The sequence below is a fragment of the Mycobacterium sp. C31M genome, from assembly GCF_053345865.1.
Map to the genome: position 1 here is coordinate 1 of NZ_JBKFAX010000004.1, position 113,965 is coordinate 113,965.

Here is a 113,965-nt window from a genome sequence, read left to right on the forward strand (position 1 = left end):
CTGATGGTGTGCCGAGCTTTGATGATCTGCCCGAGTTCAGGACTTTTGATGATCTGGCCGACCGGATGGACGCCGTGGCGGGTGCCGACGCCAGGACTCCTCGGCCGAGTATTGATTTCGAGGCGTTGGCCGATCGCGCTGCGGTGCGTGACACCCGCACGCCGGCCCAACGACGCCACGACGCCCTCAAAGTGATCCTGCGTGACACGATCGCTTCCGGGCGTCTCGGCCAGCACGGTGGACTGCCGGTCACTGTGGTGGTCTCCACCACCCTCAAAGAGTTGGAATCCGCCGCCGGGCTCGCGGTCACCGGCACCGGCACCCTGCTGCCGATGTCCGACCTGCTGCGCCTGGCCGAACACGCCCACCATTACCTGGTCGTGTACCGGCAGAACACCGCTGAACCGCTCTACATGGGTCGCTCCAAACGCCTGGCCACCAAGGCTCAACGGCTGCTGCTCTACAACCGTGACCGCGGCTGTACCCGGCCGGGCTGCACCCGCTGTGCCAACCTCACCCAGGCTCATCACGCCGATCCCAGCTGGGCTCACGGCGGTTACACCGATGCCCCGACTCTGGCTCTGGGTTGCGGACCGGACAACCTGCTGGCCGAACTGGGCTGGACCACCAAGATCGACCCCACCACCGGCCGCGCCCGCTGGTACCCACCACCGCTCATGGACACCGGACAAGACACCATCAACCACCACTTCCACCCCGAAGAACTCCTCGGGAAGTCCCCTGGCGGACACGATGACTCCGAAGAACCACCCGAGCCGGACGATGACGCCATACTGTAATACTTACAGTCGGTAACTCGACGGATTGGGGTCCGGTCATGGCAGGGGTGCTCGACGGGATACGCGTCCTCGATTACGGCCGGTTCATCGCCGCTCCCTGGTGCAGCGCGATCCTGGCCGATATGGGAGCCGATGTGCTGCGTGTCGAGAAGCGCGAGGGCGGCGAGGATCGCTGGGTACAGGCGGTCACCGACGGCGGCGAGGGTGGCACCTTTCTGCAGTGCAACCGCAACAAGCGTTCCCTCACATTGGATTCCACCAGCGCCGAGGGTGCCGAGATCACCCGTCGACTGGTGGCTCGCGCCGATATCGTGATCGCCAACATGCCGGCCGCCGGGATGCGGGCCAGCGGACTGGACTACGAAACGCTCAGAGCCGTCAAACCTGACATCATCCTGGCCAGTGCCACGGCCTACGGCGACGGTGGACCCTATAGCGAGAAGGTCGGATTCGACGGCGCCGGCCAGGTGATGTCCGGTGCGGTGTATCGACAGGGCCTGCCGGACCAACCGATCCGCACGGTGGTGCCGTACACCGACTTCGGTACGGCGCTGACACTGACCATCGGCGTCATGATGGCGCTCTACCACCGTGACCGAACCGGTGAGGGCCAGCATGTCGAAGGTGCGCTACTACCCACCGCGCTGATGCTGTCGAACGCATTCCTGATCGAGCGGGAACTGCTGCAGAAGGACAAGCCGCGGATGGGCAACAAAGGGGCGTCCGTGGCACCCTGCGATCTGTACCGCACCGCCGACGATCAATGGGTGCTGTTGCAGGTGGCCGGCCAACCGATGTTCAAGCGCTGGTGCCGCCTCATGGGCCGGGAGGAGTTGTTCGAGGATCCACGGTTCGCCAACGACGACAGCCGTTGGGAGAACGGCGATGTGCTCAACGACATCATGGCCGACTGGTGTGCCGACAAGACCAAGGCGCAGGTCCTCGATCTGCTGGAGAAGGCGAAAATGCCCGCCGCACCGTTGCATTCCACCCAGGACGTGCTCGAGGATCCGCATATCGAGGCGATGGGCTACCTGAAACGTGTCGCCTTTCCCGGGGCCGCACGTGACGTGCCCATCATCGAGACGCCATTCCGGATGTCGGCCACCCCCGGCAGCATCCGGCACCGGGCGCCGCTGCTCGGCGAGCACACCGACGAGGTGCTCGGCGAGATCGGCTACGACGCAGCGCAGATCTCGGCGCTACGTGACAACGCCATTGTCTGACAGCATCGTCCGCAGCGTCTGCTTGTCGACCTTGCCGGTGGCTCCGACCGGTAGGTCGTCCGTCCGCAACCACACGGTCGGCACCTTGAAACCACTGATCAGCTCCTTGGTTACGGTGCGCAGCGCATCGATCGGTAGCGCCGTCACCACCGCCGCGCCGACGCGGCCGCCGATATCGACGACGCCGGCAGCCCGCACCCCGTCGATCGATCGCAGGGCATGTTCCACCTCACTCGGATACACGGTCGCACCGCTGACCTTGAACATGTCATCGCAGCGCCCGTGGTAGAACACGAAACCGTCATCGTTGAGGCGGCCCAGGTCTCCCGTGCGATAGAAGCCGTCGACGGTGAAGATGTCCTCCCGGGAGCGGCGGCAGATACCGCGCAGCGTGTGCGGCCCGCGGATCTCGATCTCACCGATCGGGCCGTCGCCGGCGATCCGCAGCTGCATTCCATCGAACGGTTTTCCGCAGCTGCCCCAGGATGATTCGGGCATGTCGGTGTCGGCGGGATAGCCGCAGTAGGGCCCGAATGACTCGGTCATCCCGAACAGGTTGGCACGCGCACCGGGCGCAGCCCGCAGTTCCGGTGGCAACAGCGCCTCCAGGCTGCCGACGCGCAGATCCGGCAGCGGGTTGGACAGGTGTCGGGCCAGCGTCACCGCCTGATCCGGCCAGCCCCGAAATAGGGTGACTCGCTCGCGGCGCAACAGCTCCAACGTCGATTCAGGCTGCGGTATGGGTTCGGTGACCAGGGTTGCCCCGGCCAACAGTGCAGACAGGATGCCGGCCCCGAATCCGCCCACCCAGAAGAACGGCATCGGCAGATAGAGTCGGGTGTCGGCAGTGATACACCGCGCCGCCAGCCCGGATTGCACCGCACCCAGCGCACTACCGTGCGAGTGCAGCACACCCTTGGGAGCGCCGCTGCTGCCCGAGGTGAACATGATGACCATCGGGTCGGCCGGACGAACTTCCGGCAGCACAGCGGTCCCGGTGAGCGCCAGCACGTCGTCGGGGCGCCACGTGCGGCGCAGCGAGGCTACCGGGCCCGGGACGTAACGCCGCCCACGGAACTCCTCGACCGCGATCAGATGCTGGACCGATGCGGTGCGCAGTTGCTCGGTGAGTTCGGTGGTCGTCAACAGGGTGCTCAGCGGTACGAGCACCGCGCCCATGCGGGTGACGGCCAGGGCGATGCGCACCCAGTTGACACCATTGGGCATCAGCAACCCGACGCGGGTGCCCTTCGAGATTCCCGCGGTCATGAGCCCGGAAGCCAATGTTGCGGTGTCCGTGTCGAGTTCGGTGTAGCTGATCCGGTCCTCGGGGTCGATCACCATCGGCTTTGTCGTCCCGCCGTGCGTCCGCAGCAGGGCGTCGATCGTGTCAGAGCGGGATGTTCGCTCGCAGGCTCGCTCAGTCATCAAAGAGCAGCCTCAGCGCCGGAACGTCGACCTTCCCGCTGGACATCATCGGCACATCCGCCGGGTGGCAGACCACGTACCGACGCGGAATCTTGTACACCGACAGAATCTCCCGCAGTGCTCGACGCAGGGCTTCGGTATCGACCGGGTGATCGCTGACGACGACCGTCGCCACGATCTGTCCACGTTCGGCATCGGGCAGACCGAGCACGTGCGCGGTGAAACCCAGTTCGGCCAAAGCCTTCTCGACTTCACCCGGAGTCACATTGGCACCTGCGGTCTTGATCATCGCCCCGGCACGGCCCAGGTAGTACAGATACCCGTCGTGGTCAACACGCACCAGATCGCCGGTGTGGAACCAGCCGTCGGCGTCGAAGCATTCCTCGCGACTGCGGCCGTAGTAGCCCTGCATGACATGCGGCCCGCGGATGCACAGCTCCCCGGTGTCGAGCACCCTGGTCTCGAATCCTGGTGCGGGCCGCCCGTAGCTGCCGCGCCGGGCTTCGGACTGATCGGTTTCGTCACCGTCGATCAGCAGCACGCTGCCGGCCTCGGTCATGCCCAGCATGTTGTGCCGAAGCTCCGGATCTCGGGGACGAGTATCGGCCGCCATGATCGGGTAGAGGTTGCCGCGCCGGGCGGTGAACCGGCGGTCGGGATAGCTCGGATGCCGGGTGAGATGCGCAATGCCGGTGGCGAATCCGTTGGTGATCGTCGGGTGTTCGGCCTCCAACAGATCCAGGGTGGCCCCGGCATCGGTGTTGTTTGAGCACAGCAGGGTGGCCCCGGCCGCGAGGGTGGCCAGCAGTCCGAAGGCGAATCCGCCGATCCAGAAGAACGGTGAATTGCAGAACAACACGTCCGAGGCGGTCAGTCCGCGGACGGTGTTGAGGTTGTGTTGATGTCCGATCAGCCCGGCGTGCGTATGCACGGCACCTTTGGGTGGACCGGTGGAGCCCGAGGTGTAGACGATCGCCAGCGGGTCGCACCCGTCGACGTCGGCCTCGAAGGCGGCCAGCGTCGCGGGCGCGGCGCGGTCGCCGGGCGGGCCGAACAGGATGTGACGCAGACACGGGGTGGCACCGGCCGCAGCCAGCAGCGCGTGAAAGTCACGGTCACGGTATCGGTGTGCCGACAACATGATCGCGGTATCGCTGTCGAGCAGTTGGGTGCGCAACTCCGCCGCGGTCAGGAAGGTCGAGTACGGCACGACCACCGCCCCGATCCGCGCGGCGGCGAGCATGCCCACCACAAAGTCGGGACCGTTGGGATGGAGCAACCCGATATGTGTGCCCTTGCCCGCGCCCAGTGCCAGCAGGCCGCGGGCCAGGTCGGCCGACCGCCGGTCGGCGTCGCCGTACGTGAGGCGCTCGGCATCGCAGCGCAGCAGCGGGTGCTCACCGTGGTCCGCGAGCAGATCGACGATCTCAGGCACAGCTACCGAAATGCTCCCGCACCGCCCCGAGATCCGCCTTGCCCGAGGGGGTCCGGGGAATCGCCTCGACGATCTCGATTTCGGTGGGGATTTCGTAGCGCGCCAGCCGGTCCTGCAGGAACTCGACAAGCTCAGCCTCGTCGGTGCGGCCGTGCAACTCGACCATCGCCACCGGCGTCGCCCCGAGGCGTTCGTCGGGACGCCCGATCACCGCGGCGCCGCGGACAGCGGGATGGCTCTCCAGGGCGGTCCGCACGTCGTCGGGCATCACCTTGAAACCGCCCCGGATGATGGCCTGATCGGCGCGACCGAGAATCCACAGGAAACCGTCCGCGTCGATGCGGGCCAGATCGGTTGTGCGTATCCATCCACCGGTGTTCAGCTGTGCCGGAATGACTTCCAGTAGGCCCTGCTCACCGGGGCCGAGCGGTTGGCCGTCCTCGTCGACGACCCGCAGCTGCGCACCCGGGTTGGCCCGGCCCACGCTGCCGCGCTTGGCCGCCCAGTGCTGCCGATGGTCCGCCAATGTCCACCCGGCCACCCCGCCACCGAACTCGGTGGCGGCATACGAGGTCAGCACCGGGATGCCGAACTTCACGGTGAACGCTTCGGCATCATCGGCGGACAGCGGCGCCGTGCCGGAGGTGACGGCCACGATCCCGGCCAGATCCTCGCGCGTCAGATCCGAGTGCAGCACCATCCGCAGCGCGGCAGGCACCAGGGACACCGCGCGCGGGTGATGTTCGCGAACCGCGGCGGCCCAGCGGGGCAGATCGAATTTCGGTAAGAGCACAAACGGCCGTGCCTCGGCCAGACACAGCAGGATTCGGAACACCCCGCCGACATGGACCAGCGGGGAGTTGACGATGGCGACCCCGCGGCGCAGTTCGGTGGGGTCCGGTGTGTGTCCCATGACGCTGCGGGCCAGCATGTCGTAGGTCAGATCGACACGTTTGGGCGGTCCGGTGGTACCACTGGTGAGCATCCACACCGCTACGCCGGGCCGGCCGGTATCCGCGCCGACGGTCCCGGTCACCGCTGGAGCAGTGTCCAGATCGGTGAGGGTGATCTGTAGGGTGCCCGGCACCGGTGCCACCAGGGTGGCGTGGTCCTCGGCGAGGCCGACGATCACCGGGAGTCCGAGCGCGGTGATATCGGCGCGCGTGCGTTCGTCGCCCCGCGCCGGATTGATCACCACGACGGTTCCGCCCGCCTCCAGCACCCCGAGCAGGGCCGCCACGTGCGTCGGGGTGTTGCGCAGCATGATCCCGACCCGGGTGGGTCCGGTCAGCGTGCCGATCCGTCGGGCCAGGGTGGCCAGTTGCCCCCAGGCGAACCATGCGCCCTCGTACTGCAGTGCCGGCGCGCCCGGGTCCAGATCCAGGACCGCGCCGATGCGCCGCGAAAGCGGATGGGACATCAGCGTATCCGCGGGGTGATCTTGGCCGGCGGCCGTGCCGCCAGTTCGTCCTTGGCGATCGGATTGCCGAGCCGGGTGTAGATCAGGCCATGGTCCATCGCGGCACGGTAGGGCTTGTCGAGCGATTCCCAGATGGCCTTGACGGTGCCCTGGGTGGCGGTGGGTGGTTTGGCGGCGATGGTGGTGGCGATCTCGTCGGCGCGCGCCCACAACTCTTCGCGGGCGACCACCTCGGTGACCAGTCCGATCCGCAACGCGGTATCGGCGCCGACCCGTTCGTCGTTGCCCAGCAGCGCCATTCGCAGGGTGTCACCGAGGCCGATGCGGCGCATCAACCCGATGGGCTCCAGTGCGGACACCAGGCCGGCGCTGACATGTGAGTCGAAGAACGTGGCGTCCTGTGAGCAGATCACCACGTCGGACTCGTTGACGAAGTAGAGCGCGCCGGCGGTGCACATACCCTGCACGGCACAGACCACCGGCTTCCACATCTTCTGCCATTTGGGGCTGAGCAGTTCACCCGGGTCCTCGTGGTTCCACACGATCTCCGGTTGCCCGTAGCTGGATTTCACGTCCAGGCCGGCGCTGAAGGCACGGTCGCCGGCGGCGCGCAGCACCACGGCGTTGATGCCCTCGTCCGCCTTGATGGTGTGCCAGGCATCGCGCATCTCATGGCACATGGCCCGGTTGAAGGAGTTCAGGCTGTCGGGGCGGTTCAGCGTGATGGTGGCGACGCGGGTCTGGTGATCGAGGTCGAGCAGAAGGGTGTCCACTAGCGGGCCTGCCAGTTCGGCGTGCGCTTCTCGACGAACGCCCGAGGTCCCTCGAGCGCATCGTCGGTGCGGGTGACCCGCTCACGGAAGGTCTCGGCGAGAATCTCGCCCTCGTGCAGCGGCAGGTCCAGCGTCTTGTGGATGGCCAGCCGGGTGCCCCGAACCGCCAGTGGCGCATTGAGGTTCACGGTGTCGGCGATCTCGTGGGCGCGTTCCAACAGCCGGTCATGCTCGACGATCTCGGTGATCAGGCCCAGTTCGTAGGCACGCTGCACCGTCATCCGTTCGTGCTTGCCCATCAGGGCCATCCGCAAGGCGACCGATCGGGGCAGCGCCTTGGCCAGTCGGACCATCTCGCGGGCGGCGACCAGGCCGATGCTGACGTGCGGGTCGAAGAAGGTCGCCTTGTCGGAGGCGATGACGATATCGCCGGTGGTCACCCAGTCCAGTCCTGCCCCGCAACAGATCCCGTTGATCGCGACGATGACCGGTTTGGTCATCGTGCGGAACGGGGGCGTGCCCTCCTGGGGTGCCTCCCATTGCTCGTAGGTGGACAGATACGGCCGCTCATTGACGACCTTGCCGTCGCCGGGGATCTCGGTGACGTCGGCGCCGGTGCAGAAGGCGCGGCCGGTGGCCGTGACGATCATCAGCCAGATGTCGTCGTCATCCTCGGCTCGTCGATACGCGTCGCGCAGTTCGGTGATCATGTGCGGGGACAACGCATTGAGCGCATCGGGACGGTTCAGCGTGATGGTCGCCTTGTGACCGTCCACCTGATAGGTGATTGTGTCGTACATCGATACCTTTCTACAAGCCGGTGAAATCTGGGTCGCGGCGTTCCCGGAACGCGGCCAGCCCTTCCTTGAAATCCTTGGTGCGACAGGACAGCTCCAGGTTCGACAGCTCCTGGTTGAGGGACTGGCTCAGGGTCGCGTGCTGCCCATAGGCGATGGCCTGTTTGGCCAGACCGATCGCCACGGTGGGGCCCTGGGCGAGCCGCGCCAGGAGCGCGTCCGCGGCGGCGTCGACATCGTCGGGGGGCGCCGCGCTGTGGATCAAACCCCAGTCGGCGGCCGTGGCGCCGTCGACCTTCTCGCCGAGCAGCAGCATCCGTTTGGCCCGGGCGACCCCGGCCAACCGCGGGAGTAGCCAGGTGGACCCGGAGTCGGGGCTGAAACCGCGGGACAGGAAGGGCTCCCAGAACGTCGCGCCGACGTCGGCCACGGTGAAATCGGCGGCGAGCGCCAGATTGCAGCCCAGGCCGACCGCCCAGCCGCGCACCGAGCACACCACCGGCAGTTGAATGGTGGCGATCAACTCGACGACCCGGTGCGCGGTGTGCGGGATGCGGCGGACCAGGTCCCCGGTGCGCGGACGTCGCTGGTCATTGTTGGTCGACACCCAGTCGGCGCCGGTGCAGAAATCGGCCCCGGCCCCGGTGAGGTGCACGGCGCGCAGCGTGTCGTCGCTGGCGGCGTGGGTCAGTTCGTCGACCAAGGTATCGATCATGCTGTGGCTCAGCGAGTTCCGGCGATCGGCACGATCCAGCATGAGGTGCAGGACACCGTCCGTCCGCGTAGGGATCACCGAACCGTCAGTCACCGGGACCAGACCTTTCCTGAGCCATACAGTTGCCCATACAGTAGGCGATGCGGTTACTATCTTGTACAAGTTAGCAAGGAAAGGTCATCGATGGAAGGACGCGCCCGGCGCATCCGGCAGCCACGGGTTGCCGAGATCGTCGCGTCCAAGCTGCGCGATGACATCCTCTCGGGGCGCATGCGCGAAGGTGACATCCTGCCGACACAGGAGAGCCTGTTCCAGGAGTTCGGGGTCAGTCCGCCGGCGCTGCGTGAGGCCATCCATCTGCTGGAGACCGACGGGCTGATCTCGGTGCGGCGCGGCAACATGGGTGGCGCGGTGGTGCGTCAGCCCTTGCCGGAACGGACCGCACACATGATCGGCATGGTCCTGCAGAGTCGGGCGGCGACACCGGCCGATGTCAGCGGTGCGCTGCTGCACCTGGAGCCCATCTGTGCCGGCATGTGCGCCGCGCGGGCGGATCGCGCCACCGAGGTGGTGCCCTATCTACAGGCCGAGATAGCCAACCAGACAGCACAATTCGGTGACCCGATGCGATATGTGCCGAACGCCCGCCGCTTCCACGAGGTACTCGTCGCGCGCTGCGGTAACGAGCCCATGATCCTGTTGATCGGCTCGCTGGAGCTGATCTGGTCCACCCATGAGTCACGGGTGTGGGCCGACGAGGGTGAGGCCGTGAACGAGAAGACCATGGGTGCCGCCCTGCGTGACCATCAGCGCCTGCTGGATGCCATCACCGAGGGCAACGCCTCCCGGGCGACCAAGCTGGCCACCGACCACCTGTCCGCCGCCCGGCGCACCACGCTGGCCGCCGGGACCGACAAAACCATTGAAGCGAGGCTGATTTCGCATGACCGATGACCGGGTGCTCTTCGAGGTCGACGCCGACAACCGGATCGCCACCATCACGTTCAACAATCCCGAGCGGCGCAACTCCTACGACGCGGCCATGCGCGACGAGATCGCCCGGTACCTCGACATCGTTGCCGATGACGATGACATCACCGTCGTGCTGCTGCGTGGGGCGCAGGGGGTCTTCTCGACCGGGGCCGATATGAACAACGCCTATGGCTGGTATGGCTCGAAGGAGGAGCCCAAGAAGTCCCGGCCCAGCCAACGTCGGCGGCTCACCGTCGATCGCAAATCCTTCGGCTTCTATCACAACTTCATGGGCTTCCCGAAGGTCACCGTGGGGGAGATCAGCGGTTACGCCCTCGGTGGTGGTTTCGAGATGGCGCTGATGACCGATATCTCGGTGATCGCCCGCGACACCAAGATCGGCATGCCGGCCACCCGTTTCCTGGGACCGGCCTTGGGCAGTCTGCACATGTTCTTCCACCGGCTCGGCCCGGTGCTGGCCCGCCGGATGCTGCTGACGGGCGACATCATCGACGCCGGTGCCGTCGAGCAGCTGGGTATCTTCACCGATACCTGCGATGCCGCGCAGGTATCGGCCCGGGCGCGCTACTGGGCGGAGAAGGCAGCCAAGATGCCGGCCGACGGTGTGGTGATCGCCAAGGAGGCCTTCCGGCTCGTCGAGCAGAGTCAGGCGTATCAGGGTGAGGAGGTCGCGAGTTATATCTTCCACGCCTACGGCACCAACCTGCAGTTTTCCCCCGGTGAGTTCAACTTCGTCAAGACCCGGGCGCAGCACGGCACCAAAGAGGCATTCCGCTTACGTGACGAGCACTTCCACGTGCCTGAACCGCACGGCCCAGAGCCTCGGTAGCGAACCCCACATGGTGGCACCTACAGTGGGTGCTACGTTTACATAATCACTGGATATCGTAAAGGCGGTAGTTATGCCCTCACCCGTTATCGTCGGTGCCGCGCGCACCGCCATCGGCCGGTCCTTCAAGGGGACGCTGGTCAACACGCCGCCCGACGCGCTGCTGGGTGCCGTGCTGCCCGAGGTGGTCCGTCGTGCGGGCATCGACCCGGCGGCGATCGACGACATCATCATCGCCGAATCCCATTACGGCGGTGGTGACCTGGCACGCTATGCAGCACTGGTGGCGGGCTTCGAGAATGCGCCGGGCCAGGCCGTCAACCGGCACTGCGCGGGCAGTCTCACCGCCATCGGCAACGCCGCCGCGCAGATCGGCTCCGGCATGGAGCGGGTCCTGGTTGCCGGCGGTGTGCAGTCGCTGTCCATGACGCCGTTGATGAGCCAGCGCATCATCGGGCCGGAGCTCAAGTTCGAGGAGCGGTGGCTGCCGCCCGTCCATGTCGAGACCCCGGATGCCCCGGCCCGCGACATGTCGATCACGGTCGGGTGGAACACCGCACAGTCCTACGGCCTGACCCGCGAGGAGCTCGATGCCTGGGCCGCGCGCTCGCATCAGCGCGCCGTCGCCGCCCAGGATGCCGGCAAGTTCGCCGATGAGATCGTGCCCCTGAAGGTGACCCAGATCGACGGATCGGTCACCGAGTTCAGCGTCGATGAGCATCCGCGCCGCGATACGACGGTCGAGAAGCTCGCCGGCCTCAAGGTCCTGCATCCGGAGATCGAAGGATTCTCCATCACCGCGGGCAACAGCAGTGGCACCAATGATGCTGCCGCTGCTGTCGCACTCGTCGACGACGGGTATGCGGCGGCGGAGAACCTCACCGTGCTCGCCAAGGTGCGGGCCTGGGGCTCGGTCGGTGTCGCCGCGCGCGATACGGGTCTGGGCGGTGTGAAGGTGATCGGCAAAGTACTGGAGAGGGCTCGACTCCGTCCGTCCGATATCGCGCTGTGGGAGATCAACGAGGCCTTCGCGTCGGTTCCGGTGGCCGCGGTCCGCGAGTACGGCCTCGACGAGGAACTGGTCAACTACTCCGGCAGTGGCTGCAGCCTCGGCCATCCCATCGCGGCCTCCGGTGCGAGGATGATCACCACAATGATCTACGAACTGCAGCGTCGCGGCGGTGGCATCGGTGTTGCGGCGATGTGCGCCGGCGGCGGTCAGGGCGGCGGCGTCGTCATCGAGGTGTAGTCAGCTTCGGCGCTTCTTGGGTGCGTCCTCGAGCGTGCGACTCGCATGCTCGAGGATGCAGTCCAGGCCGAACTCGAAGTTGTTCTCGTCCGAGGCGCCGAAACTGTGCCCCTCGCCGGTTACCTGGGCCAGCAGCGGTGCGACCTCCGGATCGATCACCAGGGTCTGGTCGAAGGCGCCGGGGCCGTCCTCGTCGGTCTGGTTCTTCTCGGCCAGGCGCTGCAACACCACCGAACCGCGCACGTGCAGCGTCACCGCCGAGTAGGTGTCGAAGGCGTCCTCGGCGGACAGCCCGGCCTCGACCAGGCCGGCGATCGCCTTCTCCATCTCCAGCACACCGAGCTTGGCGGCGCGTGGGCTCAGCGCGGCCCGGATCAGGATCAGATCGCACAGGATCGGGTTGCCGGTGAACGTCTTTCGCATGGTGCGGGCATGGTTGCGCAGGGTTTCGCGCCAGTCCTTGGCCTCGACATAAGGGGTGGCGAAGACGTATTCGGACAGTGCCCGGTCGGTCATCGCATTGAGCAGATCGTCCTTCTTGCGGAAGTACCAGTAGATGCTGGTGACGCCGACACCCAGGTGCTTGCCGAGCAACGGCATGCTCAGGTTGTCGATGCCGACCTGCTCGGCGAGTTCGAACGCGCCCTTGATGATGTCGTCGGGATTGATCGACCCGCGCTCGCGGCGCTGTCGCTTCTCGGCAACCGGCTTCGCCACAACGGCCACCCTTCTCGCGTCCGGAACTGTGCAGTGAACCGTCAAGCTTACCGGTAGCCATACCGTCGGCACCGATACACGCATTCTCGGTACCGCGATACGCGCCTCTCGGCCGTTTACCGTAATGAATATAGTAATGTTTTCCGGTGTCTGATCTGCCCCCTTTCACTGCCGATAGCGAGGACCGAGAGTGGCCGACGAAATCCTGACCGAGCGCCGGGACCGCACCCTGATCATCACCATCAACCGGCCCGAGGCCCGCAACGCCTTCAACCTGCCGGTGGCGCAGGGCTTGGCCGCCGCGATGGACGAACTCGACGACAGCCCGGAACTGTCGGTGGCGATCCTCACCGGCGCGGGCGGGAACTTCAGTGCCGGAATGGATCTCAAGGCTTTCGCCTCCGGTGAGCTGCCCTATGTCGAGGGCCGTGGCATCGGGTTCACCGAACGGCCGCCGCGCAAGCCGGTCATCGCCGCCGTCGAGGGATATGCACTGGCCGGCGGTACCGAGATGGTGCTCGCCACCGACCTGATCGTGGCCTCTCGGGAGGCCAAGTTCGGTATCCCGGAGGTCAAGCGCGGCCTGGTCGCCGGCGGCGGCGGGTTGTTGCGTCTGCCCCAACGCATTCCGTACCAGAAGGCCCTCGAGCTCGCGCTCACCGGTGAGAACTTCACCGCCGAACAGGCCGCCGAATGGGGTTTCGTCAACAAGTTGACCGAACCGGGTGAGGCGCTCGATGGCGCCCTGGAACTGGCCGAGAAGATCACCGCCAACGGCCCGCTCGCGGTCGCTGCGACGAAGGAGATCATCGTCAGGGCGGCCGAGTGGAGTCCCGCCGAGATGTGGCAGAAGCAGAACGAGATCATGGGCCCGGTGTTCGGGTCCAAGGACGCCATCGAGGGCGCCACCGCATTCGCCGAGAAGCGCAAGCCGAACTGGACCGGCAGCTAGCCCGATGGATCTCGGCTTTGCGGGCGCGGCGACCGTCGTCGTCGGTGGCGGTCGCGGGATGGGTTTCGCGACCGCCCAGTGTCTGGCCGACGACGGTGCCCGGGTGGCGCTCATCGGTCGCACCCGCGAGGTGGTGGAGGCGGCAGCCGCGGACCTGACCCGGCGGGGGAGTCCCGATGCGGTGGCCGTCGTCGCCGACACCGGTGACGACGAGAGCGTGCGGCGCGCCTTCGCCGAGATCGGCGCCCGTTGGGACGGCCAGGTCAATGCCCTGATCAACACCGTGGGCCCCGGCGCCGCCGGCAATTTCGAGGAGCTCACCGACGAGCAGTGGCGGGAGGCCTTCGACGCCGGCCTGATGGGTATGGTGCGCTGTGTACGAGCGGCAATCCCGTTGCTGCGCAATGCCGAGTGGGGTCGCATCGTCAACTTCTCGGCCCATTCGACACAGCGGCAGAGCACCCGACTGCCCGCCTACACGGCCGCCAAGGCAGCGCTGAACAGCGTGTCCAAGAACCTGTCGCTGCAGTTGGCGCCGGACGAGATCATGGTGAACGTGGTCTCGCCGGGCAGTATCTCGTCGGAGGCGCTGCGGGGCTGGGCGGCGTCGGTGGGTGTCGACGGCGACGATCCGTACGCACTCATGTCGGCCATCGACGAGCACTTCGGGCATCCCGCGCACCTGCCGCGGGCCGGCCTGCCGTCCGAGATCGCACCCGTCGCGGCATTCCTGGCGTCGCGGCGCAACTCGTATATGACCGGTGCGAACGTCAACGTCGACGGTGGCAGCGACTTCGTCTGACGGTCATGCCGTTTCGAATCGATTTTCCCTGGTAGTAGCCCACCCTGGGGCTTGCGGAATGTACTACCGATAGGTATACAGTAAGTATGTCCGAATGCAGTTTGCCCCGGTCATGACGGTCGCCGACAGTGTGGGCACCGAGGCGGTGCTCTACGACGTCACCGCCGGCGGCGTCGCCGTCATCACCCTCAACCGGCCCGACCGGCTGAACTCCTGGGGTGCCGACATCTCCCGCGGCGTGTACGCCTCCTTCGACCGCGCGGAGGCCGACGATGCGGTGCGGGCCATCGTGCTGACCGGCAACGGCCGCGGATTCTGTGCAGGTGCCTATATGGGCGCCATGCAGGATCTCGGCGAATCGATCAGTGGCGATACCGATGTCAGCAAGATCGTCGGTGAACGGCACCCGCACTTCCTGACCACACTGCGCAAACCGGTGATCGCCGCCATCAATGGTGCCTGTGTCGGGATCGGCTTGACCCATGCCCTGATGTGTGATGTCCGGTTCGCCGCCGCAGGAGCCAAATTCGCCACCGCCTTCCCGCGTCGCGGTCTGATCGGTGAGTACGGCATCACCTGGATCCTGCCGCGGTTGGCCGGCTGGGGTGCCGCTGCTGACCTGCTGTTGTCCGGACGAACCTTCCTGGCCGAGGAGGCCGTCGAGCTCGGCCTGGTCAAATCGGTTGTCGCACCGGAGGATCTGCTGCCGACCGCGTTGGCCTATGCGGAGGATCTCGCCCGCAACTGCTCACCGACCTCGATGGCGGTGATCAAACGTCAGCTCTACGGCGATGCGAACGACGATGTCGTCGACGTCAGTGGGCGCGCCGAGACATTGATGCACGAGTCCATGGTCCGGCCCGATCTCATCGAAGGCATCACCGCGTTCTTCGAGAAACGCACCCCCAACTTCCCGGCACTGTCACGAAAGGTTGACGAAAATGACTGATACCCCGGAAAAACTGCCGTACCTGGCCGTCGACGTCGACAACCACTACTACGAACCGATCGACGCCTTCACCCGGCACCTGCCCAAGGAGTTCCGCAGCCGCGGAGTCCAGATGGTGCAGGACGGCAAACGTACCCTGGCGATGTTCGGTGGCACCGTCAACCATTTCATCCCGAATCCGACCTTCGACCCGATCATCGAACCGGGATGTCTGGATCTGCTGTTTCGCGGTGAGATCCCCGAAGGTGTGAACCCGGCATCGCTGATGAAAGTGGACCGGCTGTCCGAGCACCCGGAGTATCAGAACCGGGAGGCGCGGCTGGCGGTGCTGGACCGGCAGCGGCTCGAAACAGTGTTCATGTTGCCGACTTTCGCGTGTGGGGTCGAAGAGGGGTTGAAACACGATGTCGAGGCCACCATGGCCTCGGTGCACGCCTTCAACCTGTGGCTCGACGAGGACTGGGGCTTCGAGCGGCCCGACGGTCGGTTCGTCTCCGCACCGATCATCTCGCTGGCCGACCCTGACAAGGCCGTCGAGGAAGTCGAATTCGTGATCGGCCGGGGCGCCAAGTTGGTGTGTGTGCGACCGGCACCGGTGCCCGGTGAGGTGCGGCCACGCTCGCTCGGCGACCCGGTGCACGACCCGGTATGGGCGCGGCTGGCCGAGGCCGGGGTGCCCGTGGTCTTCCACCTGTCGGACTCCGGTTACATGGCGGTACCCGCGCTGTGGGGCGGCAGCGGGGTATTCAAGGGTTTCGGCAAGCGCGACCCGCTGGACATGGTGATCATGGACGACCGCGCCATCCACGACACGATGGCCTCGATGATCGTGCACCAGGTGTTCACCCGGCACCCGAACCTGAAGGTGTGCAGTATCGAGAACGGTTCGTACTTCGTGTACCGGCTCATCAAGCGCCTGAAGAAGGCAGCCAACAATGCGCCGTACCACTTCACCGAGGATCCGGTCGAGCAGCTGCGCAACAACGTCTGGATCGCCCCGTACTACGAGGACGACGTGAAGTTGCTCGCCGATACCATCGGCGTCGACAAGATCCTGTTCGGCTCCGACTGGCCGCACGGCGAGGGCCTGGCCGACCCGACGACCTTCACCGCAGACATTCCGCAGTTCCCCGAATTCAGCTTGGAGGACACCCGCAAGGTCATGCGCGACAACGCCCTTGAGCTGCTCGGCGATGTCAATCGGGTGGCCCCCGGGGTGCGCGACCTGACGGTTTCGGTGTAGCCGCGGTGCCCGAATGGACCATCGGCGCTGTCATCGACGCCATCGCCGAGGCGGTGCCGGACCGCGAGATGACGGTGTGCGGAGACAGGCGGACCACCTTCGCCGAAGGTGCCGAGCGCACCCGTCGGCTGGCGAACTTCCTGATCCGCAACCGATTCGGCGCGCATACCGAACGGCACCAGCTGCACCGCTGGGAATGCGGTCAGGACCGGGTCGCGCTGCTGATGCACAACGACCTGTATCCGGAAATGGTCATCGGGTGCCTGAAGGCCCGCGCGGTACCGGTCAACGTCAACTACTACTACTCGCCGGGCGAGGTCGCCGATCTGCTGTCCTACCTGCAACCCCGCGCCATCATCTACCACCGCTCGCTCGGCGCGAGATTCAAGGGCGTGTTCGAAACAAGCACTGCCGAGCTGCTGATCTCCGTCGACGACGGTGACGGTCCGGACATCAACGGCGCCATCACCCTGGATCAGATACTGGCTCAGGAGGATTCGTCCACCGCACCGGTGGGGCAGCCCGACGACCTGCTGATGATCTGCACCGGCGGCACCACCGGACGGCCCAAGGGAGTCATGTGGCGCCAGGGTGACATCTACGTGTCGTCGATGAACGGTGCCGACCACGAGGACGTCGGCGAGATCCACGCCAAGGTGACGCACGCCGGACCGCCGTGGTTCGCGGTGTCCCCGCTGATGCACGCGGCCGGCATGTGGACGGCGTTCTCCGGGCTGCTGTCCGGGCAGACCGTGGTACTGCACGACACCAAGGCGCGCTTCGATGCCCGCACGGTGCTGCAGACCGCCGAACGCGAGAAGGTCGGCCTGATGACGATGGTCGGCGATGCCTACGCCGCACCGCTGGTCGAGGAACTCGGTCGCAATTCTTACGACCTGTCGGCGATGTTCGCCATCGGCACCGGCGGGGCGGCGACCAACCCGCGGCATCAACGGGCGCTGCTGGAACACATTCCGCAGATCACCATCATCAACGGGTTCGGCTCCTCGGAGACCGGCAACATGGGGTTCGGGCACACTCAGCGCCAGACCGAGACGGCGGACACGTTCCAACTGCGGGACGGTGGCCTGGTGCTGGCCGAGGACTACACCCGGTTCCTGGAACCCGGCGAGGAACAGGTCGGCTGGGTGGCGCGCAACGGCCGGATCCCGTTGGGCTACTTCGAGGATGCCGAGGCCACTGCGCGGACGTTCCCCGAAGTGGGTGGCGAACGGGTGGTGGTGTCCGGCGACCGGGCGGCGCTGGCCGCGGACGGGTCGCTGCGGCTGTACGGGCGCGACTCGCTGGTGGTCAACACCGGCGGTGAGAAGGTGTTCGTCGAAGAGGTCGAGCAGGCTCTGCGGGCGCACGCCGGGATCGTCGACGCCCTGGTGGTGGGCCGTCCCAGCGACCGCTGGGGTGAGGAGTTGGTCGCGATCGTTGCGGCAGGTGCGCCGGTGAGCGCGGAGGTACTACGGGAACACTGTGCAATGACGCTGGCCCGATTCAAGATTCCCAAGGATGTGTTGTTCGTCGAACAGGTCCGGCGTCTGGGCAACGGCAAGGCCGACTACCGGTGGGCCAAAGACCAAGTGGCGCAACAACTGGAGACACTCGCATGAACAAGGTGATCGATTGCCTGGCCAATGTGCACTTCGGTGAGACGGAGAATCAGCCGACCTTCATGAAGAAGGTGCGTGACGATTACTTCAAGGGCCCGAAGTCGATGTACGAGCCGATCGACCTGGCGGAGTTGCTCGACGAGATGGATGCCCACGGTGTCCGCAAGGCCATTCTGATGGACTCGTTGGCCAAACCCTCGGTGACCGCCCGCAAGTTCGTCGAGGCCCATCCGGATCGTTTCGCCTTGGCCATGGGCGGGGTGAATCTGCTGCGTCCCATCCCGTCCCTGCGCGAACTGGAAGCCATCACCCGGGACCTGCCGGTGGTGTACACCGTTGTCGGGCCCAGCTTCTGGGCCGACGGCCAGTACCCGCCGAGCGATGCGGTGTACTACCCGCTGTACACCAAGTGCGCCGAACTGGAACTGCCGCTGTGTGTCAACACCGGGATGCCGGGCCCGCCGATCCCCGGCGAGGTACAGAACCCGATCCACCTGGACCGGGTGTGCGTGCGATTCCCGGAACTCAAGCTGTGCATGATCCACGGTGCCGATCCGTGGTGGGATATCGCGATCCGCATGCTGATCAAGTATCAGAACCTGCGCTTGATGACCTCGGCGTGGTCGCCGAAGCGGTTGCCGGACAGCCTGTTGCATTACATGCGGACCCGTGGACCGAAGAAGATCATCTTCGCCTCCGATTTCCCGGTGCTGCGTATGCAGCGAGTGGTACCGGAGGCACTGGCCCTGGACCTGCCCACCGACGTGCTGGACAACTATCTCTACAACAACGCGGCCGAGTTCTTCTTCGGCGAGACTGCGGACGCGAGGAGCACAAAGGATATGGAGAACTGATGGACCGTTACGAACTGCGCAGGCTGGATTACAGCCTGACCGAGGATCACACCGATCTGCAGGCGGCGTACAAACAGTTCTTCAAGACCTACTGCGATATCGAGACGGTGCGAGCCGCCGAACCGGCCGGTTTCGACAAGAGCCTGTGGGAACGGTTGTGCGGTATGGGGGCAACCACCATGGGCTTGCCCGAGTCCGTCGGCGGGGACGGCGCCACCCTTGTCGACCTGACCCTGGTCGCCGAGGAGATCGGGCGGGTACTGGCCCCGGTGCCGTGGATCGACCATGTGGTGGCGGCGCGACTGCTGGCGCGGCTCGGGGTGCTGGACTCCGCGGAGATCGTGGCCGGCACCCAACTGGTGGCGCTCGATCCTGCGCAGGTGGCGCCGAGCGGTAGCAGGCTGATCCCGGCCGGCTCGATCGCCGACCACATCATCGTCCGCGATGGCGAGGACCTGGTGCAGCTCGGCTACTCGACACGACCGCCCAAGGTCGACAACATCGGCAAGCTGCCGATGGCCTGGGTGGATCCGGCGGCTGCGGACACCCGGACCGTGCTGGCCAGCGGAGTGTCGGCATTGGCCGAATATCAACGGACCCTGGATGAGTGGCGGCTGCTGACCGCATCGGCACTGGTCGGTCTGGTCGAGGAGACCATGACCATCGCCGCGGAGTTCGCCAAGACCCGGTACACACTCGGCGTGCCGATCGGGACACTGCAAGGTATCTCGCATCCGCTGGCCAACATCGCCATCACCGTGCAGTCCGGCCGCGGGCTGGCGCGGCGGGCCGCCTGGTTCCTGGACAACGAACCCGAGGAACGCCCGGAGCTGGCGCCGTCGGCCTATGTCTTCATGGCCGAGGAGGCCGCCAAGGCCGCCACCATGGCCGTGCACGTGCAGGGCGGGCTCGGGGTCTCGGCCGAAGCCGCCGCGACGGCCTACCTGGTCCGGGCACGCGGTTGGGCACTGGCCGGCGGTGACCCCGGCGCCACCGCGGTGCACATCGCCCGGATCGTCACGGCCCGCGAAAGTGTGGAGGCATAACCATGGATTTCTCACTTGTGGACCTGTCCGATGAGGACAAGGCGTTCCAGACCGAGTTGCGTGACTTCCTGGCCGAAATCGTGACCGAGGACGTCATCCGCCACGACCGCGAGACCGGCGACAACTTTCACGAGGGTGTGCATCTGGCACTCGGCGCGGCCGGCTACCTGGAGAAGGAATTCCGGTCCGAGGCGGATGGTGGATTCACTCGGGTGCAGTCGCGCATCTGGGCTCTGGAGCGGCGCCGGGCCGAGGTGCCATGGGTGACCTGGGGAACCACCATCATGATCGCCCGGTCGGTCGCCAAGTTCGGCTCCGACGAGATCCGCGACGATGTGCTACGCGGGGTGTTCGACGGGACCGTCCGGATGGCGCTGGGCTACACCGAGCCCGAGGGTGGTTCCGATGTCGCCACCTGCAAGACACGTGCTGTGCGGGAAGCAGATGGGTCGAGCTGGATTATTAATGGCTCCAAGATGTTCACCACCGGTGCGCACAACTGCAGGTACGTCTTCCTGATCACCAACACCGATCCCGAGGCGCCGAAACACAAGAGCCTCACCATGTTCCTGGTGCCGCTGGACTCACCCGGCGTCGAGATCCAAGGCATCCGCACCGTCGACGGTGACCGCACCAACATCGTCTACTACTCCGATGTCCGCGTCGACGACAAGTACCGCCTCGGCGAGGTCAACGGGGGCTGGACCGTGGTGCGCGAGCCACTCGACGCCGAACACGGGGCGGTGGCCGCCGCAGATGACGGCCTCGCCGACGTGGCGATAATGGCCCACCAGGCCGGGTTCATGGCCGAGGCCGCCGACAATGTCGCCGCGCTGGTCGCACCGCGCATCGACGATGCTTCGGTGGCATATCGGCTGGGCCGCAGCGTCGCCCGCATCGAGGCGTCGCTGTCGGCGCCGAGCATCTTCGGCCGGGTGGCGTTGGCGCAGACCATGCGCGACGTCTCGCCCGACCTGATGGACATCGCCGGATCCGTTGCGGCCCTGCCGATCGGCGCCGACGGCGGTGCCGATGATCGCAGTGAATACGTGTATCGGTTTGCACCACTCGTGGGTATCTACGGCGGCACGCTGGAGGTGTTCCGGAACATGATCGCCCAGCACGTTCTGGGGCTGGGGAAGCCCAACTACTCGCCGCCCAAGGCCAAGGTTTCCTAGCGGCGAGCTGGGGGCACCTCCCGCTTGCGGGGGAACGCAAACTCCCCCAAATCAGCCGGATTTGGGGGAGTTTGCGTCTGCTCGCAAGCGGGAGGTGCCTCCAGCTCGCGGATCTAAAGTTGAGCCAACGCGGGTGGGTTTACCGCGGCCGGGTCCGGGTTGGCGATCGGCAGACCCATGAACCGGCGCGCGTTGTCACCCATGAAGTCATAGGTGCGCCGGACGTCCATCCCCTCGGCGTACTTCCAGAACCCGTTCGGCTCGGCCAGACCCTCGGGATGGGGATAGTCCGATCCGAACAGCACCTTGTCCCACCCGACGGTGTTCACCACATCGGACACACAACCCTCCCAGAACGGGCTGACCCAGATGTTGCGCCGGAACACCTCGTGCGGGTGTTCGGGGAAGTTCTGCGGCATCTTCTTCTGCAGATCCTCGAAATCGTTGAACAGTGGGAAGATCCAGCCGCTGCCGTTCTCGACGCTGGCGACCCGCAGCTTGGGGAACCGGGTGAGGGTGCCGTGGCAGATCAGGGCGGTGATCATGTCCGCGATCTCGCGGTGGCCGAGCACCATCCAGCGGAACGCGCTCTGGGCCATGAAGTTCTGCGTGTACGGCGGCTCCCACTTGCCGACGTACTCGTCGAGCGGCGGATAGCTGGCATGCAGCACGATCGGCAGCCCGGCGGACTCGACATCACGCCAGAACGGGTCGAACTCCGGTAGCGCGGGGGAGCGCCAGCCGTGCAGTCCGTTGACCGGCCCCGGTTTGATCAACGCCACCTTGGCGCCGCGTTCCAGGATCCATTCCAGCTCACGCTGCGCGGCATCGACCTCGGACAGGTTGATGATGGGGGTGGTGAAGACCCGATCCTGGTAGTTGAAGCTCCAGTGTTCGTGGATCCACTCGTTGAGCGCATGCACGATGGCCAGCGTCAGCGCGGGATCGTCGGCGCTGGAATGTTCGACCAGGCTGCCCAGCGTCGGATAGTTCAGGCACTCGGTGACGCCTTGACGGTCGAGTTCCTTGACGCGGGCCTCGGGACTACGGGTCGCCTCGGGCGCCTCGATGGCCTTGCCCTGCATCTCGCGCAGCGTCTGGCCCTCGGTGTTCTCGCCGGCGAAGAACTTCTCGTGGGCGCCGGGTGCGGCGACCCGTTCGAAGGTCGGGTTGGGGATGAAATCGGTGACCCGGTTGTTGATCACCACCCGGGTCTGCCGGCCGAACTGCCCGTACTGGACCGCGCGGCTGTACTTCTCGGGCAGGAACTTGATCAGTGCGTCGGCTGTCTCGTACATGTGCTGGTCGGCATCGAAGATCGGTGCATCCCGGAACTGCTCGGTCATGATGGGCACTGCCTTTCGGGTGTGGCGCCGAGATCGACGAAATGGCCGGATTCACTTGCACTTTCCCGCCCGTTTGTTCGTTTGGGCGGTACTAGAGGGTCAGGACGGTGGCGCCGGCGGTGCCGGGGGCGCCATAGAGTTGCGCGAAGCCGACCCGCGGGTTGCCGGGGACCTGCCGGTCGCCGGCCTCGCCGCGCAGTTGACGCACCAGCTCGTGGATCTGCCGCAGCCCGGACGCGCCGATGGGCTCGCCGTTGGCGATCAGCCCGCCGTCGGTGTTGACGGGCAGCGACCCACTGATTTCGGTGGCGCCGTCGGCCAGCAGCTTCTCCTGATCGCCGTCGGAGCAGAAACCGCACTCGGCCATGTGGATGATCTCCGCACCCGCGTCGGTGTCCTGCAGCTGCACGACGTCGACGTCCTCGGGCGCCACCCCGGCCCTCTCGAACGCGGCGCGCGCGGCGTAGACGGTGGGTGCGACGTCCTCGGTGACGGGGGCGCAGGTGGTGTTCACCTCGTAGGCCCCGTAGCGGCGGGTGCGTACCTCGACGGCACGCAGGTACACCGGTTTCGAGGTGTATTTGTGTGCCAGGTCGGCCCGGCACATCACCACCGCGGCCGCACCCTCGTCGGGGGTGCAGAACATGTATTGGGTCAGCGGGTAGTTCAGCATCGTCGAGTTGAGGATGTCGTCCTCGCTGATCGGCTTGCGGCGGAAAGCGTTCGGATTCAGTACGCCATTGCGTAGGTTCTTGTTGGCCACCTTGGCAAGCGTGCGTTGCGAGATGTTGTGGTCGTGCAGGTACCTGTTGGCCTTCATGCCGAAGAACTGGGTGGTCAGGTACTGGCCGTTCTCGGCGTACCAGGCAGGCATGCCGACCAGTGCCGGGTCCTCGGTGAAGGCACCGCGGGGATGTTTGTCCAGTCCGACGGCGATACCGATGTCGTAGTCGCCCAATCGGATTCCATCGGCACACACCTTGGCCGCGCTGGCCGCGGTCGCGCAGGCGTTGAACACATTGGTGAACGGGATACCCGACAGGCCGACCATACCGACAATGGCGTCCGGGTTGGCGACGGTCCAGCTGCCGCCCGTTGCAGCTTGGATGTGGCGCCATTCGATTCCGGCGTCGGCGACGGCGGCGAAGATGGCGTCGACACCCATCTCCATCGCCGACTTGCCCTCGAACCGGCCGAACGGATGCAGCCCGACCCCGATGATGGCGACGTCGTTCATGAGGATGCTCCCAAGGGTTTGAACGCGAAGGTGACGATCTCGTCGCCGTCGGCATCGGTGGTGAACGGGATCATGGTGAGCTCGACCGGCATGCCGAATTCCAGCTTCGCCGGGTCGTTCTCGGTCAGTCGGCCTTCCACCCGGATGACGGGGTTGTCCTCGGAGCCGAGCTGGACCAAACCGACGCCGAACGGCACAAAATCCTTGCCGGTCGGTCCCCTGTAGGGCGGGCCGGGCGGGAAGCCCTGGGTGGTCCAGGCGATCAGGGTGCCGCGGCGCGGCAGGTGTTCGGGTGTCATCGCGTCGCTGCTGCACGCCGGGCACCGCCGCTGCACCGGGAACGTCGTCGCCGTGCAGTTGCCACACCGACTGCCGATCAACGCGGGCTGAGCTTCCGGCCACGTCGATATGTCCTCTGCCAGTGCTTTCTGCATCCGGCTCTCCTCGCAATCGGTAACTGAACTAGCCAACTGTAATTCTTACAGTATCGTAGCTTCACATCATCGGGAACGGGAGGTCGTCGTGAGTGACGTTGTGGTCGATCAGACGAGCGTGCAGATCGGCCGGCGCGCGGCCGCACGCGCCGAGAAGCGGATGCTGATCGACGGCGAGCTGGTCGAGGCGGCGGCACAGTTCGACAACCACAGCCCGGCAACCGGATTGCTGCTCGGGATCACCGCGGCGGCCGGGCCCGAGGAGATGGGCGCCGCGATCGGCGCCGCACGACGGGCCTTCGATGACACCGACTGGTCGACCAACCGAGCGCTGCGCCGGCGGGTGCTGCTGCAACTGCAGGAGGCCATCGAGGCCGAACAGGAGGAGCTGCGTGAGGAGCTCGTCGCCGAGGTCGGTTGCCCGGTGATGACCACCCAGAACGCCCAGCTCGACTGGCCGTTGGCCGATGCGTTGCGCTACCCGGCGCGCCTGATCGACGAGTTCGAATGGGAACGTCGCCTCGACGGGGGCGGGCTCTTCGGGGAGCGCAACGCGCGCACCGTGGTCAAGGAACCGGTCGGCGTCGTCGCCGCCATCACCCCGTCCAATTTTCCGATCGAGGTGATCCTCAACAAGCTGGGGCCCGCGCTGGCCGCCGGGAACACGGTGGTGCTCAAGCCGGATCCGCACACACCGTGGAACGCGACCCGGCTCGGTCGACTGATCGCCGAGCGCACGGACATGCCTGCCGGGGTGGTCAATGTGGTGCCCACCGCATCCAACGATGTCGCGGGATTGTTGGGCACCGACCCGCGCGTCGACATGGTGTCGTTCACCGGATCTACGGCCGTCGGCAGGCATCTGATGCGGGTCGGTGCAGACACCATGAAGCGCACCTTTCTGGAACTCGGCGGCAAGTCGGCGATGATCGTGCTCGACGACGCCAACCCCGGGCACGTCATTCCCGGCGCCATCGGCGCGTGCGTGCACGCCGGCCAGGCGTGCGCGGCCAACACCCGGATGCTGGTGCACCGCAGCCTGTTCGACGAGGCGGTGGCCAATGTGACCTTGGCATTCGCCGGTGTGCCGGTCGGTGACCCGGCGCTGCCCGGCACCCTGGTCGGACCGCTGATCAGCGCGGCGCAGAAGCAGCGGGTGCTCGACGCGATCGAGGGTGCCCGGCGTGATGGCGCCCAGATCGTGGTGGGCGGCGGCGAACCCGCCGGTCTGCCCGCCCATCTGGCCGGAGGCCACTTTGTCGCGCCGACGGTGGTCGTGGGTGCGGATCCCGCGTCGGCGATCGCGCAGGATGAGGTGTTCGGACCGGTGCTGGTGCTCATCCCGTTCGACGACGATGACGAGGCGGTGCGGTTGGCCAACGACAGCAGTTTCGGACTGGCCGGTGCGGTCATGTCGAACTCACCCGAGCGGGCGATGGGTGTGGCCCGTCGGATCCGCACCGGGGCGATCGGTGTCAACGGCGGTATGTACTACGGCGCCGACGCGCCGTTCGGCGGCTACAAGAACAGTGGTGTCGGAAGGCAGTGCGGTATCGAGGGTTTCGCGCAGTACACCGAGACGAAGACCATCGGGTGGCGACTACCGCGGCAGGACTAGGTCCTTGCGGTAAGGCCCTGAGCGTGGTCGAGGATGCATTCCAGCACGTATTCGAAGTTGATGTCATCGGCCACACCCATCCGGTGTCCACGCTCGGTCGCCTCGGCGATGGTCGGCATGGTGGCCGCGTCGATGATGCCGCGGTCACCGTCGGCGCGTGGGGTGATGCCCGGCATCTTGTCCTGGAGGCGCTCCATGATCACGGTGGCCCGGACGTGGGTGGCGATCGCCGAATAGGTATCGAAGGCATCCTCGGCGGACAGTCCGGCGCGGACCAGTGCGGCGACCGGAGATTCGAGTTTACGGATGGCGCCCTGCACGGCTGCACGTCCGTAGGAACCGCGGATCAGGACGAGATCGCAGAGGATGGGATTGCCGCGGAATGTCTTTCGCATCATGCGGGCGTGGTGGGCGAGCGACTGGCGCCAGTTGCCGGCGTCGATGCTCGATGCGGTGAAATCGTATTCGTCGAGCGCACGGTCGGTCATCGCGTCCAGCAGGTCGTCTTTGCGGCGGAAGTACCAGTAGATGCTGGTGACTCCGACATCGAGATGCTTGGCCAGCTGCGGCATGCTCAGGTTGTCGATCGACACCTCGGCGGCGACCTCGAAGGCGCCGTTGAGGATCTCTTCGACGCTGATCGAACCTCGCTCCCGACGTGTCCTGCGGGCCATGCTCAGCGGATCGGGTCGAAGGTGACCGGCACGGCGGTCGGGGACCGGAAGGGCTGACCGAAGATGTGCGGATCATCGGTGGTGTCGAGTTCGATGTTGGTGACCCGGTTGAGCAGGCACTCGATGGCCACCCGGGTCTCCATCCTGGCCAGGTGCAGGCCCAGACAGGTGTGCTCGCCGGCGGCAAAGGTTATGTGCGGCACCCGGTCCCGGAAGATGTCGAACTCCTCGGAACGCGCCCACCGACTCTCGTCACGGTTGGCCGAGCCGATGCACACGTCGATCACCGCACCGGCGGGCAGCGCCACACCGTCGAGTTCGGTGTCGACGCTGGCCGAACGCTGCACTGTCGTCAAGGGTGTCTCGTACCGCAGGCCCTCTTCGATGGCCGCGCCGATCAACTCGTGGTCGGCCTGCACCGCGGCGAACTGGTCGGGATGGGTGAGCAGCAGGTAGAGCAGATTGCCCGACGATCGGAAGGTGGTCTCCAGCCCGGCCGGCAACAGCAGGCGCAGGAACGAGTAGATCTCCTCGTCGGTGAGCTTCTCGCCGTCCACCTCGGCGGTCACCAGGTCGCCGATGATGTCGTCGGTGGGGGCGGACCGGCGCAGCTCGATCTGGTTGACGAAGTAATCCTTCAGGGCGGCCGACGCCTCGAAGGCACGCTTGTATTTCACGTGGTAGCTGATCAATTCGACCGCCCGGGCCCGGAACCAGGTGAGGTCCTCCTCGGGCAGGCCCAGCAGCTTGGAGATGACGCGGGTCGGGAACTCGAAGGTGAAATCTTTGACCAGGTCCGCGCGACCGGTGTCGATGAACTCGTCGATCAGTTGTTCGCAGATGGGGCGCACGATCTCGGGTTCCCACCGCTTGAGCGACTTGGCCTTGAAGGCGGTGGTGACCAGATTGCGGTGCGCCCGGTGCAGTGGGCCCTCCATCGCCAGGATGGACGGGCCGATGAAGAGTCCGATCGTCTCGTCGTAGATCTTCGAGTTGAAGGATTTGCTGTCCCGGAAGACGGTGTTGACCGCGTCGAAGGATACCGCGGCGTACTGGTGCGCGGGGCGGAACTCGTCGGGCGTCTTGGACCAGTCCATGACACTGCCCTCGAAGACGCCGTGCCGGCTCCGGTGCGCCTGGAACAGGGGATAGGGGTTGCGCAGCAGATTGAACGACGCGTCTGTGGCGACGTCAGCTTCCCCCGTCGCTTCGCTCGCCCCGACGTCGATCTCGCGAGTCTGACTGTCCACTGCTGCTCCCGTCTCGGGGCCGATACCGACCGATATTACTGTAAAGCTTACAGTAGAACGTCCCGTCCGCACGAACTGTTGCCTCTTCCAGTGCCGATGAATCATTGGCGCGGTTGTGGGAGGCTGCTACCGTCGGATTTACCGAAAGGAGTTCGACGATGAGCGCAGCCCCGGTTTTCGACGCTGACCGGATCGATCTTGCGGACCTGCTCGACCGCCAACGTCGCGCCTTCGTCGCCGCGGGACCGCCGGATATCGCAGACCGTCGCAACCGGATCGATCGACTGTTGGCCCTCGTGCTGGACAACACCGACGCCTTCGTCGACGCGATGGCCGCCGACTTCGGTACCCGTTCGCGGGCCGCCTCGCTGTTCACCGAGGTCGTCGGCATGATCCCGGTGATCGAACACACCAGAGCCCATGTCCCGCAATGGATGAAGGCCACCCCGCTGATGCGGGCCGCGAGGTTCGCCGGGTTGCGTGCCGAGGTCGAACCGGCCCCGCTGGGTGTCGTCGGGATCATCGGCCCCTGGAACTTCCCGCTCAACCTGGTGGTGCTGCCGGCAGCGGCGGCCTTCGCGGCGGGTAACCGGGTGATGATCAAGATGTCCGAAGTCACCTCTCGGACAGCCGAACTGATGGCAAAGCTGGCCCCGAGGTACTTCGAGGACACCGAACTGGCGGTGGTGACCGGCGGCCCCGAGGTTGCTGCGGAGTTCGCCTCCCTCGCCTTTGACCACCTGTTCTTCACCGGGTCGCCCGCGGTGGGGTCGCTGGTCCAGCGGGCCGCGGCGGCCAACCTCGTCCCGGTGACCCTGGAACTGGGCGGCAAGAATCCCGTGGTGGTGGCGCCCGACGCCGATATCGACCGTTCGGCCACTCGAATTGCGCAGGCGCGCATGGTCAACGGCGGTCAGGTATGCGTCTGTCCGGACTACGTTTTTGTCCCGCAGGCCGACCTCGCAAGGTTCTTGGCCGTCGTCCGGCAGACCTGGGCGGGCATGTTCTCCCACATCGTCACCAACGACGACTACTGCTCGAGTGTCAACGAGGCCAACTTCGATCGGGTGGTGGCGCTCGTCGAGGACGCCCGATCGCGCGGGGCCGGTGTGCACACCGTCGCGCCGGCCGGCGAGACCCTGCCCGACCGGGCCAGTCGCAAGATCGCACCGACCCTGGTCACCGGTATCGACGACACCATGGCGATCGCGTCGGAGGAGATCTTCGGTCCGGTGCTGTCGGTACTGGGCTACGCGGCACTGGATGAGGTGATCGACTACGTCAACGCCCGGCCCGCGCCGCTGGTCGCATACTGGTTCGGCCCCGACGGCGCCGGCTTCCGTGGTTTCGTCCGCAGGACCCGCAGTGGCGGGGTGGCACGCAATGACTTTGCGGCCCAGATGATCCCGTCCGCCGCGCCGTTCGGTGGTGTGGGGCGCAGCGGGATGGGGGCCTATCACGGCAAGGCCGGTTTCGATGCCTTCAGCCACCACCGCACCGTGGTGGGCACCGACCTGCCGTTCAGCATGACCGGGTCGGCCGCCCCGCCGTTCCGGCGCGGAATGCGGATGTACGCCGACCTGTCGCTGGGCCTGGCCCGGCGCCGCACCCGGCGCCGGCTGGCTTCCCGGTGAACTACTCGCCGAGACCGGCCTGCTCGCGGGCCCACCGGTAGTCGGCCTTACCGGCGGGGCTGCGCACGATCACCGGCCGGAAGACCACTGCCTTGGGCAATTTGTACCGGGCGATCGTCGTCTCGGCGTGCGTGATGAGATCCTGCGCGCTCGCCTGTGCGCCGTCGGCAAGTGCCACCACCGCGACCACCTCGGCGCCCCACCGTTCGCTCGGCCGGCCGGCCACCACGACATCGGCCACCGCCGGGTGCGAGGCGATCGCCGACTCGACCTCCTCGGCGAAGATCTTCTCGCCGCCGGAGTTGATGGTCACCGAATCGCGGCCCAGCAACTCGATGGCACCGCCGTCCAGATGGCGGGCGCGGTCCCCGGGTACGGCGAACCGGACACCGTCGATCACCGGGAACGTCTTCGCCGTCTTGGCGGCATCACCCTTGTAGCCCAACGGGGCATAACCTCGCTGGGCCAGCCAGCCCAGCCCGTCGTGGGCAGCGGGTAACACGGCGCCGAAATCCTCGGCGACCACACAGGTGTCGGGCCCGGCATTGAAGGTGCCGGTCGAGACCGCGCCGGGCGCGGACATGTGACTCATCTGCGCACCGGTCTCCGAGGAGCCGACACCATCGATGACGATCAGGCCGGGTTTGGCGTCGATGAGTTGCTGTTTGACGTACGGGGTCAGTTGGGCGCCACCGTTGGCGATGACGGCCAAGCTGGAGACATCGGCGGCGCCGCTACGGATGGCGGCCAGCAGTGGGCGGGCCATCGCATCACCGACGACGGTGGCCACCAGCACCTGTTCGGTCGCGATGGCACGCACCACCTCGTCGGCATCGAAGGTGTCGACGGTGGCCGGGAACACCAGTGTCTGACCGGTGGTGATCGCCGTCATCGCCGCCCACTGTGCGGCTCCGTGGATGAGCGGCGGCAGGATCATCAGCTTGGTACCGGGATTTTCGGTAACCCGGGTTGCGATCTCCTCGACCGAGGTGGCCCGTTCACCGGTCACCATGTTCCGGCCGCCGAACGCGGTCATGAAAATGTCGTGTTGGCGCCACAGCACACCCTTGGGCATCCCGGTGGTGCCGCCGGTGTAGAGCACGTACAGATCGTCGGGGCTGGGCGCCACCGGTGGCGCGGTACTGTCGGCGGTCACGACCGACTCGTAATCGACCGCGCCGTCCAGTAATTCGTGCCCAGAATCGTCGGCGATCTGGATCAGTACCCGCAGGTGGGGGAGTTCGGCCCGGATCTCGGCGACCCGCGGTGCGAATGCGGCGTGGTAGAGCAGCGCCGACGCCTCGGAATCGGCCAGCAGATACTGCAATTCGTTCTTCACATACCGGTAGTTGACGTTGAACGGCGCGACCCGGGCACGGAAGGCGCCCAGCATGCCCTCCACGAACTCGGGTCCGTTGTAGGCGTATATCCCCAGCAGGTCCTGCCCGACCTCGTGCCCGGCCAGTGTGGCGCGATCGGTGTGGGCGCCCAGGCCTTGAGTGTGCAGGTAGGCGGCCAGTTTCTGGGATCGGTCGACGATATCGGCATAGCTGTGGCGGCGCAGGCCCTGAACCACCAATGTGCGGTCGGGGATCGCGGCGGCGACGGCTTCGGCGACGGCGGAGACGGTGAATTCGGTCATGGGCTACTTCCAGGAGGCGATGAGGTCATCGGTGGTGGTGACGCTGGCGAGCAGGGACAGACTGTTGTCGATGACGGCCTGGCCGTATTCGGCGGGGAAGCCGGCCACGGCGTCCCGCGGCAGCACCACCCGGTAGCCGGCGTTGACGGCGTCCATCACCAGACTGGGGATGGCGATGTTCAGCGATACGCCGACGGCGACGATGGTGTCGACACCGAGATTGCGCAGCACCGCATCCAGGTCGGTGCCACCCATCGGGCCGACACCGTGCCAGCGCGCGAGCACCAGATCGGTTGGCTCCGGGCCGAATTCGGGCAGCAGTGTCGCCCCCTCGCTGCCCGGGGTGATGTCGACGGCTTTCTTGCCCGCAGCGAACAGTCGGGCGTTGTGGTTGGAGCCCAGGCCGTCCGGTCGACGTTGCACCGTGCAGTGCACGATGTGGTGGCCGGCGCCGCGGGCAGCGGGGAGCAGTCGCGCGATGTTGGGCAGCGCAAAACGTTGGGCCTCTTTGGCCAGTGCGCCCAGGCCGGCGTTGGGTCCGACGACCGCGCCCTGGAGTTCCTGGGTGACGACCGCGGTCGTCATACTCCCGACGTCGCAATCCCCGGCACCTCATAGAACTGTTCGGCCCATTTCCGCATGGCCATATACGGTTTCGCATCGATCTTGGACAGCGACGGTCGTTCTACGTACTTCTGGTAACGCCAGATGTCCAGGTCATCCCAGACCGTGATCAGGTACTGCTTCTCGACCCGCTTTTGCACATGCTCTGGTGGAATGTCGGAGGTGTCGCCGGGTTCCCTGGGCCACCAGATCGAATAGAACATGTTGGACACTTCATCGTCGACCGGGGTGCAGGCGAAGATCAGTCGGTGGCTGGCCGCACCCTCGAAGGCACTGATCGCGAATCCCAGTCCGGAGAAATGACTGTGGATGTAGAGCGACATCTTGTCCGGATCGTCGCTGCGGGCATCCGGCCACCCGGTGAGGAAGCGCCACTCGTTGTCGACGACCTGCCAGTCCAGGCACACCGGGGTGACGGTCGCGCGATGGACGTATCGGAAATGTGCGCTGTCCGGGCCATTTTCGGCCACGATCTGGGGATGCACCGGTTCGTTCTCGGCGAACCGGGAGAACTCCGGGAAGGGGCGATAGTAGGCGTCCGGGTCGGTCTCGAACTGGGGATGCTTGTCGAAGATGTCGGGTAGCTCCCACTTCGGCGGCTCACCGTGCGGCTGATACCACATGAACACACAGCCGTGCTGCTCTGAGATCGGGTACGTGCGCAGCCGCAACCCACGGTTGGGTTTGTCGGGCTGATACGGGATGAAGCGGTTGGTGCCGTCGGGTCCCCAGCGCCAGCCGTGGAAGGGGCACTCCACGCAGTCACCGACGATCTTGCCGCCGTGGCCCAGATGCGCGCCGAGATGTTTGCAGTGCCCTTCCATGAGGTGCAGTTCGCCAGCCTCGTCGCGCCAGGCGACCAGGTCCTCGCCGAAGTATCGCAACGGCCGCGTCTCGCCGGTCACGAACTCGGCGGACCAGCCGATCATGAACCAGCCGGTGACCTTCCAGGTGAACGGAACCTTCACGATCTTCATCCTCCGGATCCGGGCAAGATACTGAATAGCTTACAGTAGTATCGTCCGGGAACGTCGCCAAATGCAAAGGAGCACGATGCCCGGCCTGCTCACCGACAAGGTCGCCTTCATCACCGGTGCCGCCCGCGGTCAGGGCCGCGCGCACGCGGTCCGAATGGCCAACGAAGGCGCCGACATCATCGCCGTCGATATCGCCGGACCACTGCCTGCGAAGGTGCCCTATCTGTCGGCCACCCCCGACGAATTCGCCGAGACCGTCGATCTGGTGAAGGCGACCGGACGGCGGATCTTCCACCGCGCGGTCGACGTGCGTGACTTCGACGGCCTCAAATCCGCCGTCGACGACGGGGTCGCCGAGTTGGGGCGCCTCGACGTGATCGTGGCCAACGCCGGGATCACCATCCCGGAGGCCTGGCATGACATCACCCCCGAATCATTCCGCGACACCATCGACGTCAACGTCATCGGTGTCTGGAACACCGTGATGGCCGGCGCCCAGCACATCATCGACGGCGGCCGTGGCGGATCGGTAATCCTGGTGAGTTCCCTTGCCGGGGTGAAGATGCAGGCTTTCATGGTGCACTACACCGCCAGCAAGCACGCCGTCACCGGGATGGCCCGGGCGTTCGCGGCCGAGCTGGGCCGCCACCACATCCGGGTCAACAGCCTGCACCCCGGCCCGGTCAACACCTCGATGGGCACCGGTGACATGGTCGTCGCCCTGAACAAGGCGTTCGAGACCAACCCGCCGCTGGTGCAGATGGGCACCCCGTTCACCCCGAACTGGATCGTCGAACCCGAGGATGTCGCGGCCTCGGCAGTTTGGCTGGCCTCCGACGAGGCCCGGCACATCAGCGCGGTCGCGTTGTCCATCGACAACGGAATGGCGCAGTTCTAGACATGGACGATTACGAGGCGATCCGCCAACTCAAGGCCCGCTACTGCCGATTCCTGGATACCAAGGACTACGAGGCGTGGAAGAAACTGTTCGCCCCCGACGTCGTGGTCAAGCTGGACATGGCCATCTCGACCGGTGGCGCCGACGGACAGACCGCACCCGACCTGGTCGGGCTGGACGAGTTCGTGCCCGTGGTGCTCGGCGGTGTCGAGCACGCGCAGACCAAACACCATGTGCACACCCCGGAGATCGCCCTGACCTCGGACGCAACGGCGAAGGCGATCTGGGCGATGGAGGACCTGCTGTTGTTCGCCGACGGCGGTGAGCTTTTCGGCGCCGGGCACTATCACGAGACCTACGAAAAGCGCGACGGGTCGTGGGTGATCACCAGCCTGCACCTGACCCGCACCATCCTTCGTTTCACGCCGGCGACGTGACCATGGCCGAGTCGCGCACGGTGCTGGTCATGGGTGCGAGCGGATTCCTCGGCTCACATGTCACCCGGCAGTTGGTGCAGCGCGGTGACCGGGTGCGGGTGCTGCTGCGGCAGAGCAGTTCCACCAAGGGCATCGAGGATCTCGACGTCGAACGCCACCACGGCGACATCTTCGATCTGGAAGCGGTCCGGGCGGCGATGGCCGGTTGTGCGGTGGTGTTCTACTGCGTGGTGGATACCCGGGCCTGGTTGCGTGATCCGGCGCCGCTGTTCCACACCAATGTCGAGGGACTGCGCGGCGTGCTGGATGTGGCCACCGATGCGGGGCTGCAGCGATTCGTCTTCACCAGCACCATCGGCGCGGTGGCGATCGGCGGCCGTGGTGTCGGCGGCCGGGCCGCGACCGAGGATGATCCGTTCAACTGGCCTGGAATCGGCGGTCCATATATCGAATCCCGGCGGCAGGCCGAGGAATTGGTGCTCGACTACGCGCGGGAGCGTGGTCTGCCCGCCGTCGCGATGTGCGTGTCCAACACCTACGGACCCCGGGACTGGCAGCCGACTCCACACGGGTCGTTGATCGCGGCCGCCGCACTGGGACGGATACCCGGGTATGTCCGGGGTGTCGGCTCCGAGGTGGTGGGCGTCGAGGATGCGGCGCAGGCCCTGGTACTGGCCGCCGAACACGGGCGGGTGGGTGAACGGTACATCGTCTCGGAACGTTATCTGAGCCAGCGTGAGATGTTCACCGCCGCAACCGATGCCGTCGGTGCCAGAGCGCCGCGCTTCGGTATCCCGGTGCCGGTACTGTCCGTCGCCGCGGCGATCGGCGGCCTGATCGGCACGTTGACCCGGCGCGACACGTTGGTCACCCCGACATCGGCGCGGCTGATGGTGACGACGTCACCGCTGGACCATTCGAAGGCGACCCGCGAGCTGGGGTGGAAACCCGAGCCCGCCACCGAGGCGATCGCCCGGGCCGCCCGGTTCTTCCTCGAGCGGTACCGCAGGAGCGCGTCGTGACCGATCTCGATGTCGCGGTGATCGGGGCCGGGTTCTCCGGGCTCTACGCGCTGTACAAACTCCGCGACCTCGGTCTGCGGGTGCGGATCCTGGAACGCGCCGACGCCGTCGGCGGGACCTGGCTGGTGAACCGCTATCCCGGTGCCCGTTGTGATATCGAGAGCATCGAGTACTCCTACAGCTTCTCCCCGGAGATCGAGCAGGAGTGGGTGTGGACGGAGTCCATGCCGGCCCAACCCGAGATCGAGGCGTACCTCAACTTCGTCGCCGACCGACTCGACCTGCGCGACGGTATCGATTTCGGTGCCGAGGTCACCTCGATGACCTACGACGACGGTCGCTGGCTGCTGCAGACCGCGGGCGGCGCCGAGTACACCGTCCAGTTCGTGGTTGCCGCATCCGGCATCCTGTCGGTGCCGCTGGAACCGGCGATCCCGGGTCGGGACACGTTCGCGGGGGAATCGTTGTTCACCAATCGGTGGCCCGACGGTGTCGATCTGGAAGGCAAACGGGTCGGGGTGATCGGCACCGGCTCCACCGGCGTGCAGCTGATCCCGGTGGTGGCCCGAGAAGCCGGTCAGCTCTTTGTATTTCAACGGTCAGCGGCATTCACGCTGCCGTGGACGGTACACACCTTCACCGACGGTGAACTCGACGGTCTGAAGGCGGACTACGAGGCCATCCGAGCGGCGCAGCGCGCACATCCGGTGGGCGCGGCCCGGCTGTCGGCCTTCTCGGTGCTGCTCGACATGCTGGCCAGCCCGCCGATCAAGGCCGCCAGCCGCGAGGAGCAGTTGCGCGCCATCGACGAGCGCGGTGTGATGGGTGCGCTCAATTGGGGTGACGTGTTCTTCGATATCGAGGCCAACCGGATGGCCACCGCGCTCTACGGCGAGGCGATCGCCCGGATTGTCACCGACCCCGTGACCGCCGCCGCGTTGGTGCCCACGCACCCGTTCGCGTGTAAGCGCCCCATCATCGACCAGGGTTACTACCAGACCTTCAATCGTGACAATGTGACGCTGGTGGATCTGCGGGCCGGCCCGATCGTCGCGGTGACCCCGGACGGGATCTCCACCGAGCAAGGTGATTTCGCGCTGGATGTGATCATCTACGCCACCGGTTTCGACGCCATGACCGGTGCGCTGAGCCGGATGAAGGTCCGTGGCGTCGACGGTCGGCTGTTGGGTGACTTCTGGGCCGAGGAGGGGCCGCTGTCCTACCTCGGACTGGCCGTCGCGGGATTCCCGAATCTGTTCACCGTGCAGGGACCGGGTAGCCCGTCGGCGGCCACCAACTTCGTCGCAGCCATGGAACAGCACATCGAATGGATCGCGGACTGCATCGACTACCTGCGCCGCAACGGCTATCGCAGCATCGACGCGCAACCCGGGGCGCAGCGGGAATGGATCGAGCACGCCACCTCGTTGGTGGCACCGACGGTGCTGACCCACCCGTCCTGCAACTCCTGGTACAACGGCGCCAACGTGCCCGGCAAGAAGCGGATGTACATGGGCTACACCGCAGGTATACCCGAGTACCGGCGGCGCTGCGACGAGATCGCCGGCAACGGCTACCAGGGATTCACCCTTGCGTAGGGCGGTCCAGATCGCCTGGGAGCTCGGCGGTGTGCTGCCGCGGTCGGTCGGTGCGCTGCACGTGTCCGGGGATTGGTCGCGGTTCTCACCGGCCGGGTGGCGCCAACTCGGTGAGGTCGCCCTCGACGAACTCGTGGTGACCGGCATGACCTTGAGTGGCCCGCCACCGCAGCTGCCGCGACCACTGGCGGCCTATGAGGCCGCGGCCGAGGAACTCGGCGTGGTCGGGGTCGACGGCGCGCACCGGAGCCCGGAACCGTTGGCCGTGAAGGAATTACGGCCGTGCAGCTTTGGGGCGCTGCAGTATGAGGAGTTGACGTTCGACCATGTTCCCGGCCTACCGGATTCGCTGCTCGCCGATGGGCACGGCGGCTCGGCGACAGCCCGGGTGCGGTTGTACCGGTCGGGTCCGGATCGACCGTGGGTGGTGTGGATCCACGGTGCCGGGCAGGGTGATCCGATGGACCTCATGGTGGCGCGGGTGCGTAGGCTCGGGGCGCTGGGCTTCAATGTAGCGCTGCCGGTGCAGCCCGGTCACGGTGCGCGACGGAGGTCCTGGCCGGAGTACCCGGCGCGGGACCCGGCGGCCAATGTCGCCGGAACCATCCGGGTGGTCTCCGAGGTGCGGGCGCTGATCGGTTGGCTTGCCGCGGATTCGGGACCGGTGGTGGTGTCGGGACTGTCCCTGGGTAGTGCGGTGGCCGCGTTGGTCGCGCACCTGGATTCGGCCGTGGATGCGGTGGCGCTGTACACGCCGATCCTCGGTCTGAACACCATGATCGGGATGCATCTGGGTCGGTGGGGACCGACGGGCCGGGACGCGGCGGCGCAGTTGCAGTCGGCGACGGTGTCCGCATTGACCTCGGTCATCGATCCGCTGGCCACCACGCCGCGTACCGACCGTCGGCTCATCGTCGGCGCCTGGCATGACCAGATGGCCATGCGCAGTTCGGCGTTGGCCATGCATCAGCGCTGGGGCGGGGAACTGTACTGGCACGACGGCAGCCACGTCGGGCACCTGTTCTCCGGAGGTGTGCAGGAGGCCACCGAGCGGTTCCTGGTGGGTCAGGCCCCGTAGGTTGTGATGATGCGGGCCCGCACGGTGTCGATCTCGTGAGCAAGGTCGTGGAGTTCGGGCAATACCACCCACTGATAGGCGATGCCGAAGATCGCCCCGGTGATATCGCGGACCGCCGCATCGGCATCGACATCGGAGCGCATCGATCCGTCGGCCATCCCGGTGCGCACACCGGCAAGGATCTTCGCGGCATTGTCCTGGAGTTGGGCGCGTACACCCTCGCGCAGCCGGGAACTCACCTTCACCGCCTCGAACGCGGCGACAAAGATCGCCCTGGTGACGGCGGCATCCTCGGCATGGATCTCGTGCACCCGGTCGAAATGGGCGAGGACCTGTTGCAGACCGGTGGCGCCGGGCTCGGGATCGGGGTTCAGGCGTGCGACATACACCTGCTGAAACGCCTCGAGGATGGCATCCTTGCCGCCGTAGCGTGCGTGCACCATGGCCCTGCTATACCCGGCGCGTCGTCCGATCTCTGCGGCTGTTGTTGCCTCCCAGCCTTTTTCGACGATCAACTCGGCGGCGGCCTGCAGCATCCGCTGGGACGACTGCTCGACGCGTTCGGGTTGGGTCAGGCGCTGCGATGGCACCCTTGCATATTAGACGCTCGACAACTAACTTACTTGTTCAGTGTCAAATAACAGGAGGTCGACGATGACCCAGGTGCCGTCGACGATCGATGAGGTGACCGCGCCGTGGCTGGCCGAGTGCTTGGGGGCAACCGTCACGCATGCACGTGCCGAGCGCATCGCCGAGGACACCGGCTTCTCGGCGAACCTGTACCGGGTGCATCTGACCGGTTCCGGACCCGCGTCGGTGATCGTCAAGCTGCCCGCCGAATCGCTGGCCCGCGGCGGTATGGAGATGCTGGGTGGGTACCAGCGTGAGATCCGGTTCTACTCCGATATCGCCGCGCACGCGCCAATCGGGACGCCGCACTGCCATGCCGCGCGGATCTCCGGTCAGGACTTCGTCCTGGTGCTGGAGGACCTATGCGACTGGGACAATGCCGATCACCTGGCCGGGCTGTCGATCGATCAGGCACGGCAGTGCATCGGCCAGCTGGCGGGCCTGCATGCGTGGTCCGCGGAAGCCGATCCGGCGATCCTGGAGGCGTTTCCCGGAATCGACAGTGCGCTGACACGCGACCTGTTCCTGCCTGCCTTCGCGCCCGGGTGGGCGCTCTACCGCGAGCACACCAGTCGCGCGGTGCCGGCAGCGGTGGCGGCATTCGCCGAACGGTTCGCCGAGCGGGCCCCGCAGGCGCTGTCTGCGCTGGGTAGGCGGAACACGTTGCTGCACGGTGATATCCGGGCCGACAACATGTTCTTCCGTGGTGACGATCTCAAGCTGGTCGATTTCCAGCTGACCGTCCGGGGAGCCGGCGCGGCCGATATCGCCTATCTGGTCAGCCAGGGCCTACCGACCGAGATCCGGCGCGGCCGGGACGAATCGTTGGTGGTCGAATACACGGCGCTGGTGCCGGACTACCCGTTCGACGAGGCGTGGCGCGAGTACCGGCTGGCCACTGCGCTGCTGCTGTACATGCCGGTGGTCGCGCTGCTGACCTGGGACACCGTGCCCGAGCGGTCACGTCAGCTCTGCCTGACCCTGATCGACCGCGCGGTCGCTGCCATCGACGAGAGCGACGCCCTGGAGGTCTACACATGAGAACAGCGCGTGAGGTCGTCGAGCAGTACAACCTGGTGGTGTGGAACGAGCGCGATTTCGCGCTGGCCGATGAACTGTTGGGCGAGACCGTCACCCGCCACGAGGTCGGCGAGGCCACGGTCCTCGCGCATGAGCAGGCCGTCGCCCGGGTGGTCGATCACTGGGCGATGTTCGAGACCATCCGGTTCGACCTGAACCTGGTGGTGGCCGGGGATGACGGCGAGCATGTGGCGATCGTGTACCAGTCGCCGATGACGCTGAAGGACGGGATGGAAACCACGGTCGGCAGCATGGAGATCTTCCGGGTGATCGACGGACGTATCACCGAGGTGTGGAACTGCGGTTACAAGGAAGGGGTTTGGGCATGACGGAGGCAGTGCTGGACGAGCTCGGTTACTACCTGCTGGCCGGCGCGGGCGGTGAAGGCCCGGCCTCCCTCATAGAGGAGGCCCGCCGCGGTGAGGAGTTGGGCTTCGGCACCGGTTTCATCTCCGAGCGCTGGAATGTCAAGGAGGCGTCGTCGCTGACCGGTGCGGCGTTGGCCGTGACCAGCCGGATGCAGATCGCCACCGCCGCGACCAATCACAACACCCGGCACCCATTGATCACCGGATCGTGGGCGACGACCATGCACCGCCTGTCCGGCGGCAGATTCACCCTCGGCCTCGGCCGGGGTATCGCCGCGATGTACGGCGCCTTCGGCGTGCCCCCGGTGACGACCGCACAGATGGAGGATTTTGCGCAGGTCATGCGCCGACTTTGGCACGGGGAGTTGATCTTCAATCACGACGGCCCGATCGGCAAGTATCAGCTGCTGTTCCTGGATCCGGACTTCCGCGAAAACATCCGGTTGGCCATCGTCGCGTTCGGACCGCAGACCCTGGCGCTCGGCGGCCGTGAGTTCGACGATGTCATCCTGCACACCTACTTCACCCCGGAGACGCTGGCGCGCGCGGTCAAGACGGTGAAGGATGCCGCGGAGCAGGCAGGCCGCGACCCCGCCAGTGTGCGGGTGTGGTCGTGTTTCGCCACCGTCGGCGATCACCTGCCCGAGGAACTGAGGCTGAAGAAGACCGTCGCCCGGTTGGCCACCTACCTACAGGGTTACGGTGACCTGATGGTCAACACCAACGGGTGGGATCCGGCGGTCCTGCAACGCTTTCGTGACGACCAGGTGGTCCAGTCGGTCGGCGGCGGTATCGACCACAAGGCCAGCGCCGGGCAGATCGAACACATCGCCACGCTCATCCCCGATGAATGGCTGGAGCCGTCGGCCACCGGGTCGGCGCGCCAATGCGTGGACCGGATTCGCAAGGAGTTCGACTACGGGGCCGACGCGGTGATCATGCACGGTGCGACCCCCGACGAGCTGGAGCCCATCGTCGCCGAATACCGCGCCACCACCGCGTGATTTGTGGAGCCTTAACCGGACTCCTTACGGGTAAGACTCCACAAATCACAATGGGTGGAACCGATCGGCGGCATGCTGCGTCCAACTCGGTATGCTCTCGGACCTGCTGCGTGCTCACGACGGCGTCATCACGCTCGCTCACGCTCGACAAGCCGGCTTGAGCCAGGACGATGTCGACTACCGCGTGCGGCTCGGCCAGTGGCGACGGTGCTCCCGCGGCGTGTACTTCGCAGATGATCGCGAGTTCACCGATCGCGCCCGGATTCGGGCTGGTACATGGGCGTATGGCGAGCATGCAGTGGCCACGGGCCTGACTGCTGCCTGGTGGCACAGCCTCACGCAGTTTGCACCCGAAGTGGTGGAGGTGACCGTGCCAAGGGACTGTCGCCTGCAGTTTCGTCGCGGCACGCGACTTCGTCGGCGCGACCTGGACCCGGCGGAGGTGGTCGAACGGGAAGGGCTCAGGGTGACGGCGCTGCCGCTGACCGTCGTGGAAGCGGCTGCGCGACGCGGTGGCGGGGCAAGGTTGATGGACTCTGCGCTGCAGCGCCACGTCGACCTGCCCGCACTGTGGAAAGCTCACCTGAACAACAAGGGCCGCCACGGGTCACCGGCGGCACGCAGATTACTGCGTGCCGCCGAGGACGGAACACGCTCCGCGGCCGAACGACTGCTCGCGAAACTCATGCGCCAGGCGGGCATCACCGGCTGGAAGGCCAACTACCGGGTCGCCGGATACAAGGTCGACTACGCCTTCCCCGATGTGAAGCTGATCCTGGAGACCGACGGCTTCGCGTTCCACAGCGACGTCGACGATTTCAACAACGACCGCAAGCGACAGAACGCACTGATCCTCGCCGGGTATCTGGTCCTGCGATTCACCTGGCTGGACCTCACCGAGTACCCCGAGCGGGTCACTGCCCAGATCCAATGTGCGCTCACCCGTTGATTTGTGGAGTCTTGGCCGTAACGAGTCCGGGTAACACTCCACAAATCGCAACTAGGGGAGGATGACGGTGCGGGCCACCGGTTCGGCGGCGGCCTGCCGGGCCCGCAGCCCGCGGCGCAGGGCATCGAGCAGTTGATCGCGGGTCTCGCGGGGGTCGATCAGCTCGTCGAACCCGAGGTGCCCGGCGGAGCGGAACGAGGCGGTGAGCTCGGCCTCGCGCAACTTGGCGGCCAGGTCCTCCTCGGCGTGGGATGCCTTCGACAGCGCCGCCGCGCTCATCGCGCCCATCGTCGCGCCGGGGAAGGCGAATGTCGCCTCCTGCCCGTCGAAACCCAACAGCGACATCACCATCGAGCCGAACCCATACGCCTTGCGCAGTGTCACATGCAGTTTCAGTGTCGTGGCCGCGGTCTGCGCGGCGAACATCCGGGCGCCGGCCCGCAGCACCCCGGACTTCTCAGATCGACTGCCCGGCAGCATGCCCGGATTGTCGGCCAGGAACACGATCGGCAGATGGAACGAGTCGGCGACCATGATGAAATGTGCTGCCTTGTCAGCGGCATCGGCATCGATGGAGCCGGCCAACACGTTGGGCTGATTGGCCACCACTGCGACCGGATGCCCACCGAGGTGCGCCAGCGCGCAGATGATCGCCCTACCGAACTGCGGCTGCACCTCGAACCAGTCGGTGTTGTCGAAGATGACGTCGAGCACCGAGCGCATGTTGTAGACCCGGCGATTGTCCCGGGACACGATGTCGAGAAGCTCAGGGGTGGGGCGCGGCTCGGCGTCGGAGTCATGCGGCAGCGGCTCCGGATACGACCAGGCACTGGACGGGAAATACGAAAGGTAGCGGCGGATCTCGTCGATGACGCCCTCATCGGTGTCGGCGTGGTTGTGCACCACACCGCTGTGCAGGGCGACGCTCGGACCGCCCAGGTCCTCCTTGCTGATGTCCTCGCCGGTGGATTCCTTGACCACCGGTGGCCCCGCGGTGAAGATGGCGCCCTGGCTGCTCATGATCCGGAAATCGCTGACCGGCGCGACCAACGCGCCGTGGCCGGCCGACGGGCCGAGTAGCGCGGCCACCGTCGGCACCCGGCCCGAACACTGCGCCTGGGCAAGCAGATCGGTGGGGGTGCGACCGTAGCGCTCACCGCTGGCCCGGTGCCCGGCACCCTCCAACAACATCACCAGCGGGATCTTGTCGCGCAGCGCAAGTTCGGCGATTCGGTACCGCTTGGCGTTGCCGGACGGCCCGATGCTGCCGGCCAGGGTGGTGAAGTCCTCGGCGCCGACCATCACCGGCGATCCGTTGATCAGTCCGGACCCGGTGACGATGCCGTCGGCCGCGATCTCGCCGCCGGCCAGCATGCCCAGTTCGCGGAAGCTGCCCTTGTCGAGCAGGCGGTCGATGCGGGCGCGCACGTCGAGCTTGCCCTTGGCGTGGTGCTTGGCCACCCGCTCGGTGCCACCCATGCCCAGGGTGTGCGCACGCAGGCGTTCGAGATCGTCGAGCGTTTCCTGCCAGTCGGAGGAGTTCGTCATACACCGATCCTGTCTCGAGGGCTGCCGGCGGCGTTCGTTGACCATACCGAATTGCTTACTGTAGCGTCCCCGGCATGGGTAGTTCCGCCCGGCTGAGCATTGATCGCGGCATCCCCAGCGAGCTGCGCCTCGTGCCGTCGCGGGCACGCGAGATCGAACAACAGGGCTACGACGGATGCTGGACCGGCGAGCTCGCGCATGACCCGTTCCTGCCGTTGCTGCTGGCCGCCGAACACACCTCGCGGCTACAGGTCGGCACCAGCATCGCCGTCGCGTTCGCGCGCAACCCGATGACGGTGGCCAACCTCGGCTGGGACCTCAACACCTACTCCCAAGGCCGGTTCATCCTCGGGCTGGGCACCCAGGTGCAGGCCCATATCGAGAAGCGGTTCGGCATGCCGTGGAGTCACCCGGTGCGACGCATGCGCGAGTTCGTCGCTGCGCTGCAGGCGATCTGGACGACCTGGCAGGACGGTACCCGGCTGCAGTTCGAGGGGGAGTTCTACACCCACAAGCTGATGACGCCGATGTTCACCCCGGAACCGCAACCGCACGGGGTGCCGAAGGTCTTCATCGCCGCCGTCGGTGCGGCGATGACCCGGATGACCGGGGCCGTCGCCGACGGTCTGATCGCGCACGCGTTCACCACCCGGCGCTACCTTCACGAGGTCACCACGCCCGCGCTCGCCGATGGGCTCGCCGAAGCCGGGCGCGATCGGGATAGCTTCGAGCTGTCGTGCCCGGTGTTCGTGGTGACGGGCGAGAACGAGCAACAGTTCGAGGCGTCGGCAGCCGCCCACCGCAAGCAACTCGCGTTCTACGGCTCGACACCGGCCTACCGCCAGGTGCTCGATCTGCATGGCTGGGGTGACCTGCACACCGAACTGCACCGGCTGTCGCGGTTGGGGCAGTGGGACACCATGGCGACCCTCGTCGATGACGAGGTCCTGGGTGCCTTCGCTGTGGTCGCCGAATTGCCTTATGTCGCGGACGCATTGGTGCAACGCTGTGCGGGAGCCATTGATCGGGTGCTGCCGGGATTCCCGGCGGGCATGTCGGAGGACGCCGTGGCGAGGGTGCTCGACGATGTGCGCAAAGCCTTGGTGAGGAGCGGATCATGACCGACCGGATCAGCGGCAGAACCATCGCGGTGACCGGTGCGGCGCGCGGCATCGGATTCGCCACGGCGCGAGCCCTTCTGGACCGCGGCGCACGGGTGGTGATCGGCGATCGCGACATCGTGGAACTGGACAAGGCGAAGGCGGCACTCGGTATCCAGGGTTACCCGCTCGATGTCACCGACCGCGACTCGTTCGCCGGATTCCTGGACAACGCGCGTGGCGACGGACAGATCGACGTGCTGATCAACAACGCCGGGGTGATGCCGATCGGCGGCTTCCTGGACCAATCCGTGCAGGCCATCCGGTCGGCGATCGAGGTGAACTTCTACGGCGTGGTCACCGGCTGCCAGTTGGTACTGCCGGAGATGACCGCACGCGGCGCGGGTCACATCGTGAATGTGGCGTCGTTGGCCGGGATGATGCCGGTGCCGGGCCAAACGGTGTATTCCGGCACCAAATCGGCGGTCATCAGCCTGTCCAGCGCGATGGCCGACGAGTTCGCCTCCCGCGGTGTACAGGTGAGCGTCGTGATGCCGCCGTTCACCCGGACCGAGTTGATCACCGGGACGGCCCAGACGCGGGCCAACCGGCCCGTCGAACCCGAGGACATTGCCGTCGCGATCGTCAAGGTACTGAACCGGCCGCGCACCCATGTCAGCGTGCCCGGCGGCATCCGATTCGTGCTCGGCCCGTTGGGCTTGCTGGGACCGCGCGGGCGGCGTTGGGTCGGACGGCGATTCGGCACCGACCGGATGTTTCTGGAATTCGACGATGCCGCACGGCAGAGGTACGAGCAACGGGCGCAGGCCGCCACCGGCGTGCTGCGGGACGGACAATGAGGAGCAGCCGATGAGTACACCGACGATGGACGACGCGGCCCGGTGTCTGGCCGATCCGTCGGCCTATACCGACGAGGTGGGACTGCACGCCGCGCTGACCCACCTGCGACTGCACGCACCGGTGTCGCGGGTCGACGTGGCCGACTATGCACCGTTCTGGGCAATCACCAAGCACGCCGACATCATGGAGATCGAACGGGCCAACAACATCTTCACCAACTCGCCGCGCCCGGTGCTGATCACCAAGGAGGGTGACGCCCAACAGGCGGCCGTCGGCATCAAGACCCTGATCCACATGGACGATCCGCAGCACCGCGATTTCCGCGCGATCGGGGCCAACTGGTTCCGGCCCAAGGCCATGCGGGCACTCAAACAACGGGCCGACGAACTGGCGGTGCAGTTCGTGGACAAGATGGCCGCCGAAGGCCCGGAATGCGATTTTGTGCAACAGGTTGCGGTGAACTACCCGCTGTACATGATCATGACGCTGCTGGGCGTGCCGGAGGCAGATTTCGGCAAGCTGCTCAGTTGGACTCAGGAACTGTTCGGCAGCGATGACCCCGAGATGCAGCGCGGAACCAGCATGGAAGAGCGCGGGATGGCGCTGCTGGAGATGTTCCAGTATTTCACCGCACTGACCGCCGCGCGGCGCGCCAACCCGACCGACGATCTGGCTTCGACCATCGCCAACGCGACCATTGATGGACAGCCGCTCGACGATATCGAAACCGTGTCCTACTACGCGATTCTGGCGGCCGCCGGACACGACACGTCCAGTGCCAGCATCTCTGGCGGGATGCATGCGCTCGTCGCACATCCGGACCAACTGGCCCGGCTACGGGCGAACCCCGAGCTGATGCCGCTGGCGGTGGAGGAGATGATCCGGTGGACCACACCGGTGAAGGAATTCATGCGAACCGCCCAGCAGGACTACGAGATTCGTGGTGTGCGGATTCCGGCCGGCGATTCGGTGCTGCTGTCCTACGTATCGGGCAACCGGGACGAGGACGTCTTCGACGAGCCGTTCCGATTCGACATCGGCCGAGATCCCAACAAGCACATCGCGTTCGGCTACGGCGTGCACTTCTGCCTCGGTGCGGCACTGGCACGGCTGGAGGTCAACAGCTTCTTCTCGGCACTGCTACCTCGGCTGGAGTCGGTTGAACTGGCCGGCCCCGCCGAGCATGTGGCCACCACCTTTGTCGGCGGGCTCAAGCACCTGCCGCTGCGGTACCGGGTCAGCTAGCAGCAGCGCGACTGCGGGTTGGCCTCGGTGGCCGCGTGCCGCATCCGCCAGTACTCCCGCTCGGTGGGCACCGGCTCACCGGGATGCGACCGGGCCCGGTGCTCCGCATACCGGCGATAGTGGTTGTCGCCCATCAATGATGACCAGTACCAGCTGATCTGACGTATGAGGGTCCCAGCTCGTCCCATTGCTTCTGCACCTCCTTCTCGGCCGCGGTGGGTATCAACCCGGACGGTGCGAAAATCCGTGAGGGCACCGGGTCGTCCTCGGTGAGCGGACGTCCGGCCCCACGCAGGTGCCGGATCACCACCACCACGCCGGCGGCGACCACGATGACCACCAGGACCGCGAAGACGATCGACAGCGTGCCCTGGATGAAGGTGTTACGGACCACCGCGTCGATCTGATCGGGTGTCTTGGCCGCCCCGAATGATGACTCGCCGGCCTGCTTGGCCGCGACATACTGCGAATGCTGCTTCCAGTAACCGACTTTCGGGTCGGCCGAGAAGATCTTCTGCCAGGACGCCGTCATCGTCACGATCAGATCCCAGGCCAACGGCACTCCGGGTATCCACGCCCACTTGAGGTAGCCCTTCTTGATGATCACCACGGTGACCACCGTCAGGGCGATCGCGGCCAACAGCTGGTTGGCGATACCGAACAGCGGGAACAGCGTGTTGATGCCACCCAGCGGGTCGGTGACACCCATCAGCAGGATCGAACCCCAGGCGGCGACCACGATGACGCTGCAGGCCCAGGCGCCGACCCGCCAGCTCGGATCGCGCAGCTTCTTCATCGGCCCGCCGATATTTCCCAGCCCGTCGGACAGCATGAAGCGCGCCACCCGGGTGCCGGCATCGACGGTGGTCAGGATGAACAGCGCCTCGAACATGATCGCGAAGTGATACCAGAACGCCTTGAGCCCCGAACCACCGAACACCTGCAACACCTCGGACATGCCGAACGCCAGCGTCGGTGCGCCACCGGTGCGCGAGATGATGGACTCCTCACCGACACCGGCGGCAGCCGCCTCGATCTCGGCCGGGGTGATCGGCGCCCCGGACAGTCCCAGCCCGTTGACGTACTCGGCGGCCGATTCCGCCGCCCCGCCGGTCGCCGCGGCCGGTGCGTTCATCACGAAATACAGGTGCTGGTTCAGGATGCATGCGGTGATCAACGCCATGATCGCGACAAACGACTCGGTGAGCATGCCGCCGTAGCCGATGAGCCGCATCTGGCTTTCCTTCTCCAGCAGCTTCGGCGTGGTGCCCGAGGAGATCAGCGAGTGAAAGCCCGACAGTGCACCACAGGCGATGGTGATGAACAGGAACGGGAACAGTGCACCGGCGAAGACGGGGCCGTCACCGCGGGTGGCGAACTGCGAGATCGCCGGCGCCTCCATGAGCGGGCGGGCCAGCAGGATGCCGACGGCCAGCAGCGCGATGGTGCCGACCTTCATGAACGTCGACAGGTAGTCGCGCGGCGCCAGCAGCAACCACACCGGCAGCACCGAGGCGGCCAGACCGTAGATGATGATGCACCACGACAGCGTCACCTTGGACAACGTGAACCACTCGACGCCCCAGGAGGTTTCGGCGACCCACCCGCCGGCGACGACCGCCAGCAGCAGCAGTGCCACACCGATCAGCGAGACCTCCGAGACCCGGCCCGGCCGCAGGAAGCGCAGGTACAGCCCCATGAAGATGGCGATCGGGATGGTCATCGCGATGGAGAAAACGCCCCACGGGCTCTCGGCCAGGGCGTTGACGACCACCAGCGCCAGCACCGCCAGCAGGATCACCATGATCACCAGCACGCCGACGATCGCGGCGACACCACCGACGGGACCGAGTTCGTCACGCGCCATCTGGCCCAGCGAGCGTCCGCGCCGCCGCGTCGAGATGGTCAGCACCAGATAGTCCTGCACACATCCGGCGACCAGAGCGCCGATGATGATCCAGATGGTGCCCGGCAGGAAACCCATCTGGGTGGCCAGCACCGGGCCGACCAGCGGGCCCGCGCCGGCGATGGCGGCGAAGTGATGACCGAACAGCACCCGCCGGTCGGTCGGCATGTAATCGGTGCCGTTCTCGAAGATCTCGGCCGGGGTGGCGTTGTCATCGCGTGGTTTGACGATCTTCATCTCGATCAGCCGGGCATAAAACCGGAAACCGATGACATAGGTGCAGATCGCGGCGATGACAAACCAGACCGCGTTGACGGTCTCACCCCGGAAGAACGCGATCACCGCCCAGGCCACCGCGCCGAGCACGGCGACGACCGTGAAGATGATGCGGTGTTTGGTGGTGATCGGCGATCGGTCGATGACGGCTACCGGCGGCAGATCCTTGTCGGTCCGCACGTAGGTGATATCGCCGCGGGTTTCCTCGGTGCGTTCAGGAGCAGACGGTGATCCCATGGCCCGATCCTTGCACCGCGGCAACGTGAACTTGGGACTTTCACCTCAACCGTTGCGTTCGAACAGCTCACGAACGGTGTCGACCGTGTCGGCGTCGGCCGGGCCCTTGTCGTCGCGGTATCGCAGTACCCGGGCGAAGCGCAACGCCATGCCGCCGGGATAACGGGTCGAGCCCTGGACGCCGTCGAAGGCGATCTCGACGACCTGCTCGGGGCGCACCGTGACGACTCCGCCGGCGGAGCCGGCAATCGAGCCGGAGTGGTCGGTGCCGTCGGTGGCGAGCTCGGTGAACCGCTGGGTCTGCCAGGCGAGCATCTCGTCGGTCATGCCCTTGAACGTCTTGCCGAGCATGACGAACCCACCGTTGCGGTCCCGCGCGCCGAGGTGGATGTTGGACAGCTTGCCGGTGCGCCGCCCCGAGCCCCATTCGACCGCGAGCACCACCAGATCCAGGGTGTGCACCGGTTTGACCTTGAGCCAGCCCGATCCCCGGCGCCCCGCCTCATACGGCGCGGTCGGCGATTTCGCCATCAGGCCTTCATGCCCGGCCGCCAGGGTGGATTCCAGGAACTGTTGTGCCGCAACAGCATCTGTGGTGGCAAGACGTTGCACACGCTGCCCGGCGGGGACCACGTCGTCGAGGACCGCGAGCCGTTCGGCCATCGGCAGATCCAGCAGGTCGACCCCGTCGCGGTGCAGCAGATCGAAGAAGAACACCGACAGCGGTTCCTCGCGCGGCGCACTGGACCGGGTGCCGAACCGGGAGGCCGTGACCTGGAAGCGGTGCGGGCGGCCGTCGGGGCGCAGCGCGATGGCCTCGGCATCGGCGATCAGGTCACTGACCGGTAACGCCAGGGTGGCCTTGACGACCTCGGGCAGGCGCGCAGTGACATCGTCGAGGCTGCGGGTGTACACCGTGACCTGGGAGCCGACTCGGTGGATCTGCACCCGGGCGCCGTCCAGTTTGGCCTCGAACACCGCCGTGCCACCGAGTTTGTCGAGGGCTTCGGCCACCCCGGTCGCGGTCTGCGCCAGCATCGGGCCGACCGGCCTGCCCACCTGCAGTGTGAACTGCGCCAGATCGCCGCCGTCGAGTGCGGCACCGGCCACCGCCGACAGGTCACCCGCGAGCATCGCTGCCCGGCGCACCGCGGCCGGTGGCAGGTCGGCGGCCTTGGCCACCGCGTCGGCCATCACCCCGGCCAGCGCGCCCTGACGTAACTCGCCGGACAGCAGCCGCCGCAGGAATTGTTGTTCCGTCGCGGTGGCCGCGGCGAACAGGGCACCGACCTGCGCGGCACGGCGGGCGGTCGAGCCCTTGCCGGCTATGGCCTTGATCTCGGTGAGCGCGGTGTCGACGGCGGCGACGGTCAGTGTGGCTGCGGCGGCCGGCGCGGGCAGGTCGCGAAGGCCCGCCCAGCCGACGCCGATCTGGCGTTGTGGCAGGTCACCGGACAGCCAGGCCACCACCACCGGTACCTGGTCGCCGGCCGACCGCAGCACCGTGGCGACCCGGGCGACCTTCGCCAGCCGCGACGAGGTGGTACCCACCTCCGCCGAGGCGGCCGCGACTTCTGCCAACAACATGTCTCTCAGCGTGCCACCGGACACCGACATTTCACCGAATGCGTGCTCAACGGCGCAAACAGTGGTTGTCTTGGTGTATGTCGATGGCCGTTCCCGCTACGAGCCGAGCATGAGGCTGCGCCGCAGCCGACGCCCGGCCGTGCTGCACCACCGGATGGTGTGGCAGGGGTCGGCGCTGTTGTTGGCTCGGCCGGACCGCCAATTCTTCGATCGGGTGGAGACCGTCGCCGAGATGCTCGGGCACCTCGACGGTGCCCTGGCGATGCCGCTAGGCCGCGCCATCGCAGGCCTGCAGGTGCTCGATCTGGCGACGGTCCGGCGCTCCTACGAGCAGCTCTTCGGCCCCAGCATCGAACGCGATCTGCGACTGACGACCTGGGTGGCGGGCACCACCCGCGAGCAGGTCGTGCACGTGCAGGCGTTCACCGACGCCTACCGGGCCGCGGGGGTGAGCAGGCCCAGGGGTGAGGCGCACGATCACCTCGCGGTGCTGCTGGAGTTCGCCGCCAACGTCGATCCGGAGGCCGGTGCCCGACTGCTGGCCGAGCACCGGGTGTCCATCGCGGCCCTCGGGCGCACCGCCGCCGACGCGGGATCCGCCTACACACACGTGTTCGACGCCATCGGGGCGACACTGCCGGCGGTCGACGCCGATGAGGTCGACCAGCTGCTGGGAGCCGCCGAAGATGTTGGCCGGCAAGCCGTTGCGCCCGATCAGTCGCATCATCACGCGCCCAACGGTCGCTGACTCCGAACTAGGGACCTTCGGCCCTGCCGGGGGAGATCGCCGCCGCGAGAGAATCGAGGTGCAGCGAAGTGCGTTGCGATCGGGAGGTGGTCGACATGGCCGTGACACAACAGCTCGAGGTACTCAACCGCAGGCAATGCCTGGACAAGCTGGCGCGGGTACGCGTCGGTCGGCTGGTGTTCACCGAGGACGGGCTACCGGCGGTCCATCCGGTCAACTTTCGGGTATGGCGTGATGACGTGGTGCTCCGGGTGGCCGGCGGCGCCAAGTTGGATGCGGCCACCCACCACCAGATGGTCGCCTTCGAGGCCGACGAGCTCGACCCGGACCTGCGTAGCGGCTGGAGCGTGACCGTGGTCGGCGCCGCCGAACCGGTCACCGGCATCGACGATCTGGTCGACGTCGCCGGCACCTTCATCGAGCCGTGGGTGCAGGGCCGCCGCGACCATTTTGTGCGGATCCGGGCCGAACGGATCACCGGACGGCAGTTCCTGGAGGACGCGGGACCGGCCTACCGGCCATGATGGGGTCATGCCTGTGGTGAAGGTGTTCCTGGTCGACGATCATGAGGTGGTCCGGCGCGGTCTGATCGATCTGCTCGGCGCCGACCCCGACCTGGAGGTGGTGGGGGAGGCCGGCACGGTCGCCGAGGCGATGGCCCGGATTCCGGCGGTGCGGCCCGAGGTGGCGGTGCTCGACGTGCGGTTACCCGACGGCAACGGTATCGAGCTGTGCCGTGACCTGCTCTCCGAACTACCCGACCTGCGCTGTCTGATGCTGACGTCGTTCACCTCCGATGAGGCCATGCTCGACGCGATCCTGGCCGGCGCCAGCGGCTACGTCGTCAAGGACATCAAGGGTCTGGAACTCGCCCAGGCCATCAAGGATGTCGGCGCGGGTCGCTCGCTGCTGGACAATCGGGCAGCCGCCGCGCTGATGGCAAACCTGCGCGGCGCGGCCGAACGGGATGATCCGCTGACCGGGCTCACCGAGCAGGAGCGGAACCTGCTGGCTCTGTTGTCCGAGGGGTTGACCAACCGGCAGATCGCGGCACGGATGTTCCTGGCGGAGAAGACGGTGAAGAACTACGTGTCCCGACTGCTGGCCAAACTCGGTATGGAAAGACGCACTCAGGCAGCGGTTTTCGCGTCCAAACTCGAACAGTCACGACGTCCACTCGACGACCGCTGACAGCGGCATCCGCGGGGTCGCGGGCAGCGGATCGGCGTTCACCGGTGCCCAGCCGACCCGCAGCAGCATCTGCGGGAAGCCGTAGTCGCCGAAAACGTCGTCGCGCACCGCATCCCGGGTTGCCGCAATCTCCAATGGCTCGGTCACCGGGCAGCTGGCCAGCCCGAGCGTGGTGGCGGTGAGCAGGACCAGGCTGGTGGCCTCGCCGGCCCGCAACCGGGACAGTTGGCTGTCGTCCTTCGTGCCCAGTGCCAGCACGGCCGCCGCATCGTCGGTTCCCGAGGTGGCGGCGGGTTGGGCCAGCGCGGGCCCGGCGAACAGCCGGCCCGGCAGCGGCGAGGTGGGATCGGATCGCGGTGTGCTGCGTGCTGGCACACCGGCGAGTGAGGCGTATCGTCCACTCCAGGTGGACAATTCGGCCAGATAGTCATGGTTGGTGGCGTGTTGCCAGACAGCTCGGGCCACGATGTCCTGGAGGTCGGGTAGCCGCTGCACCTGACGCAGCATCACTCCGGCCCGGGCGGCGCGGGCACCCATCAGTGCGATATCGGCGTCGGGCACACCCCAGGCGCTGAACATCCGGCGGTCGGTACGCCGGCGCGGGATGGCCGCTGCCAGTGGGACATCGGACCCGGCCGCGGTGCAGGGACGGGCCCACATGGTGGCCAGGTGATCGGGCCGCTCCGGGTCGGGGAACCGTGTCACGGTGGCCTGCCAACCCAGCGCGGCAAACCCGACCACCGCGTGGTGCAGGGCGGCGCCACAGCTGAGCAGTAGGTCGCGCGAGTCCGGATCTGCCTGTGGCAGCGCACGATCGGTCTCTGCGTAGAGGCGCAGCCCGTCGCGGCCGACGCGCCAGCGCCACGGCTGGGAGTTGTGGATCGACGGGGCCCGGGTGGCCAGCGACAACACCGTCTCGATGGTCCGGCGATCCGGGAAGCTCGCGTACATGACTCCAGGGTGCGCCGGCGCACCGGATGTCACTAGTGCCGAAAGTCCCCAGGGAGGCTAGGTGACCGCGAAACCGACGGTATGCCAGCCGGTGGCGCCGTCGGGGATGACATCGGCGCGGTCCTCGGTCTGCACCTGCCCGGTGTCGTCGGTGGCGCGCACCGAGATCTCGTGCAGCCCCGGCTGCTGGGCCTGCCAGTCGAAACTCCACAGCCGCCAGGTGTCATCGGAGTACGCCGCGCCGAGGGTGGCCGGTTGCCAGGGACCGTCGTCGATGCGTACCTCCACGGTCCGGATCCCGCGCTGCTGAGCCCACGCGACACCGCCGAACCGCACCGGTCCGGGGGCCACATCCTGGCCGCTGCGGGGTACGTCGATCCGTGACTGGGTTTTGATCGGCCCCTTCTCCGACCAGCCCAACGGTGTCCAGTAGCCCTGGGCTTGGTCGAACCTGGTGAGCTCCAGGTCGACAACCCACTTGGTGGCCGAGACATAGCCGTACAGGCCCGGCACGACCAGTCGGGCGGGATAGCCGTGCTCGATCGGCAGCGGCTGGCCGTTCATGGTGATGGCCAACAGGGAATCGCGGGCGTCGGTCATGGCCTCTGTAGGGGTGCCGGCGCTGAACCCGTCGCTGGAGGTCGACAGCACCATGTCGGCATCCGGGTGCACCCCGGCGGCGGCCAGGAGATCGCGCACCCGATATCCGGTCCACACCGCGTTGCCGACCAGATCGCCGCCGACCGGGTTGGACACACAGGTCAGTGTCACCACCTTCTCGACGAGCTCGAACTGCTCCAGATCGGCCAGGGTGTAGGTCTGCTCGGTGTCGACCATGCCGTGGATGCGCAGTTGCCAGGCACCACGGTTGAGCTGCGGCACGCTCAGTGCGGTGTCGATCCGGTAGAAGCTGTCGTTGTCGGTGACGAAGCTGGGCAGGTCGACGCCGGCGGGCTGGACATCTGCCGGAATCGGCGGCGCGGGTGTGGCATCGGTGGGCGGGGTGAAGGCCTGACGATCGTCGGCGGCCGAGTGCACACGGCGTGCCCAGGCCGCCCCGACGGCGGTGCCGAGCACCCCGAGGCCGAGCAGGCCGAGCGCGGCCAGCGACAGCCTTCGTCCCGGGTCGGCGGCGGCGGATTCGTGCGCCGACCCGTCCTGCAGTCGGCCCGACGTCAAGAAGCGCAGCACCACGATGCCGGCCAACCCGCCCGCGACGGTGGGAATGATGTCGACGCCGGCCGCACCGGCCCGGGAGAGCACGGCCGCGCCACCGGCGACCGTCGCGGCGGCGAACATGGCGCTGCCGATCGGGATGCGGCGGCGCTCCAGCAGTCCTGCCAGTCCCGCGAGGATGGCGATCGCCAGCAGCACCGCCAGCGTCAGGAACAGCTTGTCGGCCGTCCCGAAGGTCTGGATGGCCCACTCCTTGACCGGCCCGGGGGTCTTGTCGATCACCGTCGACCCGATCGCGGTGCGGGAATCTGCCGACGACCCGAGTGGCACGGCCACCAGTGCGCTGACGCCGAGGGTCACCGCGGCGGCGGCGATGCCACTGAGAATCCGCGTGCCGGCCGGTATCGAGGTCACGGCGTCCACGCTAGCTCAGCGAAGTCACCGAAAGCCTTACCGTAAAGTGCCCACGGTGTCGTAACGTTACAAACGGACCAGAAATTGGAAAGGGAGCTAGATGGAGATCTCGGGCAAGAAGGCCGTCGTCGTCGGTGGAGCATCCGGCTTCGGGCGGGCGACCGTGGGAGCGTTGGTCAAGCGCGGCGCACAGGTCGCCATCCTGGACCGGCCTGCGCCGCACTCCAAGGGTCAGGAGGTCGCCGACGAGATCGGTGTGCCGTTCTTCGCCACCGATGTCACCGATTTCGCCGGTACCGAGCAGGCCCTGGCCGATGCGGTGACCGAGCTCGGTGGCCTGCACATCGCGGTGACCACCGCCGGCGGCGGTGCGGCCATGCGCACGCTGACCAAGGAGGGGCCGCACGACCTGGACATCTTCCGGCAGGTCACCGATCTGAACCTGATCGGCACCTTCAACATCAGCCGGCTCGCGGCGGCGCATATGGCCAAGAACGACCCGGTCGACGAGGAGGCCGAGGAGCGCGGCGTCATCATCAACACCGCCTCCATCGCCGCGTTCGAGGGGCAGATCGGTCAGGTCGCCTACACCGCCTCCAAGGCGGCGATCGCCGGGATGTGCCTGACGATGGCGCGTGACCTGGGCAGCCTCGGTATCCGGGCGCTGGCCATCGCGCCGAGCCTGTTCGCCACCGGCCTGACCCAGGGCATCCCCGACGAGTACGCGACCGTGCTCACCAAGGATGCCGCCTTCCCGAAGCGTCTGGGCAAGCCCGAGGAGTACGCCAAGTTGGCGTTGGCCATCGTGGAGAACCCGATGCTCAACGGTCAGTGCCTGCGCTTGGATGCCGGGCAGCGCTTCGCGCCCAAGTAGACGTTGCGGGTTCGTCGCGCCCACGCTCGCACAGCGGCCGTGGGCGCGCCGAAATCGCATATGAGGCGGTTGGTGTCATTCTTGCCACTCTGCCCGTTAATGTTTGCCCATGAACCTGAAGGTGTGGACGGCGGCGGCCGCTGTGCTGCTCATCTCGGCCTGCGGATCACCACAGCCCGAGATCCCCGCGACCCCGCAGCAGGCGGGCGCGAATCCGCCCGATATCAGCGATATCACCATCGAGGGCGATGCCGACGATCCGGTGAATCGGATCGCCATGCAGGCGATCGCGGATCTGGAGGAGTACTGGGCGAAGAACTATCCGGCGCTCTACGGCGACGAGTTCGAGCAGATCGCCGGCGGCTACTACGCCGTCGGGATGGGCAGCGACGCGCCACCGTGCACCACCGATCCGATGGAGGTCCAGGGCAACGCCTTCTACTGCGCAACCGAGGACGTGGTGGCCTGGGACGCTCAGGATCTGCTGCCGCAATTGCAGTCCGATTACGGCGATTTCGTCATTCCGGTGGTGATGGCGCACGAATTCGCGCACGCCGTACAGGCCCGGTCGAATTTCACCGCCCGCACCGTCACCCGTGAGCTGCAGGCCGATTGCATGGCCGGCGCCTGGGCGGCGCACGCCCAGGCCGACGGGGTTTTCAAGGTGTCCAGCGCGGATCTGGACACGGCGCTGGCCGGTGTCCTGGACCTGCGCGACAATCCGGGTACTTCCAAGACCGACCCCAACGCGCACGGCAGCGGATTCGACCGGGTGGGTGCGTTCCAGGACGGTTTCGACAACGGCCTGGAGCGCTGCAAGGAGTACCGCGACGACCAACCGATGGTGCTGGCGCTGCCGTTCAACAATGTCGCCGACGCCGCCGCCGAGGGCAACGCGCCGTATGACTCCATCGTCAACGGGGTGCCGTATGACCTGGAGGACTACTGGACCCAGCTGTATCCGGAACTGACCGGGCAGAACTGGCCGCCGGTGCAGGGCCTGGAACCGTTCGGGGCCGGCGGTGCGCCGATGTGCGGCGACCAGTCCACCGAGGGATATGTGCTGTTCTATTGCGTCCCAGACGATTACATCGGCTGGGACAACGAACGCGTGATGCCGCGGGTCTACGAGCAGGGCGGCGACTACGCGGTGGCGACGCTGCTGGCCACCCAGTACGGGCTGGCAGCACTGTCGCGGCTCGGTGACGAGTCCGACGAGAAGACCTCGACATTGCGCGCGGACTGCTTGGCCGGTGGATACACCGCCAGTGTGCTGTTGCAGAACCGGTCGCAGACCAGTTCGTGGTCGATCTCGCCGGGTGATCTCGACGAGGGCATCAAGGCGCTGTTGGTGTTCCGCGGGGACGGCGACACCGACCGACAGGGCGCCGGCTTCGACCGGGTGCGTGCCTTCCGCGAGGGTGTCATCAACGGTGCCGAGGCCTGCCTGGACTACGAGGTGTAGGCGTCGAAACCGAGCTTGATCGCCAGCGCGAGACCCGCGACGGCGATCAGCAGTCGCAACGGGGTGGCCGGTGCGCGCCGCACCACGATGGGGCCCAGTCGGGCACCGAGCAGGCAGCCGAGACCCATCGCCACCACGGCCGGCCAATGCACCGGGGCGAAGATCGCAAAGCCCACGGCCGCAACACCGTTGGCGACACCGAGCACCACGTTCTTGACGGCGTTGGCCTCCGGCAGGGTCTCGGTGCCGGTGCGCAGGAACAACGCCAGCAGCAGCACACCTGCGGCCGCACCGAAGAACCCGCCGTAGACGCAGATGAGCGAGACGGCCACACCCTGGGCGATGGTGCGGGCCACGGTGGGCTCGGCGACCGGGCCTTTACCGCGGGGGAGCGCAATGGCCACCGAGGCCAGCGCCAGCAGCATCGGCACGGCGTTCTCGAAACCCTCCGCGGGTATCGACAGCAGCAGCGCTGCGCCGGCCGCGCCGCCGAGTGCGGCCATCGGGATCAGACGTTTGAGCCGAGGGCCCTGGCCGGCCAGTTCGGGCAGCGAGCCCGGCACCGCGCCGAACCCGTTGAACACCAGCGCGACGGTGTTGGTGACATTCGCGGTCACCGGGGGCAGGCCGACCATGAGCAGTGCAGGATAGGTGGTCAACGAGGCCAGCCCGGCGATGCTGCCGATCAGTCCGCCGCCGATACCGGCGACGAACAACAGCAGCACCTCCCACCACGTCACCGGGCCATCCTGGCCTAAGGAAAGCGAGTTGCGCGCACCGGGCCGACGGGTCTAACCTCGGCGTCGTGCATCGCATTCTCGTAGTAGCCAGTACCCGCAGCGGGGTCTGATCCAGACCGACCCCCCGCTGTGGGTCGGACGCTACTACCCGTCGGTCGCTCCCTTCAGAGCAGAAAAGACCGACATTCATGAACTCCATCACCACCACCATCGCGAGCCCTCGATTCGCGGACTTCTTCGACGCCCCACTGCCGCGCGGGCTGCGGACCCTGGCTGCTGAGATGACCTGGGACGATGTCGCGGCGACCTTCGGCTCCAGCGCCGGGCCGATCCACCTGGAGCACTGGGAACGCGGTGAGCGCAGCCTCGGGCGGCACACGCACACGTACCAGGCGGTCATCGGGATCGGCGAACGCACCGCGGCCTGTGAGACCACCGCGGCCGGCCCGCTGGGCGCGCTCACCGCGATGCTGCACCAGCACGGAATCAGCCTGGAAATGCTGAACTTTCACCAGTTACAGGCCGGCGGGCAGACCGCGACGTTCATCCGCGGCACCGACGGGATCGACACCGAGTGGGCGATCGGTTGGTCGGAATGCCCGCAGCAGTCGGCGTTGCGGGCCGTCATCGCCTGCGCCAACCGCCTGGCCGCCTGAACCTGACGCTCAGCGGATGGGGCGCAACACGATCGGCATCCCGTCGACCGGCACCGGCATGCCGCCGTAGTCGTAGTGCGGCTTGTAGCCGGGATGGGCGAGCTCCAGCTTGTACTTGCGCAGCAGGCGGTGCATGACCGTCTTGATCTCCAACTGCCCGAAGACCATGCCGATGCACTTGTGTGCACCACCGCCGAATGGGGCGAACGCGTACCGGTGCTGTTTGTGCTCGTTGCGCGGATCGGTGAAACGCTCCGGGTCGAACCGCTCGGGATCCGGGAACAGTTCGGGCAGGCGGTGATTCATCGACGGCCACGTCATGACGTTGGTACCGGCGGGCAGGTAGTGGCCGAGCAGCTCGGTGTCGCGCACGGTCTGGCGGAAGTTGAACGGCAACGGGGTCTGCATGCGCAGCGCCTCATTGATCACCAGGTCGTAGGTCTCCAGCTTGTCCAGCGACTCGATGTCCAGCGGGCTGTCGCCGATGCGCTCGGACTCGTCGCGGCAGCGGTCCTGCCACTCGGGATTGGCGGCCAGGTGATAGGCCATCGTGGTCAATGTCGAGGTCGAGGTGTCGTGTGCGGCCATCATCAGGAAGATCATGTGGCTGACGATGTCCTCGTCGGTGAAGCGTCGGCCGTCCTCGTCCTCGGCGTGACAGAGCACGCTGAACATGTCCTTGTCACCGGAGGCGCGCTTCTCGGCGATGCGGCTGGTGAAGTAGTTCTCCAGCGTCTCGCGGGCCTTGACCCCGCGCCACCAGCTCAGCGGCGGCACCGGCTTGCGCACGATGGCGTTACCGGCCCGGGTGGTGGTGGTGAAGGCGTGGTTGATGGTGGTGACGAGCTCCTTGTCCGCACCAGGCTCGTGGCCCATGAACACCACCGAGGCGATGTCGAGCGTCAGCTCCTTGATGGCGGGGAAGAACAGGAACCGCTTGTCGTTGGCGACCCAGTCGTTGGCAATCACCTGCGTGGCGACGGTGTCGATGTGCTCGACGTAGCCGGTCAGCCGGGTGCGGGTGAAGGCCTCCTGCATGATTCGGCGGTGGAACATGTGATCGTCGAAATCGCGCAGCATGAGCCCGCCCTCGAAGAACGGCCCGATGACCGGGTCCCAGGCGCGCTGTGAGTAGTCCTTGTTGCGGTTGGAGAACACCGCCTGGGTGGCGTCGGGGCCCAGCGCCAGCACCGCGGGCAGCACGGGGGAGAACATGTAGTGCACCGGGCCGTACTCGCGGTACAGGTGCAGCAGGAAGTCCGGGCCGCCGCGGAACATCTCGATCATGTGTCCGAACACCGGCAGCCCGGAATCGCCCATCACGGTCTTGAGACCACTGTCGGCCGGGGCCGGCGCCATCGGGAACTGGTTCCACTTGCGCTCCAGCAACCGCTTCTCTATCGACCCCATGCCCGGGATGGTGACCGGGGTGGGGGTCAGGCGGCGCTTGGCCTGATCGAGCAGATAGGCCGGCGTGCTGATGGTCGGCATGCAGTACTCCTCGTAAATCCTGGCGACAGACCTGTGGTCGATGTCACTCGTGGGCCCATCTTCCCCGGCCAACTTGACGCCTGTCAAGTTTGGCGCGGGGTGTGAATTGGGCTGTGGCGCCGACGAAGCTAGAGCCGCCGCAGGACGATCGGCATCCCGTCCATCGGCACCGGCATGCCGCCGTTGTCCCAGCGCGGCGTGTAACCGGGCTTGACCAGTTCGAGTCGGTAGCGGCGCAGCATCCGGTGCACGATCGTCTTGACCTCGAGCTGGCCGAAGACCATGCCGATGCACTTGTGCGCGCCCCCGCCGAACGGGGCAAACGCATAGCGGTGCCGCTTGTGCTCGCTACGTGGCTCGGCAAACCGGTCCGGGTCGAACTTGTCCGGATCCGTCCACAGCTCGGGCAGTCGGTGGTTCATCCCCGGCCAGGTCACCACGTTGGTGCCGGCCGGGACGTAATAGCCGAGCAGGTCGGTGTCGCGCACCGTCTGGCGCATGTTGAACGGCAACGGGGTCACCATCCGCAGGCATTCGTTCATCACCAGGTCGAGGGTCTCCAGCTTGTCCAGCGCCTCGATGTCCAGCGGTCCGTCACCGAGTCGATCGGACTCGTCGCGGCAGCGGTCCTGCCACTCCGGGTGTGCGGCCAGGTTGTAGGCGATGGTCGTCGCGGTGGAGGTCGAGGTGTCGTGCGCGGCCATCATCAGGAAGATCATGTGATTGACGATGTCGGCATCGGAGAACGAGTTGCCGTCATCGTCGGTGCTGTGGCACAGCACGGTCAGCATGTCGGTGCCACCGGAGTTGCGGCGCTCGGGGATGCGCGCCGCAAAATAGTCCTCCAGTACCTTGCGGGCCCGCAGCCCCTGCCACCACTTGAACGGTGGCACGGAGAATCGCAGGATCGCCCCGCCCGAGCGGGTGGTGGTGGCGAAGGCGTCGTTGACCCTGGTGACCAGTTCGTGGTCGTCGCCGGCGTGCTCGTGTCCCATGAACACCACCGAGGCGATGTCGAGGGTGAGTTCCTTCATGGCCGGGTGGAACAGGAAGCGGGCGTCATCGCATGGCCAGTCCGCGACCACCGCGGTGGCGACGTGGTCGATGTGCTCGACATAGCCCGTCAGCCGGGTGCGCGTGAACGCCTCCTGCATGATGCGGCGGTGGAACATGTGTTCCTCGAAGTCGAGCATCATCAGGCCGCGGTTGAAGAACGGCCCGATGACCGGATGCCAGCCCTGCTGGGAGTAGTCCTTGTTGCGGTTGGAGAAGATCGTCTGGGTGGCGTCCGGGCCGAGCGCGACGATGGAGCGCAGGATCGGCGAATCGGCGTAGGTGATCGGGCCACGGGTGTTGTAGAGGTGTAGCGGATAGTCCGCACCCTCGCGGAACATCTCGACGATGTGGCCGACGAGCGGCAGTCCCGAATCGCCCTGGATCGCCTTCAGCCCGCTGCCGGCGGGCGGCTCGGCCAGCGTGGTCTGCTTCCAGTCGTGCTCCAGGAGGCGCCGTTCCAGCATGCCCATCCCGGGAATGGTGTTCACGGTCGGAGTGAATCGGCGTTTGGCCTGGTCGAGCAGGTATGCCGGGGTGCTGATCGTCGTCTTGGACATGTCGCTGACATAGCTCCTGAAAGAAAGGCTCCGGGAAGCGCGATGGGCTGTGGTGGATCTCACTCTCGAAACCCATCCTGTATGTCAGACTTGACGCATGTCAAGTTTTGTTCTGGCGTGGCGCGGTGCCAAGGTTTAATGCCATGAGCGCCTCACCCGATACCGAGTCCGAGACTCGCCGTACTCGCGGTGACCGGCAGCGCGATGCCATCGTGGCGGCGGTGCGTGAGCTGCTGGGCACCCGCCCGTTCGCCGACCTGTCGGTCAGCATGATCAGTGAACGCGCCGGGGTCGCCCGTTCGGGCTTCTACTTCTACTTCGACTCCAAGTACGACGTGCTCGCCTTCATCGTCAAGGACGCGCTGGCCGAACTGGACGTCCTGACCCACAACTTCGCCCCCCGCGACGCCGGCGAATCGCCGGCCGCGTTCGCCAAGCGGATGGTCGGCAGTGCGGCCGCGGTGTTCGCCACCAACGATCCGATCATGGCCGCCTGCACCGCGGCGCAGAACACCGACAAGCAGATCGCGGCCATCATGAACGACTTCGAGGACTTGGTGATCGCCAAGATCGTCGGCGTCGTCGAGGACGAGGTGCGCAAGGGCACCAGGCCGATCTCCGATGACATCCCGGCCCTGGTCCGGATGCTGACGGCGACCACCGCGATGACGCTGTCCCACGACGCGGCCTTCGTCGGACGCGGCACCGACCCACGGCGCTCGGTCGAGGTGCTCGAGCGGCTGTGGCTGAACGCGCTCTGGGGAACCGCGGCGTCCTGGGAGGACTAGGCTCGGTATGAGCCGCGCTCGGTAAGGTCAAAAGCATGGCTCAGGCGCGAGGGTTTGCGGGCAAACGGGTTCTGTTGACCGGCGCTGCCAGCGGGATCGGGCGCGCCACCGCACTGAGCCTGGCCGCCCAGGGCGCCGAGCTGTATCTCACCGATCGTGATGCCGACGGGCTGTCCACCACGGTGGTCGACGCGCAGGCGCTCGGTGCGACCGTTGCCGCCTACCGTGCCTTCGACATCACCGACTTCGATGCGGTCACCGCCTTCGCCGCCGATGTGCACACCGCGCACGGCGCGGTCGACATCGTCATGAACATCGCCGGGGTCTCGGCATGGGGGACGGTGTCCACGCTGACCCATCAGCATTGGAAATCGATGATCGACGTCAATCTGATGGGTCCCATCCACATCATCGAGGCGTTCGTCCCGCCGATGGTGGCCGCCGGCCGGGGCGGTCACCTGGTCAACGTGTCCTCGGCGGCCGGGATCGTCGCGTTGCCGTGGCACGCCGCCTACAGCGCCAGTAAGTACGGGCTGCGCGGACTGTCCGAGGTGCTGCGCTTCGACCTGGCCCGGCACCGGATCGGGGTGTCGGTGGTGGTGCCGGGCGCGGTGAAGACCCCGCTGGTGGACACCGTGCACATCGCCGGGGTGGACCGTGAGGACCCGCGCGTGCAGAAATGGGTCGACCGATTCGCCGGGCACGCGGTGTCCCCGGAGCGGGCGGCCGACAAGATCCTGGCCGGGGTGCGGCGTAACCGTTTCCTCATCTACACCTCACCGGACATCCGGGCGCTCTACATGTTCAAACGGGTGGCGTGGTGGCCGTACAGCGTGGCGATGCGCCAGGTGAACGTGGTGTTCACCCGGGCCCTGCGACCCAGGAACCGGGCCGGCCGCTGACGTCCGCGTCGGAAATATCACACCCCGCTGGCAGCGCGGCTACCAGGTCATTTAGGCTAGGCTAAGACATTTGCGCGCGCCGGAGCCTGCGGTAACCAGGCCTCGTGCGGGACGGCTCAACGTCGAGAAGCCCACAAGGTGCGCTGGGTTGACGGGTTCAACGTTGAGGAGATCGCCGGTTGTCGGGACTTTTTGATCCGGGTCAGGAAAAGAGCAGCTGTGGCGTCGGATTCCTGACGCGCAAGGATGGCCGCCAGACCCACGAGGTGATCCGCAAACTGCACGAGGCGCTGTGCGCGGTTCCGCACCGCGGCGGCATGTCCTCGGAGGGTGTGGGCGACGGCGCGGGCGTCAACCTCGATCTGTCGGTGCGGTTCTTCCGGGAGGTCACCGACCGGCCCGATCTGGAACTCGGGCAGTTCGGCGTGGGCAACTTCTTCCTGCCCAACGATCCCACCTTCCATGCGGAGGCGGAGGCGGTGATCGAGCGCACACTGCGCGAACAGGGTTTCGACATCCTGGTCAAACGCGATGTGCCGGTAGATAACACGGCGATCCGGCCGGCCGCGGTGAAGTATCAGCTGCCGATCCGCCAGTGGGTGTTCACCGCCCCGTCGCAGGATCGCTTCGACCGCCGTATCCACGACGCACTGATGGACATCGAGGCGGTCGCCTATACCGAGCCCACCCTGCTGGGGCTCTATCCGCTGTCGGTCAGCGCCCGCACCCAGGTGCTCAAGGGTCGGCTCAACAGCAACGAGGTCGTCCCGTACTTCAGCGATCTGTCCGACCCGCGGATGGAAGTGCACTCGATGTTCTTCCACACCCGGTTCTCCACCAACACGGTGCCCAATGCCACCATGGCGCAACCGTTCCGACTGATGGCGCACAACGGCGAGCTCAACACCGACAAGAAGAACCGGCTGTCCGACAACGCCGTCGCCCGGGCCCGCAACCGGGCCATCGTGCGCCCGGTCGGCCAGTCCGACAGCTGCCGGCTGGACCAGACGCTGCAGAACCGGGTCCTCGAAGACGACCTGGACCTGATCACCGCGGTCGTCGCGATGATGCCGCCGGCGTGGGAGAACGACGACACGCTGTCCGGTCAGGTGCGCGCCATGCTGGAATTCTTCAGCCTCTACGAGGAGAAGAACGACGGCCCGGCCGCACTGATCTTCGGCGACGGCACCTATATCGGCGCCCGGCTGGACCGGTTGGGCCTGCGCCCGCTGCGCACCGTGGAGACCGCGGACTATCTGGGTGTCATGTCCGAGGCGGGACAGGTGTACTTCCCGCCCGAGGAGGTCGTCAAACGCGGCCGTATCGAGGCCGGCGGCATGCTCTACTACGATCACCGCGAGCAGCGCTCCTATGGCACCGTCGAAGCGTTGGAAAAGCTTGCCGCCAAACACGATTACCAGCAGATGCTGGAGGAGGCCCGGGTCAACCTGGGCGATCTGCCCGCGGTGCCACCGGAGGGCCAACTGTCCCCGGCGCGGTACAACGGCGACCTGTCCCGGCATCAGCGGTACGTGGCGTACTCGCTGAACCAGGAGAGCTTCAAGTTCCTGATGGACCCGATGCTGGCCACCGGGCAGGAGAAGATCTCCGCGATGGGCTACGGCGCGGCCATCAACGCGCTGTCCAATCACGAGGGCGGTATCGCGCGGTACTTCTCACAGCGTTTCGCCCAGGTGACCAACCCGCCGCTGGACAGCATCCGCGAGGCAGACGGGATGACCCTGCGGGTGGCACTCGGTGCCAAACCCAACAGCGGCGGGCGGCCCGCACCGCAGATCGTGGTGCCGACACCCATTCTCACGCATCTGGAGATGCTGAAGATCCGCGACCAGAAGCACACCCCGGTGGAGCGTTTCGGCATGTTCTACCGGATCGATCTGCAGGACGCACAGGCCAATGCCGAGGCGTTGGTCCGCGGTATCGACAAGGTGTGCGACGAGGTCGAGGAGTTCGCCAGGGAGACCGGCGGCATCGCCGTCATCTCCGACCGCCACGTCGAAAGCGGTTTGGCGGCAATCCCGCTCATCATCGTGATGTCGGCGATCAACCAGCGTCTGATCGAGGAGGGTCTGCGGCTGCGGGTCTCGGTGATCGCCGAGAGCGGTCAGATCTGCTCCTCACATCACGTGGCGACGGCGCTCGGCTTCGGTGCGTCGGCGGTGTACCCGCTGGGTGTGCAGATGCGTGCCGAGGAGAAGTTCAGCAGTGCCTCCGGAGATGACGACGTGCAGGTGGCCGCGGCGTTCAAGCGGTTCGCCAAGGCGGCGGAGAAGTCGCTGATGAAGACCATGGGCCGGGTCGGCCTGTGTACCGCCGAGAGTTACATCGGTGGAGAATTCTTCGAGCCCAGCTATCTCGATACCGGGGAACCGGTGCTGCGCAAGTACTTCCCCAATGTCATCTCACCGGTCGGCGGTGTCGGATTCCGGACGCTGGCCGACACCTCGGCCGAATGGCATGCCCGCGCACTGGCGGTCACCGGTGAGAAGGATGTGCCGCTGCTCGGCCTGTTCAAGGAGCGCGCCGAGGGGGCCGGCCACTCGTACGGGACGACGGCGGTGCGCGGCTTCGTCGACATGACCGAGGAGGAGATCTCATTCGGTGACGAGGCCCGCCCGGAGAACCCGGACATGGCCGATCCGCTGTTCCTGCGCCGGCTTCCGCTGCACCAGCTCGAGGGCGCCTTCGGCCTGGACGACGAGGCCTACCGCAACAACAGCTTCGAGGAGATGTCGCCGCGGGCCATCAACAGCTTCGACATCACCCCGGGCTACCGCAACTTCGTGATGGCGATGAACACCGAACGCGCGCGGCGCCCCGCCGCGCTGCGTGATGTGCTGGCCTTCCCGGCCGATGTCAACTTCCTGCACACCGCCGACGAGTTCCGTTCCGAGATGGGCCAGTTCGCGCTGTGGGGTAATAACGGTTACCTGGTGCGCGGCCTGACCATCGAGCAGGTGGGTGAGGAGTTCACCATCAAGCTGACGCACTCGGCGGTGCGACTGACCGAACTCGCCGAGTCGCTGCGGCAGCGATTCGGGACTCAGATCACCGATTACGACATCGTCGGTGACCGGCTGTGGCTGCGCGCCACCGGTGAGGCATTGCAATACCTGTCGATGGTCCGGTCGGCGCCGGACTCGATCCCGGTGTCCTCGGTGCAACCGGCCGATGAGATCGCGGCCACGCTGACCAGCGGTGCGATGAGCCACGGCGCGCTGGTCGCCTCGGCGCACGAGGCCGTCGCACACGGCACCAACATGGTGGGCGGGCTGTCCAACTGTGGTGAGGGCGGTGAGCACATCACCCGTTACGGCACCATCCGCGGCTCCCGGATCAAACAGTTCGCCTCCGGCCGGTTCGGGGTGTGGGCGGGCTATCTGGCCGATCCGATGCTGCGCGAGTTGGAGATCAAGATCGGCCAGGGCGCCAAACCCGGTGAGGGCGGCCAGCTTCCGGCGCCCAAGGTGACGGTGCAGATCGCCGCGGCCCGTGGTGGGACACCCGGTGTGGAGCTGGTGTCCCCGCCGCCGCACCATGACACCTATTCGATCGAGGATCTGGCCCAGCTGATCCACGACTGCAAGGCGGCCCGGGTCCGGGTGATCGTCAAGCTGGTCAGCTCCGAGGGCATCGGCATCATCGCCGCCGGTGTGGCCAAGGCCGGTGCCGATGTCATCAACGTCGCCGGCAACACCGGCGGCACCGGGGCGGCCGCGGTCACCAGCCTCAAGTACGCCGGCCGGTCCGCCGAGATCGGTGTCGCCGAAGTGCATCAGGCATTGGTGGCCAACGGTATTCGGCAGAAGGTCGTGCTGCGTGCCTCCGGCGCGCATCAGACCGCCAGCGATGTCGTGAAATCCGCGCTGCTGGGCGCGGACAGCTACGAGTTCGGTACCACTGCGCTGATGATGCTCAAGTGCGTGATGGCCAAGAACTGCAATATCAAATGCCCGGCCGGGTTGACCACCAACTCCGAGGCATTCGAAGGGGATCCGCGGGCGCTGGCGCAGTACCTGCTGAACATCTCGCATGAGGTCCGCGAGATCCTGGCGATGCTGGGGCTGCCGTCGCTGCGGCATGCCCGCGGCCGCAGCGACCTGCTGCACCTGCTCGACCATCCGTCGAGCATCGGCCGGCTCGATCTCAAGGCGATGCTGGCGGTCGCCGAGGGGTTCGTTCCCGACGACCCGATCTACATGGAGAAGGACTACGCCGTCGACGACAGCTTCCTGGCTCAGCTCGACCTGGCCGGGGTGGCGATGGAGCCGGTCGCACTGAGCAACCAGAACAAGAGCGTCGGCGGTCAGCTCGCTGTCGACATCGAACGGATGCTCAACCATGAAGGGGCCGTGGGCCCGGCGGTCGCCGTCGACGAACGGGGGCGCCGATTCCTCACCCCCGACAGCGTGGTGATCACCACCACCGGCTCGGCCGGGCAGAGCTACGGTGCGTTCTGTAACGACGGTATGACCATGACGCACACCGGAACCTGCAACGACGGTGTCGGCAAGAGTCAGTGCGGCGGCACCATCGCGGTGCGCTCGCCCGGCGGCGGCTCCGAGCTGCCCGGCGGCAACGTGCTGATCGGCAACTTCGCCCTGTTCGGCGCCTCGGGCGGGCGGCTGTTCGTTGCCGGTGAAGCCGGTGACCGGTTCGCGGTGCGCAACTCCGGGGCCACCGCGGTGGTCGAGGGTGTCGGCGAGTTCCTGTGCGAATACATGACCAACGGTGCGGTGTTCAACATCGGCGGGTTCGGCAAGGGTGTCGCCAACGGGATGAGCGGCGGCTTCCTGTACCAGTACGACCCCGAGGGTGCGCTGGCGGCGAAGGTCAGCGCGGATTCGGTGCTGATCGCCCCGCTGACCGAGGCGCCGTTCCACGAGGTCGCCGCCAGGACACTGCTGGGCTGGCATGCCGAGGCGACCGGATCGGTGAAGGCCGCTGCGTTGCTGGCGGATTGGGAGACCACCCGTGAGCACGTGATGTACGCGATGCCACGGGCGCTGCTGCAATACCAGGACGCCGATGCGATCCTGGCCGCCAAGACTCGTAAGGAGCTGCTCGACGAGTTGGCCGCGGCACTGTCGGGCTACCAGGTGGCCAAGTTCAAGCGGTCCTACCGCGACGGCGAATCGGTGCTCGGTGGTGCGGTTCCGGGATACGGGGACACCGACACCCAGGAGATGTACGCGCTGCTGAACACCTACACGGTGCTCAATCTGGCGCAGCAGCTGGCGTTGACCCGGCTGCCCGGGGTCACCGATGTGACCGATCCGGCGGTCGGCAAGGCGGTCCGCAACCTGGTGCTGACCGAGGACTTCTTCCTGATCCAGAAGCTGCAGCGGTACGCCCGCGAGGCCATCGACGGATTCAGTGACGAGGACCTGGCGGTGTTCATCGCCAACAAGCGGATCACCGATTACAAGGAAGCGCTGTCACAGCGCAATGTGGCATCGATGGACAGCCCCGGCACCTACGGGTGGATCCTGTTCCAGGATGCCAAGAACGTCGAACGGATCGGTCGGCTGCCCTCCTTCGAGGAATTGTTTGCCGCGCAGTCGGTTCCCGACGTCGTCGCCTCGCTGACCGCATTGGAGAGTGCCTCGTGAAGATCGCCTACATTCCCCAGGACGCCCCCTTCAACGAGGATCAGCGCGCCTGGATCTCGGGGTTCCTCGCCGGACTGCATTCCCGGCTGGCGATGAACATGGCCCCGCCGCCGGCTGCGGTCGCCGATGCGCCGGCGTCGCGGCCGTCGCTGCGGATCCTGTACGGCACCCAGACCGGCAACGCCGAGGGGGTCGCCAATGATGCTGCCGCGGCGGCGAAATCGCAGGGGTTCGATGTCAAGGTCAGCGGTCTCGACGAGATCGAACTCGACGAGTTCGCCGGCCTGAAATACGTGCTGATCGTGACGTCGACCTACGGTGAGGGCGAGATGCCCGACAACGCCGAGCTGTTCTGGGAGGCGTTGTCGGCCAACACGGCCCCGCGACTGGAAAGCGTGTCCTACGGTGTGCTCGCGCTCGGCGACACCGGCTATGACGAGTTCTGTCAGGCGGGCAAGCTCTTCGACATCCGCCTCGAACAGCTGGGCGCCACCCGGGTGGTCACCCGCACCGACTGCGACGTGGACTACGAGGCGCATGCCGCCGAATGGATCCAGAGCGCGCTGACCGCGCTGGTGCCGGCGACCGGCGCCAGCGGCACCCCGAGCACCCCGCCGCCCAGTGCGGTCGCCCGCTCCGGTTGGACCCGCAAGAACCCGTTCGTCGCCGAGGTGGCGGTCAACCGGCTGCTGTCCGGACCCGGGTCGGACAAGGAGATCCGGCACATCGAGTTCGCGCTGGCCGACAGCGGAATCGAGTACGAGGCAGGCGATGCGCTGGCCGTCATCCCGGAGAACGATCCCGCCCTGGTCGAGGCCATCGCCGAGCATTTCCGGGTCTCGCCGGACACCCTGGTCGACGACAAGCCGCTCGGTGAACTGCTGGGCACCAGGTACGAGATCAGCGCACCGTCGAAAGATCTGCTCGGCGAGGTGGAGAAGCGCGCCGACAACGAGGAGCTGTCCCATGTGCTGCGCGGCGGGGTCAAAGAGACCCTGGAGCGCTGGCTCTACGGCAAGGACATCCTCGATGTGCTGCGCATCGCCGGGGACGATCTGAGCCTGGATGAGTTCATCGGTCTGCTCAAACCGCTGCAGCATCGGGCCTATTCGATCTCCTCGAGCGCGCTGGCCAGCCCCGACCGGATCCATCTGACGGTGGCCGCGGTCCGGTATCAGAGCAACGGCCGCACCCGCGGTGGCGTGTGCTCGACGTTCCTGGCCGACCGTGGTGCGACCGCGAAGATCTTCCTGCAGCCCAACAAGTCCTTCCGGGTCCCGACCGACGGGGACGTGCCGATGATCATGGTCGGACCGGGTACCGGTGTGGCACCGTTCCGCGCGTTCCTACAGGAGCGTGAGCGTAGCGGCGCGGGTGGACGCAACTGGCTGTTCTTCGGCGATCAGCATCGCGAGCACGATTTCGCCTACGCCGACGAACTGCTGGGCTGGCAGTCGAGCGGGTTGTTGACCCGGTTGGATCTGGCGTTCTCGCGCGATCAGATCGAGAAGGTCTACGTGCAGAACCGGATGGCCGAGAACGGCGCCGAGGTCTTCGCCTGGCTGGAGGAGGGCGGACATTTCTACGTCTGCGGTGACGCCACCCGGATGGCCAAGGATGTCGACAAGGCGCTGCACCAGGTGGTCGCCACCCACGGAGGCATGAGCGCCGATGCCGCCACTGAGTACGTCAACTCGCTCAAACGCGAGAAGCGTTACGTCCGCGATGTGTACTGAGCAAGGTGTGACTACGTAACCGTCAGCTGGGCGCGAACTCACCGCCCGGTGGTGGCGCGAACTCGGTGGGGTTCTGCCAGTTCGGGCCGGTGGTCGTCGTGGTGGTGCGCAGTGTCGTCGGCTCTGTCGTCGGGGGCGGCGCAGGCGGGGCGGCGTCGGGTGGTGAGCACCCGACCACTGTCAGGACCGCCGCGGTGGCGGCGGTCAGCCCGATGAGTGTGGACCGTCGGCTCATGGCTGTTGATGGTAGGCCGTTGGAATGCGACCCGGCTCAGCGCTTGCCCCAGTCCCACGGTGGCGCGGTCAGCATGGTCTGGCCCTCGATACGGGTCTCGCCCCACTCCTTGATCAGTTCCACCGTGAGCGCGTCGGTGCCGGCGAGCCGGTCCTGCATGGCCGTCGAGTGCGTGACCACCACCACCTGGGTGGCCGTGGCGGCCTGCCGGATCATCGTGGCCAGCGCCGGTATCAGATCGGGATGCAGCGAGGTCTCGGGCTCGTTGAGCACCATCAGCGACGGAGGGCGCGGGCTCAGCAGCGCCGCCGCCCACAACAGGAAGCGCAGTGTGCCGTCGGATAGTTCGGCTGCGCGCAGCGGCCGCAGCATGCCGGTTTGGTGCAACTGCAGTTCGAACAGCCCGTCGTTGTCCACGACCGAGATCGTCGCGCCGTCGAAGGCGTCCGCCACCGCATCGGCAAGGTCGTCCTGACCGATCTCGATGATCGTCTGCAGCGCGGCCGCCAGATCGGCGCCGTCGCCGGACAGCACCGGGGTGCGGGTGCCGACTCGGGGTTGGCGGGCCGGCGCGTCGGCGTCCACGCGGAAGCCGTCATAGAACCGCCAGTCGCGTAGCCGATCCCGCACCGCATCGAGTTCCGGTAGGGCTCCGGCGTATTCGGCGAGTACGCTCTGATGGGTGGGCAGCGCGCGGGTCAGCTCGGTGAAGCCGCTGCCCGCGTCGTCGGCGACCTCGGCGAACCCCGCGGCGCGTCGGACCAGCACCGAGGAGGTCCGTAGCCGTGGCCCGGCGAACACGGCCTCACGTTTGATCTCCGGGTCGCGGCCGAACATCGATCGGGGGCCGGCGTACTGGGGCATCCCGAGATCCACCAGGTAGCCGAATTCATCTGAGGCGAAGCCGAGTTCCAGCGATACCGGCCGCATCCGGGCGGTGCCCTCGGTCGTGCCGGTGCGCCGCGCGCCCGCGGTCTGTTCGGGACCGGCCCACAGTGCCGACTGCAGCCCACCCTCGCGGGCCAGCGATCCGATGACTTCACCGCGCCCACAGTCCGAGAGCAGCATCAGCGCCCGGTACAGCGAGGACTTCCCGGTGCCGTTGGCCCCGGTGATGATGGTCAGTCCGCCCAAGGGCAGCAGCACCTCCCTCAGCGACCGGTAGCCACGGACCGCGATGGTGCTCAGCACAGGTTCTCCAATTCCAGTCGGACACCGAGCAATCGGATCGGTCGGTCGAGGTCGAACTCGCCGAGCAGTGCCAGGGCCAGTGCCGTGATGACACCGGGGTCGTTGCCCGGCTCGGGCAGCTTGCGGATCTTGGTACGGGTGAAGAACGTCTTGGTGCGCACCGTCACCGCCACCCGGGTCACGGTGCGGCCGTCGGCATCGATCTCGGCCAGGGTGCGGGTCGCCAGATCGACGACGGCGGCGTTCATCTCGGTACGGTCGGTGAGGTCACGCGGGAAGGTGATGACATGGCTGCGCGAGCGTGGCACCCACGGTTGGGAGCTGACCTCGGTGTCGCCACCGCCCTTGGCCAGCAACAGGATCTGCAGTCCGGTGCTGGGGCCGAATGCCGAGACCAGCATCTGGGCATCGGTGCCGGCCAGATCGGCGACGGTCTGGATGTCCATGGCGGCAAGCTTTTTGGCGGTCTTGGGGCCGACACCCCACAGCGCGTCGACGGGTCGATCGCCCATCTCGGTCATCCAGTTGGCCGCGGTGAGCGCGAACACTCCGTCGGGTTTGCCGAATCCGGTGGCCACCTTGGCGCGTTGTTTGTTGTCGCTGATGCCCACCGAGCAAACCAGGCCGGTCTCGGCCGCGATGACGGTGCGGATCCGTTCGGCGAGCTCGAACGGGTCGGCGATGTCGGCCCCGAGATATGCCTCGTCCCAACCCCATACCTCCAGGGGATGGCCGAGATCGCGCAGCAGTCCCATCACCTGCTCGGAGGCGGCGTCGTAGGCCTGCGGATCCGAGGGCAGGAAGGTCGCGTCCGGGCATTTGCGGGCCGCGGTACGCAGCGGCATCCCGGCGTGCACACCGAATTCGCGGGCTTCGTAGGACGCGCAGGTCACCACCTTGCGGGGCTCGGTCGGGTCGCCGTTGCCGCCGACGATGACGGGCTGGCCGACGAGTTCGGGGTGGCGCCCGAGTTCGACCGAGGCCAGGAACTGATCCAGGTCGATATGCAGGATCCAGGTGCTCACGTGCCGCAGAGTTTGCGGGCCACGCTTTCCCATGCCGCCTGCAGGTCGTCGAGGGTCTTGCCGCGGTCGACGAGTTGGTGGGCCATCAGGTCGGCATCGAGCAGCGCGATCAGCGCGTCGGCCTGCGCGTCGAGATCACCTGTGGTACACGCAGATTCGAGCAGCATGCGGATATGGGCGCGGTGCAGGGTTGCCGGCGCGTTGAACCGGGTATGGGCGTCCCGTGCGGCGTCGGAGAGCAGGGCGCGGTGGGTGTGCACGAACTGCAATCGGCTGCGACCATAGGCCAGTAGCCGATCCAGTGGCGGGGCACCGGGACCGAGCGGGGGAGGGCCGAACATGAAAGCCTGTTGTTCGGCGATCTCGTCCTCGTCGAGCAGCACGATCATCAACCCGGACCGGCTGCCGAACCGGCGGAACAGGGTGCCCTTGCCGACGCCGGCCGCGGCGGCGACATCGTCCATCGAGACGGCGTCGGCGCCACGTTCGGCGATGAGGCGGCGGGCGGCGTCGAGCAGCAGTGCCCGGTTGCGCGCGGCATCACCGCGCTCGGCCGGCGCTGCGGACGAGGGCGGTAGCACGCTGAGCGGTTCGGGTGCACCCACACCTGCACTTTAACTCAGCCGGAATTATTCGGACCATGGTCCGGTTAAGCTGTGCGAGGATCATCTGACGACGAAAGGGAATCTCGATCATGTCCGATAACGGGACGAATGTGTTGGTGCTCGTCGGCAGTCTGCGGGCGGCCTCGATCAATCGGCAGCTCGCCGAGTTGGCGGTCGAGTCGGCGCCCGAGGGTGTCACGCTGCAGGTGTTCGACCGCCTCGGCGAACTGCCGTTCTACAACGAGGACATCGACACCGAGGATGTCGCCGAACCGGTCCGCGCGCTGCGTGCGGCCGCTGGAGCCGCCGATGCGGCGCTGGTGGTCACCCCGGAGTACAATGGCTCGATTCCCGGTGTGCTCAAGAACGCCATCGACTGGCTGTCGCGCCCGTGGGGTAACGGTGCGCTCAAGGACAAGCCGTTTGCGGTGATCGGGACGGCGCTGGGCCAGTACGGCGGTGTGTGGGCCCATGACGAGACGCGCAAGTCCTTCGCCATCGCCGGTCCGCGTGAGGTAGAGGATCTGAAGCTGTCGATCCCGTCCAAGACGCTGGATGACAAGCATCCGCGGGAGACCGCCGAGGTGGCCGCCCAGGTACGTGAGGTGGTCGGCAAGCTCGTCGCCGACATCGGCTGAGCCGATAGATCGAGCGCCGTCGGCTGAGCCGATAGATCGAGCGCCATCGGCTGAGCCGATAGATCGAGCGCCGTCGGCTGGTTTATCCGCCGAACGGCGGACGCACCCAATTGGTGATCTTGGTCCCGCGGCGTTGATCGGCGCATAGACTTCGCGCAGGGCCGAGATACCGGCTCGGCTCCCGGTAATGGGATGTTGACGTGCGAAGATGGCCACAATTCTGGCGTACACCTCGCCATCGTTAGGGAATCTCTATCCGATCGCGGCGTTGCTGGCCGCGCTGCACGCACGCGGGCACCGGATCGTCTTGCGCACCCACGGCGCCGGGGTGCCGGTGGGCCGCGGTGCGGGATTCGATTGCGCACGGATCGATCCGCGGATCGAGGCGATCGCGATGACCGACTGGACCGCGCGCACCGGGCTGGGCGCGATCCGCACCGGATTCACTGTGTTCGCGCTGCGGGCGCGTCATGAGGTCGACGATCTCCGGCGGGCGCTCGAGGAGACCGCACCGGACGCCGTCGTCGTCGATACCAACTGCTGGGGTGCCTGCGCGATGGCCGAGGTGTCGGGCTTGCCGTGGGTGACGTTCTGGCCGTACCCGCCGTACCTGACATCGCGGTATGCCCCGCCGTTCGGGCTGGGCCTGCGGCCGCGGCGGGATCGGTTGGGGGCGTTGCGCGATGGCGCGGTGCGCACGGTCACCGACGAGCTGTTCCGTCGGACCATGATCGGCCCGGTCAATGTCATCCGCGGTGAACTCGGTGCGCCGGCGCTGACCTCCAGTGACGATTTTGTGCTGCGCGCACCGCTGGTGCTGGTCGGCACGGCGGAGCCGTTCGAATACCACCATCCCGACTGGGATCCCCGGGTCGCGCTGATCGGTCCGTGCGAGCTGCGCACGACGGTGCCCGAAGTGCCGATCGACGATGCCGGCCTACCGGTGGTGATGGTGACGACGTCCTCGGAGCGGCAGAACGACGACGCTCTACCGATCGCGACCCTGGCGGCGCTGGCGGATGCCCCGGTGCACATCGTGGCGACCTTTCCGTGTGGTGTGCCGCCGACGCTGCGGATACCCGACAACGCGACGGTGCGCCGCTTCGTCGACCACGGTGCCGTGCTCGACCGCGCGGTGTGCGCGGTGACCCACGGCGGCATGGGGGTGACGCAGAAGGCGTTGGCCCGTGGGGTGCCGGTCTGTGTGGTGCCGCACGGCCGCGACCAGTTCGAGGTGGCGCGCCGGGTCGAGTTGTCGCGCAGCGGAACTCAGCTGAGCGCCCGCAAGGTGAATCCGGCGCGGCTACGGGCCCGGATCGAGGCGGCGCGGGCGATGTCGGCAGGCGCGCGGACGGTGGCCGACGGCTTCGCGGCGGCCGGCGGCGCCACCCGCGGCGCGGACCTGGTGGAACGGCTGCTGGCCGTGGGGTCCTGACGTGGACATCGTGTGTGCGGACTGCGGCACCGAGCCCAGGGTGGGGGCGCGATTCTGCGACGGTTGCGGTGCGGCACTGGCGGCCGCGCCGCACACCCCGGAGTTCAAACAGGTGACGGTGCTGTTCGCCGATGTGGTGCGGTCGATGGACCTGGCCGCCGAACTGGGCACCGAGCGGTTGCGCGAGGTGATGAGCGAGTTGTATCGCCGCTGCCGCGCGGTGGTGCGGCATTACGGCGGGTTCGTCGGTTTCACCGGGGACGGCATCATGGCGGTGTTCGGTGCCCCGGTGGCGTTGGAGGACCACGCATTCCGCGCCTGCCTGGCGGCCCAAGATCTGCAGACCGAGGCGGCGACACTGGCCGCCGATGTCCAGCGGTGCGACGGTGTGGAGTTGCAGCTGCGGGTGGGGTTGAACTCGGGGCAGGTGATCGCCGGCGAGATCGGTTCGGCGCCGGGCAGTTACACCACGATCGGCGCCCACGTGGGATTGGCCCAGCGGATGGAGTCGGTGGCGCCGGCCGGTGGGGTGATGCTCAGCGAGTCCACGGCCCGCCTGGTCGAGGATGTCGTCGAGGTCGGTGCGGCGCAGTGGGTGCAGATCAAGAACACCGATGTGCCGGTGAGTGCTCGTCTCTTGGTATCGACCACGCTGCGCGGCGGACGCAGCCGCCCGCAGGCCACGCTGGTCGGTCGTGATGCCGAGGTGCGCACGCTGCGCGACCATCTGGACGCGGCGCTGTGTGGCGCGGGTGGCGTGGTCGGTGTCGCAGGGCCGCCGGGTATCGGCAAGAGCCGGTTGGTCGATGAGGTACGACGGTTGGGTGAGGTCCTCGGTGCCGGCGTGGTCTCCACGTTCTGTGAGGCGCACGCCCGTGATGTGCCGTTGCACGCTGCGGCCCGGCTCTTCCGCAACCTCACCGGGGTGGCAGGTCTGCAGGGGCACCGTGCCCGCAGCCGGATCCGGGCGCAGCTGCCCGACGCCGACCCCGCCGATCTGCATCTGCTGGACGAGCTGCTGAACATCGCCGAACCCGATATCGCCGTTCCGGCAATCGATCCCGATGCCCGCCGCCGCCGATTGACGGCATTGTTGACCCGGGTGTCGGCGGCGCGCACCGCGCCGGTTGTGTACGTGATCGAGGACGCGCACTGGATGGATCAGGCCAGCGAATCGATCATCACGGATTTCCTGTCGCTGCGTGGTGGTACGCATGCGCTCGCGCTGATCACCTATCGGCCCGAGTACCGGGGTCGGCTCGTGCAGGTCTGCGATCTGGACACCATCACGCTGCTCCCGCTCGGTGATGACCAGGCCGCGGCGCTGATCGCCGAATTGCTGGGCCCGGATCCGTCGGTCGCGGCGGTGGCGGCGCAGATCGCCGGGCACGCCGCGGGCAATCCGTTCTTCGCCGAGGAGATCGTCCGTGATCTCGCCGAACGTGGTGTGCTGCAAGGCTGTCGGGGATCGTTCACCGCCGGCACCGGGGCCACGGTGACGGGGGTTCCCGCGACGCTGCAGTCCACGATCGCCGCGCGCATCGACCGGCTCGGCCGTTCGGCGAAGACCGCACTGAACGCCGCGGCGGTGATCGGGAGCCGATTCGGCGCACATCAGTTGGCCGATCTCGTCGAGGACGGCTGCCTGAGCGAGTTGGTGGCCGCCGACATGGTCGAACCCGTGTGCCCGGGTGACACGGGCGAGTACGCATTCCAGCACCCGTTGATCCGGGCGGTTGCCTACGAGTCCCAACTGCGCTCCGAGCGTTCCCGGATGCACCGCCGGCTGGCCGTGATGATCGAGGCCGACGGATGCGGCGCACTGGATGAGAACGCCGCCTTGATCGCCAGCCATCTGGAAGGTGCCGGCGATCTGCGGGCGGCGTTCGACTGGCATATGCGTGCCGGGAACTGGCAGAGCGGGCGTAACGGCGCCGCCGCGCAGGCCGGTTGGCGACGGGCCGTCGAGGTTGCCGAACGGCTGCCCGTCGATTCCGCCGACCGGACCCGATTGCTCATCGCGGCGCGGACCGCACTGTGCGGGAGCGCATGGCGGTCGGATCTCATCGATGCGGTGCACGGGTTCGAGGATCTGCGCCGGCTGTGTGCGCAGGCGGACGACCTGCGTTCGCTGGCGGCCGGGATGTCCGGCCACGTGATGGAGCTGACCTTCCACAACCGGCCCGATGAGGCGTCGGTGCTCGCCGACGAGATGCTGGGGCTGCTCGATCAGATCGGTGACGATGCGTTGACGGCGGGCGCATCCTTCGGCGCGCTGGTCGCCAAGTGGGAGGTCGGCGCGGTCGACGACCTCTATCTGATCGCCCAGACCGTGACCGACCTACTGTCCAGGGTCGAGCCGGTGGGCAATCCGTTCGTCGGTTCACCGATGGCGCTGGCCGTGGCGATGCGCGGGGTCGCCGGGATGTGCCAGGGGCGGGCCGGATGGAAGGAGGATCTGGACCGTGCCATCCAGATCGGCCGATCGCTGGACCCGCTGAGCAGCACCTCCACGACGTTGCACAAATACGCCCAGGTCGGGCAGGGCGCGTTGTGTGCGGGCGCCGATGCGCTGCGCGACACCGCCGAGTCGCTGGCGGTGGCACAGCGGTCGGGTGATGACTTCATGGTCGTGCATGCGCACATGGCGCGCGGGATCGTGCTGGTGGCCCGAAAGGGCGCCGAACGCGAGGCCGGCTACGAGCATCTGCAGCGTGCGCGCGAGTTCGCGGCACGCGGAGACAGCAATTCCTCGATCGTGCACATCGCCGATATCCAGTTCGCCCGTCGGATGAGCGCCTCGGGTGATGTCGACGGCGCGGTGCGGTTGGCCGGTGCCGTGGTCGACGCGCTGTTCGACCTCGGATCTGTGTTGTGGCGGGGGCCGGCGACCAGCGTCCTCGTCGAGGCGCTGCTGCGGCGTGACGGGCCGGGGGACCTGGTGGTGGCGGCCCGGGCGGCGATCGATCGGACGGCCGCCGACTGCAGGTTCGTGTTACACGAGGTGATGCTGTTACGGTTGCGGGCCCTGGTGGCGCGCGCCGACGGGGATCACGACGAATACCGCCGGCTGGCTCAGCAGTACGGGGCGGTGTCGCGGGCCGGCGGGTTCGACGGCCACTGTGCGATCGCGGCGACGATGCTGTGACCGAAATCGGCTTTGCTCGGCGCCGATGAGTCCGCCCGCGGGCCGGCCGAGCTTGTCGGACCCGGCCCGTAAGGTACGACACGCACCTGAATGTGACGTGCGACACGCCGGTCCGCGACACAGCCGGGTGCTTACGACCTGGGAATTTCACGAATGTTGTTCAGAACATCTTGTATCTCTTCGGTTTGTCGGACACTAGGTGTAGTGTCTGACGGACCGCCAGGCCCCAGTGTTAGTCCCACTGCCCACGGAGACTCACGGACCTTGACGGAGCAACATCCACCCGGTGCCCGGCGCCACGGATCAGCTCCGAACAGACCGGAATTTCCGGGCCCCGCGGTCCGCTGAACTGAAGTGTTATGCGTTATCCGAACAGTTGCCGTTACCCATCGACACAGGAGCCGTAGATGACCGTCACCGTGTACACCAAGCCCGCGTGCGTGCAGTGCAATGCCACCTACAAGGCGCTGGACAAGGCGGGTATCGCGTACGAGGTCGTCGACATCAGCCTCGACACCGAGGCGCGTGACTATGTGATGGCCCTCGGCTACCTGCAGGCGCCCGTCGTCGTCGCCGGCAACGAGCACTGGTCGGGCTTCCGTCCCGACCGGATCAAGACCCTGGCCGGAGCATCCGCCGTCACCGCCTGACCACCATCAGCCCGCCGAGTAGGAGAGGACGGACACCATGAGCAATCTCGTCTACTTCTCCAGCGTCTCGGAGAACACGCACCGCTTCGTGCAGAAGCTCGAACTGCCTGCCATCCGGATTCCCCTCAAGGAGCGGATCCAGGTCGACGAGCCTTATGTACTGGTCCTGCCGACCTACGGCGGCGGACACGCCAACGGACCCGATCCTGATCGCGGGGGCTATGTCCCCAAGCAGGTCATCGCCTTCCTGAACAACGAACACAACCGGTCGTTGATCCGCGGTGTCATCTCCGCGGGCAACACCAACTTCGGCGCCGAATTCGGCTACGCGGGGGTCGTCGTCTCCCGCAAGTGCGGCGTCCCATTCCTGTACCGATTCGAACTCATGGGGACCACGGACGACATCTTCGCCGTCCGCGCCGGACTCGCCGACTTCTGGAAGGACCAGACGTGCCACCCACCGTCACAGCTGCAGAACCTGTAACCACCGGCGCCCACGCGCTTCCGGGGGAGACGGATTACCACGCGCTCAACGCGATGCTCAATCTGTACGACGCCGACGGCAAGATCCAGTTCGACAAGGATGTGCAGGCGGCGCGGGAGTACTTCCTGCAGCACGTCAACCAGAACACCGTCTTCTTCCACAGTCAGGACGAAAAACTCGACTACCTGATCGAGAAGGAGTACTACGAGCGCGAGGTGCTCGACCAGTACAGCCGCAACTTCGTCAAGGAACTGCTGGATCGGGCGTACGCCAAGAAGTTCCGCTTCCCGACGTTCCTCGGGGCGTTCAAGTACTACACCTCCTACACGCTGAAGACGTTCGACGGTAAGCGCTACCTGGAGCGCTTCGAGGACCGTGTGGTGATGGTGGCGTTGACGCTGGCCGCCGGTGACACGGCGCTGGCCGAGAAGCTGGTCGACGAGATCATCGACGGCCGGTTCCAGCCGGCCACCCCGACATTCCTCAACTCGGGTAAGAAGCAGCGCGGCGAGCCGGTGTCCTGCTTCCTGCTGCGCATCGAGGACAACATGGAGTCCATCGGGCGCTCCATCAACTCCGCCTTGCAGCTGTCCAAGCGCGGCGGTGGTGTGGCCTTGCTGCTGAGCAACATTCGTGAGCACGGCGCGCCGATCAAGAACATCGAGAACCAGTCCTCGGGCGTCATCCCCATCATGAAGCTGCTGGAGGATTCGTTCTCCTACGCCAACCAGCTCGGTGCTCGCCAGGGTGCCGGTGCGGTGTATCTGCATGCGCATCACCCCGACATCTACCGCTTCCTGGATACCAAGCGGGAGAACGCCGACGAGAAGATCCGCATCAAGACGTTGTCGCTCGGTGTGGTGATCCCGGACATCACCTTCGAGCTGGCCAAGAAGAACGAGGACATGTACCTGTTCTCGCCGTACGACGTCGAGAGGGTCTACGGCCTGCCGTTCGCCGACATCTCGGTCACCGAGAAGTATTACGAGATGGTCGACGACGCGCGGATCCGCAAGACCAAGATCAAGGCGCGCGAGTTCTTCCAGACGCTGGCCGAGCTGCAGTTCGAGTCCGGCTACCCGTACATCATGTACGAGGACACCGTGAACCGGGCCAACCCGATCGCCGGCAAGATCACGCACTCGAACCTGTGCAGCGAGATCCTGCAGGTGTCCACGCCCTCGGAGTTCAACGACGATCTGTCCTATTCCAAGGTGGGCAAGGACATCTCGTGCAACCTGGGTTCGCTGAACATCGCCAAGGCGATGGATTCACCGGACTTCGCGCAGACCATCGAGGTCTCTATCCGGGCGCTGACCGCGGTGAGTGATCAGACCCACATCTGGTCGGTGCCCTCGATCGAACAGGGCAACAACAGCTCGCACGCCATCGGGCTGGGACAGATGAACCTGCACGGCTACCTGGCGCGCGAACGGATCTTCTACGGTTCCGAAGAGGGTGTGGACTTCACCAACATCTACTTCTACACCGTGCTCTACCACGCGCTGCGGGCCTCGAATCTCATTGCCATCGAACGCGGTACGGCGTTCGGAGGATTCAAGGAATCCAAGTACGCATCAGGTGAGTTCTTCGACAAGTACACCGAGCAGGTGTGGGAGCCGGCCACCGACAAGGTGCGCCAGCTGTTCGCCGACGCGGAGATCCACATCCCCACCCAGGACGACTGGAAGCTGTTGAAGGAGTCGGTGCAGACACACGGCATCTACAACCAGAACCTGCAGGCCGTCCCGCCGACCGGTTCGATCAGCTACATCAACCACTCGACGTCCTCGATCCATCCGGTGGCCAGCAAAATCGAGATCCGCAAGGAAGGCAAGATCGGTCGCGCCTACTACCCGGCGCCGTATCTGACCAACGACAACCTGGAGTACTACCAGGATGCCTATGAGATCGGCTACGAAAAGGTCATCGATACCTACGCGGCGGCCACCCAGCATGTGGATCAGGGTCTGAGTCTGACGTTGTTCTTCAAAGACACCGCCGATACTCGCGAGGTGAACAAGGCGCAGATCTACGCCTGGCGTAAAGGCATCAAGACGCTGTACTACATCCGGTTGCGGCAGATGGCCCTGGAGGGCACCGAAGTCGAGGGCTGTGTCAGCTGCATGCTCTGACCAAGGTGCGGGCGACGAAGCTGAATCGCCCAAACGCCGCCTAGGGCCGGCGTACCTGGAGGGGCTTCCGGCAGTATCGCCTTGCCCAGCAGCTGTCCGATCGAAGATATCTGACCACTCTGCATGTCAAATTTCGATCCTGCTCGATTTCTACCTGAGACCGTCGGGTAGTTTCGGGCCATGGCTCAGCGCGAATTTGACCTCGTCCTCTATGGCGCCACCGGGTTTGTCGGCAAGCTCACCGCCGAATACCTTGCCAAGGCGGGCGGCCGAGCCCGGATCGCCCTGGCCGGGCGCTCGCAGGAGAAGGTGCGCGCGGTACGTGACACCCTCGGTGAACCCGCCCGGTCCTGGTCCATCATCGAGGCCGACGCCGGGTCGCCGGCGTCGCTGCTGGCGATGGCCGAGCGCACTCAGGTCGTCGCCACCACCGTCGGGCCCTACACCAGATACGGCCTGCCACTGGTGGCCGCCTGCGTGCGGGCCGGGACCGATTACGCAGACCTCACCGGTGAGACCCCGTTCATCCGCTCCAGCGTCGACCAGTTCCACGAACAGGCTGCCGACGCCGATACCCGGATCGTGCATTCTTGCGGATTCGATTCGGTCCCTTCCGATCTCACCGTTTATGCGCTATATGACCGTGCTCGTGCCGACGGGGAGGGTGAGCTCACCGAGACCAACATGGTGGTGCGAGAGTTCGTCGGTGGGGCTTCCGGTGGCACCCTCGCCTCGATCCTGGAAGCCCGCCGCGCCATGTCGGGCGATCCCGACGTCCGGCGTGCGATGCTCGATCCCTACACACTGAGCACCGATCGGACCGCCGAACCCTATCTCGGGACCCAATCCGACACCCCCTTACGGCGTGGTGCACAGATTGCCCCGGAACTGGACGGCAGCTGGGCCGGCGCATTCATCATGGCGGCGGAGAACTCACGAATCGTGCGGCGTAGCAACGCACTTCTGGATTGGGCGTATGGCCGCACGTTTCGCTATGCCGAGCAGGTCAGCGCCGGGCCTTCGGTCCTCGCGCCGGTCACCGCCGCGGTCTCCACGGCGGCGCTCGCCGGCATATTCGGGCTGGGCAGGCGTTACGCCAACAAGCTGCCCTCGGGGTTGCTGGAACGCATCATGCCCAAACCGGGGACCGGCCCCAGCGAAACCGCCCTGGCCAAGGGCCATTATCGCATCGAGACCTACACGACCACCACAACAGGCGCCCGGTACCGGGCGGTCATCGCCCAGCAGGGCGACCCCAGCTATATCGCGACCGCCGTGCTGCTCGGGGAGAGCGCCCTGGCGCTCGCGCTGGACCGCGACAAGCTCTCGGGTCTACGCGGGGTGCTGACTCCGGCCGCGGCGATGGGCGACGCGCTGCTGACCCGGCTACCGGCTGCGGGGGCGACGTTGGAGACCGTCCGCCTAAGCTGATTGCGGCAGCATGTGCCCGGGCGGTCGACCTGCCGTTCGGGGGCAGTTCACGGTCGGGCTGGAAGATGTTCCCATGTCGACAACCGTCGAGGTCGTCCTCGTCACCGCGCTGGTCTTCGGGATCGTCATCGCGATATTCGGCGTGATCTACATACGGGAGACGTGGGGTAAAGGCTCTCGGCTGGAGCAGCGTATCGATCGTCTCTCCGATCGCGTCAGCGAGCTGTTCAACCGGTAGACCGCGCCGGGAGGCCGACGTATCCGAGAGCCACGGCGATGAGCGTGAACTTGATAGAGGCCGCGACCTGGGCGGTCCGCGCAGATGCCGCGATATCTCGCCGGTCTAGCACGCGCAGCAGCGCGACCCCCTCGATCGCGTCGGCCGTGACCGCACCGGCGGCCAGGGTCGGTAGCCACGCCGGGTGCCCGCGGTGCCGACGGCGGCGGTCGACGAGCAGTCCCAGCAGGATTCCGTAGCTGGTCATGTACCCGAAATCGAGCCATATCGACCGGCGTGCCGTGCGCCGGCCGTCCGGGCCCCACCGGTCCATGAAGTCCTCGGCCTTGGCGACGGTGCCCGCGAGCTCGAACGGGACGATTCCCGGCCCGCCGGTGGCCTGCATCCGACGGTCCAATCGGACCATCACCACCGTGTAGCCGATAAAGGTGACGGCGGCCGCTGCGATCCGGTTCATCAGCGGTCGCGGGCCCGCTCTGCACGCAGAGCCTTCAGTCGCTGCTCCTCTGCCAGCACGTTCTGGTAGCTCTCGCGTTCGGCGACAAGCCAATCCGGCTTGTCCGCCAGCAGCACATCGATCTGCGCGGTGGTCAGCGCCTCGGTGACGTCGCCACGGGCGAGGCCGGCGATCGAGATACCGAGCTTGGCCGCCACCAGGTTCTTCGGGTGCGGCCCGTTCTTGCGGAGGTCCTTGAGCCACTGCGGCGGATCATCCTGCAGGGCGGCGAGTTCGGCGCGGGTGATCGCATTCTCCTGAAACTCCGCAGGTGTCGCGGGCAGGTACACGTCCAGCTTCTTGGCCGCCGTGGCCGGCTTCATGGACTGCGCGTTCGGCCTACACATGTGGCTAAGCGTATCGGTAGCCTGATGCGGTGACCGCTCACTCGCTGACCGTCGGCTATGTGCCGGGCGGTGCGCCGGTGAAGTGGGCTCGCATCTGGACGCAGCGCCACCACGACGTCCGGCTGGAATTGCATGCCGTCGACGCAGCGGAGGCCGTCGACGCGGTGCGCGATGGCACCGTCGACGTGGCACTGCTTCGACCGACTGTGGACATGGCCGGCCTGGCGGCGATCCCGCTGTACGAGGAGACGACGGTGGTCGTGGTGCCATCTGTTCACCTGCTGACTGCCCTCGACGAGGTGGCCGCCGCGGATATCGCCGATGAGCCACTCCTGGTCCCGCTCGATGACGTCGTGGGGTGGACGGCTGGCGTGCCGGTCGCTCACCGTCCCGAAACAACCAGGGACGCAACTGAACTCGTCGCCGCGGGGGTGGGTGTACTCATCGTCCCGCAATCACTGGCGCGGTTGCACCACCGAAAGGACCTCACTTATCGGCCCGTTGTGGATGCGCCCACCTGCCCGGTGGTGCTGGCGTTTCCGGCGGGCGAACAAGCCGAACTGGTCGAGAAGTTCATCGGAGTTGTGCGGGGGCGCAAAGCTACGTCGTCCCGCGGCCAGTCCGAGCCCGCACCGAAACGCACGGCGCGGGAGAAGACTTTGTCCAAACAAGCGGCCCGCGCCGTCGCGAAGGCTGCCCGCAGGCCGGCTGAACGCGGTCGACGCTGACAGCAAAGGGTGACCCACCACACCCGACGTGAGCGGCGTTTCACCCCGACTCTGCATGGCCTAGCGGTATCTGACATGAACGTATGGCAGATAGGCCATAATGGTCGCATGACTACAGAATGGCCAGCAGGACAAGCCGCCTTCGTCACCGGAGCGGCGTCAGGAATCGGACTCGGGATGGCCCGGGCACTCGTCGCCGCAGGCGCGAAGGTGGCACTTGCCGACATCGACGCCACTCGCCTGGAAACGGTCGAGAAAGAGCTGACCGAGGCGGGCGGCACCGTGGTGGCGGTGCCTCTCGACATCACCGACCCGGACCAGTGGTCCGCTGCTGCCGATCGGGCGGAGAAGGTGCTGGGCCCGATCTCCATCTTGCTCAACAACGCCGGCGCCAACGGCGGTGGAGAATTGGACAAGACATCCCTGGACGTGTGGCGATGGGTCTACAAGATCAACGTCGAGGGGCAGTTCCTTGGTATCTCGACCTTCCTGCCCCGTTTCAAGAGTCGCGGTGGTCGAGCCCATATCGTCAACACGGCTTCGATGGCGGGCATCGTGCCGATGGTCCGCGTGGGCGCCTACTCCTCGGCCAAGTTCGCAAGTTTCGGACTCTCGTGGATTCTTCGCGGTGAACTTCAGGGCACTGACATCGGTGTCTCTGTGCTGTGCCCGGGTACGGTGAACACCCGAATCAGCGAGAGTTCTGGGCAGGGCGAAGCCGAAGTGCTCGGCGAAGAGGTGAACACCGCCGCGATCGAGGGCAACAATGCGCTACTGGCCCAAGGGGCGGACCCCAACCGGGTCGGCCAGCAGGTCGTCGAAGCCATGCAGCAGGGTCAGTTTCTCATCATCACCCACGGCGACTGGTGGCCGCTGGTCGACGCTGTGCAAACCGAGGTTCGCACCGCATTCGAGGAGTTCGACAACCGTCACGGTCCGGACAACACCGCCCGGATTCTGGCGCAGGGGATCAGTCCGGTCACGACGTAGCCGCTGAGCCAAAGAACTCCGTACCACGTTATGGATGTCGGCAAAAATCGAGCGGCCGGAGGGCTGTAAGGACTGCAACAAAGCGGCGGCTGGTGTCCAGCGCATGAACCAGCGGTGTCTGCCGGTCATGTCGATCGTAGATACAACTCGTTTGTGTTGGCGCACGCACCTGGTCAGTAGGTGCGTGCGCCTACACATCAAGACATCAGCGACGTCAGGTCGCGGACGGGGTCGGAACCGTCCCAATCGGCTGCGGCTGCAGCTGTCGCATCGAACATCTGGACCACGAGACCCTTGCGCTCCATCAACTCGGTCATACACCCGATCATCGGGCGGGTATCGACGTACGCGACCGGCGTCTGGCCTGCCACAACGGCAGTCATGACGACCTCGAAACCGTATTCCTGATAGTTGCGACACTCGGCTTCGACGTCATCTACGAAAGTACAGATGTGGTGCAACCCGCTCTGCCCTTCTGCGAAGACATCGCGGTACGGCGACGGAGCGCTGTCGTGTTGCTTGATCAGTTCGATCTGAACTCCACCGGCCTGGGCGATGGCGCAGCTGATGTCGATCTCGGCTGGCTGTCCCCGATGGGTCGCTTCGGTGAAAATCGCGCCGACATGCGAGCCCACGAAGAACGGACCGATCCGCGCCGTCTGCTGCCACTGCTGGACTGCCTTGTCGAGGTCGTCCACAACCCAGGCGATCTGGTTGTACTTCTGTCCTACCAGCACTTCGTCACCCTCTCTTCCTTCGATTGTTCCGATGACCGAACGTACACGTAACTGACAGTAGTGAATGTCAGATTGGTTCAGATTCCGGTCCTGGGTGTGCATCTAAGTGAGAAAGTCCGAGCTCAGAGGTGCTGTCGGGCTTTCTACGCGAAATCGTGAACCGTGGCCTCCACGACCGAGCGTTCTCGCGAGATTGGACCACCGGCTTCGACCGGTGGCCGGTGATCTTCGATCACGAGCATCCCCGCTGCCGTCGCCGCGGCACTGGCCGAAGCGATCGGTGCGCGCGGCCTGTTCGGGGTGCGTCCGGTCACCAGTGATCAACTCGTGCTCGTTTGGTGTTCGACGAACTCGACGCCGAATCCGTTGATGCGTTAGGCGAAGGCAGAAGAATGCGGGGTCATATGAGAATTCATCGCGGCAGGGCGGCCCAAGAGTGGCGGCCGCGATGCTATTTTGACAATGCTCCATTTCAGTTAGTTGACAAGAATCTGGCCGGTGGCCGAGCCAGGAGTCGGCCTGGCCTGGCAAGATCGATCATCAGCAGTGTGCTGGGTGTACGTAGGAGAGTGATGGTGTCGGCTTCGGGGGCCAGCCGCGTGTATGGCGGGATGACAGGCGAAGACAGGGTCGCAGAGCGGCGACGGAAGCTGATCGATGCGGGCATGAACCTGTTCGGTTCGGCCGATGCCTCATCCGTTCGGGTGAAAGACGTGGTGATCGAAGCCGGTCTCACCGAGCGGTACTTCTACGAGAGCTTCAGGGATCTGGACGCCTTGTTCAACGCGGTGCTTGAACTCACCATGGACACGATCGAACGCGATGTGGAACTCGCCGTCCTCAGATCGCCTGACAATGGTCTGTCGAGGGTTTCCGGTGGGCTGCGCACGTCCGTCGACACGCTTGCGGCCGATCCTCGAATGATCCGGATCATCTTTGTCGAGGCGCTGGGAAAGGGTGGACGCGCAGGATCGGGTCGCCATGAGATCCTGGTCCGCGCCGCGCGGAACTTCCTCAGATGGTCCGGAGTTGAAGGGAGCGACTTCGGTGGCAGCTCGGTTCAATCCCGGATGAAGGCCTACGCCATGTCGGGCGCGGCTTCGGCGTTGTTGGTCACGTGGGCGGAAGGTCTTCTCGACATCGCGCCGCAGGAACTCGCAGATTTCCTGGTCGGACTGTATCAGCGAACCGCCCTGCCCTGAAACGTATCGCGCGTAGCGAGCGACTTGGCGGACGAGTCGCCGGCCAGGGTGCTGCCGCGTGTCAATTCTTGCCGGTGGCCAAGTTGAAGTAACGCGTCTGATGTCCAGATGAAAGTAGTTGTCCCTTAGCGTGATTCCTGGTTGCCGTCGGTGACGACGACGGCTGTGTGGTGTGGCGAGCGGTCCAGCATGCTGACGGCGGTGGTCTGCCCCGGCAGAGTGTGACTCTTGCAGGTGCCGGCCGGATTGATGGTCGCCAGGTCTTGTTGTGCCCGTGTCGATTCCGGGATCGCTAGGTAGTCGAACACCTCGGCTGGATCCGGGACGCGGCCACGTCGAGGTTGCGAGTCTCTGGGCACGGCGAATGCCCTCGTCACCAGCCACGGTGGCCGTGATCTTGCGGGCCGGCAGCAGGGATGTCCAATCTGATCCCGGCCGGGTTTTCCTGATCGGTCGCCACCCGAGTGCCGTCATCCTGCCGACTGCTGAGCGCGTCACGGTCAAGATGGTTTCGTGCCGGGGCGTCAGCCTCGCGGACCAGCGCGGACTATTCTCCGGCAGCCCCTTTATCGACCAACTACTTGACGAGCGGTGCGAGTAGAGGCAAACTGACATCTATATATGTCAGATACGTCACATACGTAGCAATTGTGTGACGCACCAGCTGGCCGCGGCGTGGCACACCTTGCTGACAGCCCAGGTCGGCGTTGTCAGGAGGAGGTGCGTGAGACATGACGAGGTCTTTGTGCGTCAGTGGTTCGCAACTAGAAGACAAGTCGTTGATTCCGGCCTTCCTGGAGCGAGTCTGCCGCTGTCCTGCTCGGCCTGACTACGTCGAGTTGTGTTTCGAGACGGACGAAGGCCCGTGGACGTGGTGCTTTCGTGACCCGGGTGGCGTGTGCGATTTGGGTGACGCCTACGATCCCGGCGCGGGCATCCTTGCATTGACGATGGGGCCCTATGGTGCCAGGGCTCGTCAGGTCGAAGATGGCGTGCTGGGATTTGCGGTTCCGATATCGGAGGCATTGCCCCAGATCCTCGGGGGTTGTCGGACGTTCGTGGCGCGCAAGCTAATCGAACGTGGGTGGTAGTCGGGGTGGCAGTATCCGGATACCGGCATCGAATGACGCGGTGAACCTGTTACGTTGGTGCAAAACGACTTCGGAGGTCGCTGATGGATAGTCCGTCGTGACGAGGCGCAAAGCAACGCGTGGCGTGATCAAGGCGATCTCCTGCGTGGCGATCGCCGCGGCCGCTGCTGCGGCCTCGGTCGGTCGTGCGGGTGCGGATCCGTGGGATCCGGCTCCGCCGATCTTGCCGGAGTTTGTTCCGGCTGCGAGTAGTTGGGCTCCGCAGTTTCCGTATCCTTATGATCAGACGCGCAAGAACGTGACGGATGTCGATATCAATGCGATGCGGGAGATGTGTCAGTGGTTCAATGCGCAGTATCGCGATCTGCGCAACCAGTTGGACAAGTTCGGGTTCAATCTGTTGCAGGCGAACAATGATTGGACTGCCGGCATGATCCAGGCCCAGGCTGACAATGTGGCCATGAATGTGGAGCGGACGGTCGCGTTCCTGACTCCGCGGACGACGGCGCTGACCATCAGTCAGGACTTCGCCGGGGATCTGTATTTCCCGATCTACCAGGGTGAGCCGTTCTATCGGTTGTGGCAGGAACTGTCCAATGTCGGGGTGGGTATCCGTGCGCGCAATACCGCGTGGGTGTATGGGCCTTCACAGCAGCGAGTCAAACGGTGGGCCAGCCAAATCGAGCGATCACGTATCTGCGACCAGTAGCGTCTGAGTTCCGTAGCGGCCGTACAGATATCGGCTACCGGGGAGTTGAGACTGCCGCGTACGACACCTTCGATACGGTGTAGCCGCCATGAGATCCGCCGAGGCGCCGGCCGGACTTCCTCGTAAGCCTTGAGCCGAGGCGGGTAGGAGCGCGTCGAACTGATCGACCTGTCGGGCGGGGGTCAGGACATACCGCCGAACAGATACGCAACTCGTCCGGCCCCCGATGCCCGCCCGCCGAACGAATGATGGGCGGCGATGGTGCCCGCGTGATCCAACCGACAGATTGCGCTCTGCGGGTATCGAGTAGGGACAACCTGCCACGTCGTCAGCGCGCAGTGAGGATGCTGACCTCTTGGATTGGAACTGTTTTCGGTGAACCGGCTTGGGTGGGCCGGCCGTGGTCATTCTTGGTCAGGCGACCTGCCAACGCCCCGCCGTGTCTCGATAAAAGAAGTAGGTCGGGCAGTATTGCCCGTGGGGATTGCCGGCGCATGGTGTGCCGTTGTAGGCCGTGGTGGTGATGTGGGTAAAGCTGCTGGGGGGCAGCGCGCTTGACACCATGCCCTGTGTGGAGGTCACCGACGCGACCGCCATGACCGGATACATGAGACTGGAGCCCTGGTCTGGGTAGCCACAGCGCACGCACCATGGGTCCGGTGGTGGGATCGGGTGAACGGTGGGCTGGCCCACCAGGACCGGGCCGACGATCTCAACATCAATCGCCCAATCTGGCGGCCGGCCCACGCTGTAGAGATGAGTGAGGGCCTGCTTGACTTCCCAATCGGCCGGGGGAGCCCCCAACTCGCCGACGTTGGCGTGGGATTCCGTGGCGCCGAGGCTGATCATGGCGACGCTGCAGGTCGCAAGGACGGCCATCACGACCGCAAGTCGAGAAGTAAGACGAGTCGCTCGAGGCTTAGTCCAGTGACGGAACAAGTAAAGCGCGAGCGCCACGGCTACTCCTAGGGTCAAAGTTCTCAAGAGCGTACAAGTGCCCGACACAATCTGGCTAGATCGCTTGTCAGATATTTTGCGATGTTCTATCGTCGCGATGGCTGCGTGTCCACGTGGAGGAAGCGAGTTGAGATGGTGCCTCGGCGTGTGGCTGTCACTATCGTGGTGTCGACATGGGTGGTGATGTCCGAATTGCTCCTGGCTCCCGTGGCATCTGCGGACCCCACTACGGATTTGAGGTCGGCGGTGGCGGCCAAGCGCGGTGGCTGTCCGGCATTGCACGCTGACCCGATGCTTGACGGAGTGGCACAACGCGCCAACATCGAGACGCAGAACTATGCCCACCACACGGCGCGGTTCGAGCCGATGGAGGATCCGCTGCCGATGCTCCGCCAGCTGTCCTACCCCGCGGGTAAAGCCAAGCTGCTTTCTGGGTTTGCAAGTCCTGAGCAACCCGGGGATCCGTGGCAGAAGGCCGTATACGGCGCGGCGTTGTTCGGTTGGGAAACCATTCCTGATTGCTCCTACACCCACTACGGGGCCGACGTCGTGGCCAACCCCGACACGGGAAACGTCACGGCAGCGATTGTGCTGGCCGGCGCATAGAGCACCCCTAGGTCATTCCGCTGCGGGCCGGACGAGGATTGCGCACCCGAGGTCTTCGATAGCGGGTCGAATCGAGATCGATCGTGGCAGGCCGCGCACTCTGCTTGAAACAGCAAATTCTCGACGGCGGATCGAGTGGCGGTGTGTCGGGTTCGTCGACAGCCAGTTCCGTACTTTGCCCGCGGTCGGCGCTGTCAACTCGCAGTGATGTCATGCAGGAAGATCTGCATAGTCTTGTCGCCCTGGGTGCCTATAAAATATTTACAAATCTCCGCCGCGGCGGATATATTCGCAGGTAGATGCCAAGTATCAGGCCCGAATCCAACTGCTTTTCTCGGCTATGGCAATTCTGGATATCTGACAATCTGGTGGTGTAAGATTCCGGAGATGGCTGTGGGGGTGGTCACGGTCATCTTTATATGCTGCATACATCACACAGCCGGTCGGTCTAGGTCGGTGCGCCGAAGGAACGGGTCAGCAAATAGATGGAAGTCACGAACGCTAGTGAACGTCGCGTCGCGGTCGACGCGGACTCGGAGGCTGACCATCGACGTGTCTCCGCGCCCAGACTGGCTGTCGACCGGCTGGGCGCCATGTCCCGGGGCCTACTTTCGAAACCTTTGCAGAGTGCGAACACCATTGGCCGCGCCGTTCTGTTGACGGCGTCGGTTCTTCGTTACCTCGTGCAGGACACGATCATGTTGCGCTTCCCGGCCGGCGAAGCAATCTACCAATGCTGGACGCTATATAAGGTCACCGCTTTGCCGGCGCTGTTGATGGCCATACCGATCGGCGGGATCGTGGCGGTCCAGACGGCGGGTCTTATCAACCAAGTCGGTGCGGCATCGATCGTCGGCGCGGCCAGCGGGGTCGGTATCGTCCGCCAGGGTGCCCCGATGACTGCGGGGTTGCTGATGGGCGGTGCGGCGGCGTCGGCGATCGCGTCCGACCTCGGTGCCCGGGCGATTCGTGAAGAGCTTGACGCGTTCCGGGTGATGGGAGTCGACCCGGTCCGGACCCTGGTGGTGCCGCGTTTCGTGGCTCTGATCATCCTTGCTCCGGTACTGACTGCCGTCATCATCGCTTCGGCCGTAGCCGCGTCGTTCCTGTTGGCGGTCACGGTCAGCGAGGTGACGAGCGGGAGCTTCTGGGCATCGTTCGGTGCTTTTGCCAAGACCGTCGATGTCTGGTTCGCGATCGGCAAGGCGGTGGTGTTCGCAGCGATCGTGGCCATCGTGTCATCGCTGAAAGGTATTGAGGCCAAGGGTGGTCCACGCGGTGTGGCCGACGCGGTGAACGCATCCGTCGTCGCGAATGTTGTCGGCATCGTGATTGCGAACCTGGTGATCACACAGATTCAGACCATGTTCTTCCCGATGGCGGTGGCATAGTGCTCGATGAGCAGGTGGGATCAGCAACACCCTCCCGATATTTCAGTCAGTTTCGGTTTTTGAAGAAGCCGCTCAAAGCCTTTCAGGCTCCGCTGCACACGATGGGCGGTGCTCTGCTTTTCGCCGGCCAAGTCCTGTACTACATGCCGGTCACCGTCAAGCATTACCGCAAAGAGATCCTGACCCGGATGGTCAGCTTGTCATTCGGCAGGGGATCTCTGGTCGTTGACGGCGGCGTGATCAGCGTCCTGCTTATTCTCGGTGTCGCGATCGGCGCATCGATTGCGATCGAAGCCTGGGCCACGTTGAACCTGTTGGGTTTCGGGGCGCTATCGGGGGTTGTGGGCGGCTTGGCCAACGTCAGGGAGATGGCTCCGGTGGTTACCGGCATCGCCTTCGCTGCGCAGGCCGGTTGCCGGATGACCGCCGAGATCGGCTCGATGCGGATCGCCGAGGAGATCGACGCTACCGAGGCGATGGGTCTACGGGCGCTGCCGTACGTGGTGGGGACGAGGGTTATCGGCTCACTGATAATCGTGATTCCCGGATTCACTCTCGCCCTACTATTGAGCTTCCTGATCTCAAATGCCATGATCACCATGGTTTACGGCGCGCCGGGTGGTACCTATCAACACTATTTCGTCCAGTTTCTGTCGCCCACCGATCTGGCGTACTCCATGGTGAAGGCCGTGGTCTTCTGCGCGGCGGTGACGATAATCCACTGTTATTACGGATATTTTGCGTCCGGCGGCCCCGTGGGTGTGGGTCTGGCGTCAGGACGCGCAGTGCGCGCGAGCTTGGTGGCCATCGTGGTACTGGACTTCAGCCTCACAGTGGCATTTTGGGGTCTGCAGCCGACGTTCGTGTTCACGGGGTAGGGGTTTCTGGCAGATGACGACGCTACTTCGAGTCAGCGAGGAACGACACCGGAGCATTCTCACCTGGATCGGGTTGGGGTTTGTTCTCTTCGTTACCGTGGCGGTATTCCTGTACTTCACGGTGATCAACCCGCCGGGAAGGCCGGTGAAGGACACCATTGCGGTCGCTATCGAGACACCGTATGTCGGCCAAGGGGTGACCAGTGGCACCGCCGTCATCCTGCACGGCGTTGAGGTCGGCACGGTTGAGGAAGTCTCCAAGGTCGCCGGCGGTCAGGTCCGCATGAACGTCGTGTTGCAGGAGCATCCGACCAAGGGATTGACGGACGCGGTCGGCATCGACTTCCGGCCGGCCAACTATTTCGGGGTGACCGGTATCAACCTGATTCCCGCCGATCACGGCCAGCTTCTGCGAAACGGAGCGTCGATCAGCATCACGCCGGCGGGGAATTACACCCTGCAGACGCTGCTGTATCGTCTGGGCGAGATCACCGACGAGGTGGTGACACCCCAGCTGGTCAGCGTCATCGACCGTGCCACGCGCTACACGGATGCGCTCAATCCGCTGTTCGAAACCATGATTCTCGTGTCGACGGCCGTCACCGACGTCCAAACAGTAAGTACCGAACAGCTTTTGCGAAATGCGACAGCGATCAGCGTCGGTCTGCCATCGTTCCTGGATGGGGCATTCTCAGCCGGTCACGGTTACGTGTGGAACGCCCCCGGTGCGCATTTCGATCAGGAAAGGGAAATTGCGAACAACAGGTATCTGCAGTACCGCACCAAAGAAGAGTTGGACTATTACCACTCGGCGATGGACGAATTGGCCGCCAACCCGGACAAGGTCGTCTACGGGCGCATGCGCGAGTACTTCAAGGGCGCGAGGCAAGACCTGTTCTCGTTGTTTGGAGACCTGGAAGGCGAGCACATGTTTGATCTGTTTCCCGTCGTGAATCAGGTGCAAGTGATGGCGGATGTCGTGCCAAGGCTCGTCAACCCGACAGATCTCGGGGACAAGCTGGGCGAGCTGCGCTCACGGTTGGAACGCATGTACGAGGGCTCCGGGGAACAGCGGGCACTGCAAGTGCGCATTGTGCTGGATCAGCTGCCTGGTGTCTCGGCGCCGTTGAACCTCATGCTGGAGGGGGCCGGATGAGGAAGCAGCTAGGTGCGCTGTGCAAGTTTGCGGTGGCGGCGCTGGTCAGTGCACTGCTTTTGGTGGTCATCTCGAATGTGATCCGGCAGCCCGTCGATGGTGAAACTCGTAGCTTTACTGCGGAATTCACCGACGTGTCTGGATTGCACGAAGGTGCCGACGTGCGGGTCCGCGGTGTACAGGTGGGTAAGGTGCAATCGCTGGCTCTACAAAGGTCGGAGGGGCGGACCGTCTCGAAAGTGCAGTTCACCATGCAGCGTCGCTATAGTGTTGTGCCCGAAACCCGTGTGGCGGTTAAGTTCCAGGCACTTACCGGACTGCGGTATATCGACGTCGCCGGTGCGGGAGCGGACAACGCACCCGATCAGCTCACAGATGTTCCGACATCGATGACGATCCCGTCCTTCGACGTCACCGTGTTGTTCAATGGATTGCAGCCGGTATTGGCAACGTTGGACCCGAACGAGATCAACATTTTCACCGACAACGTCGCTACCTTCCTGGCCGGCGACGGTGACGGTCTGGGCCCGATGCTGGACAGCATCAAGCGCCTCACGGGTTTGGTTTCCGATCGGGAAGCCGTGATCTCCACGATCCTCAACAACATGAAGACGGTTGCCGAGGGTATACGTGGCAAGTCTTCCCAGTTACCCAAGATTCTCGATCAGGTCAAGATCGTCGTCGATGCGACCCTGCTCGTTCTCGACGAATTCCGAAAGTCGCAGATCTATGGTCCAGGGTTCGCCGGCGAGCTGGATCGCCTCCTCGTGAACATGGGACTCGATTCGGGGCCATGGTCGGTACCGGACTACAAGCCCGGATGGGACGCCGAAAAGGCCTTCGACAAGGCCATCACCAATCTCTACAACGAGATGGACGGGGTCAAACGCATCCCCGTGGTGTGGGAGAACATCCCGGAACCACCCGTGGATGGGTCGCCGGCCCCGTGTTCCAATGGCCCGGCTGAACTGCCACTTCCGATGGATGTCCTGCTCAACGGACGCAAGGTGGTCATATGCAATCGCTGAGAAGGCTGTTCCGCAAACCCCTGTGGTGGGGCATGGTCACGATCGCACTGACGACGATCATCGGTGTGGTGATCGCGTGGGTGTACATCTCCCCGCCAAATCAGCAGCATGTCTCCTTCTATACCGAGGACTCCGCCTCGGTGCGCGCGGGCGACACGGTTCGCGTGGCCGGAATCAGTGTCGGGACTGTCAAGCGCGTTACTCTTGAGCCGCAACAGGTTCGGGTAGACTTGATGCTGAAGGATGACGTGTTCATCGGTGACCAGAGTCAGGTCGAGGTCCGAATGCTGACCGTCGTCGGCGGGTACTTTGTGACCCTGGTGCCGCTCGGTGATCGTCCTCTGCGGCGCGATCCGATTCCCGTCGAACGAGTCACCATGCCGTACAGCTTGATTCGGACTCTCTCGGATGCGACAAGGGTCATCGACGAGGTCGAACCCCGCCCGATCAATGAGTCGCTGGCACAGATCCAGCAAGGTCTGACCGGAAGCAATACCGAAATCCTTGCCAAGATCATCGATGCGGGCGACGCCGTCAGCCAGGTGATGGAACGGCAGCGTGGCCAACTGACCAGCATTCTCGAGATGTCCAACGAGTACATCGCAACGATGAACAACGATCGGGAACTGCTGGAGTATCTGATCGCTCGCGTGGCCATTCTCGAGGAGACGATGATGCTCTACGGCGATGGCTTCGGCGAAGGGCTGGTGGGCCTGGGCAAGATCGTCGACAAGATTTACCCGCTCATCCCGTTCTACTACGAGCACCGGGAAGACTTCATCAACCGGGTGCGTGGGGTGCTATCCGAGTTTCAGGCCATCGCCGACCGCAATGGCGTGTTGGTGCGCTGGCTGCGGCGGGTCCGGGGAAGGATGCAGGTCACCCTTGATGCCCAGAATCGTGGAACACCACCACAACTCCTTGCGACGGACCTGTGCTTCCCGACCGAGGGGAGGATCTGCTGATGTACTGGATGAGAGGTAGATCCCGTACTGCACTGGCGCTGCTGGCCGCCACCGTATCGGTCGTGGGCGCCACCTCGTGCAGCAGCGCATCTACGAAGGCGGCCAACGAGTACTGCGCTTTTATGTCCGACAGCGTAGGTCTGTACGCGGGCAACCATGTGACCCAGATGGGGTATCCGATTGGCGAGGTACGCCGGATCGAACCGCGGCCCACCGATGTCAAGGTCGTCTTCTCTTTGGACGAGGGAAGACCGATACCGGCGGAGGTCAGAGCAGTTACCCGATCGCCGTCGGTCCTGGCGGACCGCGCGCTCGAACTGGTGGGAAACTACGACAGTGGACCGAGACTGCAGCCCGCCGATTGTATTCCGCTGAACCAAACCGCCACGCCGCTGAGCCTTTCCGAGATCATCGGATCGGCGACCGACTTCGTGGACGCGATCAGTCCGGAGGGATCGACGAATCTCGCCGATTCGCTCAAGGGGATCGATCAGGCGATGTCGGGCCAGGGCGACCGCCTCGCCCAGGTGATGAGCCGGTCCTCGGAACTTTTGGACCATCCCGACCAGACGATTGCGCAGCTGGGGGAGATCACTCGCAATATCGCCCAACTGACCTCCATGCTGCGTGATAATCGCGCTGATCTGAAGACCATCATCATCGATATGCCCTCGGCTGCGGAGAACGGTCTGAAGGCCCTGCAGGGCGGGTATGAGTTCGATGCCCCGCTGATCGACATCATGCCGATCGTCAAAGACATCGAGCTCGAATTGGGGCCCGAGGTCCAGACCGCATTGGACGCGACAGCCGAACTGATGCGGATCGCCAGTCCGCATTACAAGGGGATCGCCAACATGTTGAACCCGTTGCCACGCTGGATCAGTGGCATCAACGGTGAACCGCCCGGTGCGACCGAGGGTGGATTCGCGAAGCGCGCAAACAATCACCCGTTCATCGTGCTGCCGTATCGGCCGCCGTTGTTCCGCATTCCGACACCCAACGGGCTGCTGGCATGTGGGGCGATGAACGCATCGGCCCCGGGCAGTTGCGCAGACATCGCCGGCAGACCGTACGCGGTTGATGTCGCTTTGTTGCAGTACGTGCTCACGGAGGCGCAGCGCCGATGAAGATTCGACTGATCGCATTGATCTTCGCCCTCGTCAGTGGCATGAGCTTGAGCGGATGCTCGAAGTTGTCGTCGCTGAATGTGGATTCGGTCCCGCTGCCGGGCCACAGTTATACGGACGGTTACGACATCGTCGCCGAGTTCGCCAATGTCCTCAATCTCCCCGACCGTGCCAAGGTGGTCATGGACGGTACGAGGGTGGGCGAGGTCGGCAAGGTCACCGAGGCAGGCACCCATGTCGACGTGACGGCCCGGATCCAGCCGGGCGTCGAGATACCGTCCAACGTCACGGCCGTCCTGCAACAGGCGACTGTGCTCGGCGATATCTACGTGGCTCTGGAGCCTCCGGCAGAAGGCACACCTCTGGCGTCGCCGCTACCCGCCGATGGCCGAATCCCGGTGGCGCAGACGATTTCTCCGCCGCAGTTGGAGGACACCATTGCCAATCTGGCGAACTTCGTCGGGAGTGGGTCGATCCAGCGGGCGCAGAACACGCTTGTGGGGCTGAACCGCATCACCCCGCCGAAGGAAGAAGTGCGCCGGGTGGTGACCCAGGTGACCACGGACCTTGATGATCTGTCCAACAATCTCGACACCGTCGACATCCTGATCAACAGCATCGAACAGACCTCGACGGTGGCCAGTACGTACACCCCGAATATGAGTTTCTGGTTCACTCCTCAAGGTGTGGACGCCTTTGAGCGCTCGACGAGCATCGCGCGCGAGGTCGGTAACCTGCTGCCGTCGATCGGCAGCATCTACAGCAGGGGATACTGGCTGGTGCCGATGTTCTCTTCGTTGGCGGACGCCATGGGGGCTGTGCGAGGAGCCAAGCACGTCGTGGAGGGTGAGTACCCTCAGTGGCGCCGGTTCATCAATGAGTTCTACCTACCGCAAGAGAAACATCCGGCGATCAATATCACCTCGATTGTCGGACCCGACGGGCGGGAATTGTCCGGCAATGTCGAGCAGGTGCTGCGGATGCTAGGAGCTGTCCCGTGATCGTAAGAGTTACTGCGGTGTTCGTTGCGTTCGCGACGATGATCGGCGGCTTCCTCTGGTACGTAGCTCAATTGGGTGTGCGGATCGGGCCGCCCGAGAACCGGACCACCCTGGTGATGGATGTCACCGACGTGAACCAGCTGGTCCCCGGCTCCAACGTGCTGTTTCGTGGGGTGCAGGTCGGCAAGGTGGACCGGATCGAGACTTCGATTTCCAATGCCACGGTGCACTTCTACGTCGACAACAACTACGCCGTTCCAGCAGACAGCCTCGTCAAACTCGAAAACCTTTCCGCGCTCGGCGAGTCGTACCTCGATCTTGAACCGCAGTCAGCCGGGGGCCCGAAGTTCCACGATGGGCAACGCATCTCCGCGGAATCGATCGTGGCGCCGAAGTCGATCTCCGACCTCGGCGGATCTGTCGTCCGCACATTGAACCAGCTCGATCCCGGCCAGCTGAAGAACGTGGTCAACCAGGCCGATGCGGCGTTGCCCGATCCGTACACAGTTCTGCCCAACCTGGAGCGCGCGGGGAACGTCCTGCACAACACGGTAACCGGGCTGAACGGCGAGGGTAAGCGCGCATTGGAAAACCTCCAGAGCTTGCTGGAGAATTCCGGATTTGTGGGCTCGCTGCTGGCGGAGTCCGGGCCGCCCCTCAGGGCCTTGGGCCCGCAGATCCAGTTGATGTGGGATGAAGCCGCCACTCCCTTCGTTCTGCGCAACAACATGCCGGGCGACCTCTATATTTTCGGCAAGTTCCTGCAACGTCTGTTGCAGTTCCTGGATGAGCGCGGACCGGACCTCAGGGTACTGACCGAGCCACTCACGCCGAACGTCCAGGCGATTGCGAGCGCGCTCAGCAATGTGGACAGCAGCCGGATCCTGACCAACTTGTTGGCGGCAACGCCCCCGGACGGCGCGATCAACCTGCACGTGACGCTTCCGCCGCACGCTGCTCAACCACCCCCCGCGGAGGCAGTGGGGCAACCGCTGCCGGCGGTCGGCGCACCTGTCCCACCGTTCGCCGAGGCACCTGTCCCACCGTTCGCCGAGGCACCTGTCCCACCGTTCGCCGAGGCACCGCTCCCTGCGGAGGCCGCGCCCGTCCCGCATGCCGGTGGCTGACATGTTCGGTCGGCGAAAGACTCAGAACAACAAGAAAGCTGATGAGGATATGAACATCACCGAGTCGCCCGCAGAGAGCGAATCAGCGGACGTCGACGACACTGCCGATGCCGAGTCGACCAGTGGCGCTGCCGACAGTGAGGAGGCCGGTGTCCGCGATGCCGACGAGACTGCGAAGGAGCGGACCGAGCCCAAGAGGCGGAGTATCTCCCTGTCTCTGCGCGGCCTATCGATCGGGTTGCTGATTGCCGTCTTGGTGGCGGCGTTGGGCGTGATGACGTGGTTGTACATCGGCGCGAACCGCGAAGCGGCCCAACAGGTCCAGCAGAATCGCGACAACCAACACGCCGAGCAGGTAGCGCTCGACTACGCTGTACGTGCGGCCGTCATGGATCACAAGGATCTGGCGCCATGGAGGCGAGCATTGGTCGAGGGCACCACCCCTGAGCTCGGTAAGAAGCTTACCGATGCCGCGACCGCGATGGAGCAGATCTTGATTCCCCTGCAGTGGTCGTCGACAGCCGAACCCATTGCCGCCAAGGTGAGATCGCACGACAACGGTGTCTACATTGTCGACGCCTTCGTCAGTGTGATGACCAGCACCGTCCAAACTCCCGATACCCTTCAATCGACCGCGACCTATGCCGTGACGATCAATCCTGCCGATGGCTGGAAGATTACCGACGTGGGTGGCATCGGACAGGTGGTAGGGGAGAAATGAGACGTCGCTTCCGGTTGGCAGTTCTCGGACTCGGGACTGCTGTCGGACTCAGCGTGGCGTCCGGCATCGCCGGAATCGGTGTCGCCAATGCCGGTGCCGATTCGTACATCGAGAAGCTCCACGAAGGCGGTATCAATACCCCACGCGGTGAGTATGAGCTCAAGGAATGGGGCTACGCGGTCTGTGCACTACGGGCGCGGGGAAAGACCCCGCGGCAGTGGGTGGAAGAAGCCATCTACGAGTCGGCACTGCATCCGCCTTACGGTCTGACCGAACAACAGGCCAACTTCATCGTCGACACCGCAATCAGGGAACTGTGCGACGATCCCGACGGGCCACCCCCGTACGAACCGAATCCTTAAGCGGATCAATCGCCTTCGTCCACCGACAGCGGGTCAGAGAGGTGGGCGGGTCGCAAGGCCTCGGCTGGGCGGACTCGCTCCGGAGGTGGCTGATGGCAGATTCGCGGACGATCAGGTACCCGCTGGGGCCTCGATCTTCGTGATGCGTTGGTAGGCCGCAACGACTCGCTCGGCGCGATCGACAACCGGCTTGTCGATCATCTTTCCGTCGACCACGGCGACAGCTCCGCCGGCGCGCGCGGCCGCGAGAACGCGCTGCGCCCAACCGAACTCGGATTCACTCGGTGAGAAGTGCTGGTTGACGACCGGTACTTGACGGGGATGGATACAGAGTTTGCCGGTGAAGCCCAGTTCGCGGCCGTAGGCCGAGTCGGCGATGATGTCTGCCGAGTCCAGAGATGTCGTGACGCCATCGATCGGACCTGACATCCCGGCTGCAGCGGCGGCCATGACGAGCCGTCCCCGTGCATACGCGAGCGCGGCGCGCGAGGCGGGGTCGACCCCGAGTTCGGTCGACAGATCGACGTTGCCGAGGGCCAGACGGACCACCTTCGGCACAGCGGCGATTTCGTGGGCCGCCTGTATACCGCGAGGAGTCTCGATCAAGGCGATGATCCGTGCCTCGGAGCAGAGGCGGTCAGCTACGCCTGCAACCGCGTCAGCGGACTCGGCCTTGGGCAAGACGAGCGTGGCATCGACCGCACACAGGGCTTCCAGTTCGGCGGTGTGCCGGTAACTGCCGACTCCGTTGATCCGCACAGCTGCGCGCCCGCCGGTGGACAGCCAGCCGATCACGTGCGCCAATGCTTGTTCTTTGGCAGCCGGCGCGACGGCGTCTTCCAGATCCAGGATCACCTGATCGGCCCCGGCGGCAACAGCCTTGCCGAAGCGGTCGGCCCGGTCGCCGGGTACAAAGAGCAAGCTCCGCGCGTGCAGGGCCGCTGAGTGCCGGCTCATGCCAGGACCGCGCTGAAGGTCCAGTCCAGCACCGGTTGTTCTGCTCCGCCGCCGGAGTTCGCGTCGGCCGTCACCCGCAGACGGGCCAGTCCACCCCCGTTCGGAAGGGGATCCAGTCCCTGGACGGTGACCACCGAGGTGATGCTGTCGTCTTCGTGCACCGGGCCGACATGATCGCAACCGGCCCAGCCGCTGACTGTCACCATTGCCGGCAGGGCGCGGACCGTTTGATTCAGGGCCAGGCCGATCGTGTGGCCGCCGTAGACCAGACGGGCACCGCCCGCTGCGGCCGCGTCGTGATGGACTTTCGCGAGGTTGCCGGTCAGCCGAGCCAACTCCGGGGCCGACGAGACCACTTCGGCCCCTTCGACAATCCAGGACTGCCCCTCGTGTAGATCCGCGAAGTGTGGGCCGGACACGAGGTCTTTGAAACGGCTGAGATTCCAGTCGGAGATACCCGCTGTCAGGTCGGCGAGCGCTGACTGACGGCCGATGGCGGCGAGGTCGTCGCGCGGTGCCGCGGGGGCGTCGCCCGAGGACATCGGCAGCATCGCGCAGCGCCAGTATTCCAACACAACACGGCCGTCTTGGTCGGTGGTCACGATGTGCAGCGCGGCCAGTCCCGTCGGTTGCCTGTCGGCACGGCGAGTGTTCGCCTTGAGTCCGTCGACGGTGGTGACCGTGGAGAGGGTGTCACCGATCACCGGGTATCGCCGAAATGCCAAACCACGGTAGAACAGGTTGGCCTTGACGTGTTGGGTCACCGTCGTCGATTGGCCGATGGACGTATCCCACACCACGGCCGGCGGGACCAAACGCTTGCGTCCGGTCACCTCTTCCGCGAGCGTGTCGTCCAGGAACAGCCGGAGCCGGTTGCCGACGATTGCGCGGTGGGACGCCACCAGGCCTTCCGTAAGGGTGACCGCAGGAGAATCCGCGAACACCAAGCCGACCTTGAGTTCGTCAAAATAAGGCCCACGCACACGGGTGGTCACGACTGTCATGCTGCTCCAAGAGGTTGTCCGCTGAACAATTCGCAAGAATGATACGGCCAAATATCCGCGCTGAATACGCAAGTGACGTAGGACTTATTGCCTGTCGCAGGCATCTCGCTCATGTAGTAGAGTCAATTGGCCGTACATTTAAACACCTGACCATGGGGAGTCCATCCTGATGCAACCGCTCGCCGGCATCACCGTCGTGAGTTTGGAGCAGGCGGTCGCTGCTCCGTTCGCAAGTCGCCAGCTCGCAGATCTCGGCGCGCGGGTGATCAAGATCGAGCGTCCTGATGGAGGCGATTTCGCGCGTAACTACGACGAGACAGTCCTCGGCGAGTCGAGCTACTTCGTCTGGCTGAACCGGTCGAAGGAGTCATTGACACTTGACGTCAAGAGTTCCGCGGGCTCAGAAATCCTCCACAAGCTGCTTGCTGATGCCGACGTCCTGCTCAACAACCTGGGTCCGGGTGCGATGACTCGGCTCGGCCTGGACTCGGTGACCCTTGCCGGAAGTTATCCGCAGCTGGTGCATGCCACCATCTCCGGTTTCGGTACCACCGGTGACTGTGCTCACCGCAAGGCCTACGACATGCTCGTCCAAGCCGAGGCCGGCCTGATGTCGATCACCGGGGAGCTCGAACGCGGTGTCCGGGTTGGGATCTCGGTGGCGGACATCGCCGCGGGAATGTACGCCTACTCGGGTATCCTGACCGCCCTGCTGCACCGGGCCAATACCGGTGTGGCACTGCCACTCGAGGTGACCCTCTTCGAGGCGCTGGCCGAATGGATGGGCAATCCGGCGTACTACACCATGTATGGCGGCGTCGCTCCGCAGCGAGTCGGCGCAGAGCACGCCAGCATCGCCCCATATGGCCCATTCACCACGGCCGAGGGACACACGATCGTCCTGTCCGTGCAGAGTCCCCGCGAGTGGAAGGCATTCTGCCAGGAGGTCATGGCCGATCCGCAGCTGACGACATGCGAATCGTTCTCGACCAACGCCCGGCGTTGCGCGAACCGGGCCAAGTTGAACGCTGCGGTCGCCCGGCGTTTCGCCGAGCTTTCGACCGCCGAGGCATCCGCCGTATTGGAGAAAGCATCGATCGCCCACGCACGAGTGAATTCCATGCAGGAATTCACCGAGCATCCCGCACTGTCGTCACGCGGGCGCTGGACGACAGTCGGGTGTCCAGGCGGTGAGATCCGGGCTCTGATCCCGCCAGTGACCCTCGGCGGTGTCGAGGCGCGGATGGATCCGGTGCCGGCGATCGGCCAGCACACCGACGCCATCCTCGCCGAGCTCGGTTACTCCGGGGACGCCATCGCCGACCTGCGCGCCGCCGGCGCGCTCTGACCGCACAGACATCGTTACGTGACAGAGGAAAGGCAGCACGATGACAGTGTTGAACAACGAAGAACAGATGCTGGTGAAGGTGGTGCACGACTGGGTCAACAGTGAGGTCAAACCGGTTGTGCAGCAGATGGAACACGCCAATGAGTACCCCGAGCGCCTCATCGAGGAGATGAAGGAACTCGGCATCTACGGACTGGCGATCGGCGAAGAGTACGGAAGCGCACCGGTGTCCATGCCGTGTTACGTGGAGGTCACCGCCGAGCTTGCTCGGGGCTGGATGAGCTTGGCCGGCGCGATGGGCGGCCACACCGTCGTCGCAAAGCTGTTGTCGCAGTTCGGCACAGAGGAGCAGAAGCAGCGCTATCTGCCCAAGATGGCCACCGGCGAGATTCGTGCAACGATGGCACTGACGGAGCCGGGCGGCGGCTCCGACCTGCAGGCCATGCGCACAACTGCCACGAAGGACGGTGAGGAGTTCGTCGTCACCGGTTCGAAGACGTGGATCAGCAACGCCCGCCGTTCGCAGCTGATCGCCCTCCTCTGCAAGACCGATCCGACCGCTTCGCCGGCGCACCAGGGGATATCGGTGCTGCTGGTCGAACACGGTCCGGGGCTCACAGTGTCCCGCGACCTGTCCAAGCTCGGCTATAAGGGTGTCGAGGCTTGTGAACTGGCATTCGACAATTACCGGGCGCCGATTTCGTCGGTGTTGGGCGCCGTGGAGGGCAAGGGCTTCGGCCAGATGATGAAGGGGTTGGAGACCGGTCGCATCCAGGTGGCGGCACGAGCGCTCGGCGTGGCGCAGGCGGCGTTCGATGACTCGCTGGCCTACGCCCAGGAGCGCGAGAGCTTCGGCAAGCCGATCTGGAAGCACCAATCGGTCGGGAACTACCTGGCGGACATGGCCACGAAATTGACGGCAGCGCGTCAATTGACGATGTACGCGGCCGAACTCTATGACAGCGGCGCGCGGGTTGACATGGAAGCGGGGATGGCCAAGCTGTTCGCCTCGGAGGTGGGTATGGAGATCGCGCTCAACGCGGTCCGCATTCACGGCGGCTATGGATACTCCACCGAGTACGACGTGGAGCGTTACTTCAGGGACGCCCCGCTGATGATCGTCGGGGAGGGGACCAACGAGATACAACGCAACGTCATCGCTGCTCAACTCGTCGCGCGGTGTCGTACTCGCTCATGATCGCCCTCGGTAGGCTAGTTCGTCTGCGCTAACCTGCGAAATGAGCGAGGGCCAGCTCCGCGTGACGTCGAACAGTTCCAGCACCTCCCGCGATCGCGCGGCAAGTGGGCCATCTGCTTCGCGCGGCAAGTGGGCTGCTTACCCGGTCCTCGCAGACGAACTGCGGGCCGCGATCCGCCTTCAGGAATACTCACGCACGCGACAACTACCCACCGAAGCCACCCTTGCGTCGGAACACAGCCTCAGCCGTCAAACAGTCCGTCGAGCCTATCTGGAGCTGGTCACCCGAAGGCTTGTCGCTCGGATTCCCGGGCGTGGCACGTTCGTGGCGGATACCGAGCTGAAATACCTACCACTGTTCGGCTCCCGGGAAGACCTCATGGGCTTGGCCGCCGATACAACGGTCGAAATCGTGCGTCCGCTCGGGCGGAAGGTCGACGTAGAAGCGGCGGCGCGCCTCGGGCTGGACAACGACATTGTCCACACCGTGAGCTATGTGCGATCGCATCAAGGTATACCGTTCGGTCGGACTACCGTGAGCCTTTCTCCTGCGGTAGCGTCGCTGCCCTGAATTCGTCGAGCTGGAAACTCCCAAGCCGCTGACTGTAAATCGGCCTCTTGGAGAACCGGCTTGCGGATCCCATCGCCGAAGCTCGGCAGATGATATCGGCCATCGCGGTCGATGATCGGATAGTCGAGGTTCTCGGCTGCGAACTGGGCAGGCCGATCCTGCGTATCGACCGAGTGTTCGTCAGTGCAGCGGGCGAACCAGTCGAGCTCTCGGTCGGCGGCCCGACCGGCCGGCCGGACCGCGAAGTTGGTCGTCAAGATCGCGGCCGACATCTGGCTGTAGTTGCCGGATCTCGGCTGCAGCCGGTTCAGGCCGTGACCGTGATCGCCTGCACGGGGCACATGCCGCGAGCCTTCATCACCTTCTCCCGTAGCTCCTCGGAAGGCTGCTCCTGGAGCACGGTGAGCGTGTCGTCGTCCCCGACCTCAAAGACCTCCGGGGCGGCGCCCATACACAGCGCGTGACTCTCGCACGCTGTCCAGTCGACGCTGATCTTCATTCGAATCTTCCTCCGCCCATGGTGCACCTTCGATAATATATTATGGTACATCGAGATCTGATGTGCGCTGCGGGCAAGGGATCCCTTCGGGAGAGGGGGAGATGGCGAACGCAGAAAGTAATGCAGGGTCCGTGGCGGCTGTGACGTGGTACATCTTGCCAGAAAGCCGCATGATATATAATGTTTTATCTTGGAAGGAGGTAACCCCTATGAAACCGCTCAGGTCCCTACTTTTCGTTCCCGGTCACCGGCCCGGATGGGTGGACAAGGCCGTCGCCAGTGGCGTCGACGGAATCATCTTGGATCTCGAGGATTCGGTGCCCGATGGCCTCAAGGCCGAAGCTCGGACGGAGGTGGCGCGGTCGATCAGTCGGCTGACCGAGCAGGGTTCGCCGGTTGCCGTATACGTCCGGATCAACCCGCTCGACACCGGCCTGAGCGGCGATGATATCGAAGCCGTTGCCCGGCCCGGTCTGAATGGGCTTGCACTGCCGAAGCTTTCGGGTCCCGCCGACATCATCCGCTACGACGCGTTGCTGACACACTTCGAGGCGCGCGGCGGCCTGGAAGCCGGATCGGCAGAGTTCATCTGCAATCTGGAAACAGCCGAGTCGTACGCGACATGCGAACAGATCGCGGCCGCGTCCCCTCGCGTCGCCACGCTGTTCGCCGGGACCGCGCGTGACGCCGACGTGTCCCGTTCCATCGGCTTCCGATTCACACCCGAGGGGCAGGAGACGCTGTACCTGCGCAGTCGCGCCGTGCTCGCCGCGCGGGCCAACGGGCTCGAATTCCCGCTCGTCGGGGTCTGGCAGGACCTGACCGATATCGAGGGTGCCCGTCGCTTCGCCGAGTACAACCGCGATCTCGGTTTCCGCGGCCAGGTCCTCATCCATCCCTCACACGTCGCGATCGCCAACGAGGTCTTCAGTCCCACGCCGTTCGAAGTCAAGTTCTACGAGGGCATGGTCGATGCGTTCGTCGAAGCCGAGCGCGACGGGCGCGCGGCAATTGTCTACGAGGGCATGCACATCGACTACGCGCACATCAAGACCGCGCGGCAGGTGTTGGCCTTCCGCGACCAACTCGACCAATCCGCCACTCTGTCGGCTATCGGCAGCTGAAAGGACGTTATGCCCGGCCTCTATTTCGAAGAGTTCGAAACCGGTTTGGTGATCGAACACGCGTCGCGCCGAACGGTGACCGAGACCGACAACATTCTGTTTTGTTCGATGACGCTCAACCTCGCACCGCTGCATCTTGATGCCGAGTATGCCAAGGACAGCATCTATGGCCAGCGCCTGGTGAACAGCTTGTTCATCCTGGGCTTGGTCACCGGGATCACCGTCCCGGACACAACACAGGGAACGACACTAGGGAACCTGGGGTTCGAAGAGGTCAAGTTCCCCAAGCCGGTATTCCACGGCGACACGATTCGCGTGCGCACCGAGATCACTGGAAAACGGGAATCGAAGAGCCGCAACGATTCTGGAATAGTGTTCTTTCGGCATTACGGCATCAACCAGCGTGACGAGATCGTATGTGATTGTGCACGTGCGGGTCTCATGCTCAAGAAGCCCTGATTCACACCCGACAAATGTCGTCGACATGCCCACGGTGGGGAGCCGGAATGTTTGCCGTTCCGCAGGATCCCGAATGGATCCCCGAACAGGCTCAACTGGAGCGCAGTCGGCTCCTTGCCGCGATGCGCTCCTGGGGGTTCCCGTCCCTTGAAGCGCTGCATCGCGCGTCGGTCGACGATGCCGACTGGTTCTGGCGAGCCGTGGTGGACGACTTGGACATCGGATTCACAGCACCGTTCCAGGCGGTACGGGACGCCTCCGCCGGCACCGCATTGCCGCAATGGTTCGTGGGTGGACGGTTGAACGTGTTCGACCTGTGCTGCCATCGGCATGCGGCGGGCGAATACGCCGGAAAGCCGGCGGTGGTCTTCGAGGGCGACGACGGCCGCAGCCGCCAACTCACGTATGCCGAACTCGACGAAGAAGTGACCCGCTTGGCCGCCAACCTGATCGCCCGCGACATCGGGGCCGGAGACCGGGTGGTGTTGTTCCTCCCGGTCGTCCCCGAAGCCGTCGTCGCGTTCCTGGCCTGCGCGGCGATAGGTGCGATCTCGGTGCCGGCGTTCACCGGCTACGGCGCGGAGGCGCTCGCGATCCGGTTGCAACAGTCCGAAGCCAAAGCCATGGTGACGGCCGACACGACGACACGGCGTGGAAAAACCGTGCGGCTCAAGCAGGTCGCCGATGAGGCGATGCGAGCCGCACCGGCCGTCGACCTTTGCGTGGTGGTGGCTCACACCCAAGACCCGGTAGAGATGCGGGCGGACCGTGACGTCTATTGGCACGACCTGGATTCCAGCCTGCCGCCGGTCCCGGTCGTCGATGTAGAGAGCAACGAAGCACTGACGATCATCTACACCTCGGGTACGACCGGCGCGCCGAAGGGGATCGTGCACTCGCACGCGGGATTCGCCGTCAAGGCGGCTGTCGACTTCGCCTACGGATTCGATATCCACCCCGACGACGTGATCGCGTGGACGGCAGACATGGGGTGGATGCTCGGCCCGTTGCTCATCATGGGTGGCCTGCAACTCGGCGCGACGATCGTGCTGGTAGAGGGCGTTCCTGACCATCCCGAACCGACCCGGTTGTGGGACCTCGCCGAGCGGCACGGGGTGACCTTCCTCGGCATCGCCCCGACCGCGGCGCGCCTGCTCAAGAGGATCGGCGCCGTGCCTGCCCGTCCGTTGACGTCGGTACGCGCGTTCGGGTCGACGGGCGAGGCCTGGGACGACATCACCTGGCGCTGGCTGTTCGACGAGGTCGGTGGTGGGCGCCGGCCGATCGTCAACTACAGCGGCGGGACCGAGACCGGCGGCGGAATCCTGGTCAGCTACCCCTTTCTCCCGGCTACCGCATCGAGCTTCAACGGCCCGCTGCCCGGTATGGACGTTGCGGTGCTGGACGACAACGGCCGACCGGTGACCGGCGAGGTCGGGGAACTCGCCGTGCGCAATACCTGGCCGGGTATGACCCACGCGTTCTGGCGGGACACCGACCGTTACCTGAAAACGTACTGGTCCCGATGGGATGGCATCTGGGTGCACGGCGACCTGGCCAGCATCGATCCTGATGGCACCTGGCGCGTGCACGGACGCTCCGACGACACGATCAAGGTCTCAGGCCGGCGAATCGGGCCTGCCGAGGTCGAGGCTGCACTGCTGCGTGACCCGCGGATCGTCGAGGCCGCCGTGATCGGCATGCCGGACGAACTGCGGGGACAGCGGCTCGTGGCCTTCGTGGTCCCTCGCGACGACAGCGTGACAGCAGGAGCGTTGTCCGAGCAGGCAATCCAGAATGTCGGCAAGTCGTTCGCACCGACACTGCACGTCGTGCGGGGCCTCCCGAAGACGAAGAACGGAAAAATCATGCGTCGCGTCATCCGGTCGCGACATCTCGGGGAAGAACAGGCCGATCTCTCGGCCCTCGACCCGTCCATACCGATCGACGATATTCCAACCTATGAGAAAGCAGGCACGTCATGACCGACCCGGGTGACCTCGAGCTGATCCGCAAGAGCGCCGGCGACCTAGCGCGCAGATTCGACCTGGAGTACTGGCGGGACAAGGACAAGAACCACGCCTACCCGTGGGAATTCGTCAACGCCTTCGCCGAAGGCGGCTGGCTCGGCGCCATGGTGCCGACGGAATACGGTGGTTTGGGCCTGGGGCTGACCGAATCCGCGATCATGCTGCACGAAGTCGCCGCATCGGGGGCCGGCACCTCCGGTGCGTCGGCCGTCCACTTCTACATCTTCCCACCCGGCCCCATCATCCGGCATGGCTCGGAGGAGATGAAGCGCAAGTACCTCCCGGAGATCGCTGCCGGCAAGTTGCTGATGGCCTTCGGCGTCACCGAACCCAACGCGGGGGTCGACACCTCCCGGATCACCACCAAGGCGACCAGGAAAGACGGTGGTTGGGTTATCAACGGGCAGAAGACGTGGATCACCAACGCCCAGAACGCCAAGCGCATCCTGGTGCTGGCACGGACCTCGCCGCGGTCCGAGGAGCGCCCGATGGACGGCATGACTCTGTTCTTCGCCAACTTCGATCGCGAGCGAATCACGGTGCGCGAGATCGAGAAACTCGGCCGGTCGGCGATCGACTCGAATGAACTGTTCATCGACAACCTCGAGGTGTCCGACGACGAGGTCGTCGGTGAGGTCGGCAAAGGCTTCTACTACCTGCTCGACGGGCTCAACCCGGAACGCATCGTCGTGGCTGCGGAGCAGGTCGGACTCGGCCGTGCCGCCTTGGAGATCGCCACGAAGTACGCCAACGAGCGGGTCATCTTCGATCGGCCGATCGGCAAGAACCAGGCGGTCGCCCACCCACTGGCCGATTCCTGGATCCGGCTGATGGCCGCGGAGCAGATGGCGATGAAGGCCGCGGCACTGTTCGACGCCGGCGAATCCTGCGGCCCGGAGGCCAATGCCGCGAAGTTTCTGGGCACGGAGGCCGGTTTCCAGGCCTGCGACCGCGCCATGCAGACACTCGGCGGATACTCCTATGCCAAGGAGTATCACGTGGAACGGTTCTGGCGTGAGTCCCGCCTGCTGAAGATCGCGCCGGTTTCGCAGGAGATGGTGCTCAACTTCATCTCCACCAAGGTGCTCGGGCTGCCGAAGTCATACTAGAGGCCGTGACTGGCCCACTGAGCGGACTGAAGATCGTCGCCCTGGCTGGATTGGGCCCGGGCCCTTTCGCCTGCATGCTGCTCGCCGACATGGGAGCCGATGTCGTCCGGGTGGTGAAGCCGGGCGATACCGGTTCTCGGTATTCGCCACCGCCCGAACAGGACGTGGTGAACCGCGGTACCCAGTTCGTCGTGGTAGATCTGAAATCGGCTGCGGGCGTAGAACAGGTGCTGCGACTCGCCGCCCAGGCGGACGTGTTCATCGAGGGATTCCGGCCCGGTGTCATCGAGCGGATGGGCGTCGGGCCGGAGGTCCTGCACCGTGCGAACCCGGGCCTGGTCGTGGCACGGCTGACGGGATACGGGCAAGACGGCGCGTTGATGCGCAAGGCCGGCCACGACATCAACTACGTCGCCCAGTCCGGTGTCCTGCACATGCTCCGGCCTGCCGACGGTCCGCCGGTGCCGCCGCTGAATCTCCTCGGGGACTACGGCGGAGGCGCCGTGGCGGCGCTCGGCATCGTGGCCGCCGTGCTGCAGGCCCGCATGACCGGGATCGGCCAGGTTGTGGACGCGGCGATGATCGACAGTGTTGCGATATTCGGCGCCAAGCTCCAGGGTTTGCGTGCCGCTGGGCTTTTCGGTGACGTCCCGGGCAGTAGCTTCCTTGCCGGCGGCGCTCCCCATTACCGCGCGTATGAGTGCGCTGACGGCCGGTATCTGGCAGTCGGGGCACTGGAACCGCAGTTCTACGCGGCCTTCCTGGACGGCCTCGGGGTCGACGTCGCCGGCTTTCCCGACCGGAATGAACCTGCCGCGTGGCCGGACCTGAGTGCTGCTATCGCCGAGGTGATGGTCACGCGATCCCGCGACGAGTGGCTCCGGATCTACGACGGCACCGACGCGTGTGTCAGCCCGGTTCTCACGTACGACGAGGTCGCCGCGGACCGGCACAACGAGGCACGCGGGCTCTACGAAGACGTGGAAGGCGTCCTGCACCCGGCGCCCGCCCCGCGGTTCGACAGGACACCCTCACGGCGGCCGCAACCCTCGTCGAGGACGCCCAGCGACGTCGAGGCGATCGTCAAGCAGTGGGAACGGCACCCGCGGGGCCGTCATATCTCGTATAATATATAATCGTGCGGGTCTGATGATCATGTGCACTCTGCTGCACGTCGAGATGAAGAGGTTTCGCGGTGGCCGATCGAGAAGTTGACGTTGTCGTTGTGGGTGCCGGGGTAGCCGGTGCCGCAGTGGCCCTTGCCGCCCACCGGGGCGGGGCGGAGGTCCTCGTTCTCGAGAAGCAGACCCCTGAGCGACACACACCCAACGTACGCATGTCCGGCGGGTGGGTGATGACCTTCACCGACGCGGCCGGTGGCCGTGACTATCTCGCGGGCTGCAGCGGTGGGATCGTCGATGAGGCACTCTTCGAGCCGTGGGCCGAACGGGCTGTGCACGTCGAGAAGTGGCTGGAGGACCTCGGCGTCTCACTGGAGCTCGCCGATCCCGAGACATGGGGACTGAGTCGCGGTCGTGGCGGTGCGCCGACCTGGGCCGAATTCCCCAATGTCGCAGGATCATCGTCGGTCCGGGCCGGCCAGGCGTACACCACGCTGCCCGCTCCCTTCGCCGGGGCGGGCCATCAGATGAAAGCCACCGGCAAGGTCACCGCCGGTGAGGCCATCTATCGCGGTCTCATGCACGCCTTGCTGAAGGAGGAAATCGAGATCTCCTGGGGTACCGCACCCACCACGCTCATCCAGGACGCCGGGACGCCGGGCCGGGTGCGCGGTGTCGATGTCGGTGGGTCACAGATCCTGGCGCGCCGCGGAGTTGTGTTGGCCGCCGGTGGGTTCGGCGCGAACCCCGAGATGATCCGCCAGTTCCTCTCCGTGCCCAACACCAAGTTCTACGGAAACCCCGGCAACGACGGCAGTGGCATCAAGCTCGCCATGTCGGCAGGCGCCGATCTGGTGCACATGAACCGGATGGTCGGCCGGGGGATCGCTGCCTTCACCCTTGAAGATGGCCAGGAGATGGGCTTCATGGTCATCCTGCACGGCGGCGGTTATGTGCTCTGCGATCAATCGGGTAACCGGTACTGGGATGAGTACGACCTGGCGCAGCAGAGCCACGCGTTCTACTACCAGATGGAGCAGTTCGA

General features: G+C 65.6%; 106 protein-coding genes and 1 pseudogene (1 of these 107 cut by a window edge). 70 read left to right on the forward strand and 37 right to left on the reverse strand.

Annotated elements, in window-relative coordinates; translation table 11 throughout:
- Both ACLBYA_RS07090 and ACLBYA_RS07095 read left to right on the forward strand, forming a co-directional pair.
- A partial coding sequence (locus ACLBYA_RS07090) for a DUF222 domain-containing protein (RefSeq protein WP_447708676.1) occupies positions 1-800 on the forward strand: 800 nt, incomplete at its 5' end.
- Positions 801-838: 38 nt separating this feature from the next.
- Positions 839-2,026, forward strand: a complete 1,188-nt coding sequence (locus tag ACLBYA_RS07095) for a CaiB/BaiF CoA transferase family protein (RefSeq protein ID WP_447708677.1) — start codon at positions 839-841, stop codon at positions 2,024-2,026.
- Here ACLBYA_RS07095 and ACLBYA_RS07100 read toward each other — a convergent pair.
- Genes ACLBYA_RS07100 through ACLBYA_RS07125 form a run of 6 tightly spaced genes read right to left on the reverse strand, consistent with a single transcriptional unit; the run spans position 2,003 to position 8,687 of the window.
- Positions 2,003-3,454, reverse strand: a complete 1,452-nt coding sequence (locus ACLBYA_RS07100; RefSeq protein ID WP_447708678.1) for a class I adenylate-forming enzyme family protein — start codon at positions 3,452-3,454, stop codon at positions 2,003-2,005. The genes ACLBYA_RS07095 and ACLBYA_RS07100 overlap by 24 nt on opposite strands.
- Complete coding sequence (locus ACLBYA_RS07105) at positions 3,447-4,889, reverse strand: class I adenylate-forming enzyme family protein (RefSeq protein WP_447708679.1); 1,443 nt, start codon at positions 4,887-4,889, stop codon at positions 3,447-3,449. Before ACLBYA_RS07105 ends, ACLBYA_RS07100 begins: the two co-directional genes overlap by 8 nt.
- Positions 4,882-6,309: a class I adenylate-forming enzyme family protein gene (locus ACLBYA_RS07110; protein ID WP_447708680.1), complete on the reverse strand. Its 1,428-nt coding sequence runs from the start codon at positions 6,307-6,309 to the stop codon at positions 4,882-4,884. The genes ACLBYA_RS07105 and ACLBYA_RS07110 overlap by 8 nt, the downstream gene beginning before the upstream one ends.
- Positions 6,309-7,082, reverse strand: coding sequence for an enoyl-CoA hydratase/isomerase family protein (locus ACLBYA_RS07115; RefSeq protein ID WP_447708681.1), 774 nt, complete (start codon positions 7,080-7,082; stop codon positions 6,309-6,311). The genes ACLBYA_RS07110 and ACLBYA_RS07115 overlap by 1 nt, the downstream gene beginning before the upstream one ends.
- Positions 7,082-7,882: an enoyl-CoA hydratase/isomerase family protein gene (locus tag ACLBYA_RS07120; protein WP_447708682.1), complete on the reverse strand. Its 801-nt coding sequence runs from the start codon at positions 7,880-7,882 to the stop codon at positions 7,082-7,084. The genes ACLBYA_RS07115 and ACLBYA_RS07120 overlap by 1 nt, the downstream gene beginning before the upstream one ends.
- A gap of 10 nt (positions 7,883-7,892) precedes the next feature.
- On the reverse strand, positions 7,893-8,687 hold the full coding sequence (locus ACLBYA_RS07125; protein WP_447708683.1) for an enoyl-CoA hydratase/isomerase family protein: 795 nt from the start codon (positions 8,685-8,687) through the stop codon (positions 7,893-7,895).
- A 90-nt stretch (positions 8,688-8,777) separates the two neighbouring features.
- Between ACLBYA_RS07125 and ACLBYA_RS07130 the strand changes: the two genes are divergently transcribed.
- From ACLBYA_RS07130 to ACLBYA_RS07140, 3 genes are all read left to right on the forward strand, one after another.
- Positions 8,778-9,548: a FadR/GntR family transcriptional regulator gene (locus tag ACLBYA_RS07130; protein ID WP_447708684.1), complete on the forward strand. Its 771-nt coding sequence runs from the start codon at positions 8,778-8,780 to the stop codon at positions 9,546-9,548.
- Positions 9,538-10,416, forward strand: a complete 879-nt coding sequence (locus ACLBYA_RS07135) for an enoyl-CoA hydratase/isomerase family protein (protein ID WP_447708685.1) — start codon at positions 9,538-9,540, stop codon at positions 10,414-10,416. Before ACLBYA_RS07130 ends, ACLBYA_RS07135 begins: the two co-directional genes overlap by 11 nt.
- A 73-nt stretch (positions 10,417-10,489) precedes the next feature.
- On the forward strand, positions 10,490-11,665 hold the full coding sequence (locus tag ACLBYA_RS07140) for a thiolase family protein (protein WP_447708686.1): 1,176 nt from the start codon (positions 10,490-10,492) through the stop codon (positions 11,663-11,665).
- Here ACLBYA_RS07140 and ACLBYA_RS07145 read toward each other — a convergent pair whose 3' ends face one another.
- Positions 11,666-12,382, reverse strand: coding sequence for a TetR/AcrR family transcriptional regulator (locus ACLBYA_RS07145; protein ID WP_447708687.1), 717 nt, complete (start codon positions 12,380-12,382; stop codon positions 11,666-11,668).
- A gap of 190 nt (positions 12,383-12,572) precedes the next feature.
- Between ACLBYA_RS07145 and ACLBYA_RS07150 the strand changes: the two genes are divergently transcribed.
- The 8 genes from ACLBYA_RS07150 to ACLBYA_RS07185 all read left to right on the forward strand — a co-directional run bounded on the left by ACLBYA_RS07150 (position 12,573) and on the right by ACLBYA_RS07185 (position 21,028).
- Positions 12,573-13,334, forward strand: a complete 762-nt coding sequence (locus ACLBYA_RS07150) for a crotonase/enoyl-CoA hydratase family protein (protein WP_447708688.1) — start codon at positions 12,573-12,575, stop codon at positions 13,332-13,334.
- A 4-nt stretch (positions 13,335-13,338) separates the two neighbouring features.
- A complete protein-coding gene (locus ACLBYA_RS07155; RefSeq protein ID WP_447708689.1) occupies positions 13,339-14,136 on the forward strand; it encodes an SDR family NAD(P)-dependent oxidoreductase in 798 nt (265 codons plus the stop codon).
- A gap of 112 nt (positions 14,137-14,248) precedes the next feature.
- Positions 14,249-15,085, forward strand: coding sequence for an enoyl-CoA hydratase (locus ACLBYA_RS07160; RefSeq protein ID WP_447709061.1), 837 nt, complete (start codon positions 14,249-14,251; stop codon positions 15,083-15,085).
- On the forward strand, positions 15,078-16,328 hold the full coding sequence (locus ACLBYA_RS07165; protein WP_447708690.1) for an amidohydrolase family protein: 1,251 nt from the start codon (positions 15,078-15,080) through the stop codon (positions 16,326-16,328). The genes ACLBYA_RS07160 and ACLBYA_RS07165 overlap by 8 nt, the downstream gene beginning before the upstream one ends.
- Positions 16,329-16,333: 5 nt before the next feature.
- Complete coding sequence (locus tag ACLBYA_RS07170; RefSeq protein ID WP_447708691.1) at positions 16,334-17,950, forward strand: acyl-CoA synthetase; 1,617 nt, start codon at positions 16,334-16,336, stop codon at positions 17,948-17,950.
- Complete coding sequence (locus tag ACLBYA_RS07175; protein ID WP_447708692.1) at positions 17,947-18,804, forward strand: amidohydrolase family protein; 858 nt, start codon at positions 17,947-17,949, stop codon at positions 18,802-18,804. The genes ACLBYA_RS07170 and ACLBYA_RS07175 overlap by 4 nt, the downstream gene beginning before the upstream one ends.
- The gene (locus ACLBYA_RS07180; protein ID WP_447708693.1) at positions 18,804-19,850 is read left to right on the forward strand and encodes an acyl-CoA dehydrogenase family protein; all 1,047 of its coding nucleotides are present in this window, start codon (positions 18,804-18,806) and stop codon (positions 19,848-19,850) included. Before ACLBYA_RS07175 ends, ACLBYA_RS07180 begins: the two co-directional genes overlap by 1 nt.
- Before the next feature lie 2 nt (positions 19,851-19,852).
- Positions 19,853-21,028: an acyl-CoA dehydrogenase family protein gene (locus ACLBYA_RS07185; RefSeq protein ID WP_447708694.1), complete on the forward strand. Its 1,176-nt coding sequence runs from the start codon at positions 19,853-19,855 to the stop codon at positions 21,026-21,028.
- A 113-nt stretch (positions 21,029-21,141) separates the two neighbouring features.
- Here the strand turns inward: ACLBYA_RS07185 and ACLBYA_RS07190 are convergent, their stop codons facing one another.
- From ACLBYA_RS07190 to ACLBYA_RS07200, 3 genes are all read right to left on the reverse strand, one after another.
- Complete coding sequence (locus ACLBYA_RS07190) at positions 21,142-22,374, reverse strand: amidohydrolase family protein (RefSeq protein ID WP_447708695.1); 1,233 nt, start codon at positions 22,372-22,374, stop codon at positions 21,142-21,144.
- A gap of 91 nt (positions 22,375-22,465) precedes the next feature.
- Entirely contained in the window at positions 22,466-23,611 is a 1,146-nt protein-coding gene (locus ACLBYA_RS07195; RefSeq protein ID WP_447708696.1) for a thiolase family protein, read from the reverse strand.
- The gene (locus tag ACLBYA_RS07200) at positions 23,608-24,045 is read right to left on the reverse strand and encodes a Zn-ribbon domain-containing OB-fold protein (RefSeq protein ID WP_447708697.1); all 438 of its coding nucleotides are present in this window, start codon (positions 24,043-24,045) and stop codon (positions 23,608-23,610) included. The genes ACLBYA_RS07195 and ACLBYA_RS07200 overlap by 4 nt, the downstream gene beginning before the upstream one ends.
- An 88-nt stretch (positions 24,046-24,133) precedes the next feature.
- On the opposite strand from ACLBYA_RS07200, the gene ACLBYA_RS07205 reads away from it, so the two are divergent.
- The gene (locus ACLBYA_RS07205) at positions 24,134-25,663 is read left to right on the forward strand and encodes an aldehyde dehydrogenase family protein (protein ID WP_447708698.1); all 1,530 of its coding nucleotides are present in this window, start codon (positions 24,134-24,136) and stop codon (positions 25,661-25,663) included.
- Here ACLBYA_RS07205 and ACLBYA_RS07210 read toward each other — a convergent pair.
- Together ACLBYA_RS07210 and ACLBYA_RS07215 are read right to left on the reverse strand one after the other, a co-directional pair.
- Positions 25,660-26,337 carry a TetR/AcrR family transcriptional regulator gene (locus ACLBYA_RS07210; RefSeq protein ID WP_447708699.1) on the reverse strand — a complete coding sequence of 226 codons (678 nt, stop codon included), beginning with the start codon at positions 26,335-26,337 and terminating at the stop codon, positions 25,660-25,662. The genes ACLBYA_RS07205 and ACLBYA_RS07210 overlap by 4 nt on opposite strands.
- A gap of 2 nt (positions 26,338-26,339) precedes the next feature.
- Positions 26,340-27,503 carry a cytochrome P450 gene (locus ACLBYA_RS07215; RefSeq protein WP_447709062.1) on the reverse strand — a complete coding sequence of 388 codons (1,164 nt, stop codon included), beginning with the start codon at positions 27,501-27,503 and terminating at the stop codon, positions 26,340-26,342.
- A gap of 242 nt (positions 27,504-27,745) precedes the next feature.
- Between ACLBYA_RS07215 and ACLBYA_RS07220 the strand changes: the two genes are divergently transcribed.
- Entirely contained in the window at positions 27,746-29,221 is a 1,476-nt protein-coding gene (locus tag ACLBYA_RS07220; protein ID WP_447708700.1) for an aldehyde dehydrogenase family protein, read from the forward strand.
- 1 nt (position 29,222) lies between these two features.
- Here the strand turns inward: ACLBYA_RS07220 and ACLBYA_RS07225 are convergent, their stop codons facing one another.
- The 3 genes from ACLBYA_RS07225 to ACLBYA_RS07235 are packed head-to-tail and all read right to left on the reverse strand — an operon-like array spanning position 29,223 to position 32,455.
- On the reverse strand, positions 29,223-30,863 hold the full coding sequence (locus ACLBYA_RS07225) for an acyl-CoA synthetase (protein WP_447708701.1): 1,641 nt from the start codon (positions 30,861-30,863) through the stop codon (positions 29,223-29,225).
- A gap of 3 nt (positions 30,864-30,866) precedes the next feature.
- Positions 30,867-31,448, reverse strand: a complete 582-nt coding sequence (locus tag ACLBYA_RS07230; protein WP_447708702.1) for a cysteine hydrolase — start codon at positions 31,446-31,448, stop codon at positions 30,867-30,869.
- Complete coding sequence (locus ACLBYA_RS07235) at positions 31,445-32,455, reverse strand: aromatic ring-hydroxylating oxygenase subunit alpha (RefSeq protein ID WP_447708703.1); 1,011 nt, start codon at positions 32,453-32,455, stop codon at positions 31,445-31,447. Before ACLBYA_RS07235 ends, ACLBYA_RS07230 begins: the two co-directional genes overlap by 4 nt.
- A gap of 85 nt (positions 32,456-32,540) precedes the next feature.
- On the opposite strand from ACLBYA_RS07235, the gene ACLBYA_RS07240 reads away from it, so the two are divergent.
- The 5 genes from ACLBYA_RS07240 to ACLBYA_RS07260 are packed head-to-tail and all read left to right on the forward strand — an operon-like array spanning position 32,541 to position 37,497.
- Positions 32,541-33,362 carry a mycofactocin-coupled SDR family oxidoreductase gene (locus tag ACLBYA_RS07240; protein ID WP_447708704.1) on the forward strand — a complete coding sequence of 274 codons (822 nt, stop codon included), beginning with the start codon at positions 32,541-32,543 and terminating at the stop codon, positions 33,360-33,362.
- Positions 33,363-33,364: 2 nt separating this feature from the next.
- Positions 33,365-33,799 carry a nuclear transport factor 2 family protein gene (locus ACLBYA_RS07245; protein WP_447708705.1) on the forward strand — a complete coding sequence of 145 codons (435 nt, stop codon included), beginning with the start codon at positions 33,365-33,367 and terminating at the stop codon, positions 33,797-33,799.
- A 2-nt stretch (positions 33,800-33,801) separates the two neighbouring features.
- A complete protein-coding gene (locus ACLBYA_RS07250; protein WP_447709063.1) occupies positions 33,802-34,821 on the forward strand; it encodes an NAD-dependent epimerase/dehydratase family protein in 1,020 nt (339 codons plus the stop codon).
- A complete protein-coding gene (locus ACLBYA_RS07255; protein ID WP_447708706.1) occupies positions 34,818-36,419 on the forward strand; it encodes a flavin-containing monooxygenase in 1,602 nt (533 codons plus the stop codon). The genes ACLBYA_RS07250 and ACLBYA_RS07255 overlap by 4 nt, the downstream gene beginning before the upstream one ends.
- The gene (locus ACLBYA_RS07260) at positions 36,412-37,497 is read left to right on the forward strand and encodes an alpha/beta fold hydrolase (protein WP_447708707.1); all 1,086 of its coding nucleotides are present in this window, start codon (positions 36,412-36,414) and stop codon (positions 37,495-37,497) included. Before ACLBYA_RS07255 ends, ACLBYA_RS07260 begins: the two co-directional genes overlap by 8 nt.
- Here the strand turns inward: ACLBYA_RS07260 and ACLBYA_RS07265 are convergent.
- Entirely contained in the window at positions 37,485-38,087 is a 603-nt protein-coding gene (locus ACLBYA_RS07265; protein WP_447708708.1) for a TetR/AcrR family transcriptional regulator, read from the reverse strand. The two genes, ACLBYA_RS07260 and ACLBYA_RS07265, sit on opposite strands and share 13 nt — an antisense overlap.
- 64 nt (positions 38,088-38,151) lie before the next feature.
- On the opposite strand from ACLBYA_RS07265, the gene ACLBYA_RS07270 reads away from it, so the two are divergent.
- The 4 genes from ACLBYA_RS07270 (at position 38,152) to ACLBYA_RS07285 (ending at position 41,528) form a co-directional block, all read left to right on the forward strand.
- Positions 38,152-39,168: a phosphotransferase gene (locus ACLBYA_RS07270; RefSeq protein WP_447708709.1), complete on the forward strand. Its 1,017-nt coding sequence runs from the start codon at positions 38,152-38,154 to the stop codon at positions 39,166-39,168.
- A complete protein-coding gene (locus ACLBYA_RS07275; RefSeq protein WP_447708710.1) occupies positions 39,165-39,536 on the forward strand; it encodes a nuclear transport factor 2 family protein in 372 nt (123 codons plus the stop codon). Before ACLBYA_RS07270 ends, ACLBYA_RS07275 begins: the two co-directional genes overlap by 4 nt.
- On the forward strand, positions 39,533-40,579 hold the full coding sequence (locus tag ACLBYA_RS07280) for a TIGR03857 family LLM class F420-dependent oxidoreductase (RefSeq protein WP_447708711.1): 1,047 nt from the start codon (positions 39,533-39,535) through the stop codon (positions 40,577-40,579). The genes ACLBYA_RS07275 and ACLBYA_RS07280 overlap by 4 nt, the downstream gene beginning before the upstream one ends.
- 91 nt (positions 40,580-40,670) lie before the next feature.
- The gene (locus tag ACLBYA_RS07285) at positions 40,671-41,528 is read left to right on the forward strand and encodes a DUF559 domain-containing protein (protein ID WP_447708712.1); all 858 of its coding nucleotides are present in this window, start codon (positions 40,671-40,673) and stop codon (positions 41,526-41,528) included.
- Between the two features lie 51 nt (positions 41,529-41,579).
- On the opposite strand, the gene ACLBYA_RS07290 is transcribed toward ACLBYA_RS07285, so the two are convergent.
- Positions 41,580-43,076: an acyl-CoA carboxylase subunit beta gene (locus ACLBYA_RS07290; RefSeq protein ID WP_447708713.1), complete on the reverse strand. Its 1,497-nt coding sequence runs from the start codon at positions 43,074-43,076 to the stop codon at positions 41,580-41,582.
- Between the two features lie 74 nt (positions 43,077-43,150).
- Between ACLBYA_RS07290 and ACLBYA_RS07295 the strand changes: the two genes are divergently transcribed.
- The 3 genes from ACLBYA_RS07295 to ACLBYA_RS07305 are packed head-to-tail and all read left to right on the forward strand — an operon-like array spanning position 43,151 to position 46,282.
- Positions 43,151-44,197, forward strand: coding sequence for an LLM class F420-dependent oxidoreductase (locus tag ACLBYA_RS07295; protein ID WP_447708714.1), 1,047 nt, complete (start codon positions 43,151-43,153; stop codon positions 44,195-44,197).
- A complete protein-coding gene (locus ACLBYA_RS07300) occupies positions 44,194-45,036 on the forward strand; it encodes an SDR family oxidoreductase (protein ID WP_447708715.1) in 843 nt (280 codons plus the stop codon). Before ACLBYA_RS07295 ends, ACLBYA_RS07300 begins: the two co-directional genes overlap by 4 nt.
- 10 nt (positions 45,037-45,046) lie before the next feature.
- A complete protein-coding gene (locus ACLBYA_RS07305) occupies positions 45,047-46,282 on the forward strand; it encodes a cytochrome P450 (protein WP_447708716.1) in 1,236 nt (411 codons plus the stop codon).
- Here ACLBYA_RS07305 and ACLBYA_RS07310 read toward each other — a convergent pair.
- The 3 genes from ACLBYA_RS07310 to ACLBYA_RS07320 are packed head-to-tail and all read right to left on the reverse strand — an operon-like array spanning position 46,279 to position 50,288.
- Entirely contained in the window at positions 46,279-46,470 is a 192-nt protein-coding gene (locus ACLBYA_RS07310) for a YbdD/YjiX family protein (RefSeq protein ID WP_447708717.1), read from the reverse strand. The genes ACLBYA_RS07305 and ACLBYA_RS07310 overlap by 4 nt on opposite strands.
- A complete protein-coding gene (locus tag ACLBYA_RS07315) occupies positions 46,416-48,701 on the reverse strand; it encodes a carbon starvation CstA family protein (RefSeq protein ID WP_447708718.1) in 2,286 nt (761 codons plus the stop codon). The genes ACLBYA_RS07310 and ACLBYA_RS07315 overlap by 55 nt, the downstream gene beginning before the upstream one ends.
- Positions 48,702-48,746: 45 nt before the next feature.
- Positions 48,747-50,288: an ATP-dependent DNA ligase gene (locus ACLBYA_RS07320; RefSeq protein ID WP_447708719.1), complete on the reverse strand. Its 1,542-nt coding sequence runs from the start codon at positions 50,286-50,288 to the stop codon at positions 48,747-48,749.
- Between the two features lie 109 nt (positions 50,289-50,397).
- Here ACLBYA_RS07320 and narJ point away from each other — a divergent pair, with 109 nt between their 5' ends.
- The 3 genes from narJ to dosR all read left to right on the forward strand — a co-directional run bounded on the left by narJ (position 50,398) and on the right by dosR (position 52,227).
- Positions 50,398-51,036, forward strand: coding sequence for a nitrate reductase molybdenum cofactor assembly chaperone (narJ, locus tag ACLBYA_RS07325; protein ID WP_447708720.1), 639 nt, complete (start codon positions 50,398-50,400; stop codon positions 51,034-51,036).
- A 95-nt stretch (positions 51,037-51,131) separates the two neighbouring features.
- Complete coding sequence (locus tag ACLBYA_RS07330; RefSeq protein ID WP_447708721.1) at positions 51,132-51,560, forward strand: pyridoxamine 5'-phosphate oxidase family protein; 429 nt, start codon at positions 51,132-51,134, stop codon at positions 51,558-51,560.
- 13 nt (positions 51,561-51,573) lie between these two features.
- A complete protein-coding gene (gene dosR, locus ACLBYA_RS07335; protein WP_447709064.1) occupies positions 51,574-52,227 on the forward strand; it encodes a hypoxia response regulator transcription factor DosR/DevR in 654 nt (217 codons plus the stop codon).
- Here the strand turns inward: dosR and ACLBYA_RS07340 are convergent.
- Together ACLBYA_RS07340 and ACLBYA_RS07345 are read right to left on the reverse strand one after the other, a co-directional pair.
- Positions 52,201-53,178 (reverse strand): Acg family FMN-binding oxidoreductase, encoded by a 978-nt coding sequence (locus ACLBYA_RS07340; protein ID WP_447708722.1) that lies wholly within the window; start codon positions 53,176-53,178, stop codon positions 52,201-52,203. The genes dosR and ACLBYA_RS07340 overlap by 27 nt on opposite strands.
- Positions 53,179-53,235: 57 nt before the next feature.
- Positions 53,236-54,768 carry a molybdopterin-dependent oxidoreductase gene (locus ACLBYA_RS07345; RefSeq protein ID WP_447708723.1) on the reverse strand — a complete coding sequence of 511 codons (1,533 nt, stop codon included), beginning with the start codon at positions 54,766-54,768 and terminating at the stop codon, positions 53,236-53,238.
- A 100-nt stretch (positions 54,769-54,868) separates the two neighbouring features.
- On the opposite strand from ACLBYA_RS07345, the gene ACLBYA_RS07350 reads away from it, so the two are divergent.
- Entirely contained in the window at positions 54,869-55,642 is a 774-nt protein-coding gene (locus ACLBYA_RS07350; protein ID WP_447708724.1) for an SDR family NAD(P)-dependent oxidoreductase, read from the forward strand.
- Positions 55,643-55,751: 109 nt separating this feature from the next.
- Entirely contained in the window at positions 55,752-57,107 is a 1,356-nt protein-coding gene (locus ACLBYA_RS07355) for a neutral zinc metallopeptidase (protein ID WP_447708725.1), read from the forward strand.
- Here ACLBYA_RS07355 and ACLBYA_RS07360 read toward each other — a convergent pair.
- Positions 57,095-57,847 (reverse strand): sulfite exporter TauE/SafE family protein, encoded by a 753-nt coding sequence (locus ACLBYA_RS07360; RefSeq protein WP_447708726.1) that lies wholly within the window; start codon positions 57,845-57,847, stop codon positions 57,095-57,097. The genes ACLBYA_RS07355 and ACLBYA_RS07360 overlap by 13 nt on opposite strands.
- Before the next feature lie 188 nt (positions 57,848-58,035).
- On the opposite strand from ACLBYA_RS07360, the gene ACLBYA_RS07365 reads away from it, so the two are divergent.
- Positions 58,036-58,503, forward strand: coding sequence for a homocitrate synthase (locus ACLBYA_RS07365; RefSeq protein WP_447708727.1), 468 nt, complete (start codon positions 58,036-58,038; stop codon positions 58,501-58,503).
- Between the two features lie 9 nt (positions 58,504-58,512).
- Here the strand turns inward: ACLBYA_RS07365 and ACLBYA_RS07370 are convergent, their stop codons facing one another.
- On the reverse strand, positions 58,513-59,994 hold the full coding sequence (locus ACLBYA_RS07370; protein WP_447708728.1) for a cytochrome P450: 1,482 nt from the start codon (positions 59,992-59,994) through the stop codon (positions 58,513-58,515).
- A 128-nt stretch (positions 59,995-60,122) separates the two neighbouring features.
- Positions 60,123-61,607, reverse strand: coding sequence for a cytochrome P450 (locus ACLBYA_RS07375; RefSeq protein WP_447708729.1), 1,485 nt, complete (start codon positions 61,605-61,607; stop codon positions 60,123-60,125).
- Between the two features lie 143 nt (positions 61,608-61,750).
- Between ACLBYA_RS07375 and ACLBYA_RS07380 the strand changes: the two genes are divergently transcribed.
- The 4 genes from ACLBYA_RS07380 to ACLBYA_RS07395 all read left to right on the forward strand — a co-directional run bounded on the left by ACLBYA_RS07380 (position 61,751) and on the right by ACLBYA_RS07395 (position 70,666).
- On the forward strand, positions 61,751-62,395 hold the full coding sequence (locus ACLBYA_RS07380) for a TetR/AcrR family transcriptional regulator (protein WP_447708730.1): 645 nt from the start codon (positions 61,751-61,753) through the stop codon (positions 62,393-62,395).
- A gap of 35 nt (positions 62,396-62,430) precedes the next feature.
- Positions 62,431-63,297, forward strand: a complete 867-nt coding sequence (locus ACLBYA_RS07385) for an SDR family oxidoreductase (protein ID WP_447708731.1) — start codon at positions 62,431-62,433, stop codon at positions 63,295-63,297.
- A 179-nt stretch (positions 63,298-63,476) separates the two neighbouring features.
- Positions 63,477-68,930 carry a glutamate synthase-related protein gene (locus ACLBYA_RS07390; RefSeq protein WP_447708732.1) on the forward strand — a complete coding sequence of 1,818 codons (5,454 nt, stop codon included), beginning with the start codon at positions 63,477-63,479 and terminating at the stop codon, positions 68,928-68,930.
- Positions 68,927-70,666 carry a sulfite reductase subunit alpha gene (locus ACLBYA_RS07395; RefSeq protein ID WP_447708733.1) on the forward strand — a complete coding sequence of 580 codons (1,740 nt, stop codon included), beginning with the start codon at positions 68,927-68,929 and terminating at the stop codon, positions 70,664-70,666. Before ACLBYA_RS07390 ends, ACLBYA_RS07395 begins: the two co-directional genes overlap by 4 nt.
- Before the next feature lie 22 nt (positions 70,667-70,688).
- On the opposite strand, the gene ACLBYA_RS07400 is transcribed toward ACLBYA_RS07395, so the two are convergent.
- The 4 genes from ACLBYA_RS07400 to ACLBYA_RS07415 are packed head-to-tail and all read right to left on the reverse strand — an operon-like array spanning position 70,689 to position 73,722.
- Positions 70,689-70,901, reverse strand: a complete 213-nt coding sequence (locus ACLBYA_RS07400; protein ID WP_447708734.1) for a hypothetical protein — start codon at positions 70,899-70,901, stop codon at positions 70,689-70,691.
- A 36-nt stretch (positions 70,902-70,937) separates the two neighbouring features.
- A complete protein-coding gene (locus ACLBYA_RS07405) occupies positions 70,938-72,092 on the reverse strand; it encodes an AAA family ATPase (protein ID WP_447708735.1) in 1,155 nt (384 codons plus the stop codon).
- Positions 72,086-73,117, reverse strand: coding sequence for a DNA polymerase IV (locus ACLBYA_RS07410; RefSeq protein ID WP_447708736.1), 1,032 nt, complete (start codon positions 73,115-73,117; stop codon positions 72,086-72,088). The genes ACLBYA_RS07405 and ACLBYA_RS07410 overlap by 7 nt, the downstream gene beginning before the upstream one ends.
- Positions 73,114-73,722, reverse strand: a complete 609-nt coding sequence (locus ACLBYA_RS07415; protein WP_447708737.1) for a TetR/AcrR family transcriptional regulator — start codon at positions 73,720-73,722, stop codon at positions 73,114-73,116. The genes ACLBYA_RS07410 and ACLBYA_RS07415 overlap by 4 nt, the downstream gene beginning before the upstream one ends.
- 89 nt (positions 73,723-73,811) lie before the next feature.
- On the opposite strand from ACLBYA_RS07415, the gene ACLBYA_RS07420 reads away from it, so the two are divergent.
- From ACLBYA_RS07420 to ACLBYA_RS07455, 8 genes are all read left to right on the forward strand, one after another.
- Positions 73,812-74,360 (forward strand): NAD(P)H-dependent oxidoreductase, encoded by a 549-nt coding sequence (locus tag ACLBYA_RS07420; RefSeq protein ID WP_447708738.1) that lies wholly within the window; start codon positions 73,812-73,814, stop codon positions 74,358-74,360.
- 208 nt (positions 74,361-74,568) lie between these two features.
- Complete coding sequence (locus ACLBYA_RS07425) at positions 74,569-75,795, forward strand: nucleotide disphospho-sugar-binding domain-containing protein (RefSeq protein WP_447708739.1); 1,227 nt, start codon at positions 74,569-74,571, stop codon at positions 75,793-75,795.
- 1 nt (position 75,796) lies between these two features.
- Entirely contained in the window at positions 75,797-78,943 is a 3,147-nt protein-coding gene (locus ACLBYA_RS07430) for an ATP-binding protein (RefSeq protein WP_447708740.1), read from the forward strand.
- Between the two features lie 407 nt (positions 78,944-79,350).
- Complete coding sequence (locus ACLBYA_RS07435) at positions 79,351-79,593, forward strand: redoxin NrdH (protein ID WP_447708741.1); 243 nt, start codon at positions 79,351-79,353, stop codon at positions 79,591-79,593.
- Between the two features lie 37 nt (positions 79,594-79,630).
- Positions 79,631-80,077: a class Ib ribonucleoside-diphosphate reductase assembly flavoprotein NrdI gene (nrdI, locus tag ACLBYA_RS07440; RefSeq protein WP_447708742.1), complete on the forward strand. Its 447-nt coding sequence runs from the start codon at positions 79,631-79,633 to the stop codon at positions 80,075-80,077.
- On the forward strand, positions 80,044-82,212 hold the full coding sequence (nrdE, locus tag ACLBYA_RS07445; RefSeq protein ID WP_447708743.1) for a class 1b ribonucleoside-diphosphate reductase subunit alpha: 2,169 nt from the start codon (positions 80,044-80,046) through the stop codon (positions 82,210-82,212). Before nrdI ends, nrdE begins: the two co-directional genes overlap by 34 nt.
- Before the next feature lie 180 nt (positions 82,213-82,392).
- Positions 82,393-83,643 carry a saccharopine dehydrogenase family protein gene (locus tag ACLBYA_RS07450; RefSeq protein WP_447708744.1) on the forward strand — a complete coding sequence of 417 codons (1,251 nt, stop codon included), beginning with the start codon at positions 82,393-82,395 and terminating at the stop codon, positions 83,641-83,643.
- Between the two features lie 73 nt (positions 83,644-83,716).
- On the forward strand, positions 83,717-83,881 hold the full coding sequence (locus ACLBYA_RS07455) for a hypothetical protein (RefSeq protein WP_447708745.1): 165 nt from the start codon (positions 83,717-83,719) through the stop codon (positions 83,879-83,881).
- Here the strand turns inward: ACLBYA_RS07455 and ACLBYA_RS07460 are convergent.
- The gene (locus ACLBYA_RS07460; protein WP_447708746.1) at positions 83,871-84,338 is read right to left on the reverse strand and encodes a hypothetical protein; all 468 of its coding nucleotides are present in this window, start codon (positions 84,336-84,338) and stop codon (positions 83,871-83,873) included. The genes ACLBYA_RS07455 and ACLBYA_RS07460 overlap by 11 nt on opposite strands.
- Positions 84,338-84,724, reverse strand: a complete 387-nt coding sequence (locus ACLBYA_RS07465) for a DUF5997 family protein (protein WP_447708747.1) — start codon at positions 84,722-84,724, stop codon at positions 84,338-84,340. Before ACLBYA_RS07465 ends, ACLBYA_RS07460 begins: the two co-directional genes overlap by 1 nt.
- 29 nt (positions 84,725-84,753) lie before the next feature.
- Here ACLBYA_RS07465 and ACLBYA_RS07470 point away from each other — a divergent pair, with 29 nt between their 5' ends.
- Positions 84,754-85,452 carry a LysR family substrate-binding domain-containing protein gene (locus ACLBYA_RS07470; protein ID WP_447708748.1) on the forward strand — a complete coding sequence of 233 codons (699 nt, stop codon included), beginning with the start codon at positions 84,754-84,756 and terminating at the stop codon, positions 85,450-85,452.
- 108 nt (positions 85,453-85,560) lie between these two features.
- On the forward strand, positions 85,561-86,442 hold the full coding sequence (locus ACLBYA_RS07475; RefSeq protein ID WP_447709065.1) for an SDR family NAD(P)-dependent oxidoreductase: 882 nt from the start codon (positions 85,561-85,563) through the stop codon (positions 86,440-86,442).
- Positions 86,443-86,639: 197 nt separating this feature from the next.
- On the opposite strand, the gene ACLBYA_RS07480 is transcribed toward ACLBYA_RS07475, so the two are convergent.
- Complete coding sequence (locus ACLBYA_RS07480) at positions 86,640-87,281, reverse strand: VOC family protein (RefSeq protein WP_447708749.1); 642 nt, start codon at positions 87,279-87,281, stop codon at positions 86,640-86,642.
- 236 nt (positions 87,282-87,517) lie between these two features.
- Between ACLBYA_RS07480 and ACLBYA_RS07485 the strand changes: the two genes are divergently transcribed.
- A complete protein-coding gene (locus ACLBYA_RS07485; RefSeq protein WP_447708750.1) occupies positions 87,518-88,381 on the forward strand; it encodes a TetR/AcrR family transcriptional regulator in 864 nt (287 codons plus the stop codon).
- A gap of 125 nt (positions 88,382-88,506) precedes the next feature.
- On the opposite strand, the gene ACLBYA_RS07490 is transcribed toward ACLBYA_RS07485, so the two are convergent.
- Positions 88,507-88,689: a hypothetical protein gene (locus tag ACLBYA_RS07490; protein ID WP_447708751.1), complete on the reverse strand. Its 183-nt coding sequence runs from the start codon at positions 88,687-88,689 to the stop codon at positions 88,507-88,509.
- 910 nt (positions 88,690-89,599) lie between these two features.
- On the opposite strand from ACLBYA_RS07490, the gene ACLBYA_RS07495 reads away from it, so the two are divergent.
- Positions 89,600-90,181, forward strand: coding sequence for a hypothetical protein (locus tag ACLBYA_RS07495; protein WP_447709066.1), 582 nt, complete (start codon positions 89,600-89,602; stop codon positions 90,179-90,181).
- A gap of 414 nt (positions 90,182-90,595) precedes the next feature.
- On the opposite strand, the gene ACLBYA_RS07500 is transcribed toward ACLBYA_RS07495, so the two are convergent.
- Positions 90,596-91,063 (reverse strand): hypothetical protein, encoded by a 468-nt coding sequence (locus ACLBYA_RS07500; protein ID WP_447708752.1) that lies wholly within the window; start codon positions 91,061-91,063, stop codon positions 90,596-90,598.
- A 366-nt stretch (positions 91,064-91,429) separates the two neighbouring features.
- On the opposite strand from ACLBYA_RS07500, the gene ACLBYA_RS07505 reads away from it, so the two are divergent.
- From ACLBYA_RS07505 to ACLBYA_RS07555, 11 genes are all read left to right on the forward strand, one after another.
- Positions 91,430-91,744: a hypothetical protein gene (locus ACLBYA_RS07505; protein ID WP_447708753.1), complete on the forward strand. Its 315-nt coding sequence runs from the start codon at positions 91,430-91,432 to the stop codon at positions 91,742-91,744.
- A gap of 485 nt (positions 91,745-92,229) precedes the next feature.
- Positions 92,230-93,135, forward strand: a complete 906-nt coding sequence (locus ACLBYA_RS07510) for an MlaE family ABC transporter permease (protein WP_447708754.1) — start codon at positions 92,230-92,232, stop codon at positions 93,133-93,135.
- Complete coding sequence (locus ACLBYA_RS07515; RefSeq protein WP_447708755.1) at positions 93,135-94,013, forward strand: ABC transporter permease; 879 nt, start codon at positions 93,135-93,137, stop codon at positions 94,011-94,013. The genes ACLBYA_RS07510 and ACLBYA_RS07515 overlap by 1 nt, the downstream gene beginning before the upstream one ends.
- A gap of 13 nt (positions 94,014-94,026) precedes the next feature.
- Positions 94,027-95,169, forward strand: a complete 1,143-nt coding sequence (locus tag ACLBYA_RS07520; protein ID WP_447708756.1) for a Mammalian cell entry related domain protein — start codon at positions 94,027-94,029, stop codon at positions 95,167-95,169.
- Positions 95,166-96,197, forward strand: a complete 1,032-nt coding sequence (locus tag ACLBYA_RS07525; RefSeq protein ID WP_447708757.1) for an MlaD family protein — start codon at positions 95,166-95,168, stop codon at positions 96,195-96,197. The genes ACLBYA_RS07520 and ACLBYA_RS07525 overlap by 4 nt, the downstream gene beginning before the upstream one ends.
- Positions 96,185-97,162 carry an MlaD family protein gene (locus ACLBYA_RS07530; RefSeq protein ID WP_447708758.1) on the forward strand — a complete coding sequence of 326 codons (978 nt, stop codon included), beginning with the start codon at positions 96,185-96,187 and terminating at the stop codon, positions 97,160-97,162. The genes ACLBYA_RS07525 and ACLBYA_RS07530 overlap by 13 nt, the downstream gene beginning before the upstream one ends.
- A 62-nt stretch (positions 97,163-97,224) precedes the next feature.
- Entirely contained in the window at positions 97,225-98,289 is a 1,065-nt protein-coding gene (locus ACLBYA_RS07535; protein WP_447708759.1) for an MlaD family protein, read from the forward strand.
- A complete protein-coding gene (locus ACLBYA_RS07540) occupies positions 98,286-99,290 on the forward strand; it encodes an MlaD family protein (RefSeq protein WP_447708760.1) in 1,005 nt (334 codons plus the stop codon). The genes ACLBYA_RS07535 and ACLBYA_RS07540 overlap by 4 nt, the downstream gene beginning before the upstream one ends.
- A 17-nt stretch (positions 99,291-99,307) precedes the next feature.
- On the forward strand, positions 99,308-100,417 hold the full coding sequence (locus tag ACLBYA_RS07545; RefSeq protein WP_447708761.1) for an MlaD family protein: 1,110 nt from the start codon (positions 99,308-99,310) through the stop codon (positions 100,415-100,417).
- Between the two features lie 49 nt (positions 100,418-100,466).
- Positions 100,467-101,138 carry a hypothetical protein gene (locus ACLBYA_RS07550; RefSeq protein WP_447708762.1) on the forward strand — a complete coding sequence of 224 codons (672 nt, stop codon included), beginning with the start codon at positions 100,467-100,469 and terminating at the stop codon, positions 101,136-101,138.
- On the forward strand, positions 101,135-101,500 hold the full coding sequence (locus ACLBYA_RS07555) for a DUF732 domain-containing protein (protein WP_447708763.1): 366 nt from the start codon (positions 101,135-101,137) through the stop codon (positions 101,498-101,500). The genes ACLBYA_RS07550 and ACLBYA_RS07555 overlap by 4 nt, the downstream gene beginning before the upstream one ends.
- A 111-nt stretch (positions 101,501-101,611) precedes the next feature.
- Here ACLBYA_RS07555 and ACLBYA_RS07560 read toward each other — a convergent pair whose 3' ends face one another.
- Together ACLBYA_RS07560 and ACLBYA_RS07565 are read right to left on the reverse strand one after the other, a co-directional pair.
- Positions 101,612-102,457, reverse strand: a complete 846-nt coding sequence (locus ACLBYA_RS07560) for an HpcH/HpaI aldolase/citrate lyase family protein (protein WP_447708764.1) — start codon at positions 102,455-102,457, stop codon at positions 101,612-101,614.
- Positions 102,454-103,461 (reverse strand): MaoC family dehydratase, encoded by a 1,008-nt coding sequence (locus ACLBYA_RS07565; protein WP_447709067.1) that lies wholly within the window; start codon positions 103,459-103,461, stop codon positions 102,454-102,456. The genes ACLBYA_RS07560 and ACLBYA_RS07565 overlap by 4 nt, the downstream gene beginning before the upstream one ends.
- Positions 103,462-103,630: 169 nt before the next feature.
- Here ACLBYA_RS07565 and ACLBYA_RS07570 point away from each other — a divergent pair, with 169 nt between their 5' ends.
- The 4 genes and pseudogenes from ACLBYA_RS07570 to ACLBYA_RS07585 form a co-directional block, all read left to right on the forward strand.
- Positions 103,631-104,809, forward strand: a complete 1,179-nt coding sequence (locus tag ACLBYA_RS07570; protein WP_447708765.1) for a CaiB/BaiF CoA transferase family protein — start codon at positions 103,631-103,633, stop codon at positions 104,807-104,809.
- 40 nt (positions 104,810-104,849) lie between these two features.
- Entirely contained in the window at positions 104,850-106,007 is a 1,158-nt protein-coding gene (locus ACLBYA_RS07575; protein ID WP_447708766.1) for an acyl-CoA dehydrogenase family protein, read from the forward strand.
- Between the two features lie 40 nt (positions 106,008-106,047).
- On the forward strand, positions 106,048-106,578 hold the full coding sequence (locus ACLBYA_RS07580) for a GntR family transcriptional regulator (RefSeq protein WP_447708767.1): 531 nt from the start codon (positions 106,048-106,050) through the stop codon (positions 106,576-106,578).
- Positions 106,579-106,667: 89 nt separating this feature from the next.
- Positions 106,668-106,730: pseudogene (locus ACLBYA_RS07585) on the forward strand (hypothetical protein); the annotation flags it as partial.
- A 155-nt stretch (positions 106,731-106,885) separates the two neighbouring features.
- On the opposite strand, the gene ACLBYA_RS07590 reads toward ACLBYA_RS07585, so the two are convergent.
- Positions 106,886-107,077 carry a ferredoxin gene (locus tag ACLBYA_RS07590; RefSeq protein ID WP_447708768.1) on the reverse strand — a complete coding sequence of 64 codons (192 nt, stop codon included), beginning with the start codon at positions 107,075-107,077 and terminating at the stop codon, positions 106,886-106,888.
- A 209-nt stretch (positions 107,078-107,286) separates the two neighbouring features.
- Between ACLBYA_RS07590 and ACLBYA_RS07595 the strand changes: the two genes are divergently transcribed.
- The 6 genes in view from ACLBYA_RS07595 to ACLBYA_RS07620 are tightly spaced (at most 59 nt apart) and all read left to right on the forward strand, a layout consistent with a single transcriptional unit that may run on beyond the window.
- Entirely contained in the window at positions 107,287-108,201 is a 915-nt protein-coding gene (locus ACLBYA_RS07595) for an HpcH/HpaI aldolase/citrate lyase family protein (protein ID WP_447709068.1), read from the forward strand.
- A 9-nt stretch (positions 108,202-108,210) separates the two neighbouring features.
- Entirely contained in the window at positions 108,211-108,660 is a 450-nt protein-coding gene (locus ACLBYA_RS07600) for a MaoC family dehydratase (protein ID WP_447708769.1), read from the forward strand.
- Positions 108,661-108,707: 47 nt separating this feature from the next.
- The gene (locus ACLBYA_RS07605) at positions 108,708-110,645 is read left to right on the forward strand and encodes an AMP-binding protein (protein WP_447708770.1); all 1,938 of its coding nucleotides are present in this window, start codon (positions 108,708-108,710) and stop codon (positions 110,643-110,645) included.
- Positions 110,642-111,799, forward strand: coding sequence for an acyl-CoA dehydrogenase family protein (locus tag ACLBYA_RS07610; protein WP_447708771.1), 1,158 nt, complete (start codon positions 110,642-110,644; stop codon positions 111,797-111,799). Before ACLBYA_RS07605 ends, ACLBYA_RS07610 begins: the two co-directional genes overlap by 4 nt.
- Positions 111,800-111,804: 5 nt before the next feature.
- Entirely contained in the window at positions 111,805-112,935 is a 1,131-nt protein-coding gene (locus ACLBYA_RS07615; RefSeq protein ID WP_447708772.1) for a CaiB/BaiF CoA transferase family protein, read from the forward strand.
- Between the two features lie 59 nt (positions 112,936-112,994).
- Positions 112,995-113,965: the 5' portion of an FAD-dependent oxidoreductase gene (locus tag ACLBYA_RS07620; protein ID WP_447708773.1), read on the forward strand. Its footprint extends 553 nt past the window's final position; only the first 971 of its 1,524 coding nucleotides appear in the window; it begins with the start codon at positions 112,995-112,997; the stop codon falls past the right edge of the window.

What these genes read in the sequence shown, in the direction of transcription:
- ACLBYA_RS07095 (WP_447708677.1), top strand. Translation starts at nt 839, where the DNA reads ATGGCAGGGGTGCTCGACGGGATACGCGTCCTCGATTACGGCCGGTTC.
- ACLBYA_RS07100 (WP_447708678.1), bottom strand. Translation starts at nt 3,454, where the DNA reads ATGACTGAGCGAGCCTGCGAGCGAACATCCCGCTCTGACACGATCGAC.
- ACLBYA_RS07110 (WP_447708680.1), bottom strand. Translation starts at nt 6,309, where the DNA reads ATGTCCCATCCGCTTTCGCGGCGCATCGGCGCGGTCCTGGATCTGGAC.
- ACLBYA_RS07120 (WP_447708682.1), bottom strand. Translation starts at nt 7,882, where the DNA reads ATGTACGACACAATCACCTATCAGGTGGACGGTCACAAGGCGACCATC.
- ACLBYA_RS07130 (WP_447708684.1), top strand. Translation starts at nt 8,778, where the DNA reads ATGGAAGGACGCGCCCGGCGCATCCGGCAGCCACGGGTTGCCGAGATC.
- ACLBYA_RS07135 (WP_447708685.1), top strand. Translation starts at nt 9,538, where the DNA reads ATGACCGATGACCGGGTGCTCTTCGAGGTCGACGCCGACAACCGGATC.
- ACLBYA_RS07140 (WP_447708686.1), top strand. Translation starts at nt 10,490, where the DNA reads ATGCCCTCACCCGTTATCGTCGGTGCCGCGCGCACCGCCATCGGCCGG.
- ACLBYA_RS07155 (WP_447708689.1), top strand. Translation starts at nt 13,339, where the DNA reads ATGGATCTCGGCTTTGCGGGCGCGGCGACCGTCGTCGTCGGTGGCGGT.
- ACLBYA_RS07160 (WP_447709061.1), top strand. Translation starts at nt 14,249, where the DNA reads ATGACGGTCGCCGACAGTGTGGGCACCGAGGCGGTGCTCTACGACGTC.
- ACLBYA_RS07165 (WP_447708690.1), top strand. Translation starts at nt 15,078, where the DNA reads ATGACTGATACCCCGGAAAAACTGCCGTACCTGGCCGTCGACGTCGAC.
- ACLBYA_RS07175 (WP_447708692.1), top strand. Translation starts at nt 17,947, where the DNA reads ATGAACAAGGTGATCGATTGCCTGGCCAATGTGCACTTCGGTGAGACG.
- ACLBYA_RS07180 (WP_447708693.1), top strand. Translation starts at nt 18,804, where the DNA reads ATGGACCGTTACGAACTGCGCAGGCTGGATTACAGCCTGACCGAGGAT.
- ACLBYA_RS07185 (WP_447708694.1), top strand. Translation starts at nt 19,853, where the DNA reads ATGGATTTCTCACTTGTGGACCTGTCCGATGAGGACAAGGCGTTCCAG.
- ACLBYA_RS07190 (WP_447708695.1), bottom strand. Translation starts at nt 22,374, where the DNA reads ATGACCGAGCAGTTCCGGGATGCACCGATCTTCGATGCCGACCAGCAC.
- ACLBYA_RS07195 (WP_447708696.1), bottom strand. Translation starts at nt 23,611, where the DNA reads ATGAACGACGTCGCCATCATCGGGGTCGGGCTGCATCCGTTCGGCCGG.
- ACLBYA_RS07200 (WP_447708697.1), bottom strand. Translation starts at nt 24,045, where the DNA reads ATGCAGAAAGCACTGGCAGAGGACATATCGACGTGGCCGGAAGCTCAG.
- ACLBYA_RS07210 (WP_447708699.1), bottom strand. Translation starts at nt 26,337, where the DNA reads ATGGCCCGCAGGACACGTCGGGAGCGAGGTTCGATCAGCGTCGAAGAG.
- ACLBYA_RS07220 (WP_447708700.1), top strand. Translation starts at nt 27,746, where the DNA reads ATGAGCGCAGCCCCGGTTTTCGACGCTGACCGGATCGATCTTGCGGAC.
- ACLBYA_RS07225 (WP_447708701.1), bottom strand. Translation starts at nt 30,863, where the DNA reads ATGACCGAATTCACCGTCTCCGCCGTCGCCGAAGCCGTCGCCGCCGCG.
- ACLBYA_RS07230 (WP_447708702.1), bottom strand. Translation starts at nt 31,448, where the DNA reads ATGACGACCGCGGTCGTCACCCAGGAACTCCAGGGCGCGGTCGTCGGA.
- ACLBYA_RS07240 (WP_447708704.1), top strand. Translation starts at nt 32,541, where the DNA reads ATGCCCGGCCTGCTCACCGACAAGGTCGCCTTCATCACCGGTGCCGCC.
- ACLBYA_RS07245 (WP_447708705.1), top strand. Translation starts at nt 33,365, where the DNA reads ATGGACGATTACGAGGCGATCCGCCAACTCAAGGCCCGCTACTGCCGA.
- ACLBYA_RS07250 (WP_447709063.1), top strand. Translation starts at nt 33,802, where the DNA reads ATGGCCGAGTCGCGCACGGTGCTGGTCATGGGTGCGAGCGGATTCCTC.
- ACLBYA_RS07270 (WP_447708709.1), top strand. Translation starts at nt 38,152, where the DNA reads ATGACCCAGGTGCCGTCGACGATCGATGAGGTGACCGCGCCGTGGCTG.
- ACLBYA_RS07275 (WP_447708710.1), top strand. Translation starts at nt 39,165, where the DNA reads ATGAGAACAGCGCGTGAGGTCGTCGAGCAGTACAACCTGGTGGTGTGG.
- ACLBYA_RS07280 (WP_447708711.1), top strand. Translation starts at nt 39,533, where the DNA reads ATGACGGAGGCAGTGCTGGACGAGCTCGGTTACTACCTGCTGGCCGGC.
- ACLBYA_RS07285 (WP_447708712.1), top strand. Translation starts at nt 40,671, where the DNA reads ATGCTCTCGGACCTGCTGCGTGCTCACGACGGCGTCATCACGCTCGCT.
- ACLBYA_RS07290 (WP_447708713.1), bottom strand. Translation starts at nt 43,076, where the DNA reads ATGACGAACTCCTCCGACTGGCAGGAAACGCTCGACGATCTCGAACGC.
- ACLBYA_RS07295 (WP_447708714.1), top strand. Translation starts at nt 43,151, where the DNA reads ATGGGTAGTTCCGCCCGGCTGAGCATTGATCGCGGCATCCCCAGCGAG.
- ACLBYA_RS07300 (WP_447708715.1), top strand. Translation starts at nt 44,194, where the DNA reads ATGACCGACCGGATCAGCGGCAGAACCATCGCGGTGACCGGTGCGGCG.
- ACLBYA_RS07305 (WP_447708716.1), top strand. Translation starts at nt 45,047, where the DNA reads ATGAGTACACCGACGATGGACGACGCGGCCCGGTGTCTGGCCGATCCG.
- ACLBYA_RS07310 (WP_447708717.1), bottom strand. Translation starts at nt 46,470, where the DNA reads ATGGGACGAGCTGGGACCCTCATACGTCAGATCAGCTGGTACTGGTCA.
- ACLBYA_RS07315 (WP_447708718.1), bottom strand. Translation starts at nt 48,701, where the DNA reads ATGGGATCACCGTCTGCTCCTGAACGCACCGAGGAAACCCGCGGCGAT.
- ACLBYA_RS07320 (WP_447708719.1), bottom strand. Translation starts at nt 50,288, where the DNA reads ATGTTGTTGGCAGAAGTCGCGGCCGCCTCGGCGGAGGTGGGTACCACC.
- narJ (WP_447708720.1), top strand. Translation starts at nt 50,398, where the DNA reads ATGAGGCTGCGCCGCAGCCGACGCCCGGCCGTGCTGCACCACCGGATG.
- ACLBYA_RS07330 (WP_447708721.1), top strand. Translation starts at nt 51,132, where the DNA reads ATGGCCGTGACACAACAGCTCGAGGTACTCAACCGCAGGCAATGCCTG.
- ACLBYA_RS07340 (WP_447708722.1), bottom strand. Translation starts at nt 53,178, where the DNA reads ATGTACGCGAGCTTCCCGGATCGCCGGACCATCGAGACGGTGTTGTCG.
- ACLBYA_RS07350 (WP_447708724.1), top strand. Translation starts at nt 54,869, where the DNA reads ATGGAGATCTCGGGCAAGAAGGCCGTCGTCGTCGGTGGAGCATCCGGC.
- ACLBYA_RS07355 (WP_447708725.1), top strand. Translation starts at nt 55,752, where the DNA reads ATGAACCTGAAGGTGTGGACGGCGGCGGCCGCTGTGCTGCTCATCTCG.
- ACLBYA_RS07365 (WP_447708727.1), top strand. Translation starts at nt 58,036, where the DNA reads ATGAACTCCATCACCACCACCATCGCGAGCCCTCGATTCGCGGACTTC.
- ACLBYA_RS07370 (WP_447708728.1), bottom strand. Translation starts at nt 59,994, where the DNA reads ATGCCGACCATCAGCACGCCGGCCTATCTGCTCGATCAGGCCAAGCGC.
- ACLBYA_RS07375 (WP_447708729.1), bottom strand. Translation starts at nt 61,607, where the DNA reads ATGTCCAAGACGACGATCAGCACCCCGGCATACCTGCTCGACCAGGCC.
- ACLBYA_RS07380 (WP_447708730.1), top strand. Translation starts at nt 61,751, where the DNA reads ATGAGCGCCTCACCCGATACCGAGTCCGAGACTCGCCGTACTCGCGGT.
- ACLBYA_RS07385 (WP_447708731.1), top strand. Translation starts at nt 62,431, where the DNA reads ATGGCTCAGGCGCGAGGGTTTGCGGGCAAACGGGTTCTGTTGACCGGC.
- ACLBYA_RS07400 (WP_447708734.1), bottom strand. Translation starts at nt 70,901, where the DNA reads ATGAGCCGACGGTCCACACTCATCGGGCTGACCGCCGCCACCGCGGCG.
- ACLBYA_RS07420 (WP_447708738.1), top strand. Translation starts at nt 73,812, where the DNA reads ATGTCCGATAACGGGACGAATGTGTTGGTGCTCGTCGGCAGTCTGCGG.
- ACLBYA_RS07425 (WP_447708739.1), top strand. Translation starts at nt 74,569, where the DNA reads ATGGCCACAATTCTGGCGTACACCTCGCCATCGTTAGGGAATCTCTAT.
- ACLBYA_RS07435 (WP_447708741.1), top strand. Translation starts at nt 79,351, where the DNA reads ATGACCGTCACCGTGTACACCAAGCCCGCGTGCGTGCAGTGCAATGCC.
- nrdI (WP_447708742.1), top strand. Translation starts at nt 79,631, where the DNA reads ATGAGCAATCTCGTCTACTTCTCCAGCGTCTCGGAGAACACGCACCGC.
- ACLBYA_RS07450 (WP_447708744.1), top strand. Translation starts at nt 82,393, where the DNA reads ATGGCTCAGCGCGAATTTGACCTCGTCCTCTATGGCGCCACCGGGTTT.
- ACLBYA_RS07455 (WP_447708745.1), top strand. Translation starts at nt 83,717, where the DNA reads ATGTCGACAACCGTCGAGGTCGTCCTCGTCACCGCGCTGGTCTTCGGG.
- ACLBYA_RS07460 (WP_447708746.1), bottom strand. Translation starts at nt 84,338, where the DNA reads ATGAACCGGATCGCAGCGGCCGCCGTCACCTTTATCGGCTACACGGTG.
- ACLBYA_RS07465 (WP_447708747.1), bottom strand. Translation starts at nt 84,724, where the DNA reads ATGTGTAGGCCGAACGCGCAGTCCATGAAGCCGGCCACGGCGGCCAAG.
- ACLBYA_RS07475 (WP_447709065.1), top strand. Translation starts at nt 85,561, where the DNA reads ATGACTACAGAATGGCCAGCAGGACAAGCCGCCTTCGTCACCGGAGCG.
- ACLBYA_RS07480 (WP_447708749.1), bottom strand. Translation starts at nt 87,281, where the DNA reads ATGCACACCCAGGACCGGAATCTGAACCAATCTGACATTCACTACTGT.
- ACLBYA_RS07505 (WP_447708753.1), top strand. Translation starts at nt 91,430, where the DNA reads ATGCTTGACGGAGTGGCACAACGCGCCAACATCGAGACGCAGAACTAT.
- ACLBYA_RS07510 (WP_447708754.1), top strand. Translation starts at nt 92,230, where the DNA reads ATGGAAGTCACGAACGCTAGTGAACGTCGCGTCGCGGTCGACGCGGAC.
- ACLBYA_RS07520 (WP_447708756.1), top strand. Translation starts at nt 94,027, where the DNA reads ATGACGACGCTACTTCGAGTCAGCGAGGAACGACACCGGAGCATTCTC.
- ACLBYA_RS07525 (WP_447708757.1), top strand. Translation starts at nt 95,166, where the DNA reads ATGAGGAAGCAGCTAGGTGCGCTGTGCAAGTTTGCGGTGGCGGCGCTG.
- ACLBYA_RS07530 (WP_447708758.1), top strand. Translation starts at nt 96,185, where the DNA reads ATGCAATCGCTGAGAAGGCTGTTCCGCAAACCCCTGTGGTGGGGCATG.
- ACLBYA_RS07540 (WP_447708760.1), top strand. Translation starts at nt 98,286, where the DNA reads ATGAAGATTCGACTGATCGCATTGATCTTCGCCCTCGTCAGTGGCATG.
- ACLBYA_RS07550 (WP_447708762.1), top strand. Translation starts at nt 100,467, where the DNA reads ATGAACATCACCGAGTCGCCCGCAGAGAGCGAATCAGCGGACGTCGAC.
- ACLBYA_RS07555 (WP_447708763.1), top strand. Translation starts at nt 101,135, where the DNA reads ATGAGACGTCGCTTCCGGTTGGCAGTTCTCGGACTCGGGACTGCTGTC.
- ACLBYA_RS07560 (WP_447708764.1), bottom strand. Translation starts at nt 102,457, where the DNA reads ATGAGCCGGCACTCAGCGGCCCTGCACGCGCGGAGCTTGCTCTTTGTA.
- ACLBYA_RS07565 (WP_447709067.1), bottom strand. Translation starts at nt 103,461, where the DNA reads ATGACAGTCGTGACCACCCGTGTGCGTGGGCCTTATTTTGACGAACTC.
- ACLBYA_RS07570 (WP_447708765.1), top strand. Translation starts at nt 103,631, where the DNA reads ATGCAACCGCTCGCCGGCATCACCGTCGTGAGTTTGGAGCAGGCGGTC.
- ACLBYA_RS07575 (WP_447708766.1), top strand. Translation starts at nt 104,850, where the DNA reads ATGACAGTGTTGAACAACGAAGAACAGATGCTGGTGAAGGTGGTGCAC.
- ACLBYA_RS07580 (WP_447708767.1), top strand. Translation starts at nt 106,048, where the DNA reads ATGAGCGAGGGCCAGCTCCGCGTGACGTCGAACAGTTCCAGCACCTCC.
- ACLBYA_RS07590 (WP_447708768.1), bottom strand. Translation starts at nt 107,077, where the DNA reads ATGAAGATCAGCGTCGACTGGACAGCGTGCGAGAGTCACGCGCTGTGT.
- ACLBYA_RS07595 (WP_447709068.1), top strand. Translation starts at nt 107,287, where the DNA reads ATGAAACCGCTCAGGTCCCTACTTTTCGTTCCCGGTCACCGGCCCGGA.
- ACLBYA_RS07600 (WP_447708769.1), top strand. Translation starts at nt 108,211, where the DNA reads ATGCCCGGCCTCTATTTCGAAGAGTTCGAAACCGGTTTGGTGATCGAA.
- ACLBYA_RS07605 (WP_447708770.1), top strand. Translation starts at nt 108,708, where the DNA reads ATGTTTGCCGTTCCGCAGGATCCCGAATGGATCCCCGAACAGGCTCAA.
- ACLBYA_RS07610 (WP_447708771.1), top strand. Translation starts at nt 110,642, where the DNA reads ATGACCGACCCGGGTGACCTCGAGCTGATCCGCAAGAGCGCCGGCGAC.